The sequence below is a fragment of the Gimesia maris genome (genome assembly GCF_008298035.1).
Classification (GTDB): domain Bacteria; phylum Planctomycetota; class Planctomycetia; order Planctomycetales; family Planctomycetaceae; genus Gimesia; species Gimesia maris.
In genome coordinates this window covers 115,343-230,685 of sequence record NZ_CP042910.1, presented here as the reverse complement: position 1 = coordinate 230,685, position 115,343 = coordinate 115,343, and the positions used below count along the sequence as shown (strand labels likewise).

Below are 115,343 nucleotides of genomic sequence, written 5' to 3'. Positions count from 1 at the left end.
CTGGTGATGGTGGAAATGCCGGAGCCGCGTATGAACAATATCTTCAAGCGCGGCGATTTCCTCAGCAAAGGGGCCGAAGTCACACCTCACACACCAGACGCACTGCATCCGATCAAAACAAAAGACCAGCCCAGCCGACTCGAATTTGCCCGCTGGCTCGTCGCGCGTGAGAATCCACTGGTGGCGCGAGTCACCGTGAATCGCTGGTGGGCCCAGTTCTTCGGGCAGGGCATCGTCGCCACCCAGGAAGATTTCGGCAGCCAGGGTGATGCCCCCACGCATCCTGAATTGCTCGACTGGCTGGCAGTAGAATTCATGGACCACAACTGGTCGATGAAACACGTACACAAACTGATCGTCATGTCGGCCACCTATCAGCAGTCAGCCCGCATCACGCCTGAACTGCTCGCAGCGGACCCTTATAACAAACTCTACACCCGTGGTCCGCGACTGCGACTTTCGGCGGAAACGATTCGCGATAACGCACTGACCATCAGTGGTCTGCTCTCCACAAAAATGGGAGGCCCGCCCGTTTATCCACCCCAACCAAAGGGACTCTGGAGACACGTGGGCCGCAACGCGCCCAAGTATCTGACTTCCACTTCCGAAGACCGTTACCGTCGTGGCGTCTATGTGATCTGGCGACGCAGTGCCCCCTATCCGAGCTTTACGAATTTCGATGCGCCCGACCGGGGTGCCTGTGTGATCAATCGTTCGCGCACCAACACACCACTGCAGGCTCTGACACTGCTCAACGATCCCGCGTACGTGGAAATCGGCGTCGGTCTGGCGAAACGCCTGGCGACGAAAGGCCTGAATTCCGACATGACCGACCGCGAACGCATCGCGTATGCGTTCCGGCTCTGTGTCGCCCGCGAAGCAAAGCCCGTGGAAGTGAATCATTTAACCAAAGTCTTTGAGCAGGAACTGAAATATTTCCAGGATCATCCCCAGGCAGCCCAGAAGCTGATTGCGGCAGACGACCGGCCGGAAGGCGTCGGTGCGTCACGTATGGCGGCCTGGCTGTATGTCGCGAACATCCTGTTGAATCTAGATGAAACCATCACGAAGGGATAATCATGAACGCGCATCTGCAACAACTGCTGAATTATACCCGACGTGAATTCTTTCAGCGGGCCGGCATGGGGATCGGAGGCGCTGCGCTCACCACGCTGCTGGCCAACGACTTGCAGGCGGCACTCCCCACAGCTGCCAACCCGATGGCGGCCCGCCAATCACATTTCACGCCCAAAGCCAAAAACGTGATCTTCCTGCACATGGTCGGTGCACCGTCGCACCTCGACTTATATGACGCCAAACCCAAACTGCAGGAACTGGACGGCGAGCTCGTACCCGACAAACTCTGGGAAGGACTGCGGCTGGCGTTCATTCGCGAACAGCCCAAACTGATGGGCAGCCCCTTCGCCTTTCAGCAGCAGGGCGAAGCCGGCCTCCCCATCTCGGAACTCATGCCTCACCTCGGATCAGTTTCCGATGAACTCTGCATGATTCACTCCCTGAAAACCGATCACTTCAATCACGCGCCCGCCCAGCTCTTTTTCCAGACCGGCTTCTCGCGTTTCGGACGCCCTTCCCTGGGTTCGTGGGTCAACTATGGCCTGGGTTCCGAAAACAGTAACCTGCCCGGCTTCGTAGTATTAATTACCGGCAACGTCGCGGGCGCCGGAAACAGCCTGTGGGGCAGCGGCTTTCTGCCCAGTATTTATCAAGGCGTCGAATTCCGCTCGTCGGGAGACCCGGTTCTGTTTCTGTCCAATCCCAAGGGAATGACGGGCGAAGACCGCAAGCGGATTATCGACAGTGTGAACCATCTCAACAAAGTTCAACTGGCGGATGTAGGAGATCCGGAAATCGCCACACGCATCAATCAGTACGAGATGGCCTATCGCATGCAGTCCGCCGTTCCCGAGCTGATGGATATTTCCAACGAACCAAAACACATCCACGAGCAGTATGGCACACAGCCGGGCAAAGCCAGCTTTGCCAACAACTGCCTCTTGGCACGACGACTCGTGGAACGGGGCGTGCGGTTCGTGCAACTCTTCGACCAGGGCTGGGACCATCATGGCAGTATCGTCAAAAGTCTGAAGAACAAATGTCGGCAGGTCGATCAACCGATCGCCGCGCTCATTAAGGACCTCAGACAGCGCGGCCTGCTGGATGATACACTGGTCGTCTGGGGCGCGGAGTTCGGTCGGACACCCATGGTGCAGGGAGATCGCAAAGCCCCCGGACGCGATCACCACAAAGACGCCTACACGGTCTGGATGGCGGGTGGCGGCGTGAAACGCGGCTTCGCGTATGGCAAAACCGATGACATCGGTTTCAATGTCGCCGAAAATCCGATGCACGTCAATGATTTTCACGCCACGCTGCTGCATCTGTTAGGCATGGACCACGAACGGCTCACGTTCAAATTCCAGGGGCTCGACATGCGGGTCACGGGAGTTGCCGGCAATGTGGTGCCTGATATCATTGCCTGAGACAGAAGCATTCGGTCAGTCGTCGGTTCGCAGCATCGGCTGAATTTCGGTCACGAAATCATTCGCATCGGTAAAATTACGATAGACCGACGCGAACCGCACGAAAGCAACCTGATCGACGTCTTTCAAAACCGTGGAAACCCGTTCGCCGATAAAACGCGAAGGGACTTCACGATCGAAATTCTCGTAGATTTCCGCTTCAATCTGCGCGACGATGGATTCAATCTGATCGGGGCTGACCGGGCGTTTGTAGCAGGCAGTTTCAATCCCGGTGACCATCTTCATACGATCAAAGGGAACCCGCGCACCATCCTTTTTGATGACTTTGAGAGGCGACTCTTCGATTTTTTCGTAAGTCGTATAGCGCTTTCCGCAGGCCAGGCATTCTCGTCGTCGGCGCACACTGAAAGGTTGACTCAAACGCGAATCAATTACTTTCGTCTCACCATCACGACAAAAAGGGCACATCATGAACGACGCGACTCCTGTACTGAACCAGCAGAGGGATCTCTTCACATTCAGAGATTTTCTGCAGACTGATATTTAAAAATAGCATGATCGAAACTGCGGCACCAGTCTATTGTTCCGAAATCCGCAATTTTTACGGGTTTACGACACGTGGTCTGATAACGTGAACATCATCGATGCGACAATTATTCCACAGGACGATCCAGAATTTCCTCGTGCGCCTGTGATTCGTTCACGTCGGCTTTCAGATCATTGAGCGTGTCCCGCAGTTCAGCTTTGACGCCAAAGGAAACAAAAGTGAGCACCACCAGAAAGGCCACCCCACTGATCAGCAACAGCAACGTCCAGATTGTCATCCATATATACATATTCATCTCTCACACTTCTGCGACAGGTTCGACAGAGTCAGTATTCGTTGCACGAGGCTGATCCGGTAAAAGCAGTGACCCCAACACATACACGACTGCGGAAAAGGCAAACGTAATCAACGTCAGATGGGTTCCATTGAGGTCTGATGAAAACCAGTCATTGAGTTGCTCGACACACGGCCCCATGGCGGACAGCCCCAGCAGTCCGCCCAGAATCGCCGCCAGTGCTCCGGCCTGACTGCCTCGTGACCAGTACAACCCGCCGACCACCGTGGGGATCGCTCCCGCTAAATACACCGTACCTGTCACCGCCAGATAACCCCAGAGATCACTGCTGACTTCATACCACAGGCCCCAGATCAGCAGCATTGCCCCAATCACGAAAATGGCAATGCGGGTCACTAAAATCCGTGAACGCTGACTCATCGGTCCCGCCAGTGGGGCAACGATATCCTGTGTAATCACACCACTCCAGCAGAGCAGGTAGCTGTCATGGGTCGACATGAACGCGGCGATCATGCCTGCGGTCACCAGCCCCAGCAATCCAGTCGGCACGACTTTCGCCAGAAACAGAGGCATCGCAGACAGAGAAGTGATCGAGCTGTTGGTTTTCACTGCCTCTTCAAATTCAGCGAACAGTTCGGGTTGAGACGCGAAAAAGGCAAAAGTGCCAATCCCCCAGAACACCGGGAGTGCCCGCCGCGCCAGAAAAGAGATCGAACTTAGTGTATAGAGTCTCTTCGCGACCGCCGCACTCTGGCAGGAGAGCGTTCGTGCTGCGCTGGTAGGCCACAACATGGCGGCGGAACCAATCACCACCGTCATCTGGATAATTTGCAGCCAGCCAATCCCGCCTCCTTTTCCGGACGGGTTCTCAGGGTTGGTGGGATCAAAATAGCCGTTTTGCTCCGTGACGATGGCTGAAAATCCCTCCCAGCCGATCGACCAGAAGATCACGCACGTCACGATGACCATGCCGGTTCCCAGGATCAGAAACTGGATCAGGTCCGTAATGACCACGGAAACCATTCCCCCCAGCACCGTATAAAACAGTACCAGCAATAACAGTCCGGTCATGATCAGTTTGAGATACATCTCATCCTGCAGGCCGGATATCGCGGTCAGAAACTGGGACCCCGCTTTCAGGAACAGCCCCATATTGAGGACGCCGGAAACCACCATTACGCTGGCCCCCACCACGCGAACAGACTGTGAATAGCGTTTTTCGTAATATTCGGGAATCGTCATGATCGAGGAATCCCGCAGGCGATAAACGACAAAACCGGTCAGCCCGATCACCAGGACCGCCCCCGCTTCCAGAAACGCCAGGTAGAGGGACGCATACTGCTGAATAAACCCAAGCTCTGCCATGTACATGACAGTCACCAGCCCGAGTTCGGTCCCCGTCATGGTCGCCAAAGCCAGTCGAATGCGAAGTTTGCGGCCTGCGACGAGGTAATCAGACAGATTTCCGACGTAACGATTGGCCCACAAACCAATTACGATCGATGACAACAGGTAGCAGACGACGATCGACCAGTCCAACAGGGTGAAATTTGTATCGTAAAGTGAAATAATGGAGCCCCCTCGATTCTCGTTTGAGCGACGAAAATCGGAATTTCACGAAAAACAGCGGAAAGGAATCATTTACCAGCGGTTGCAATCAATGACCATTCCATTTACCATATGTCGCTTCGCAAATCGTCACGGGTCCAGAATCCGTTTGACCAGCCCGCTGGCTACAGCGCCTCTTGCGAAAGATACACCACTATGCCAGTTTTGACAGTCAATTTCCATAGTAAATGGCTGTCTTCGAAATAACATCTAACAAAGGGGATGACACCGTGTCACTCGACAAAAGTTTAAAGAGCAAGAGTACGCTGGTCCGTGCACGTAACGTGTTAAAGCGGGCGGAACGTATTGAAAAGTTGAAATTCGAAGACCGCTGGGTCGAAGGCCAGGGTGCCCTCGGTTTACCCAAAGTACGCGTCGAAAAGATTTCGATTGGTAAGAAGAAGAAAAAGAAGAAAGACGACGACGAAGATTAATCGTCTGTCTCTGTAGGGGGGAGGAGAGCTCATGGTTTTTTCAGACTCTCCTCCACAGTTCCCCTGTTCTTAAGCGCAGCAATCATCGACCGGGGAGCAAGGAATGCGTGCCCTGAATCTGCTACGGGCTGCCGGCGGCACTTTCACACGACGACGTTATCGTCGCGCCGCCCATTCGTTTCTTGCCCATACCTCACGCTGCCGCGAAGTTCAGCAACAGACTCTGCAGCGCATTCTGCATTTAAATGCAGACAGCGATTTCAGCCGCAAGTGGCAGCTGGATGGTTCCTGCACAATCGAAGATTTCCAGACCCGCTTTCCCGTCTCCGATTACGAACGCTTTCGTCCCTGGATTGATCGTGTCAAAACTGGTGAGACAACCGCGCTGCTGGGAGCCGCCAATCGACTGCTGATGTTTACCCTCAGCAGTGGCACCACCGCGGATTCCAAATTCATTCCCATCACCGAGCCCTTTCTGAAAGACTATCGACAGGGCTGGCAGAACTGGGGCATTCTGACCTACGACGATTTTCCCCGTCTCAAGTATCAGAACATCGTGCAGCTGTCGAGTAACTTCGACAAGTTCCGCACGCCAGGTGGCACACCCTGTGGCAATATCAGCGGCCTCGTCGCAGCCATGCAGAGCCCGGTCGTCAAACTCCTGTATACCGTTCCCGGCGAAGTCTCACAGATTGAAGACCCGCACCTCAAATACTATACCGCCTTGCGACTGGCAATTGCGGATCGGGAAGTCGGCATGATCACCACCGCCAACCCGAGCACGCTCCTGCATCTGGCACAGTTTGCAGATCAGCAGCGCGAATCGCTGATCCGCGATATCGCTGATGGCCGACTGACGGGCGCCGCACAACTGGAACCGGCCATTCTCAGAATCCTGCAGTCGAAACTCAAACGAAAAAACCGCGCCCGGGCCCGCGAACTGGAACACATCGTTGCACGCACGGGGCACCTCTATCCCCGCGACTTCTGGCCGGGACTGTCTCTGCTGGCAGTCTGGATGGGGGGATCCGCGGGGGCGTACCTGTCGCAACTGGCTCCCTTTTATGGCACCCCACCTGTCCGCGATCACGGGCTCTCCGCCAGCGAAGGGCGCATGACAATTCCCCTCGAATCGGGCACGTCCACCGGCGTCCTGGATATCACATCTCACTTCTTTGAGTTTGTTCCCGAAGACGAAGACCCGTTGACCTCCACAAATATTCTCACTGCCGATCAACTGGAAGTGGGACAGAATTATTTCATCCTGCTGACTACGCCTTCAGGATTGTACCGCTACCATATCTGTGACGTTGTCCGCTGCACCGGGTTTTACAGCCAGACTCCTTTACTGGAGTTTCTGCATAAGGGCGCGCATATCTCCAATCTGACCGGCGAAAAGATTACCGAATCACAGGTCGTTGCCGCAGTTCGCGATGCCGTCGCACACACTTCGCTGGAAATCGGTCAGTACACCCTGATCCCGCAATGGGGAGAGCCTCCCCGCTATCAACTGCTGCTGGAAGCATCCGCTCTGCCGTCAACCGATCAACTTCCGACTCTACTGGAACACCTCGACCGAAGTTTGCAGGAGACCAATTGTGAATACGCAGAGAAACGCCAGTCCGGTCGCCTGGCAATGCCCGTCGCCTGCGAACTGACATCAGGCACCTGGCGCCGCTTTGCCGCAGAACGACAGCAGAAACTGGGCGGCAGCATCGAACAGTACAAGCATCCCTGCCTGATCCCCGAACTCGATTATGCTCAACAGATTCTGCAACGCTTTTCCTGAAAACGTTACTCTGCTGTTTCTGTTCCTGCCTGAAACGTAAACAGGTCGGCATTCCGCAGATAAATTTCCAGGCGGATGATCTCGCCCTGCAGCGCTGTCATCGATTTGTTGTTCCATTTCACTTCGTGATGCAGGCTGTCTGCATGCAGCGGGACACAGTCCTCGTAATCAAAGCCTTCCAGCACCTTGCGTTTCCCATCGGAGATGCGGACCTTGATTTCTCCCTGGCTGGCATCTGCATTCAGAAACAGACGCTCTCCCTGCCAGCGGAGTTTGCGGGTGATGACCACGCCTCCATCACGCGGACCATGCAGCGAAATCAACCGCTCTTTTTTGATGGTCGCCAGACCAATGCCCGGTTGACGACTGGCAGGATCGCCGTGGGGACCATCATAACCAGAGTAATAAAACCACCATTCATCTCCCACATCGACCCAGCCGGTTCCAAACACCATGCCGTCATCCCAGCGGTCTGCTTCTCCCAAAGCAATCAACTGCGGTCGGCTCGACAATCGTTCAAACTGAATTCCATCACGACTGAACGCGAGCTCGGTCACGATATCCGTATTCATCTTGAACGGCCACAATGCGCCCCAGAAAATCCCTGCATGATAGCGAACCGGCATGCCATAGAAAAAATGAAACTGCTGCTCCGCATCCAGTTGATCGGGTATCAGAATGTTCTGCGGTTCGGAAGTCCATTCGCCCCAGAGCGAATCGCCGGTCATCCGTGCGACTCGGCGCGAGGCACCGGTATCGAGTATCGCACCTGAAAATGTACGATAAATGTGCTTGGCCCGGCAGTACATCACATACTGCGCAGCGACCGGATCATAGACGATACTGTTTAAGGTATCGCTGTGAAGTTCCGCCAGCAGCGAATCGCTGGACTTGTCCCAGTGGATACCATCCTGGGAACCAACCACCCGGATACCATTTTTTCCCTTACCCGCACCCCCGGTGTGATAGGACATCAGATAGCGATATCCTTTTCGCTCTGCTTCCGGAACATCCAGCAGACAGGGACCACTGGCACGAGCATCGGTGATGCCCTTCCAGACAATATTATTCTGGCGGCTTCCCTTCCACTCATACAGATCCAGTTGCGGGCGGTTCCACTTCAAGCCGTCTGTCGATTCCGCATAGGCAATCGCATAATTCGAGCCTTTCTGTTTTCCTTGCGAATCCAGCCGGGGCGTATGCGTCTGATACCACATCCGAAACGTCCCGGTTTCGGGATCACGGCGTACAGAGACATAGCCACCTTCTCCGGCTATCAGGGGATTGGATGGATGCTTCTGTGGAGCATGAAAGACGCGTTCGACTGTCTGCTGTTTATATTTCAACGCGTAGTGGTTATCGACAATGTAATTATCAAAAACAAATTGTGGCGTCGCGCCGATCACGACTGGCTCTGCAGGCAGACTGCGGGATTGACCTTCGACAGCAAGCGCTGACACGAACGTCATCAGGCAGCTGAAAAAAACACGGGCAGCGATGCGGTAATTCATGATCCTGGTGTCCCCTGCACAGAGTATCGGAACTGATGAAACCCGGACTGCCTGCAATCTCTGTTATTTGAATACGGGCTGACTGCTCCGCAGGAACCCGAACAGATCGCGCAGATCCTGTTCGCTCAGTTTATCAAGCAATCCTTCCGGCATCAGTGACTTGGGCTGCTTGACCATTTCATCGATGTTTTCACGTTTGATTGTCACGTTCTGTCCGTCTGCACCCCGGATGACCACAATCTGCTGATCCTGGTCAAACAGGAACCCGGATACCACCAGACCATCCGCGGTGATCACCAGGTACGTTTCATAACCTTCCCTGATTTCCGCACTGGGATTGACGATGTGCATCAGCATCCGCAGTGAATCATCCCGTTTATATTGTGTCAGTTCCGGGCCCACACGTTTTCCCTCTCCAAACAGAATGTGACATTTGGCACAATTCTGCTGGTAGAGTTCTTTGCCATGATACACGTCACTGGACCCCGTTCCCAGCAATTTCGAGACGCGGGCAATCTGATCCTGCATCTGCTGGTTCGATGCCCCCTTGATTGTCTTCCAGTGTTTACTGACCAGATCAGCGATCTGTTGATCCGGGTGAATGGTCATTTTGCGAACCAGATCTTCGGGAATCGTAGCGGCTGCGATCTGACCGGTATCAATGTCTGCCAGCAACTGGCGGGTCCACTCTTTGCGACTGACCAGCGTCGATAACGCCACTTCGCGCACCGGTTCGCTGAAATCGGAGTAGCGTTTCAAAATAGTACCCGCGATTTGCGGCTCGTTATATTTCTGCAATGCGACCAGCAGGCCGGTCTGTATGTCGGGCACTTTGGTCGTGCTCAACAGCTTTTGCAGTGCAAGCAGAGCCTGTGGCTCCTGTAACTCACCCAGAACCTGGATGTATTCGACCAGCTGTGCCTGATTCTTCCCCGGCGACTTGATCGCATCCAGCGCGATCTGAATTGCACGCGGATTTCCCAACCGCATCTGTAACGTCGTGGATCCACCCCCCGCATCCGCGAGGGCTTTCACCAGTACTTCCGGCAGACCAGCCAGTGAACGGCCTTTGAATGAATTCTCAAAACCCGCCATCAGCGTTTTCTTTGAGATGTCATCCGGAGCCAGCTCGAAAAGCCTGGCACAGGAGATCAGATCGGTACGGCTGCCTGCGGTCGCATAGCGGCGCATCAGTCGTTCCAGGATCGCTGTTTTAATCAACGGCTGATTCCACAGTTCCGATTCTTTGAACAGCGCGAGCACCTGTTCGCGATCGGAATCCACTTTGGATTCCAGCGCCCACCAGACCATCAACGGCTGATGTCGGTCGTCGACATCTTCTGCATGGTTCGCAAGGGCCGCCACGATCGGCAGACAGACGTCCGCGGGCAGACGTCGCGCCGTCGCCGCCAGCTGACCACGCACTTCGGCGTTCGGTTCCGCTTGTGCCAGCGCAATCAGAGCCTGGCCCAGATGAGTGGAGACCACCCTGTCATCCCCCAGCAGACGTACGGTCCAGAAACGAACCATGGGATGAGGATGTTTCAGCGTCTGCTCTGCAACTGTCTCATCGAAACCCTGACAGAGATTCAACGCCCAGAAGGCTTCCAGCGCCAGATGTCCGTCATTCTCCTTGATCCACTGTTTCAGCGTGGGGATGGCGGAAGCATCTTTCCGATCGCCGAGCAGCCTCAACGCGGTCCGTCGCTGCCACTCATTGGGATGTTTGAGCAGCTCCAGTAACTCGGGCGTCGTTTTTTTGCTGAGATCCTCAATTTTACGCGACGGCGCATCATTTGCCTGGAAGCGGTAGATGCGACCGGAATTGGGATCGACCTGGCCCTGGTAGTGTTGACCGTGGGCGATGAACTCTTCATAGAAGTCGGCCACATACACGCCCCCGTCCGGACCGACTTTGATTTCAATCGGACGAAATCCCAGGTCGGTACTGCGAAGCGGAAAGCTGAGATCTTCTGTCTCAAACGTGGAACCCAGCGGCTTGATTTCAGAAAAGACCAGGTACTGATGCAGGGGATCCACCGACAGCAGATGGCCTCGATATTTTTCCGGCAGCGTATCCCCCTCGTATTTCACCAGGGCATGGCTGAAGCGGGGCGTCGCGGCATGTTTCATGAACGGCAGCAGACCGAAGGCATAAGGGTTACTGACATCGCCGTACTTGCGCTCCGTTCCTTTTTCGTAATACCCTCCCTGCACATAATAGAAACCACGCGTGCCTCCCCCGTTATGACCGGAATAGACGCGACCGTCGCCATCCACTTCCAGGCCAAAAGCATTACCGCCCCCTTCGGCAAACAGTTCGTAGCGTTTTGTTTCCGGATGATAACGCCAGACTGCGGGGCCTTCACAGTAAATTGCCGGCGCATCGGCTTTAGCGCTGTTTTTCAAATGTGATACTACATTGCTTCCCTGCACCATATACAACCAGCCATCCGGTCCCCACTGCAGGCTGTTGGGAGCAGAATGGGTATCGGAAATTCCAAAGCCCCGCAGATGGACCTCAGGGTCGGCGTCGGGAATGTCATCGTTATTTTTATCGGGATAAAACATCAGGTAAGGCGGGTTGAGTACCCAGACACCGCCCCGCCCTTTGACAACAGATGTCGCGATATTCAGATCACCGGCGAAAACCTTGTGGTCGTCATATTTACCGTCGCCGTTGGTATCTTCGTGAATCGTAATCCGGTCATTACCGGGAAAATGATGCGGAGGGGGCGGCGGAACCTGATCAAATTCCATGCGATAATATTTGTTGCGACTCAATACCTTCAGCCCCGCCGGGTAGGGATACTGACGGTACTGCACAACCCACATGCGCCCCCGTTCATCGAAGCTCATAAACAGCGGCTGCCCGATCAGCGGTTCAGTGAGTAACTGTTCCACATGCATGCCCGCGGCTACTTCAAACAGCTCTATCGACTTTTCTGGAGGTAGTCTGCGTCCCGGGGAGAGTTGACTGGAACGCTTGAGTGTCGATGTTGCGGGGGTGAACTGATCATAGGCGGCATGTTTCGGTTTGTCTGCCACCGCGGCGAGCGCCCACTTCGGGTTGTCCCCCACCAGGAATTCCCACTCCCCTTTCAAGACGCATTCCAGAAAGTAGCCCGCCAGAATCGGAGGTACGCCCCGAAAACCACCTGGCCCCTCTGCATTAAAAACGCGAACGGCGATGGTGTTGTACTTTCCCAGTTTCAGAGTTCCCGGCGGAACTTTGTAACGCTGATACTTCTCGAATCCGCTTTCAAATTGCGGAGGGAAGCGGCCAATCTGCCCGATGCGGGTTCCATTAATATACAGCTCATGCGCGTCCGCCAGCTTTTCAATCGACAACGTCACCGAATCCCGCCAGAGGGGACGTGCATTCATGTCTGCCCAGTTATCCGGAACCTTGACGTAACAGCGATACCATGCGAAGCCGTCATAGTCAGCGTACTTGCCATCCAGCTGCTGCTCCCAGTCACCGGGGACCTGTATCAGTTCAGCCGGAGAATCAGGTTCCACAGCAGTTAGATGTCCGGGGAAATTCACACAAAACATGAGAAGCAGGACTGCAAACCGACAGACTTTCATCTAGAAATCTCCAGGGAACACTCAGTGAGGACGTTGTTATAGCAAGACTTAAGATAATTAGGATTCTTAATATATTTGACCAGAGCAGGCACCGGAATTCAACAATGTTTCCTGAGAAATACCGTTGATTTCAGCTGGTTTCAGGAAATTTCCAGGGAGTTGATTTAGTGACAGGCATACGGATTATGCGGAGTATAAGCAGTGCCTCACCGGCTGAATTGGGAATAGATTAATTTTCCTTGAAATATTCTCAGCAATTTTACGTTAGGTTCGTAGTGAAACCCAACAATAGAAAAACAGAGAACCAAAGCGATGCGAAACACCTTGGAGAAACAAACCTTGGAAACTCCTCGACTAATTCTGAGACAGTGGCGCGAATCTGATGTCGCTCCCTTCGCAGAGATGAATGCCGACCGGAAGGTCATGCAATATTTTCCAGAGACGCTTTCACACGAAGAAAGTACTCACCTGGTTGAACGCTATCAACAGCATTTTGATGAGTACGGCTTTGGTCTCTGGGCGGTTGAGGTTAAAGACCAGGCAGAGTTCGTCGGTTTTATTGGACTGGCGGTGCCTCAATTTACCGCTTATTTTACACCCTGTGTCGAGATTTGCTGGCGGCTGGCAGCACCCTACTGGAACCAGGGCATTGCCACAGAGGGAGCACAGGCAACACTGGACTTTGGATTCAATCACTGCAATCTTAAAGAGGTCGTGGGCTTTACAGTCCCGGCGAATGTGGCTTCGCGACGGGTGATGGAAAAAATCGGTATGAGCTATATCGATAACTTTGATCACCCTGCGATACCAAGCGATGCCCCGCTCTCGCGTCATGTCCTGTATCGGATTACCAAAGCAGAACGGGACGCGTTTAAGGCAGGTTGACCTTTATTTCGACAGACGGTCCAGAATATTTTTTGTCACCTGCTGTACAACAGGGTCTTTCCCGCGCAATCCATGAGCCCAGTCAGTGCTGCCAACCGTGAAGACCGTGCCCCCGCTGGTATACATTCCCAGAACGGCAGCTCCAACGCGATCTTTTTCAAACCGGTCATACCACAGACTGTCGCCGGGTGCCCATTTCGCGGGACAGGTAGCCAGGATTTCAAATGTACGGGGCGTCCCATCCTTGAAGGTCGGTACAGGCAGCCCCTCTTTCATCTCAAACTGACAGCCATCACACTCATACCCGACGATGCTGTCTTTGCCGCCAAATTCGTCACCCTGCTTGATGCCGGTCTTTTCAAACACCCAGTGTGCAGGACGATGGACCTGATAAGCGCCGGAACCATCCATAAACTGCCCGTGACTCTTATGATAACCGCCGTACAGAAAGCCGACACCCGTCAGCTGATTTTCCGGACGGTTCACCAGGTGATGACTCCACAGCGTCGACAGCAGACGATGATCGCCGTCCGGAAACAGCGGGTCCTGATTATACCATTGTTTCCAGCAGGTCAGTGCCCGCCCGTCGTCTTCACTGCGCACCTGCCAGCAGACCGAGTTGCCACTGAAGAACGCCACGTTGCCTCCTTCGCTGATAAACTGTTCCAGGTGATCACGCATCGGAGCCGACCAGTATTCATCATGGCCGACACTCAATACCAGGCGATAATGTTTCAAGAGTTCCGGATGAAATTCCAGATCGCTGTTGGCAGCGTAATCAAGTTGATATCCGTTACTTTCTGCCCAGATAATAAACGGCAGTTCCCAGTTGGCAAACTGTCCCGCCAGGGGACGGTTGAAGGAAACGCGATGCCCCTGCAGATTCGCGCGGCCGTGATAGCTGTAAAGACTGGAGCCGCCCCAGTTGTTATAAGCATTGTAAGTATTCGTGCTCAGCTGAATCAGAATCTTCGTCTGGCTGCCCGGCTGTTTCGCTCTGACAATGAAAAACAGGTTCGATTCTGCAGAACGCGAATTTCGCTGAATGAACTTCCCGCCCCGGTCGGCGACTGACAGCCGGACATTGTAATATCCGCTCTGCCAGGAATCGGGGATGGTCAACTCAAACGCGGCCGGCCACTGACAACCATGGGAAGACGCATTCTCCGGGACAGGATAAGCAGCGCCATTCTTGCGGGTTTCTTTGAAAACCGTTTTGTTCTCTGGTCCCCGTCGAGTGATTTCGACAGTGTACTGTGGCTCTGAGCTGGAAAGATGTAAGGCAACCTTCTCTCCAGGCTGATAACTCAGCTGATTTGTATAACCTTCGATAAAAATTGAGCCGGCATCATCGTCGGCTGCAGCGAGTGGAACAGTCAACATGCCAGCGAACAGCAATATCAGATAGAGTCTCAAGCAGGATGAAATCATCGTCGTTTTCCTCAGTCGATTGAGCCGGTTGCAAATCAGTTGTTTCGGTTCCGTCGATCCTAACAAGACCGGGAAATGCTTTCTATTCCAGCGCAAAGAAATTACGGGCGAGCGAGGGAGCGGACGTTCAGAATCATGGGCGGCTGTGATTCTGCTGTCGATATTCACGGGGGGACATGCCTGTCACACGACCGAACATGCGGATCATGGCTTCCTGATGCTGGAATCCACAGCGGGCGGCAATTTGTGAGATGGTCAGCTTCGTTTCCTGCAACAGTTTGATAATCCGCTTCAATTTTTCCTGGCGAATCTCTGCTGCCGGGGAACGATGCAGGGCTTTCTGAAAACGATGTTCCAGAATCCGCCGCGATACATTCAGATGATCGGTCAAATCTGAGACCTGCAATGGTTCCTGTGCGTGTTGACGAATAAACTGAATGGCTTCGCGGACCAGACCATCGTCGGCAAACAGTGTATCGGTCGAAGCGCGTTCTTCGATCAACAGCGGAGGAATCAGGATCGGTTCCGCAGGCGGTGGTGCTCCCTGAATCAACTGGTCCAGCAATTGCGCTGCTTCATAACCGACGACATGAGGCGATTGATTGATACAAGAGAGAGGCACGGGGGAGAGCGCCGACATCAGCGGATCATGTTCGATACTCAGGATCGCCACCTGATCGGGAATTTCCAGATGATGGTTCACACAGACCGTCGCGACTTCACGACCGACCTTGCTCGACCAGACCAGCAGCGCCACCGGCTTGGGCAGTTCCCACAACCACTCCTTCAAACGTTTCTGCTGTTTTTGATAGTCGTCTTCTTTCGTGAGTTCATAATAAGGAAACTGATAACAGACCCCTTCCCCCTGCACAATCCTTTTCTGAAACTCATTCTCGATGATCGGCTGATATTTCAACGTGGGGTCAGGGCCGATATAGCCGCAGGAACGGAACCCCTTTCGCAGGAAGAAATCCGCGGCGAGTCTGGCACAGGCCCGTTCGTCTGAAACCACTTTGGGAATCTTCGCGGAATGCTTACCCAGCCAGGACACATTGACTGCGGGCAACTTCCTTCGCAGGATCGATTGCTGAATGCGGGCATCAGTCAGACGGCAGACCGTACCATGCCCGTTCCACGAAGCGGGAAGTCGCAGCTGCTCCTGCAGTCCACGGAACTCAATCCAGAAATCCCAGCCCCCCTGCTCGAGCGCATAATCGGCGATGCCCTGAATGATCTGACGACTCCAGTCGCTGGAAGTCTGTACGAGTAAGGCTATTTTGCGACGTTCGGGAAATCTCACGAGAGTTCATTTCTGCATAAAGAATCAATTTACGGCCTGTCTTTCAACGCCTGCATCATAATCTCCGCCGGCTTGCGGATGTTAAAGATGCGATGAAGACGATGTAAATATTATCAATTATACTGCGTATTTTGTCATTGTATTTTAAAAGAATTCTTCGATACTTTTCCTTGTACAATGAAGCTTGCGACTGGTCTGGCGGGAAGTTCCTCCTGTTATCCCGCCAGACCGTCAGCAGGATTGACTTCTGTATCCAGGCGACCGCGGGTCGGCCCTGCCCCGTTTTCTATACACTCAAGCTGCACCTGAAATCATGTCGACCCAGAATTACCAGCGTGAATACGATGTTATAGTGATTGGCGGCGGCGTCCTGGGTGCCTTTCATGCCTATTTCGCCATGTGTCAGGGTTTCAAGACATTACTGATCGAACGGAATGTGTTTCCTCAGCAGGCCTCGGTACGAAACTTCGGTTTGATCATACCCAGTGCCATGCCCGCAGGCCGCTGGCGCGATCGGGCGATTGCTTCCTGTGAGATTTATTCTGAGCTTTCTGAGTTACTCGACGTTCCCCTGCGACGAACAGGGACCCAGTATCTGGCCCACACGGAAGCTGAAGCCGACTTCCTCAAACAGATGGTGCTCTCCTCTGAAGACTCCTTATGCCCGGCGGAATTCTATACTGCTGAAGAAACTGTTCGTACCAGTTGCTGCCTGAATCCGGAATTCTGTCAGGGAAGTCTGTTTTTCCCTGATGACCTGCAGCTGGACCCCGACCAGTTTTTTCGTGCGTTCATCAACTGGATCGCGTGCACTTCTGACTGTGATTATCTGCCGAACACCACGGCGATCTCTGCCGAACCACAGGGGGGGCTCAGCCGCGTCAGAACCTCCGCTGGTAGAGAATTTGAGGCGAATCATGTTTTTGTCTGTTCTGGTGTGGACCTGCAGACACTGTTTCCCGATGTCTATGTGACGCGGAACCTGCAGTACTGCAAACTGCAGATGCTGAAGCTCTCCAATCCTGAAAACCGTACGTTGGGAACAAGTCTCGCCTCTCCCATTGCACTCACACGTTATCCTGCATTTCTGAATGCGCAATTTCTACAGGGGATTTCCCTGCCTGCACCCGACCCGATTCTGCAGGAGCTGGGCATTCAGATCTGGATGACACAAAATCAGAACAACGAATTCATTCTCGGCGATTCACACGCATACTCGGCCGATCCGCCTAACGAGTTTCTCTCAGCGGAGGTGGAATCGCAGATTATTGATTATGCGAAAAAGATGTTCGTCAAACTCGACTTTCAGGTGATTGACCGCTGGTGTGGCATTTATACTGAAGAACAGTCCGCAGGGCTGTTTCAGCAGACGCTGGATGACCGCATTCATTTAATCACAGGGATCGGCGGCAAGGGAATGACCACCGGCCCGGGACTCGCCAGAGAAAATATCAGCCAGCTCTCTCTTTCAAAAAGTCGCGTATAATGTCGAAGCATCCGAATCGAAACTGGCAAATCATGACTCTGTTGAGTCTGTTTCTGGGTTATGTCGGCTATTACATCTGCCGCTCGAACCTGGCCGTCGCAACGCCGCTGCTGCTCAAAGAGTACGCGGAAGCCGGGATCACCAAAACCGACATCGGTACCGTCGCCTCCGTAGGTGTCATGTTGTATGCCCTCGGAAAAATCATTAACGGCTACCTGGCTGATTTTCTCGGCGGTCGGCTGATGTTCCTGACCGGCATGATCGCGTCCGTCCTGTTTTCGATCTGGTTCGGTTTGGCCGGTGGGCTGACCCTGTTCGTGATCATCTGGGCCGGCAATCGTTTTTTTCAGTCGATGGGCTGGGTGGCGCTGGTGAAAACCGCCTCGCGCTGGTTTCCCGTGCAATGGCATGCAACCGTGATGGCTGTTCTCTCACTGTCATTTCTGTTCGGCGATGCGTTTGCCCGCGTCTACCTCGGCCGCCTGATCATGCTGGGAGAAAGTGATTCCTCGCTCAGTTTTCTGATCGACTGGCGTACGATCTTTTTTATCTCTGCCGGCACACTGGGCCTGATTACAGTCTTTGTTTATTTCAGTTTGAAGTCCAGCCCCATCGATGTCGGCCTGGAAGAACCGGAAGCGAATCCGCTGAACGTGTATGGCGCGGAAGGAAATCATGCACAGCGAATTTCCATTGCAGAGGTACTCAAACCGCTGTTTGCCAGCCCGTTATTCTGGCTGATCTGTATTATGAATTTCAGTCTGACTTTGGTCCGCGAAACTTTTAACTTCTGGACCCCCACTTTCCTGAATGAAGTTGCAAAGTTTGAGATCGGCCAGGCCGCTGTGGGCAGCATGCTGTTTCCGCTGGTCGGAGGCTGTTCGGCTTTGCTGGCTGGAATCACCTCGGATCGCCTTAAGGGCAGACACGGCCGAGTGATACTGCCGAGCCTGATCCTGCTGGTCCTGTCACTGATCTTACTGACTACAATTGACGTTTCAGGCAAACCGTACCTGGCACTCACGCTGATTTCACTGGTCGCCTTTTTTCTGATGGCCCCATACTCATTTCTGTCGGGTGTGATGGCGATTGACCTCGGCGGAAAGCGGGGCTGTTCGACCGTCGCCGGGCTCGTCGATTCCGCGGGCTACCTGGGAGCGATACTTTCCGGTCACACTGTCGGGATGATCGCCGAATACTACGGCTGGAGAATGGCATTTGGCGGGCTGGCGGGAATCTGCTGCACCGCCGTCATTGCCGGACTGATCTACTGGCGCATTCAGGAGAGACAGATGAATCTGGCGCAACTCTTACCCACAGAACCTGAACCGGAGGCCCCCCATGTCCCTCAATAATCCGGCTGAGATCATCGCGGAAATACGACTGCGTTTTCAGGAAAAAGGGGCCAACATGTATGCCGGCGAAGCGATCTCACAGACAGAGCATGCCTTGCAGGCAGCATTCGCTGCCGAACAGGCGGGTGAATCTGCGGAACTGATCGTGGCTGCCTTACTGCATGATATCGGTCATCTGCTCCACAAACACGATGAAGACTGTGCGACCCAGGGCATTGACGATCTGCATGAACGCATCGGTGCCCAATGGCTGAATCGTTATTTCCCGAAAGATGTAACCGAACCTATTCGATTGCACGTCGCTGCCAAACGCTACCGCTGTGCCACCGATGCGGAATATGTGTCCCGGCTTTCTCCTGCATCGGTACTCAGCCTGCAGTTGCAGGGAGGCCCCTTTGACTCCGCAGAACAGATGGAGTTCGAACACAATCCCTGGTCGCAGGAGGCGCTTCGTCTGCGCAACTGGGATGAAGCCGCAAAAGTTCCGGATTTTGAAACCCCCGAACTCGAATATTTTTTAACTTATGTCCAGAGAGTCCTGCAGCAGCAGACTCCGGATCCTGGTGAATGAAAGAAATTATGAAACCTGAAACGATCAAACTTGTGATTTTCGACTGGGCCGGCACCACGATTGACCACGGCTGCTTTGCACCGATCTCTGCCTTTATCAAAGCGTTCAAAGCGTGTGGTGTGGACCTGACACCACAGCAGGCACGCGGCCCGATGGGCCTGCATAAGCAGGATCACATTCGCAGTCTGTTTCAACTGGATGAGATCGCCGCCCAATGGAAATCGCTCCATCAGCGTGACTGGACCGAAGCGGATGTCAAACACATCTACGAAACTTTCATGCCTCTGCAGATCGAAGAAGCAAAACTGTTTACCGACCTGGTACCTGACCTGTGTGAAACCATTTCGATCTTAAGAGACCAGGGAATCAAAATCGGTTCCACCACCGGTTACCCGCGGATTGTGGCAGATCCCGTGCTGGAGGCAGCACGGGCACAAGGCTATGCCCCCGACTTCAGCATGTGTGCAGACGAAGTTCCCGCGGGACGTCCTGCTCCCTGGATGATCTATCGCAACATGGAAGCGCTGGGCGTCTTTCCCCCGTCAGCCGTCGTCAAGGTGGGTGATACGGTTCCCGACATTGAAGCCGGGTTGAATGCGGGCACGTGGACTGTCGGCCTGACACAGACAGGTAGTGAAGTCGGCCTGACAGTCGCTGAGTTTGCAGCCTTAAGCGATGAACAGAAAGCGGATCGATTAGCAATTGCCGAGACCAAACTCAAAAATGCCGGGGCCCACTTTGTGATTCCCACGCTGCAGGGACTTCCTGATATCATTGAACAACTTAACGCAAAAGAGAATTGAAATGGACGCGGATATTCCCTACCTGTTATTGACTCCCGGCCCTTTGACCACGACCCGCAGTGTGCGCGAAGCCATGCTGGCCGACTATTCGACCTGGGACGTGGATTATAACCAGCGCGTGATGGAAATCCGGGAGCGACTGGTACGCCTGGCAACGGACTCCAGCGATTACACATCCGTCCTGATGCAGGGCAGCGGCACCTTTTCTGTGGAAGCGACCATCGGATCGGTGATCCCTTCGGACGGAAAACTGCTGGTCATTTCCAACGGTGCATATGGCAGTCGCATTGCGCAGATCGCCCGTTGCCTGAAGATCCCCCTGCAGGAACTGTCTTATTCAGAAACAGAACCTCCCGACCTGGCACAGATCCGCGCCACGCTGACGGCTGATTCTGACATCACGCATGTCGCCATGGTGCACTGCGAAACCACGACCGGTATGATCAACCCCGCTCAGAAAGTCGGCAAACTGGTACACGCCGCCGGGAAAGACTATATCCTGGATGCGATGTCTTCCTTTGGAGGCATTCCGCTTTCCATGGAAGAATTTCACGTCGACTACCTGATCTCATCGGCCAACAAATGCATTCAGGGTGTGCCCGGTTTCGGATTTGTCATTGCGAATCGGCAGAAACTGGAGCAGACAAAAGGCCTGGCGCGTTCTCTGAGCCTGGATCTGTACGACCAGTGGAAAGAAATGGAACACAAGGGAGGCAAATGGCGTTACACGTCACCCACGCATGTTGTGAATGCTTTTCTGCAGGCGCTGGATGAACTGGACGCGGAAGGGGGAATTGCTGCCAGGCATGCGCGGTACCAGGAAAACCAGTCCACACTGGTAACAGAAATGCAGAAACGAGGCCTGCAGACTCTGCTGCTTCGGGAACTGCAGTCGCCGATCATTACCTCATTTTATTATCCCGAGTCCCCTTCATTCCAGTTCAACCAGTTTTATGATGAATTGAAACAGCGGCGTTACGTAATTTACCCCGGTAAAATCAGTCAGGCGGAGACTTTCCGGATCGGTAATATAGGCCATGTCTTCCCGGCAGACATCATGGACCTGACAGTACAGATTGAACAGACGCTCAACAAGCTGGGCGTGCGTCTGGTGAATCCAACAATTCAGTAAGTCTGAAAAAATATATATCGTACACTTTCCGTTTACCAGAAAGCCGTTTATAAAAAATGACATTAATCTGCCCCGTCACATGACAAATGTCATTGTCTCATAATTCATCTATCTGAAAAGCAGTTCTATCAGATAGTGTTCTCTGCCAGCAGTTTTAGTGTTTTATGATAAACGATCAATGTACCTCTATCATCCTGCAAGACGATGATCGAAAGTTGGAATATGCCAGAGTCGACCGGCCTCATCTGAAACCGGGTGAAGTACTGGTTGAAATATTGTGTTGCACCATCTGTGGAAGCGACCTGCATACTTTTGAAGGGACACGCACTACCCCCTGCCCGACGATTCTGGGGCACGAGATGGTCGGACGCGTAGTCGATCTGCATCCCGAATATACAGTCAAAGATTTTCTGGAGCGTCCCGTTCAACGTGGTGACCGGATCACCTGGTCGGTTGCAGTCTCCTGCAAAAATTGCGAATTCTGTCAACGCGGGCTGACGCAGAAATGTACGCGTCTGTTTAAATACGGTCACCAGCGGTTGAACGAGCAGAATTATCTGAGTGGCGGACTGGCCAGTCATTGCCACCTGGTCAAAGGCACGACTATTTTTAAAGTTCCCGAATCACTGCCCGATCAGATTGCCAGCCCGGCGAATTGCGCCACCGCAACCGTCATGGCAGCTTTTCGTCTGGCAGGTGACGTCCAGGATAAAACCGTCTTAATACTCGGGGCGGGTATGCTGGGAGTCACTGCATCAGCGGTCGCCCATTCGAAAAACGCCGGGAAGGTTTTGGTGTCAGATATTGATCCGGATCGTGTCAGGCGCAGCCTGGAGTTCGGTGCGCGACACGCTTTGCTGGTCAAAAAAGAACAGCCACTGCATCAGGAAATTATGCATCTGACAGAAGGGCGTGGAGTGGATCTTGTGTTCGATATGACGGGAGTCCCCGAAGTGATCGAGAGTGGTCTGAAAGCGATGGCCATTGGGGGAGCCATGATACTTGTCGGATCTGTTTATCCGGCTCGCCCGGTTCAGCTTTCTGCAGAGACAATTGTCCGGAGATTACTGCGTATCGAAGGCATTCATAATTATGTGGATCTGGATCTGGCCAACGCCCTGAATTTCCTGGAACGGTTTCAGAACCAGTATCCCTTTTCCAGGCTCTGCGAGCAGACGTTTCTACTGAGTGATTTCAAGGCTGCATTTGCAGAATCGGCCAACCGTCGCTCGTATCGTGTCGCTGTTCGGCCTGACTCAACTTCCTGAAATTCAGCACCTGGGGTGAATTGAATCCCGATCTTCCAGGTGTTAAGAGCGTATCACGTTCAACCATAGCGTCTCCCGATCGATTCGACTCGAGCCAAAATGGCCCTGGAGACGCTACAGTAATACGGGACACCGTTTAGAAGTCGATCTCGGCAGACTGACCCAGATCAATTCCGCCCCGGGCAGGACTCGCTCCGCGGTTGTAACGGTTCGCTGGTCGCTGTGGAGAACGCTTTGGTTGTGCAAACCGGCCCGCTGGTTGAGGTCGTGACTGGGGAGCAGATGTTGAATCCTGATGCAGTGAGGTGCGAGGCAGACGTTTCGCATCCGGCACAAAGGCAACCGACTCCTGCACGTGTCTTTTTTCTGCTGGCCTGCCGCTGAAAGGAATACGTGATTCGATCGGCAGAGGCCGAGATTCGCGCTGCATTTCTTCTGTTGGTTCGGCACTGGCCAGTTGGGTCTGCTCAGGCATTTCAGTGGCAAAGTCTGCTTCCACCTGATCGGGACTCTGTGAGCGAATCACAAATTCTTTGTTATCAACCGCTGATGGCTGCTTTGGTTCTACTGCTGCCAGCTGTTGACCGGCCGGCAGATTCAAAGCCGGGCTGCCTGCCATAATCCAGCTGCCCCAGCGTTGTTCCAGAGCTTCGACGTTCTTGATTTTGTACATTTTCGCAATCGCTTCGTCCCAGCCATTTTTATGAGCATCTTCCAGAAACATCAGGTAACGCTTTTTGCCACCGGTCTGCAGCAGATAATCTGCGAGTGAATAGCCTTCGGCGTACAATGTCAGAACCTGTTGCATCTCGGACGGATATTCGGTCATCGAAAGCAGGTTTCGCAGCGGGATCCGTTTATTGGTTCCCATCACCTGGCGATTCAGCAGGCGTTGACGTCGTTTTTCTGATTCGTGTTCCACAATCGTTGCTGCCCCTTCATCGGCCCAGCGAGGCAGCGGTCGACGAAAGTGGCAGGCAAAGATCGTATGATTAACTTCGTGCGGCAAGACGGAATCAAGGATGCGTTCCAGGGAACCCTGGATCTCCATGTTCCAGCCGAACACTTCGCCACCGTCAAAAGAGAACGTGGTCGCACCGCCGGCACCATAGTTTCCAACTTTGACTTTGATCGGACAGGGGGAGAACCATTTGGGAAGTTCGTGGCCCAGCCAGGTGATAGCCAGTTCCTTACGATAGATCTCAGCAGCATCACCCACCTGTTTCGCGACTTCCGCGGTCGGGGCATGTGTGACGAAGTTGGGAGTTTTGTAAGAAGCGCCCAGCGAGATGAATGACGCCAGGAATAATACGAGACAGCGACTGATTTGAGCTTCCATGCCCTCGGGATCCTTTTGTTTGCAGACACAGATGCGGGTCTGTGTCTGACAATCTCAGCATTAGTAGTTACGGGATAGTTTGGGTCGATCACTCGAATTGGGGTTTGAGATATGATCTGGATTGAACCTGAAACGATCTTTGGCGAATTCCATTCAAACACAGAGGTCGTTTCAAGCAGGGAAAGTTTATTGCAAACAGAGGACCAATGAGAAGAGTTTTTTTGGGGCCCCCTATGTGAACATTGGCAGAACCTGGCCCTAAACTGTTTTAAGACAGAGACTTAGAATATCAATTTCCTGTAATTTTTTTCTCAGGTCGAGCTGGAAAACGGTTGTAGATATTGCAAATTCGGCCGGAAAAAGTGACGAGATGCAATAATTACAATTCGACTTCGCTCAAGCCGCATCGGCCTCAAAAGCGTATTCGGGCAAAACCCCAGCCCAGTACATAGCCGATTCCCATCAGGATACCCAGTTCGGTAATCCGCTGGGTCTGATCGGGTGTGAGATTGAAAACGGCCTGGACCAGGAAGCAGAGCACCATCATCACACCTGCCCCGTACAGACCAAACCGCACGCGGACTTCACCGGGCGTACTTTCCCGTTCGCCCGGCACTTGGGGAACAGGAGCGGCTGGCTGCTGGCGGTTTTCTTCTGTTTCAGCAGGGGGCTCCGACTCCACGCTTACGCCTCGACTTCCAGTTCTTCAAGTTCGTCAATAATCATGCGCACCAGTTTATCGAGATTCGAACCGGTGGCAGAAGAAATCTGCATGACGGGTCTGCCCAGTTCTTCTCCCAGCAGTTCGGCGACTGGTTCTGCATCGGGAAGTTCGCTTTTGGTCACAACAATGATTTCCGGACGGTCCATCAGGCTGGCATCATACAGGCGCATCTCTTCCCGGATCTGTCGGTAGTTCTGTATCGGATCGGTCTGATCCATAGGCGAAGGTTCAACCAGATGCACCAGGACCCGTGTGCGTTCCACATGCCTGAGAAATTCGTGCCCCAGCCCCACGCCCGCATGTGCTCCTTCAATCAGACCGGGAATATCCGCCATGACAAACTGATGGTCAAAGCCGACCCGGACCAGACCCAGATTGGGATACTTGGTCGTAAACGGGTAAGCTGCAATTTCCGGATGGGCTTTCGAAAGCCGACTGAGCAAAGTCGATTTACCGGCATTGGGCTTACCGACCAGTCCAACATCAGCGATCAGTTTGAGCTCCAGCGAAATGTCTCTCAGTTCGCCTACGCCCCCTTTTTCGAATTCGCGAGGCGTCTGATGAGTGGCTGTTGCAAAATGACGGTTGCCACGCCCCCCTTTTCCTCCTTTGGCGACCACGACCCTGTCGCCACTCTGTTTCATATCACGTAGCAGATTTCCGCGTTTACTGTCGATGACCAGTGTGCCCGGTGGCACCATGATGATGGCATCTTCGCCGCACTTCCCGGTCTTCAAGCTGCTCGACCCGTGGCCGCCGCGTTCGGCATTCCAGTGTTTGTGCCCGATAATATTTCCCAGACTGCTGACGTTTTCATCGGCGAGCACGATCACGTCACCCCCCTTGCCGCCATCACCGCCATTCGGACCGCCCCGGGGTACGTGCGCTTCCCTGCGGAAGCTGGCACAACCATCTCCGCCGTCACCGGCTTTACAATAGATATCGACGCGATCTACAAACATGATATTCCGACTACTGTTTCTACTCTGCTAAGTGTGACGACTCGGTTCCTGCGGGGGATGCAATCCTCAAAACACAGGAACCCTGTTAATTCAACCCTGATACTGACCTGCAGTATCGCCTGCATCCCGTTTGGTATCAGTATGTTGTGAAATCCAGAACTTTGATTCTGCGTTGACTCTACGGCACGTACGCTACGGCTGGTAGAAATATTTTCCTGCTGTTTTTACTGGAAAATGGCAGTGAGTCCCGATGAGACGACCAGCGGCCCCTTTGCCGCCGATCCTCTTATTGTAGATTCTTGTGATGAAAATACGAGTGCCCTTGGATTCATTCTTGGACAAACCCCTGCTTCATCACTTCACAGACCGGATTCTCTGATTGATTTACAAGTCAGCGCGCACACCAGCTCAACCATAAACCCATTGTTTTCAACACCTTACAACACAGAACTGATATCAGATTCGCATTGACCTGCCTGAGGGTTCTCTTTATACTCCCGCACCCTGAACATGCCCGCATGGATGCGATAAAGGACTGGCGTGATGAGTTCCCTGCCTGCAAGGTCGGTTATAGAGTTTTCTCAGTTTGATCAATTACGAGACGCGCGCGAGATTATCTTCAGCGAGGCAGACGCCTTGCGCCAGATGGGACGCGCACTGGGAACCGAACTTTGCGACGCGGTAGACTTAATCATGTCGCGCAAAGGCGCGGTCATTTTAACGGGCATGGGGAAAGCGGGACTGATCGGCCAGAAGATCTGTGCCACGCTCTCTTCAACGGGAACCCGTTCGCATTTTCTGCATCCCGCGGAAGCCATTCACGGCGATCTGGGTTGCCTGCACGCCGAAGACACCATTCTTGCGTTATCCAACAGTGGAGAAACGGAAGAGTTGCGACGCCTGCTGCCACTGATACAGAAAATGAATCTGCCCATCATCGGAATTACAGCACGGACGACGAGCACATTGGGCGCTGCCTGCCAGGTGGTATTATGCCTGGGGGACCTGAAAGAAGCGGGCCCGCATCAACTGGCACCGTCAACCACTACCACCGCCATGCTGGCGATGGGTGATGCGTTGTCGCTGGTCATCAGCAAAGCACGTGGTTTTTCGCCATTACAGTTTGCCACATTTCATCCGGGTGGCAGCCTGGGGCGGCGTTTAACCAAAATCAATGAAGTCATGCGACCCCGGAATGAAGTGCGCGTCACCGGAGAGACGACTTCGATCCGCGAAGCCTTTGTACGACTGAGCCTGCCGGGACGACGCAGCGGGGCAGTGATCATCATTGACGACGCCAGCCGCGTCACAGGCATTTTTACAGACAGTGACCTGGCCCGACTGCTGGAAGAGCGCCGGGACGAACAACTGGATCAACCCATTTCCCAGGTGATGACCAGGAAACCCACTACCATTCACGATGATGCTTCCCTGGAAGCAGCCATCGATTTATTGAAAGCCCGCAAATTGAGTGAGCTGCCCGTCGTAGATCGAGGACAGCATCTGGTCGGGCTGATTGATATTACAGACGTCATTGGCTGGCAGCCCGGACTGGAATCTGCCAGCGCCGGCAGCCAGGCTGGTTAAGCAGATTTCCCTTTTCATTTCTGACCGACATTTCACTTCCACTATTAGAAACGTTTTCAATTCGCATGACCGGAACCATTCGTCCTGACAGGAATGGATTTTTCGATCGCCTGATAGCCAACCGCCTGTTGCTGACCTGGTTCACAACAGCTGCGTTGTCCGGTGCCTACCTGGTGTACGCGCAGGCCATGCGGACTGTGATTAAAGAACAGGTCATCCGTCAGGAATTCCCCGAAGAAGTCTTTACGTCTCCTGCTTATGCCTCGGGGAATAATGAGAAAGCAAAAACGTTTCTACCCGAACATGAATGGGCCGCCGATGCCCGGTACCAGTTCAAAGATGAGAATGTCTACGTCTACACGGAGCAGTGGGAGCAGGAAGAAGACGATAAAGCCGCGCGTCTCAAACCTTTTGCCATGTTGATGTTCGACCGGAAAAAAGGGGAAACTGAAGACCCCATCGCCCTGGTCAGCGAAGAAGCCCTGGTCCGGTTTGAATATCCCTTCGGCATCAAACACACCGATCCGGGTCGCATGGTAGCCGGTTCTCTGGAAGGTCGTGTAAAAATTACAGGCCCGAATGGACTGATCATCTGGGGCAAAAATTTCTGGTACGATGAAGCGTCGATGAATATCTATAGTGACCACGAAGTCCAGTTTGCCTATGAAGATCATCGCGGACAGGCGCGTGGCATCGAAATGAAGCTGATCCCTGCAGCAGCAAAACCCAAGGAACTCAAACCCGCTGTGGAGGGGATTCGAGAAATCGTGTTACGCCACAACGTGCACATGAAACTGGCGATCAAGAAAAACCCCGAGCCCTCCGAGACCGGACCTTCCCGGTTCGCTACGGTAAAAAGCGGTAGCTTTACCTTTAATCTGGAGACAAACCAGGGCACATTTAAGGACGATGTACGAGTCTATCATCCAACCAGTCCCCAACATGCAGACACCCTGCAATGTGATACCCTCGAGCTGCAATTCGTCCGGAAAGATGAAACGGGTAACACCATCAGCGACGCCACGCCTCAAACTGGCCACTCCAGTGGTAAACTGACCTTCGAGGAACTCATCGCGACAGGCAGTACTGTCACCCTGATTTCGGAAGAAAATCAGTTTACTGGTACGATGACCCGTCTGTTATATAACGAAGCGACAAAGACCATCGTAATGCAGGACCAGCAGGCCGTGCGAATTTTCCAGCAGTCATCAGAACTGCAATGTCCCGAAATCACGATCAACCAGGATCAGGAAGGGCGACTGCAAACGGTATTCTGTAAAGGTGTCGGCTTCATCAAGCATCGTGATCCAGCTAGCGGGCAACTGCTGATGGCAGCGCAATGGGTTGAACATATGAAAAAATCGACTGACCCGGAATCCGGACTGGAAATGGTGGAGCTGGAGAAAGATTGCATCGTCCGAAAACCCGACGCGGAATTTGCACTCGCCGCGCATAAAATTCGCTTGTGGCTCAAGGGAGAACTCCCTTCCGTGAAACAGTCACAGAAAGTGAAGCTGCCTGGAAGTCAACCTGACAGCAAAGACTCACAGAAGATGCAGAACAAAATCGATCCACACAAAATGATCGCTGAACAGGACGTGGCGATTTACAGCCCGCAACTCCGAGGGAAAACCAGACGACTCGAAGTCTGGTTCGATGAAGAAACAAAACCGCAGTCGGCACCGAATGCGCCGATTGGCGTCATGGCACCCCGGTCCCTTTCTCCTGTGAAACACGCTGCGTTTGCTGTGGAAGATTCTCTGCCTGCACAGCAACAGCAAGCTGCTGGCAGCCCGACAGGTCGCGTTAAAATTGCTCAAAACGGAAACACTCGAATTCCTGCAAAACAGGATGCGACAGCAGAGCCGATCATGGTGGTCGCAGAACTGATGAAAATTCGCCTCCGAAAAAATGACCTCGGGAAAGAGGAAGTCACAGAGGTCTGGACGGAAGGAAACGTGACCGTCGACCAGTTCAATGAGAAGCAGGATCAGCCACTGCACATCACAGGCAACCAGTTACATATCCAGAACAAAGGCAGCAATGATCAGATCCTGCATGTGATAGGCAGTCCCGCCAAAATCAACGCGCAGGGTTCGCAGATTGAAGGCGAACACATCTACCTGTATCGTCTGGCCAATCGGGCGGAAGTCCAGGGAAAAGGTTTACTGCTGCTTCCGGTCCGCGGGGGACAGAAGGCGGCCGGCGGATTACTCTCCGGAGCAGAAGGGATCACAAAAGAAAACAGCCTGGCGTCTACCATGACCTCAGACGCAGATGCCCAGGACAACCTGCTGGAAATTCACTGGGACCAGGAAATGATTTTTGACGGGTTGACGGCAAACTTCTTCGGAAAAGTCAGAACCAATCTGGGTGACAACCGGCTGCGCTGCCAGGAGATGGAAGTCATTCTGTCTGACCGGGTCTCCTTTACAGAAAAAAATCCCAGCGATCAGAAACCGGACGTGCACTTCATTACCTGTCGTGATGGAGTCGAAGTGGAAAGTAATGAGTACCTGGACAATCGGCTGGTGGGGATTCGTCGCGCCAGTTTCTGGCAAATGAACGTGGATCAGAAAACCGGAAACGCCGAAGCCCGTGGTCCCGGCTGGCTGGTTTTGTGGCGACGGGAAAATCCTGAAAAAACCACTTCAGAGTCCAAAGTATCCCAGGCCAACCTGCCTCAAAAAACCGAAAGCGACAGCTGGAATTATACCCGCATCGACTTCAATGGAAAAATGGCCGGCAATGTTTCACAACGGAGCACAACCTTTGACGATCGCGTGCAGATCACCTACGGCGGAGTGAAGCGACCGCTGGATACGATCGACCCGGACAGAATGCCCCCCGGTGCGGGTTCGATGCGCAGTAACAGCCTGAAACTGATTCAACATGATATTGACGGACAGAAAAAGAAATTCATTTCCATGCTGGCCAAAGGCAATGCCGAAGTGGAAGGCAATACCCTGATCAAAAACAAACAGACGCCCACCAGCCAGGAATTCAGCGCCAGCGCAGACACCATCAGCTTTGATGAGTCAAAGGACCAGTACACGCTCCGCTCCTTTGGAAATCGCAAAGCAACACTCCGCCGATATTCCCCTTTCAGGCAATCTCCCACCAGAAGCGTTTCACAACAGATTGAGTTCTCTCCGTCCCATGACCGGGTCACATTACACGGGGTAACCGAAATACAGGGGCTGCCTTAAGCCGATTCCGCTCGAAATGGGAGATTATTTCTTTTTTCCCCCCACAAACTCCCCTACAATCGAATAAGAATTTTTGCCTGCGAATTCCGTCTCTGATGAATTTCAAACAAGGAACAACAGTGAACATGCCTGTCACGCAGCAGCAACATCTCCGAAATTCTTTGCTTCCCGGCTCCCCGCATCAGGAACCGGCGGAGTGGTCAGCCTGGCACTGCAGGTTGTATCGCGGCTTCTGTCTGCTGACCCTGGTTGTAATTCTGTTTTCGCACTCCGAACGTGTGCAGGCACAAAACCCGCGTGCCCTGGAAACGTATCAGAAACAGTACCAGATTCTGCAAGCTGACTTCCGGAACAAACTGATCCAGCTGGCTCAGGACTGCCAGCGGGAACAACAGCAGACGGGCGTGGAAACCATCACTGAAATCATCAAAGAGCTGCAGGAGTTCGATCCGCAGGCCAATCCACTACCGCGCGAAGTTCGTCCGGACCTGCCAGTCAGTCTACCTGCCAGCGAACGCAGCTGGCGATTAAAGCTGAGAAATCTGCAGGAGGAACAGGCCAACGATCTGTTTGTCTTCTCCCGCAAAGTGCTGCATGCCGACTTCCCCAGTTATGCCTACGATCTGATTCTGGAGACCGCATACCACAACCCCGATCATCGCTCCGTACGACAGATCCTGGGCTACGTGCGAAACGGCGATGAATGGGTAACCCCTTTCGAAAAAGAAATGCACGACCGTAAACAGCAATGGCATCCGCAGTACGGCTGGTTACCCGCCACGCATATCGCCCGTTACGAACAAGGCGAACGGTATGTCAACGGACGCTGGAAATCGGCGGCACAGGAAGCAGAAATCCGCCGCGATTTCCGGAATGCCTGGGAAATTAAAACCGAACATTTTCTGATCAAAACCAATCACAGCCTGGAAATGGGCGTGAAGCTGGCCACGGAAATGGAAGACTTTCACCGCTATTTCCACCAGACTTTCGCCGCCTTCTTCAATACACCCGAACAAATGCAGAAACTGTTTGAAGGCGCCCGCAATCCCTTTCAACGTCGTAATAAAAACGATCAGCATGTGATGCATTACTACAGCACACGCGAGGAATATCTGCAGCGACTCCAGAAAGACATTCCCCAGATCAGCCTCACGCATGGCATCTATCTGTTCGGCGATCGGATCTCCCACTTCTATCATCGTCCCGATGCAGAAGGCGATCTGGGAACACTGTACCATGAGGCCACCCATCAGCTGTTTTATGAAAGCAGCTTTCAAGGCAGGAACCGTCAGGTAGGCGAGAAGAATCACTTCTGGGCCATTGAAGGGATCGCCTGCTACATGGAGTCCTTTGAAAAGCAGAATAAAAAGCTCCGCGCCGGTAATCCCAATCACATCCGCTTCAACGCCGCCCGCTATCGACTGCTGAAAGATGAATACTACATCCCCCTGGAAACGTTCGCTGCGATGGGTCGCAATGCCTTTCAGACCAGCCCCAACATCAGTCCCAATTACAGTCAGGCATCCGGGCTGTCACATTTCTTTATGCATGCTTCACGCGGCGAATACCGGGATGCATTCATCAACCAGCTAACGCAGCTCTACAGCGTCAATTCCCGGGTGAGAAATAACCCGCAGTCGATCGAAGAATTAACAGGTCTCTCCTATACCGATCTGGATCGCCAGTACCGGGAATACTCGGCGAGCCTGCAGAAAGCCCTCAACGAACGCGCGTTGAGCCTGCAGTCCCACCCATAAACTGACCCTTCGTACTGGACTCTGCTATTCGAATTTGCAGTCCTGACTCTCTCCCCGAACCTGCCAACAGACTTCAGTAAACTCCAAAACAATAGCGCACATACATTTACTTATAATGATTAACAAATCGTTTGTTATTTAATATTGATTTTAAAATATTCTTGCTTCCGTCATTTTAATATGTCTAAAATAGTAGTTTCACTTCAAATTCTCTTTTTCGTAATTTAATTTTACTTATCCTCTCATCCTCTTCTACAAGGAAAATGGACTAATGGCACTCAAGTTCCAACGCCGATCAAAGCAGGGTTTTACCCTTATTGAGCTACTGGTGGTGATCGCGATCATCGCCATTCTGATTGCCCTGTTATTGCCAGCCGTTCAGCAGGCACGCGAAGCTGCCCGGCGGTCTACCTGCAAGAATAATCTGAAACAGCAGGGGCTGGCTTTGCACAATTACCACGATTCTCACAGAATCCTTCCCCCGGGAGATGTGAATGGTGGTGGATATGATTGTGCCTGGCTGGGAAGCCAGGAGACGCGTAATCACACAGGCCAGCTCTATATGCTCCCTTTCCTTGACCAGGCCAATATTTACAATCAGGTCAACTTCTCGATGGCAACCGGACTAGGTGATGGGAATGGGGTCTGCACAGGTCCCACAGCAGGAATTCAGACTGCAGCAACCTCACACTCCATCGCTGTGTTTGAATGCCCCAGTGATTCCTACTCACATGGACCGTACACCTATACCTCAAACCTGGCTTACGCGACGAACAAGGATTATCGCACGAGTTACACTTTCATTTATCTTACCTATTCAGCGGGTGTCTCGTACGAGTCTATTTTAGGAATCAAAACTGCCTTCGGACACAACGGGGCAGCAAGATTGAGGGACTTCAGCGATGGGACCAGTAACACCATGGTAATGATGGAAACCCCTATGCAAAAAGACTCGGCGATTCGAGGTCCATTCTGGGCAACATGGGTGGCCACTGCCGCAATCATTGCAGCCCCATATCGAAAGATTAACCAACCAACCAGCGCAACGAATAAGCTGGTAAACTGGGGATCTCCAGGTAGCGAACACGTGGGTGGTTGTCATGCACTCATGGGTGATGGTGCCGTGCGGTTCGTTACTGAAAACATCGATATCAATCTACTCAGAGCAGTGCAGACTATCAACGGCGGCGAAGTGGTCGGCGACTTCTAACAGAGCAATCATTTGTGAGAAATATTAATGTGGATTAATCAACTTAAGTTTTTACATGCACTCTGCCTGATGACAGCCAGCCTGCTTGCCGGCTGCTCAGGAGGAGGAGCTGATACACCCGATCTGGGTCAGGTCACAGGTACGATCACTTTAGATGGGCAACCGCTGACTCAGGCCTCCGTGACGTTTCAACCTCAGACGGGAGCCCCTTCGGTGGGCATGACTGATGAAACCGGCCATTATGAACTGGCTTACAACACTGATACACAGGGAGCAATACCAGGCCAGCACGCGGTACGCATCAGTAAGATGGGAGAGCCCGGCTCTCCCAATGACACTGAAGATCAGGTCCCGGCGAAATTTAATCAAAATTCAAAGCTCACTGCCGAGGTCAAAGAGGGTGAGAATACCGTGAATTTTGATCTGGATTCGAAAGCGAAATAACCGATCACAACCTGATTTTGCAATTACTATATTCACCAAAAACAAGCACGACAGGTTCTGCTCTTACAAGTAGAACCTGTTTTTTTACGCCCTTGGATCTATCCCGGTAGACATTCTTTCTGGACCGGAGTCATGCCCCCCGATAGGATGAATGTGCTTCGTTCTCCTGCCCTGCTCTCCTGTAAAACTGAGATATTCGCGATGCCGCCTGCATGTCATCCGAAATCCGATCCGCTAGTCAACACACGGCGAACCCGCCATCCGCTGCTGTTTCGCGGTGCGGCGATTCTGCTGGGACTGTCTCTGCTGGTGGTGCTGGAACTCGCGCTGCGACTGTGTGGCGTTCAACCCCTGCCCGACTCACAGGACCCCTACGTTTCCTTCCGTTCTGATGCCACACTGTTTAACAAAGATCCCTCGGGAACCAGCTTCCAAACCGCTCCGGAACGCATCGACTTCTTCCGCCCGCAATCGTTTCCCGTCCACAAATCCGCCGATACGTTTCGCATCTTCGTACTGGGTGGCTCGACTGTTCAAGGACGCCCTTATGCCGTCGAAACGTCTTTCAGCACATGGCTGAAAATCAATCTGCAGGCTGCACAGCCTGAGCGGAACTTTGAAGTCATCAACTGTGGCGGCGTCTCGTATGCCAGCTATCGCCTGGTTCCCATCCTGCGTGAAACGCTGCAGTATCAGCCAGACCTGTTCATCGTCTATACCGGCCATAATGAATTCCTGGAAGAACGCTCCTACGGCGACCTCAAACAGAGCACACCGATTTATCTGACAGTACAAAATTCGCTGCGGGAGCTGCGTATTGCATCTCTCATGCAACGCATCCTGCCGGGCGCGCGTGAGGACCACATGAACTCAAATAAAACCGTACTGCCTGCTGACGTGAATGCCCGGCTCGATTTCCAGAAGGGCCTGGAAGGATATCATCGCGATCCCAAAACCCGTCGCGGAATTATCGATCATTTTAAATACAACGTCAGGCAGATGATTTTGCTTGCGAAGCAGGCGGATATACCTCTTGTATTAGCGAATCCGGTTTCGAATCTCAAAAACTGCCCGCCGTTTAAATGTGAATTTGAAAACGGGCTTTCGCAGGAACAACAGGACCAACTGGTTGCCTGCTGGAACGCAGCCAATGATTGTGAGTGGAGTGAAGCCGACCGCAAAATGCAGCTGTGGGAAGAAGCGGTTCACATTGATCATCAGCACGCCGGACTGCTCTACAGTGTGGGAAAAGCCTGCGAACATCTGCAGCGTTTCCCGGAAGCAAAAAGCTGGCTGACAAAAGCCAAGGAAGAAGATATCTGCCCGCTGCGAATACTGGAGCCCATGCACGACTCCCTGTTTGACCTGTCACAGGAATTTAACGTACCCCTGGTTGATATCCGCAGCCTGGTAGAACAGCAGACGCCGGATGGAATTCCCGGCAGTGAATGGCTCGTTGATCATGTTCATCCCAGTATCGAGGGACACCAGCTGATAGCCGATGCGCTCTTTGAAAATCTCGTCTCGATACAATTTTTCCCCCAACCAGCACACTGGCAGTCAAACCGGGATCAACTCCGTCAGGCACATTTGAATTCGCTACCCGAAGAATATTTCCTCCGCGGCGCGCTGCGCAGCAGAAGACTCGAAGGCTGGAGCCGAGGTCGCAGTCAGAAAATCCCCCCTGACTCGAATCAATCGACAGTCCAGTAAACACACCTCTTCATTAGGCTTGTTTATTAATTAGCGATAAGAATAAGGACCTTAGCAAGCCGTTTTGATTTCAAAAACAACAACCCGAATACGATTAACACTTTACGGGGACAGACTACGTTCCTCACACTTACAACTCGTGAAACGACATCATCTTAAGCATGGTCCGTAATAACTGACAGGCTTGATCTCGTGCCTTAAGATGCATAGGATTCTCTCACAGAATAATGTGAGTTCCCGCCAGAACAAATTAGAGGGTATAGGAAAATTTAACCTCTTTCGTTCGAATTCACTTCCTGATCTTCCTTCCTTATTTCCTCGTGAATTGATTTGGAAAAAACCATGACAAGCGCACCATCATTATCCACCAGAAGAGGCTTTACGCTGATTGAATTGCTGGTCGTGATTGCGATTATCGCGATCCTGATTGCATTACTGTTACCCGCCGTTCAGTAGGCACGGGAAGCAGCTCGACGCAGCACCTGTAAAAACAACCTGAAGCAAGTCGGTCTCGCATTACACAACTACCATGAGACCCATAGTGTGTTTCCCCCCGGAGGGCTTGGTACCCACGGTCCTACCGCCTGGATTCACATCCTGCCCTTTGCCGATCAGGCAAACGTCTATAACCAGCTGGTCTTTGAAGGTACTTATTTCTGGTTCGGTGGCGCTTCCAGTGTGCCCAATTCACCCGCCATTAATAATACGAAACCACCTTATATGGCTTGCCCTTCCAGCGCGCTGTCACAAAGCTACGCCGCCACCACCGGTAGTACCACTACGAATGTATTCATCTCATCCTATATCCTGATCTCCGGAGCAACCGGTATTAATGAGATTCAGGACGACACCTATTCCAAAGGGGGATTCAGTAATAAAGGAATTCGTTCCAATGGCGGTTCCTTTACCTTCCGTCAATCATTCCGCATTCGCGATTTCCTGGATGGAACGTCCAATGTCGCAATGGTGGGCGAACAATCTGGCTGGGGAAAGAACGCAAGTGGAGCCCAGACTGATATTCGTTCCGCTTATGCCAATGGTGCCTGGATGAGTCCCAACACCCCCATTGATCACGATCCGCGCTGTTACAACACAACGACACTCCGTTATCCCATCGGCTATCAGAACACGGGAACAGGAATCGGTAACGACGCCTGTAACAATCCCATTCAGTCTCAGCACACCGGCGGCGCGCACATGCTGCTCGGAGATGGTGCCGTCCGGTTTGTCTCAGCCAATGCGGACTTCAACACGCTTCGCTACCTCTGCTGTCGTGCAGACGGAAATGTTCTCGGCGAATTTTAATGGATCATTGTCTCATTGAGCTGAATTCGTAAAACCGCATGTGGTGTTCTCGATCATTGGGAACACCACATCTTTTTTTGTGTGAAAACTAACATCCGGGAACCATAACAATGAAACCGTTTACTCTTTCTTTCATCAGCACCCTTTTCGCTTTAGGAGCATTGATACTACTTGCCGGCTGCCAGAATTCAACGAACGATTTTGGTCCTACCGGAGCGTTATCGGGAAAAGTGACTTACCAAGGCGAACCGGTCAAAGAAGGCCTGGTGCAGTTCAATAATCCGGAGAAAGGATTTGGCGGCCAGGCTGTGATCAATGAAGATGGAACATATACCATAACCAACGATTCCGGCGGTCTGGTCCTCGGTACTTATCAGGTCAGCGTGGTCCCCCCCACGATTGAAAAATCGTTTGGGCCCGATACGCCTCCCTCCGAAGTTCTGAAGGAAATGCCGAACATACCTCAAAAGTACCATTATCCCAAATCCAGCGGTTTGAGCGTCGAAATCAAAGATGGGGAGAACACATTTGATATCGATATGCAATAAGGACGCCTGGCTTTACCTCAGCACGCCTCGCTGCTTCTGCTGAGGAATTCTGTTTCATTATTGCGGAAAAAGGATACAAATCTGACGCATACTCTGATTGCTTCGAGTCGGCTGCTACCCTATGATCGAAGATCAACGTCTGTTTAAATGACGTTGATCTTGTCATTCCCTGAATCTGACCTGTGACGCCGCTCAACATGAAAGAGACACCTGATGAGACAACGCCGGATTTTCACATTCCTGGGGCTGATCTTCCTGATCGTCGGACAACCGGTTCAAAGTGAAACGGAAACGGTACCGTTTGTTGCCGGTTTCGATCGTTTCGCCCGCCATGACGAACTGGAACCGCACGCGGGAGGCCAATTGCTGATCAGTGAGCTGAGTTGCGTCGCCTGTCATCCCTCACAGCGTTCTGAACTGCAACCCAAGCGGGGTCCCCGCTTAACGGGAGCCGGCAATCATCTGCAGCAGAAATGGATTCGCGAATTCCTCGCCGCACCGCAAATCACCAAGGCAGGCACCACGATGCCTGATGTACTGCACGGTCTGCCGCCTGAAAAAAAGCAGCAGACGATCACCGCATTGACCGCGTTTCTCGCAGCGCAACAGTCTGCCTATCCCGAGATCAAAGCCACCGGTGCCAACCCGGTTCCTCACGAATTCTGGAAGAAAGGCAACGTCGAACAGGGTCAGGAACTGTATCACAAAATCGGTTGTGTCGCCTGCCACGAACCCGATGAAAGCTATGAGCCCGGAGAAACCAAAATTTCTCCCTCTGATAAAATGCTCGCGCAGCTTGATCCTGAAGATATCAAAGAACTGGGACTGGCGGCCGCCGGCCGCCCGGTCAATTCGGTTCCCCATGGAAACCTGCCTGCGAAATACACAGCGAAATCATTGACCTTTTTTCTGCTCAATCCCGAACAGACGCGCCCCGCGGGAAGGATGCCGCAACTCAAACTCAAAGCAGTCGAAGCAGCCGACATCGCTGCCTACCTGCTGCGAAATCAGACGGAGTCACAGACTGCAGAGGAAAGCTCCACCGCGACAGACTTAGTGGCAGAGGGAGAGCAATTGTTCGTCGAACTGAAATGTGTGAACTGTCACGATGCCAAAAAACTGAAGCCAACAGAGATTGCTCAACCACTGGCAAAATTGAAACCTGCGGCTGCCACCAGCTGCATGCACGACGCTCAGAAAAACATGCCTGCGTACTCTCTGGACCAGCAGCAACAGACGGCGATTGAGCAGACCCTGGCAAGTCTACCCGACCAGAAAACTTCCAGCCCGAAACAGCAGCTGGATTTTCAGGTGCTGCAGCTCAACTGTTATGCCTGCCATGAACGGGATAAACGGGGGGGCGTCGGCTTCAACCGCAAACCTTACTTTGAAACCGCTGCACACGTCGACCTGGGTGATGAAGGCCGCATTCCTCCCACACTGACCGGGATCGGTTATAAACTGCAGAAGAAATGGCTGTCGAAAGTCCTCAATGGTTCTGGCGACATCCGCTCTCACATGCAGGCACGCATGCCCGTCTTTCCCAAACAACAGGTCTCTGCACTGCCTACCGCTTTTGAAAAAGTCGATGGCAAAGCGCAACTGCCTGACAGCAAAGTTTTCCCCAATCATGACAAACTGGCTTCGTCAGGTCGCATTATGCTGGAGACCGGCTGCATCCAGTGTCATCCGATTCGAGGTGAAAGCATGCCGGGCGTAGTCGGCACCGATCTGGGTGATGTTACCAACCGCGTGCATCCCAGCTGGTTCCGCGAATTTCTGCTCGACCCCGCTTCCCTGAAACCGCGCACCCGCATGCCCACGTTTTTCCCAGGCGGACAGAGTCAGAACAAGGGTCTGCTCGACGGTAACGTGGATCAGCAGATCGCAGCACTCTGGGGCTACCTGAAAGCGGGATCCAAACAGCCACTGCCTGAAAAAATTCTGGAAGCGAAATCCAAAAACTACGAACTGGTTCCCGACAAACGTCCGATTGTTCTGCGCACCTTCATGCAGGAAGCCGGAACCCATGCCATCGCGGTCGGCCTGCCGGAGAAGGTCCATTTCGCCTTTGATGCAGAACAGGTCCGCCCCTCGCTCGCCTGGAAAGGTCGATTCCTGGATGCACAGGGAACCTGGTTCATCCGCTTCGCTCCTCCCGCCGACCCGCTGGGCGGTAATGCAGTTCTGTTGCCTGCCGGCGCACCGGTGGCACTCCTGAAAAGTCAGCAGCAGCCCTGGCCCGTCTATTCACCGGATGCGAACGAGCTGCAATTCCGAGGATACCGCGTCGATGCAGCAGGCGTTCCGACCTTTCTGTATCGCTGTGGAAAATTCGACATAGAAGACCGTTTCGAAGCGACCGAAAAACAGGCTCTTAAAAGACGACTGACCATCAAAGGCAGTCCACAACAGAGCGATTCAGAGAAACTCTGGCTGCGTGGCCTGACCGGTAAATCTCTGAAGCAACTGAATCCCACGACCATGCAAAACCAGGCGGGCCTCCAGGTTTCGGTCTCATCTGTACTGGCGAAAGCCGGTCTTCTTCGCAAACACGACAGCCAGTCTGACTGGATCATCCCTGTACCTGCTACATATAACACGACAATCGAGGTGACCTACCAATGGTAACACGCACGATCCTGTTTACATTGACATTACTTTGCATCACATTGGCCGGCAGCGCTGGCGACATTCAGTCCGTGTTTGCAGAGAGTGAAGCGGACTACTACCGCCTCGACTCAATCATGACCCCCAAAGCGCAAACCGAATCGCGGGCCGCCAACTGGAAACCGGCACCTGGTGATCTGGTGCTGGAAGTCAGCGGTATCGCCGTGCTCGATGATCATCGCATCGCCGTCGCCATCCGCAAGGGGGAGATCTGGATCATGGATGGCGTGTATGAAGAGCCTCCCAAAAACGTCACCTACAAACGCTTCGCAACGGCCCTGCATGAACCGCTGGGGCTGATCTATAAAGATGGCGCTTTCTACACTGTACAACGCAGCGAACTCACGCGCATTCGCGATACTGACGGCGATGGCGTCGCCGATGAATATCTGACCGTCGCCAAAGGCTGGGGTGTCACCGGTCATTACCATGAATATGCCTACGGCCCCGTACTCGACCACGATGGAAACATGTGGCTCACATTAAACATCGGACTGGGACTGAAAAAAGAGCACAAATCGCGGGCGGTCACCGATCCGACGCTGGGCTTTTCACAAGGCCGCTGGCGCGGCTGGGGCATGAAGTGTACTCCCGACGGAGAGCTGATTCCCGTCTGTGCGGGCATGCGGTCTCCGGCCGGTCTGGGAGTAAATCGTGCCGGCGATGTATTCTACACCGATCAGCAGGGAAACTGGGTCGCCACCAACTCGCTGCATCATATGCGCGAAGGCGCGTTCTTTCATCATGTCGAAGCGCTCGCGTCGATGAGTCTTCCCGGTTCTCCCGTTAAGGGAATCAAAGAAATCCCCAACGGTCTGCCTTTCCCGGAAGCCCTCAAACGCATGCCACAACTCAAACCGCCGGCAGTCTGGTTCCCGTATAAGAAAGCCGGCCAGTCGGCAACTGATATTATGCTCGATGACAGCGGCGGAAAATTCGGTCCCTTCGATGGTCAGTTTTTTGTCGGCGAGTTTACACAGGCTTCCATCCAGCGCGTCTTCCTGGAAAAAGTGGACGGCGAATACCAGGGGGCCTGCTTCCCCTTTCGGAGCGGTTTCGCTTCTGCAGTACTTCGCATGGATCAGGGAACGGACGGCAGCATGTTTGTCGGCCTGACCAACCGGGGCTGGAGCAGCCTGGGCACCGCCTCTTATGGCCTGCAGAGACTGGTCTGGACGAAAAAAATGCCGTTCGAAATCAAAGAGATGCGGGCACAACCCGAGGGATTTGAACTGGTCTTCACGAAACCGGTTGACCGTAAGACAGCTTCAGACCCGAAGTCCTATAAGCTGCAGAGCTACACCTACACCTATCACTCTTCCTACGGCAGCGATGAAATTCTGCCTCGTAACCTGGAGATCGAAAACATCACTGTTTCGGACGACGGTTTGAAAGCGGAACTCAAAGTGAAAGGCTTGCGCGAACTGTATGTGCATGAACTCAATGCAGACGGGGTGAAAAGCAAAGAGGGTCAGTCGCTGCTGCATCCCGATGCTTATTACACATTGAATCGCATTCCGAAAAAATAAAGACCTGCGTCTTCAATTCAGAAAGCCGCGTTCGCGTAATTCCTGAATATTACCGGGTGCACTTTCCCAGACCCGCTCCGCGGCATACCGCATCACGGCAATACCTCCCATGCCGGGCGGTGCGCTGAGGATCGCCACGTGTTCCTCCTCTTCGTCGTCCAGTTGACGATTCAGTTTAGCGACCGCCTCTTCGATGCTGTCGCTCACGATCCGCTCGGGGCCGCTGGTATTGGCAAATTTCAGATTCGAAAATCCAGCGGTCCGCGATAGCAGAAAAGCAGCCAGGTCGGCTTCTTCCTGCTCTTCGAAAAAGTTGCGGAACTCCGGCTCCATGCGATCGGGGGTAATGATCATCGGACGGGTAACGCTGACTTCCCCTTTACGGATTTTGACAGTCGAACCACGCTCTGCGGCACCACAAACCAGGTAATAAGGCAGCTTCTGATCGCCGAATGTAAATAAAGAGAAATTCACGGGGCGCTCAATCCGTACCGCAGTCCATATTTCGAAGAAGCGCTGTTCATCGAACTCGTGTGAAAAATTCATCTGGTTCCAAACGGGTTGAATAATAGTACGGCAAGTAAAACGATTCTGTCCAGCGGGATGATTAACTCAGTTTCTTCAACTTGCTGACACGTCCGGTAGAAACCCATTCGGTCACAAACAGGTTCCCTGACTGATCGAAACAGGCATCGTGCGGGTGCACGAACCGACCGGCCTGCCAGGTTTCAGGCTGTGTACGCACTTTAAAGCCATCCAGGACTTTATTCGTCCAGTCCTGGTCATATCCCAGGTGCGTGATGACCTGATTCTGCTTATCAAACAAGGTCACACGCGCGTGCAGATCGGAGACGACCATGATGTCTCCCTGGATATCAATATCGGCCGGAAAGCTGACCGTATTGACAAAACCAAGATGTTTTCCATCGAGCGAGAAATACTGCAGACGATGATTGGCCCGGTCGCACACCGCAATTTTCGGTGTCCCATCCCGTTCATCCAGCCACATCCCGTGCGGGGTTTTCATTTTGCCAGGCTCGGTTCCACTTCCGCCCCAGTAGAATTCGGGTTTCCCCTCTTTCGTGTACTTGTGGATAAAGTGAGAACCATAACCATCGCCGACATAAAATCCTCCGTCTGGAGCGAAGGCAATATTCGTGGGGCTGTAACGCTGCTTTGTATCTGTATAGTGTTCGGGAGCAGCAGGTCGTCCGATCGTCCAGACGACTTCGCCGGACAGACTGGTTTTCGCTACAACGCCATGCTTCGTATCAGAGAGATACAAAAACTCGTCGCTACCTTCTTTACGAACATCAATCCCGTGTCCGCCGCCATGATATTCCTTCCCGAATGAGCGAACGAATTTCCCAGCCGGGTCGAAGACCACAATTGCATCCATGGGAGTTTTGGTTTTGGAACGATGCTTGATATAAACCAGGCCCGAGGAATCGACGCACACGCCATGCGTCTCGCCCCATTGGATATGTCTGGGAACCTCACCCCAGTTATGCATCGCTTCGTACTGAAATGAGCCTTCACCCAGGACCGGTGGTTTACTGCCCGCTTTGTCTTCCGCGCCGAGTATGGCGGGGGCAAAAAAACTGCCTGCGACAGCCGCACTGGCGGTCTTCAGGAAGGAACGGCGGGAATCGGTCTGGCGTGAATTCAGAGCTGAGCGTTGATCCATAAAAACGGGTACCTGGCAACAATAAGTCGTGAAAATCTGTTGTTTTAACCATGAGAGAAATGACTTCTCCTGTTCGATCTTAACGCACACATTGACCGCTTCTCAATTGAGGATGTCAAAAAATAGGGTATTCTGACAATGTTCTCCGTAGATCCCCGCCTCGTTTCACGTACAACTCCCAGAGACACGCCAATTAAGATGGTCATCCCTGCGCGGATGTGGTATGAGAGGTTCACAGCGTTAAATAAACGTTTACCCTGACTGTTACTGACTTTAACTTCATCCATTCCTGCTGATTTCCTCTGAAAAGGAAGGGAATACCATGAATGCCACCAGCACGATTCCCGTTTTGTTCACCATCGTGTCACTGTTTTTTCAGCAAACTCTGATCGCCGATGACGACAAATCGACGGGCACATCCGAATTGAAGATTGATTCGGTACTGGTCAGTCTGATTGAAGAAGTCGAAGTCCCTGCACGGGAAGTCGGCCAGCTGAATACAATCAAAGTCAAAGAGGGTATGACGGTCGAGAAAGGGGAGGTACTGGCCCAGATCGAAGATTCCGAGGCCATGCTTCTGTTACAGCAGGCCAAACTGGAATATGAAATGGCGCGACTCAAAGCCGCCAATGATGTCGATCTCCGCTTTGCGCGGAAAGCGTACGAAGTCGCCAACGCAGAACTGCAGCGGGCCGAAGATTCGATCAAAAAATATCCCAAGAGCATTTCCAAAACCGAACTGGATCGCCTGAAGCTGACCGCGGAAAAATCGGAACTGGAAATCGAACAGGCGTCCGAAGAACGCAAGACGACTCAACTGGAAGCCAGCCTGAAACGGAACGCCGAACAGATTGCGAACCTGGCAGTACAGCGGCGAAAAGTAGTTTCCCCGATCAAAGGCATGGTCGTGCAGATAATGATCCGCAATGGTGAATGGGTACGTCCCGGTGATACCGTCCTGCGGATTTTAAGGCTCGACCGACTGCGGGCCGAAGGACTGATTAACGCCTCGCGTCTGCAGGAACAGGATCTGATGAATCACCCGGTCACACTGGTCGTGAATCCCGGCACGAAACAGGTCATGGAATTCCAGGGAAAAATTTCCTTTGTCAGTCCCGAAATCAATCCGGTCAATAATCAGACGCGCGTCTGGGCCGAGATTGAAAACCCGGACCTCAAACTGAAACCGGGGATGCGGGCTTCCTTAATCATTAAATAAACCCGATCGATTCAGAAAGCGACTCCAGCCACCATGTCGTTCGGTCCTCAAGACTTTTCGAACCAGCCACTGCGACTGAGAATGCGGGCCGACCTGCATGTGCAACCGCTGCAGTTTGGCGGGAAAAAATACTGGGGTATTAAGGACCCGATTTCTCTGCAGTATTATCAGCTGCGCGATGAAGAATATTTTATTCTGCAGCAGCTGGATGGACGGGCGTCCTTCGATGTCATTCGGAAAAATTACGAACAACGGTTTCTGCCTCAAAAACTGCAGGCCTCGCATCTGCAGGGCTTTCTCTCACGACTGCATCAATCCGGCCTGATCATCGCTGATGCCTTCGGTCAGGGTGAAATCCTGCTGGACCGCCAGTTGCAGAAACAGCAGCAGGCGCGGCGGGCACGCTGGATGAACCCGCTGGCGATCCGCTTTCGTGGCATCGACCCGCATCGCCTGTTGAACTGGCTGCAGCCGAGGACCGCAGTCTGTTTTACTCCCCTGTTTCTGCTGGCAGCGTTAACGCTGATGGGATCCGCGGTGACATTGATTTGCACCCATCTGGACGCGGTGATCAACCAGCTCCCCGACTTTGCCACCTTCTTCGAAGCGCGGAACCTGGTGCTGCTGGCCTGCAGTCTGGCGCTGGTCAAAATTGTGCATGAGCTGGGACATGCGCTCGCCTGTAAACAGCTGGGAGGCGAGTGCCGGGAAATGGGCGTGATGCTGCTGGCGTTCATCCCCTGTCTTTACGTGAACGTCAGCGATGCCTGGACCATGCGCGAAAAGTGGCATCGGATCATCGTGAGTTCCGCCGGCATCTTCGTGGAACTGGTGATCTCTGCGATCTGTGTGTTTCTCTGGTGGTTTTCCTACCCCGGGCTGTTCCATTCACTCTGCCTGAATATCGTCGTGGTCTGCTCGGTGAATACACTGCTGTTGAACGGAAACCCGCTGCTCCGCTACGACGGTTATTATATTCTGCTCGATCTGCTGGAAGTCCCCAACCTGCGACAACGGGCACAGACGATCGTTTCCAATCGACTCCATCACTGGTTTTTCGGCCACAAAGCAGAGACTCTGTTGAAAGAGCCCCGGCGATTGAGACGCTTTCTGTTCGCGTACGGTATCGCCTCGGCGATTTATCGCTGGTTTATCGTGTTCGCCATTCTGACCGTCTGTTATTATGTTCTGGAACCTTACGGCCTGGAAATTATCGCACAGGTCATGGGGGTCTTTGTGCTGCTGGGAATGTTAATCGTGCCTGTGAAATCTGCTGCTGTTGAAATTCAAACATATTCCAAAGCGGGCCAGATCCAATGGCGGCGTTTTACGATTCGCACAGCTGGCGTACTGCTGTTCTTCGCCGGACTGCTGTTGATTCCCCTGCCTCACCGGATCACGGCTCCCGCTCTGATTGAACTCAGAAATGCCAAACACGTTTACGTCACCGCGCCCGGCTTTCTCCAATCGATAACAACCCCGCAAACCTCGATTGCGCAGGGTGCAGTCATTGCTGAACTGTCCAATGAAAATATTAAACAGGATCTCCTCAAGTTGACCGGGCAGATCAGCGAACAGGAAATTCGAATTGCCACCCTCGAACGCCGCCAGCTGGATGATCCGGAAGCAGCACAGGAACTCCCCACAGCACGGGAACAGCTGCTCGATCTCAAAGACCAGTTGAAGCAGAGGCAGACCGACCAGCGTCGGCTCACACTCAAAGCCCCGATCGCAGGAACATTGATCCCTGCCCCACGAAAAACGGGTAACCCCGATGAGGCGGATCTGTCCGCCTGGACCGGTTCCCCCTTTGATGCGGATAACCGGAACTGCTTTCTGGATCGGGGTACCTGGCTCTGTTCACTCGGCAATCCTGATCAACTGCAGGCGCGACTGATTGTGGATCAGGAACATGTTGAATTTGTTGAGCCCGGACAGGGCGTGCGCATTTTACTGGATGAATATCCGGGTGAAGTCTTAACAGGGACGATCCAGGAAATTGCAGAAATCGACCTGGATGATCTGCATCCCAACCTGATTCACCGCGAAGAACTCACCACCGAAGTCGATTCCTCCGGAAAACAGCAGCTCAGCAGTACTTCCTATCTGGCCCTGGTCACGCTGACAACACCAGCCGAACAGCCCCTGATTCACTCGACCGGACAGGCCAAAATTGCCGTACCCCCGGAATCGCTGGGAAAAAAGGCGTATCGCCAGCTGAGAAAGACCATTCGACTGTTCCAATAAGCAATCACACATACTTTGTAAACTGCCTGGTTTTACATTCTGGTGAGATAGAGAATCAACGTTTGCAGATTCGGTAAGAATTGCTAAAATTCCGCGACTCAAATACAGCAGATGATCGATTAATAAAACAGCAACATATTTTTCCAGCAGACGGCGGCAAGGAGGCTTCCCGATGACCGATTCCAACACGAATCCCTCTTCGACTTTTAATATAGTGGTTCTCTCAGGTGGAGAATCGGCTGAAAGTGAAATCAGCCTCAAAAGTGGTGAGACGGTCGCGCGGGCCCTGTCATCGCGCGGGCATCAGGTCAAGATCGTTGACCCCTCCCTGGTGGATCTGGACCGTTTTGACTGGACCGGCTGCGACGTTGTGTTCCTCGCCTTACACGGAACGTATGGGGAAGATGGCACGATTCAATCGACGCTGGATCGACTGGGCATTCCCTACTCCGGCTGTGATGCTGCCACTTCAAAACTGGCATTCAGCAAGTCGGCATCGAAAGAACGCTTCATTCAGCATAACGTGAATACGCCCTCTTATGTGCTGATTCACGAATCAGACGATGCCGGTCGCATTGAACAGCATGCCCGCAGTATGGGTTACCCCCTGGTCGTCAAACCCGATGCGCAAGGCTCCAGCCTGGGTGTGACGATTGTGAAATCTCCCGAAGAATTACCACAGGCGCTGGCACGCTGTTTCCATTACGATTCGTTCGGCATCCTGGAATCAGCCATCAAAGGCACCGAATGGACCGTTACGGTTGTCGATGACCAGGTGCTCCCGCTGATTCAGATCCAGACGCCTCACGAATTCTTTGACTATGAAGCCAAGTACACTGAAGATTCGACGCAATACCTGTTTGAATTCGATCTGCCGACGAACGTGATTCAGGCAATTATCAAAACAGGCGTCAATGCCTGCACGGCGCTGGGTACGACCGGCATTGTCCGGGTGGACCTGCTGGTCGACCGTTTTCAGCAGCCCTGGGTTCTGGAAGTAAATACCATTCCCGGTTTCACCGATCACAGCCTGGTTCCCAAAGCAGCTGCTAAGGCAGGCATCGATTTTGGCGAATTGTGCGAGCAGGCTCTGACCAACTGCCTGAAAAAAGTCACAACCCGCCCGCAAAACTGATAAAGTCTCACCAGTCGGCCTGATTCACTGAAGAATCCTCTGTTTTTCAGTGAGCGTCGCAACACGGACCGCTTCATATTGCGATAATTATTATACAGAGACCGTGCGCAGACGCTTCCGGCGGTCTAATGTTCTTCTAGAGCGCATCACATTTAACCATAGCGTCTCTCAATCTCATATACTCGGTCCAAATGGCCTTGGAGACGCTACAGTAAAACTGGAAACAGTCTACCCCCGATCTACTGCGGTTCGCAGCCCGATGATTTGTCAAAGGTCCACGATAAACCAGAGCACATGAGTCGAAAAACACGCAAAAAACGACCTGCCAAAAAGAAGGTCGAAGTGGTTGAAGAAGAAGAGGAAACAGGGGAAGAATCGCCTTCCCTGTTCAGCCCTTCGACATTGATCCGCCTGTTGTTTCGCCCGAAAGTTCTCCTGGTTCTGGCGGTGGCGGTGACCGGTCTGTTCTTTTTTCAGAAGGTGAAGCAGCAGATTCCCGATCTGTCTCAGCGCGAAGAATACCAGATCGAAACCAAAGAGCTCTCCCTGCAGCCGGCACCCCCGCATTATGTCCCGATCGACATTGTCGACCAGGTCATCAAGCGCAGTGAATTGCCCGCGCGGGTTTCCCTGCTTGATCAGGGTCTGGTACTCAAGATCGCCGACGCGTTCCAGAAACATCCCTGGGTGGAGAAAGTCATTTCCGTCCGCAAAACGAACACGGTGGAAGTGGAAATACTGTTTCGCAAGCCGGCAGCGATGGTCGAATTGAAGCAGGGTCTGTTTCCCGTCGACAATGCGGGGGTCCTGTTACCGCCAGAAGATTTCTCTGTCTCTGATGCCCGCCGCTTCCCGATCATCACCGGCGTCAGTTCGATCCCGGACGGACCCGCAGGCACTTCCTGGGGCGACTTGTCTGTCACGGGAGCAGCCCAGCTGGCAGAAGCACTGGGGCCCCACTGGAAAGAACTGGATATCGTCTCCATCGAAGCCCCGCCGCGCGTGACTGCCGACGTCACGCTGGACGACCTGATCTATCGCCTGATCACTGCCGGCGGTTCGGAAATTGTGTGGGGTCGTTCGCCGAAAAGTCAGCGACGGGGCGAATTACGCGTCGACCAGAAAATCGGCAAGCTGGAAAAATACTACCGCGATTACGGCGGCTTCGATCGTCCGCATGGTCCTTATGAAATCGACATTCGCCACTGGCAGGAAATTTCCCGCCGCCCGCTCAAACAGCAGAGCAGTCAACGTACGCTGATGCGTCGCTGAACTTATTTGCTTTTCACGGTGACTTCAAAATTCACATCAGATGCGTCCTTGGTCACCTCGATCTCCGTTTTATATTCAGTAAATAACATCGGGGGATCGCCACCCGGGATTGTCGCCTCGGTCGAAGCGTAGCCGTTCAGCATCGCGATATGTGGCCCCGAAACAGGGCCTTTCTCCGGATCGGTATGCCAGTAACCATTTTCAATCGTACCGACGGCACCGGGTCCCTGATTTCCCTTCGTCGTATCAGGCATCAGAATGACCTGTCCCGCCGGTACCGGTTGACCGTTATGCAGCACCTCCCCTGAAAGTACGAAACGTTCCGGACCTGACGAACTCGCTCCGCAAGCTGTCAGGAACAGGCAACTGACCACCAGGCTCAACCAGCAGTACAACTTCGATTTCATGAGTTGATATTTCAAAATTCATATCCTCCCACGGGCAAGCCGTCTGCAATGATCCCCAGAGTCTGATAAGTGCTCAAGTCGATATTTTCACTGATAAAATGCACGGAGCCATCACCCATCAGAAAATGCGCCCCACCGATGTGGTTACTCCCAAAATAAGAAGTAGCTACCTCAAGTTTGTAACCGTCGCGATGCGGAACGAACGAAGAGCCGTTGATTGGCAGGTAAGCGCCACCAACCTGAGCCGGTGCATCTCCCCAGGACGTCGTCGCCCAGGTCATCCAGTAGGTTGCCGCCGAACCGCTGCTCGCCCAGAGCGTCTGATAGCGGCTCTCCCCCAGCATGAAGACATTCGAAGAGCCATCTGTAATATCACGCATGCGGGTACTGGAGTCTGAATAAAAAATCCCGTTGAAGAAATACGTGCGGATATTATAAGCCCGACAGGCTTTTCCGATCGCAGCCATCGCGGTGTAGTCGCCGCCTCCCTGCACCCCCAGGTAATTGTTATTGGCCAACGATTCATTGGAATTCGGATCGGACGGACATTCGAAGTTGACGTTTCGCTGTTCCTGCAATGTCTCGTTCACCGCATCTCCGGATCCATTTTGCAGGTTCCGGAACTTCGCGTTGAAGTCAAACTTGTTATAGAGCGTGGATTGTTCAATGTATGGTAATATCAAAATGGTCCAGGGGGCAGAACGTGTGCCTCCGATCGTACAGGTTCCCCCCGATGAGCCACGGCGGGCCGCAGTTTCGACATAAGCAGGAGGCAGGCGATTGAAGGTATCGTGATAATTGTGAAGTGCCAGCCCCAGTTGCTTCAACTTGTTCTTGCAGGTTGAACGCCGTGCTGCTTCACGGGCCTGCTGAACCGCCGGCAACAGGAGTGCGATGAGAATCGCAATGATGGCTATGACAACTAATAATTCAATGAGTGTGAAGCCACGCTGCTGTCTTCTGTGAGAGCTCATGTAAAAAATCCTTAGTCGAATCTTTACAGAGGTTGACATGAGCCCTGCCGCACCACTTCTATTAAGTAAACCATACTAATAGAACATTTGACTAATGCAAGTACATATTTTCAGACTTTTGTACGATTTGAGTTTTCTACAGTAAAGCACAATTTTAATGCGGAAAGTGGAGATTGCATTTTTATAATGAATTCGCGCCAGTCATCAGAGTTTGAAAACCATTTCAGGCAGGAGAGTTAAGATGAACCAGGAAGAAGTCGTCCGCCAATATCAATCTCAGGGATTCGTACATCTTCCAGCCTGGTATGGCGAGGAAACCCTGGATGAAATCAGGTCTGCCGTCGAACGCTATAACCGGGAAGTCGTACCGGGTGTGCCTGAAAGTGATGTCGTCTTCGAAGCTGATGGTACCGCCATCCGCAATTGCTGGCGGATGCAGGCGCATGACCCCTTCTTTACCAGACTTCCTGCAGAAGAACGTCTGCAGACCCTGATTACAGAACTGGTTAACGGCACGCCGACCTGCATGGGTGTCGAGACCTTCAATAAACCAGCGAAGGTAGGATCGGGTGTGCCGCCACATCAGGACAATGCTTATTTCTGTCAGGATCCGCCGGATGTACTCACCGTCTGGATCGCTTTGGATGATGTCACACCGGAAAATGGTCCCGTTCATTATCTGCCTGGTTCGCATACGCAGGGCGTGCACGAGCATGTGCCTTCCGGGGTCAAAGGCAATTCGTTTGGTTTGGCGAAAACGGTGGACGAAACGCAGGCGAAAGCTGCATTGCTCAAGGCAGGCGATATTCTGATTCATCACTGTCAGACGATTCACTTCAGCGCGCCGAATGTCAGCGATTTTCCCCGCCTGGGCCTGCTGCTCGTTTTTCGTGGCGAACACACGCAGGATTCCCAGGAAATGAAAGCCGCGTACCAGAAAGCACGGGCATTGATGGAAGCGGGTACCTCTTGAAACCTGACTCTCTAAGTTGGCAGTGTTTCTGTTTCTTCCGCTGTCTTCATCTCTAAAGTGGACTCTGCTGGTTCATCAATCAGATATCTGGTGCGCAGTTTTAAGAACGGCGACTCAATGAACCGAAAACTGAGAGCGGCAACAGGCACCATTATTAAAAAGCCCAATACGGAAAAACAAAATGCGATCGGCATGCTTGAAACGGGCATGATATATCTTTCCAAGAGCAAAAGGATGAGCTTCTGAAAAAACATGTGTAGTAAATAAATGGAATAAGAATAGGTGCCGATTAGAGCAACAAATCGGGACACTCTACCGTGAGAATGCACAAAAGAATTATCGTACCAGGCAATGATTAAAGCATAAACCAGACCTTCAATCGTTGGTAAATAGACCCAGACAAGACGATTGGAAGGATAGGAAGGATTATGAAAAAAGCCACCTGCTTTATCAAAATACCAGTAAAAAATGGCGAAGGCTGTGAATCCACTCAGAACCAGGAAGTGACGTCCTTGAATATAATCCCGCAGTTGGAACGCAATCATCCCCAGTAGAAATTGATCGATCCGACCCACGATCGTCAAGTACGCAAGCGATTGAATATGGCCGACTTCTTCGCGCAGCATTAACCGCAGCAGAATAGCACAACAGACTGTCAGGCAGAGGGAATATTTTGATTTGCGTGAGAGATACAATAAAATCGGCAGCACTAAATAGAAGTGAAATTCCACAGTGATCGACCAGCCTCCGTTTGGCAGAATCGGCATGACCACACCTTTAAGCATCTCAAGGAAATAGCGGACCGGGGTAGTTGTACCATGCAAGCATTCATAGATACCCTGCATTGTCACCATAAAAAATAATAAGGGGGCCAGCCTTAAAAAACGATTCCACAAAAATGAACCGTATTTGATTCTCTTTCCATCCAATAGCTTAGCAAATAAATATCCGCTAAGAGTCATGAAAAGTGCAACGCCCGTGTGCCCCTCATTCACGAGGGAAAAAGGGATAAACGTGGGGTCATAACTGAAGGGGAACGGGATATGTATAAAGTGAAATGAAAAGACCATAAAGGCAGCAATCGCCCTGAGATGATCTAAGCCAATATAATATTTCCCTGCTGATGATTTCATGCTGCGGAACGATTCACTGGTTCTGTTGAATTAAAAAAATATTCTGATCCATCACTGTCAGTCGATTCACTTCAGCGCGCCGCATGTCAGCGATTTTCCCCGCCTGGGCCTGCTGCTCGTTTTTCGTGGCGAACACACGCAGGATTCCCAGGAAATGAAAGCCGCCTACCAGAAAGCACGGGCATTAATGGAAGCGGGTACCTCTTGAAACCTGACTCTCTAAGTTGGCAGTGTTTCTGTTTCTTCCGCTGCCTTCATCTCTAAAGTGGACCCAGCTGGTTCATCAATCAGATATCTGGTGCGCAGTTTTAAGAACGGCGACTCAATAAACCGAAAACTGAGATACCCGATGGGAACCATCAGCAAAAAGCCTGTTACGGAAAAGCAGAATGCAATGTAGAAATTAGTAATCGGCAAAACATATCCATGCAGGAGTCCGATAAAAAATCCGGTAAAGAAATAATGCAACAGGTAAATGGAATAAGAATAGGTGCCGATCAAAGCAATAAACCGGGACCCCCAGCTTTGAGAATGCGAAAAAGAATTATCATACCATGCAATAAGAAGCCCGTAAGTCAGTCCCTCCAGAGTCGGAAAATAAACCCAGATCGAACGATTTGAAGGATAACTGGGACTATTATAAAATCCACCGGACCGATCAAAATACCAGTAAAACAGTGAGAAAGCGGCAATACTGCCCAGGACCAGCAGATGCCGTTGTTTAATCCAGGATTGCATTTGAAAAGCGATCATTCCCAACAGGAACTGATCAATACGACCAACGATCGTCCAGTAAGCCAACTCCTGAACCTCCCCCCTTACCTGAAAAATGATCAACCGAATAAGAATCGCACAACAAACCACGAAACTGAGAGCGTACTTCGAAGCCCTCGAGAGGTATAACAATATTGGAAGCAGCAGGTAAAAATGGAATTCAACCGTAATCGACCAGCCCCCATTGGGCAAAGTTGGTTTAATCAAGCCGGTTAAATAATGCTCGCAGATCGACAGGACAGAGGCGCCGCGGTAATAATATTTGATACTGTTCAGGGCGAGTACAAATAGCAACAAGGGAGCCAATCTCAAAACCCGGTTCCAGAGAAAAGATCCATACCGGATTCGTTTCCCATCCAGCAACTTGGCAAACAGATACCCACTCAATGTCATGAATAAAGCCACTCCCGTGTGTCCTTCATTGAACAGTGAGAGCGGAAATAGGGAAGGTGTATAAGTAAAAGGAATCGCTGTATGAATGAAATGCCAGGAGAACACCATGAATGCAGCCAGAGCCCTGAGGTGATCCAGCCCGATATAATATTTTCCTGTAGAAGATTTCATTTCTTTGTGGAACCACTCACGTTTGATAATACCTGATCGATGCCTGCGCACCTTTCTCGCCAGATCCTGTTTACATTTTTGTAAAAGCAGCTTACTACCAAACGCAAGGAAATTGTGACTGTGACATAAACATTTATCGACCTGTCAATTTTTTGGTCCAATCGTAGCGTTTGACACCAGAGAATCGTGCAGACCGCGGCTGCTGTTCCCGGTGGATCAATCATGTGTTCACATCACAGAGAGTCAAATTACCGGTGAAAACAGTCGAAATCGCGAAGAAATGGGGAGCCAGCCTTACTTTCCGCTGATTTAAAGTGACTTGCGTACCCCGTCCCGCTTGATTTTCCGTGTTTTGACGCTTAGATAAGGTATTCAGCAACACGTTTCCGTTATCAGAGGAAGCGGTGGTCCGTTTGTTGACTTCAAAAAAACAGTGCCCTAAAATCGCTATCTTAGCATTGTTTATTAATTCTTTAGAAAGACACAGGGAGAGAATCGATTCAGCAGGCCTGATTTGAACAGGTTGCTGATCCGCATTTTCGGTTCTTATTTCGCTCGCCAAATAAAACAAAGGGGAATGACAACGATGAGTGACCAGGCTAACGAAAATATTGAAAGTGTGCTTCAGGAAACTCGATCATTTCCGCCGCCAGCCGAGTTTGTGGAACAGGCCAATATCTCCAGCATGGAAGAATACCAGGAACTCTGGAACCGGGCCAAAGATGATCCCGCCGGCTTCTGGGGCGATCTGGCACAAGACCTGGAATGGTCTCAGCCTTACGAGAGTGTAATTGAAGGCGAGATGCCGGAAACCAAATGGTTCAAAGGCGGTAAGATCAATGCTTCGGTCAACTGCATCGACCGCCACCTCGACAGCTGGCGCAAGAACAAAGCCGCGATCATCTGGGAAGGTGAACCAGGCGACACCCGCGTACTGCGTTATCAGGATCTCTACCGCGAAGTCTGCAAATTTGCCAACTGCCTGAAAAAACTGGGCGTTGAGACCGGCGACCGTGTGACACTCTATATGCCCATGGTTCCCGAACTCGCGATCGCCATGCTGGCCTGTTCCCGCATTGGCGCGACTCATTCCATTATCTTCGGTGGCTTCAGTGCTGACGCGATTGCCGACCGCAATAACGACGCCCAGGCAAAACTGGTCATCACCGCCGATGGTGGCTGGCGACGCGGCAAAAACGTTGCTCTCAAAGAAGCCGTTGATCAGAGCATGGAAAAATCTCCCAGCGTGGAAAAGGTGGTCGTGTACCGTCGCACTGGCTGTGAAGTGGATATGGTTCCCGACCGTGACTACTGGTGGCACGATCTGATGGAAGATGCCTCGCCGGAATGCGATCCGGTGGAACTCGACAGCGATCACCCGCTGTTCATTCTCTACACTTCTGGAAGTACCGGCAAACCCAAAGGGGTACAACACTCGACCGGCGGTTACCTGCTGGGAGCCAAAATGACCTCGGAGTGGGTCTTCGATCTGAAAGAGGATGATACCTACTGGTGCACCGCTGACATCGGCTGGATCACCGGACACAGCTACATTGTCTATGGCCCGCTTGCCAACGGTGCCACAACCGTGATGTATGAAGGTGCTCCCAACTGGCCCGATGAAGGTCGCTTCTGGGAAATCGTCGAAAAATACCAGGTTAATATTTTCTACACTGCACCAACGGCAATTCGCGCCTTCATTAAATGGGGCGATGAATGGCCGAACAAATACGATCTGTCCAGCCTGCGTCTGCTGGGAACCGTTGGTGAACCGATCAACCCCGAAGCCTGGATGTGGTATCACACCGTTATCGGACAGGAGCGCTGCCCGATTGTCGATACATGGTGGCAGACCGAAACCGGCGGCATCATGATGAGCCCGCTGCCCGGTGTAACCGCTACCAAACCCGGCAGTTGTACGACTCCTCTGCCGGGCGTCGTTCCGGATATTGTCTCAGCAGACGGCGAAAGTCTCGGCGATAACCAGGGCGGACTTCTGGTAATGCGTCAACCCTGGCCACACATGCTGCGAACCCTGTATGGCGACCACGAACGCTTCAAGGATGTCTATTTCAGCACGATTCCCGGTTGTTACCTGGCCGGTGACAGTGCCCGCCGTGATGAAGACGGTTACTACTGGATCATGGGTCGCATCGACGATGTGATCAATGTCTCCGGACACCGGCTGAGTACGATGGAAGTAGAAAGCGCACTCGTCTCGCATCCTAAGGTAGCAGAAGCTGCGGTCGTGGGTTATCCGCATGAACTCAAAGGGGAAGGCATCTGCTGCTTTGTCTCGCTGAAATCAGATGAAAGTCCGGACGAATTGAAAGAAGAACTGAAACAGCATGTGCGCACCCAGATTGGTGTCGTCGCGACTCCCGATCAGATCCGGTTCGCCGCTGCACTTCCGAAAACCCGCAGTGGTAAAATCATGCGACGCCTGCTCCGTGATATCGCTGCCGGCCGTGAGAGTACCGGGGACACCACGACACTGGAAGATTTCAACGTCATCGCCAATCTGAGCAAAAATGAAGACTGATCTCTTGAGTTGCTGAATCGGCAACTCGAAACCGAGATCTGTATTTACTCATTATATAATTTTGCAGGATGGCCGGTTTTCGACCATCCTGCTGTTTGTTTACCGCAGTCGAATTGAGGTACTGAGATGTCCGATGACCAGCTTTCTCAACTGTTTGAGCAGGTCCGTCAGGGGGCGCTGTCCGTGGAACAGGCTGTCGAACAATACCAGGAACAGGTGCCTCAGAAAACAGGCGCGCTTGCTTCCGCCAGTATCGACCTCGATCGCAGTTCACGCTGTGGCTACCCCGAAGTTGTCTACTGCGAAGGAAAAACATCTACCTCCCTGGTGGAAATTTTCACTCTGCTGCTGGAAGCAAAACAGCGCTGCCTGGGAACGCGGATTTCAGAAGCGCAGGCGGAAGTGGTACTCAAGCAGTTTCCCCAGGCGATCTATAATCAGACAGCCCGTACGATTCGCATCCCCGAAAAAGACGCCGCCTTCGATGAAGAACTGATCTCGGGAAGAATCGCCGTCTTAACTGCAGGCACCAGTGATCGCCCTGTTGCGGAAGAAGCCATCGAAACATTGATCTGGATGGGCTACGAGCCGGACTTCATCGTTGACGTCGGGGTCGCAGGTCCACACCGCCTGCAGGAGCAACTGCCGCGGATTCAGAATGTCTCGGCCATCGTGGTCGCCGCTGGTATGGAAGGCGCACTCCCTTCTGTCGTGGGAGGCTGGGTCTCCTGCCCTGTCATCGCGGTTCCCACCAGCGTCGGTTACGGCGCCAGCCTGGGAGGCATGGCGGCGCTGCTGGGCATGCTCAACAGTTGTGCTGCGAATGTGACTGTGGTTAATATCAATGCAGGCTTCAAAGCCGGTTTTATCGCCGGCCTGATCGCCGACCAGAAACAGAAAACCTCCTGACGCGTCCCCGACTCAACCAAGAGAGCCCTGCCATGTTGAACTCCCCCCTGCATTATAAATGCTGTCTCATCCTCTTCACTGTCATTGGTGTTCACACACTGGTCACGCCTCTCCCGGCCGCGGACTCGGATACTGATCCCGAATTCGCTCCCATTGTCCGTGTCGTCGATCTGAATGTGGGCGAGTCTGCGACTGTCACCCTCAGCAATGGCGAGCAGGTTCAGGTGAAGTTACTCGATCTCAAGGAGACCCGCGATCCCATTCGACAGGCAGTGCGGAGTGCCATCGTCACCGTCGAAGTGGACGGCGAAACCATCGAACTGGAATCGGGGATGTACAATCTGCCGCAGACGATTGGTAAAGTGCAGATCGACTGTTCGATTACCGGCGGTTACAACTCCAACGGCACACCCGCCTTCTGGGGGCTCGACAAGGACGCCCGTCTGCGATTCTGGCCCAAAGATTCGCCGCTGATTAAACCGGGTTCGTTTATCTACCCGGTCGAACAACGCTGGTTTGCGACACGCACCTGGTACGACAATGAACCGGTCGACGGAGGCACGAAAATCCTGCCGAAGATTTATTACCACAGCGGTCTCGATATCGGGGGTGCCGAGAAGCTCACACGTGTCATCGCCGCCACGGATGGGATTGTGGTTTCAGCCGGCGATGAAGTTCTGGATGCGCATAAAAAAAATACGCCGGTTGCACCGCGTTATGATGTCGTTTATCTCCGGGATGCCCGGGGCTGGTATTACCGTTACAGTCACCTGCACCAAATTAATGACCGCATCAAACCTGGACGCATCATCAAACAGGGTGACGAAATCGGCATCCTGGGAAAAAAAGGAGCCAGCGGCGGCTGGTCGCATCTGCACTTTGAAATCAAAAGCCGACAACCATCTGGTAAATGGGGCACGCAAGCGGGTTACGCGTTTATCTGGGAAGCATACCGCAATCAATACCAACCGGAACTGGTCGCCAACAGTCGTCGCAAACACTTTATCAAAGCGGGTGAATCAACGGTTCTGAAGGGAACGCAATCCTATAGCGTTAACGACAGCATTCAAAGCTACGACTGGACTTTTTGCGATGGTACGACGGCAACCGGAGCGGAAATCAAACGAACCTACGACAAACCCGGCGTCTATAATGAAATTCTGAAAGTCACCGACAAAGCAGGCAACGTCGATTACGATTTCGCAGAAGTGCATGTGCTCGATCCGCAAAACATGGAAGAGTATGTGCCACGCATTCACGCTTCTTACTGGCCTTCCCTCAATAACAAAGTCGGCGAACCGATTACCTTCAAAGTCCGCTCGTTCGGCAATACGACAGGGGAAGAAATCTGGGATTTCGGCGACGGCAGCCCGACGGTCAGCGTGAAATCGGACGGCAATGTAAAACCACTGGATGAAGACGGCTACGCGATCACGAAACACACCTATCAGAAAGCGGGCAACTACCTGGTGAAAGTCGAACGCAGCCGCGAGGATGGCGTGAAAGCGGTAACACACCTGCATGTGCGCGTAGAACCGTAATTCGATATCTCCACATCGTCCCGCGGGTGGTCCCGGATAAAATCCGGGATTGCCGTAGGCAACAGGAGGTAGCAGATTTCACGATGAGTGGTGCATCGACGCACCTTATTATGTCTGATGTCGATTAGTTGGTATCTCAACTATGATTTGCACATTAGAGCTGCAACCTTCTGCTCGCTACGCTCGGCACGAATTACATTCGTGCCCACCCGTTAGAGATTGCTTTTCGTAAGGAACAGGGTTCTCTGCTGGCATTTGGTCTGCAGCAGTTTTACAATATTTGAGAACCACTGTTTTCATTCACTTTCATCCTGATCCCCCTGCCCGGATTCTGCCTGCCATGAAATTTCCTCTGCTGACTCTCTGCCTGACGATTGTTTCTCTGCTGTCTGTTCAAACGGTTTCTCTGTTTGCAGATCCCGTCAATGCAGACAAACCGGAAGCAACCGTCGATTTTAAATCAGCGGTCAAAGAAAAACTGCAGTCGCTGCAGAATCAACCTGCATTGATTCACTCCGCCATCGGTGTGACCCGCAAAGAAACACCGATCCCCTGTGTGTATTCTCAAGACGATCTGAATCTGCACACGGGAAAAACCCGCATCCTGCTCATTGGCGGGCTGGACGGATCCCGGAAATCCGTTGATGCGGTGATCGATGCGGTCGAATGGTTTTATAAGGCGGAAGTCGCAGCACCTCTGCGGGAAAAATATTCGCTGTCCGCGGTTCCCATTGCGAACCCCGATGGCTGGGTTCTGAAGCAGGGTCCCAAAAATGCTTCGGGCGGAAATCCAACACACGGCTATCCGCCGATGGGAGACGCATATCTCAGCCCGACGAAACCGGAGGCCGAATATCTGTGGCGCTGGATCGGCATGCACGCGCCGGACCTGGTGCTGGATGTCCGCGAAGGCAAGCAGTTTCAATGGGTTGTCCCCGTTGACAGTCTGCCGACCGTCCAGCGACTGGGCAAACTGCTGCCTCCACAAATCCGTCCGGTATTCGGCTGGGAACTGGTTTCGGCTCTCGCCTTCAAATCACCATCGGACGTCGGTCGTGTACCGGCTCTGGCTGTGGAACTCGATGCGACTCGCCCCCGCGCGTTTCTCCCTGAACTCCTGACCGCGATGAATCAGATCTCCTTTCAGGGACCTTCCCCGGCTCGACTGGAATTGATGCGACGTCTGCAGCGTACTCCCATTCAGGTCGCCACTCAACTGGCAAACGTATATGGGCGTGACCTGGGAGGGCTCTCATACCTGCCCGCATTGTCCCTCATCAGTCAGATCAGACTGGGCGAACTGACTGCCGACCCGAGTCGCTTACTGGCCGTGGAAAAAATCACGCAGGCCTATCTCAAGAAAAATCCGGAACCCCTCAAGAAGCGAGGGGGCGGCAGCCTGATCGCCGGGCACCTGCTGTTTTCGGAACTGGCCAAAGCGACCGGAAACCCGCAATATCTTCAACTCGCGCAACAGGCGGCGGATCTCGGCTTTGATGAGCAGGGAAACATGAAGGAGTCAATGCCGCATCATGTGGAAATGAGCGACGCCGTATTCATGTCGTGCCCCATCCTGGCAGCCGTCGGTCGACTGACGGGAGAGACGAAGTATTACGACATGGCACTAAAACACTGGCGTTTCATCCAGAGCATGGATCAGCGAGCGGACGGTATCTATCAGAATTCCCCTCTCAGCGAAGCAGCCTGGGGACGCGGTAATGGCTTCCCGGCTCTGGGGCTGGCATTAGTCCTGTCGGAGCTTCCCCTGAATTCCCCCCTGCGGGAACAGTTCATCGAAGGACATCGCAAACATCTGCAAGCGCTGAGTCAACATCAGCACCCCAACGGCATGTGGCATCAGGTGATTGATCATCCGGAAAGTTATCGCGAAATGACATCCACCTGCATGATCACATTTTCGATGATTCGTGGCGTACGCGAAGGCTGGCTGGACGCCGAGATTTATACACCAGTCATCGAGCGCGCCTGGAATGCGATCAAAACCCGCATCGCCTTTGATGGCACACTCGTCGATGTCTGTACCGGTACCGGCAAGCAGAAAAACCTGCGCGGCTACCTGGATCGGACGGCGATTCTCGGGACCGATGCCCGCGGCGGTGCGATGGCATTCCTCGTCTCCAACGAAATGGCACAGTGGCAGAACGAACGCAACAACGCCGCACAACAGAATATGGATTAAATCATTCTGGATTTGATCTGACTGGTATAAATCCGGTCTCTGTTCTGGAAATATCACTTCCCTATCGGGTATGCTGGAAACGACGCTCTTTTCATATTGGAATTCTTTGAGAGGTCCCGTATGCTGCCCCGCATCCTGCTGACACTGATCCTGCCTGCCTGTTTTCTGTTTCTGACTATGACTTCCCGCGAAGCACGGGCGGAGACCACTAGTCTGCGGGCTGGTGCCGCTGCCGTCGATATTACACCACCGCCGGGAACCTCGCTGGATGGGGTGATCTCTAAAAATGGTTCTGTCACTGGCGTACACGACCGGATCTTTTCACGGGCGCTGGTACTTGATGACGGGAACACACGGATTGCCATTTGCGTGAATGATCTGTGTATGGTGGAGCGGAGTTACTTTGATCGCGCAAAACAGATCGTCTTTGAAAAAACCGGCCTGCCCGTGGATCGCATCCTGATGACCAGCACGCATACGCACGCTGCTCCGCGTGTGCCGTATGGGCGCGCCAGTGAGAAAGATGATACCTATTACGAACAATTGATCGAACAGATGGCCGCCGCCATCATCCAGGCCGACCAGAATCTGGCCCCGGCACAAATCGCCTGGGGCTCCTTCGATGCAGGGAAATACGCCGCCTGTCGGCGGTTTCTGGCAGAAAAAGGGAGCGTCTCTTTAAACCCGTTCGGAGTCGCGGGAGAGCAGATCAAATCTGTTTCCGGTCGCAGCAAATCGATCATTCAACCCGCGGCCCCCATCGATCCACAATGCTCGCTGTTGTCGGTCCAGCATCGAGATGGATCGCCACTGGCGGTCCTGGGCAACATGAGCATTCACTATTGTGGCGGCTATCAGAAAGGGCAGATCAGTGCCGACTATTTTGGCGCCTATGCCCGACACCTCGCGAAAATATTAACGACTGAAAAATCACATCCACCGTTTGTGGGCATGCTCTCTAACGGCACGAGCGGTAACGTGGGCGCGGTCATGAAACAGGACAAAAAGAAGTATGCCGCGTTTGAATGGATTGAAGAATCGGGTCAACAGTTTGCAGAGCAGTCGCTGAAAGTGATCAATCAGCTGAATTACAAGTCAGACCTGGCAATTGATATGCTCGAACAGGAACTGGAACTGGGAATTCGCCGTCCCGATGCAGAACGCCTGAAGTGGGCACGTGAAATTCTGGAACATCCCCAACAGAAAACGGTGCATCGCTGGTCGAAGATTTATGCAACCGAAGCGGTTGAACTCAGTAAGTATCCCCCGACTGAGAAGATTAAAATTCAGGCGATTCGCATAGGGGGGCTGGGGATCGCAGGAATGCCTTGCGAAGTGTTTACGGAAACCGGTCTGGCGATCAAAGATCAGAGCCCGTTCAAAGCGACCTTCTCCATGGAACTGGCGAATGGCTCCAGCGGCTATCTGCCAACTCCTCAGCAGCATGCATTAGGCGGTTATGAAACCTGGCCGGCCCGCAGCAGTTACCTGGAAATCGATGCGGAAACGAAGATCCGCCAGACCGCCCTTAAACTGCTGAACCAGCTGCATGACTGAAAGCACTTGAGCTGTTATTTATCCAGCCAGCTGCTGAGTGTCACATTCACTGCTTTGGGTTTGCCGTTTCGAATCAGCAGGACCTCCACTTTGTCTCCGGCTTCTTTTTTACCGATGAGATCCACCAGACTTTCAAAGTTATTCACTTGATTCTCACCAAATTTCACGATCAGGTCGCCGGACTGGATACCTGCCTTCGCCGCTGCCAGTCCTTCGCTGACATCGCCGACCAGGCAGCCACCGTTTTCAATTCCACCCGCCTGGGATGAAATACCGAGCATCGCATCGCTCTCGCGCGTCTGGAAGCGGGTCGCAGGAAGTGCTTTCATCAGGTCATCCATCGCCAGGTCTGGAATGGGATGCCCTTTAATCATATACAGAGTCGTCAGGTCCCGGATGCGTTTGATAAAGCGGAGACCACGCTCGTTTTCATTGCCGGTCCAGTTTTTCCCCAGAACGATATAACGGACCTGTCCCGGTTCCCGGGAACTGGCTCCGGGCGTTTTGGCAATGTCTTCCGCGGTCCAGAAGGTGACTTTGCCGCCCATTTTTGTAATTTCACGCACCGCACGTTTTTCACGAATATCGGCATGGCGATCAATGACCTCTTCCGCCCGGATCGCAACTGACGGATTTTTGGCATTGGCCAGTTTTTCCAGCGCATCTTCTGCCCGACCGACCGATTTTTCCTTCCCCTGGATATAAATCTGCTCAATTACCAGAATCGCACGGACCGCTGCTTCCAGGCTGTCTCCTTCGGTCACTTTCAGCAGAGGATCGATGACCTGCTCGCCATATTCGGGCAGTTTCTGCGTGGCCTGCTGACGGGTCTGGAAATCATCGCTTTCGAGATCGAGAATCGAGTCAATCGCCTGCTGAGGCAGCGGCTGCGCTTCGTCTTTGGCGTTCGCTTCTGTCATGCAGAAGAGAAACGTCATACACAGCGCAAAACCTGTCAGCAAAATCAAGCGGTTTCTCATCGTGTTTGTACCTCTTAAATAAATCTGTCGTACCAGAGCGATCTAGATCTATTTTCGAACAAACCCGAGTGTAAATCAATACGAGACACCACGCAGAACACCGGAACAGAGGCTATTTCTCCGGTTTCAAAGCAGAAAGTAACAAACCCGGCCGGTCTGTGGTAATGCCGGTGACACCCATTTCCGCCAGTTTTTTTGCATCGCCCACTTTGTTGACCGTCCAGACATAGACGGGAAGACCGGCTTCCTTCGCCTGTTGGACAAATGCTTTATTGACGAAACCGTTATAGCCCAGATCCAGACCATCGAGGTTGGCTTCCTTGGCTTTCTGAATATAGTAACTCGGCTTGTGTTGCCACTTACGGGTAATTTTATTCTGCTTCACTTTGAACACCCAGATGACTTCCCGTTCCGGCATTAACTGCTTGGCCTGCTGCATCGTGTCAAAATCAAAGCCGATAATTGCAGTCTGGGCGGGTGTTTTTCCCGAGGCAGCCAGTTCCTGTTTCAGTTGAGGCAGGACTTCAGGTCCGCATTTGATTTCAATAAACAGTCGTTTTTGAGCGGGGATGGTTTCCAGAATCTGGGTCAACGTGGGAATCCGCTCTGCTTTGTACTTTGCATTTTTCCAGGCACCTACATCCAGAGTCTGTAACTCGTCAAACGTCTGGTCTTTGACTTCCTGATCGCGTCCGCCGATCCGTTTGGTGGTTTTATCATGAAAGGCAACAATCTTGCCATCTTTGGACAGGTAGATGTCAATCTCGACGGCATCGGCGTTCCGTTCCCAGGCCAGATTAACGGAAGCGAGGGTATTTTCAGGTGCATCATACGAGGCGCCACGGTGTCCAATGATTTCGACGGCGGAAAGAGTCGATGCTGCTGTCATGATCAGGAGGCCTGCGACAAAAGAAAGAAACCATGAAAATCGTCTGCAAAACATTCTATTCCATCCTCGATAAAAGCCGTCTGGTTTTCTGTGATGAGTCACTCTATTCCGTGACAATCAATCTGTCAGTTATATCGAATGATATTAAAGACTTGTAAAGAATCAATGAAATCCGACAATCGGCGACACGGGAAGTCAGCAGAAGCTTCTGTTCAGAATACAATCCGTGACCTCCGGTGGAAATAGTCCCGTCGCTTCCCGGCCATTGCTTGACGACTGGCAGTATCACATCTAAACTCGCTTTTTGCAAATGTGAGAGTGCTGCAGATGATCGGGCACGGCAGTCTGATCGGTATTCTCTGATGTTTGCAGGGTCGCTTAATGCACATTTCCAAGGAGCCTGGTTGGTGAAAATTCAGGTGAACGGTGAAACCCGCGAGGTTCCGGCTGAATTCACAGTCGCCGATCTGCTGGTGGAGCTGGCACTACAGCCAAAATATCTGGCCGTAGAACGAAATTTAATTTTAATTCCACGCGAAGAACATGCTGCCTGCACACTGCAGGAAGGGGATCGCCTGGAAATTGTAACGCTGGTAGGTGGTGGGTAATTAATATGGCAACAATCGGCAGCACAGAATCGTCCCTCATTCTGGGAACGCATCATCTGAATTCCCGTCTGATCGTAGGTACGGGTAAATACTCGACCTACGAACTGATGCAGGAAAGCCTCGAAGTCAGTGGCGCCGATGTAATTACCGTGGCGGTCCGCCGCGAACGTCTGATTGATTCGGATGGACGCAATATTCTCGACTTCATCGATCTGGATAAATACACGATCCTCCCCAATACCGCCGGCTGTTTCTCTGCAGAAGATGCCGTCCGCGTCGCACGCATGGGCCGCGAAATTCTAAGAGGACTGGAAAATCCGGGGGCAGACTGGGTCAAGATCGAAGTGCTCGGCGATACCAGAACCCTGCTCCCCGATCCGGTCGCGACACTCGAAGCCACAAAGCAACTGGTAGATGAAGGCTTTTCCGTTCTCTGTTACTCAACCGACGATCCCATTACCGCGAAGCGGCTCAAAGAAGCCGGTGCCACATCCGTGATGCCCGCGGGCAGCCCGATCGGCAGTGGTCAGGGAATCCTGAACCCGAACAACATTCGCATCTGTCTGGAATATCTGAAAGAAGACGATCCGGATTACCCGGTGATCGTCGATGCCGGCGTCGGAACTGCCAGTGATGTCACTATCGCGATGGAACTGGGCTGCGATGGCGTGCTGCTCAACACGGGCATCGCCGGTGCAAAGGACCCGGTACGGATGGCACGGGCAATGAAGCACGGCATTGAAGCGGGACGCGACGCGTATCTCGCCGGCCGCATCCCGAAGAAACTGTATGCCACCGCTTCCAGTCCGGAAACCGGCGTGATCGCCCCCAAGTGACAGTCAATCGCTTTTCAACTGTTATTCAGACTTTTCCTGTTTCTGCTTTGCTGCCGGCGGAGTCTTTGCAGAATCTGGCTGCGTCTTCCAGGCAGGCTGACGGTTCGCGATAATGATCACGCTGAGTTGATTTAATCCGGTGATGCCTCCGACTTCGCCTTGAACCGAGCTCACTTTCCACGTTGCCGTCGCATCGCGAACACCGTCATCGGCTAATGCTTTATTCAGTTTCGCGAGCGCTGCTTTAAGGGCTTCGTCATATGATCCGCTGTTGGATATCCCTTTAAATCTACGCACGCGCGGGCGGGCTTTCTGCTGTAAGTCTTTGAAGAGCTTCTCTTTCACTCCCTCCTCCACGCCATGCACACGAATCCCCTTGACCCAGGACGGCATCCCTAACCAGCGGTCTCTGGCTTTGACTTCAGAAATGACGGCAATAGCGGGCTGCGTGGGTGGCAGCGCTTTCAGATAATAGTCCTGAATGCCATCTTCGGGCGGTTTGCTGTAGCTCACGCGTGTCAGTGTCACATCGGTAAACCCGCCACTGGGAACTTCTCCGCTCACCGCAACAAACAACTGAGGGGGATTCGTTGCCAGGACCTGGATAGCCACCTGCTTAATCTTTTTGACGGTCTCTGGTTCCACCGGTGGATCAGCAGCATATATGGAATTGAGACAGCAGTTTGTCAGAATCAAAATCAGTAAAGCACAGATGCTCTGTTTGAACTCATTCATGGGACACCCTTAGATAGTGTTAAGACACATGATTTCTATGTCAGGTACCAGCGCATGCTGCCTGACTGTATTCAAGACGCATTTGAAGCCGCATTCAGTTCCGGGAAATCGACATTGAGCCGTAATGCCAGGCCGACAGTCCCTGATAAGCTCTCTATCTTGCCTCAATCATCTGCCACTGATCTTCGTCCGCGAAGGGATCGATCAGGTGCGCCAGGCCGGCGTCAACCAGTTCCTGACCCGAGACGAATTTGCCGGGCCGCGTCCATTGATCCAGCAGACTTTGTTCACAACCGAAAAGCTGCGCCTGCAACCGGTCGAAATCCGATTCCATAATTTTGAAATGCCGCGCCCATTCTGCTGCTTCTTCAAAGCGAACATCGTCTTCACTCTGCCAGCGGATCGGGTGAAACAGTAACGTCGTATAAGTGGTCACAAAGCGATGTCTGCAGGCCGCAAAAGGCAGAATCGCAGCGGACGAGCATTCCCCCAGAGCCACGCCAGCGACATTTAATTTGCGCAAGCGAATCAGGCTGGCAAGCGTCAGGCCGGCATAGACGGAACCCCCAGGGGAATCGAAAAAAATAGTACCTCGACTGCCGCGCGGCAATTCAACAACCCGCGAGACCAGATCAGATTCTTTATCACCCAGATCACCGGAAAGAGCGATTTCCCACGCCGGTTCTCGATCCCGTGATCCCGGATTCCGCAAACCAGACGATTTCCCGGGATATGATTTCAAAGGGGACAGGGTTCGCGGCCGTCGTTTCGTATTCATTGTATTCAGATATGTCTTCAGATAAGTGAAAGGCGTTGTATTTTTCTCAAGCTACTTAGGATAACAGATCAAAAGGCCATTTCGCAAACTGAGTTCCGGTTCAGTTCCAGAAAAAATCTCTGAAATTGCCTGTGCGACTTGGCGCAGCAATGCTGTTCAGCACACAATAACTGACAGTAAGTTACTAACCCGTTATGGACAATTGCCTTTTGAGGAATTTTCGCTGTGAAAATCTTATTAAGTATACTCTGCCTGTTTGTTGGCTTCAGCTCCGTTGCCGATGCGAAAGATGCGCCCGTTCAAATCACCAAAAACGGTACGAAAGTGAATGTGACCATCGCAGGAAAACCATTCGCCACTTATCACACAGGCAGCGATCTGCCTAAGCCGTTTTTCTCTCCCGTTCGTGCCGCGGATGGTACAATCATCACGCGCTCCCTGGTCGATCCTGAAGATCACCCGCACCACAAAGGAATCTGGGTGGCCGTCGATGAAGTCAACGAAGTCGACTTCTGGGCAGAAAAAGGTAAGATCAAAAACAGCGAAGTCAAAGTCATCAAAGCTGCCGGCAATCCCGCTGTTATGCAGGTGACCAATCAGTGGCTGGGTGAAGACGGAAAACCAATCGTCACCGAAACGACTGTGATTTCAATCTATGCCAACAGACTTCTGACTTATGACATCACTTTCAAAGCAGGTGACAAACCGGTCGTCTTCGAAGACACCAAAGAAGGTCTGTTTGGAATCCGTCTGCCGAATGGCATGCGGGAAAAAGAAGAGGGCAGCGTCGAGAATAACACTGGAATTAAAGGCACAAAAGACAACTGGGGCAAACCAACCGAATGGATCGACTACTACGGCCCGCTTCACGGCAAACTGTATGGTGTGACCCTGATGGACTCTCCTCAGAACTTCAAAAAGTCACGTTACCATGTTCGTAATTACGGCCTGTTTACGATCAGCCCATTTGGCGATCACTCTTATACGAACAAGAAATCACCAGCCGACCCCAAACACCTGAAAGCGGGTGGCACATTCAATCTCAAGTACGGCCTGTATATTCATGAAGGCAATACTCAGCAGGGTAAAGTCGCTGCCGCCTATCAGCAGTTTCTGAAAGTGACCGGCTCCAAACCTGCTGATAAAAAACAGACCGCCAAACCACAGCCCAAAGCGAAAAAAGTTTCAGCGGCTCCGAAAAAACCAGCGACTCCTGCCAAGAAAGTCGCTGCCGCTCCTTATGAAGAAAAGAGCGCCCCGGTAAAGCCCATTCCCGAAACAGAACCGGTTTCCAATCCTGACTGCAACTGCTGCCCGGCTCCCGTGCAGCGACGCCGAGGCCTGTTTCGACTGCGACGAAACCGCTAAGAGTGTACTTTAGGTCACGTCACAGCCAGCCAGATCCGTCTGTGGTCTGAATAATCGGAGATTCCGTTAAAAGATCACAGTCTGTATCTGGCTAAGCGCGTGCTGTTCATTGCGGGCAGTAGCCTGCTTGAATAAGATCAGCTTCATTGTTTTTGCCTTAAGGAGCATTCAGGCGAACCCCGGCTCCTTGACGCAGATCATACCCTGCAGGATACGTCAGGATCGATGAGCAATCGGCGGCTCTCGATCCGGTCTGTTGAGTCTGACTCAGGCAGACCGAATCTACTCCTGACCGCGCGGGATCCACACAAACGTTATTTCGGTACTGCAGCTTTCTTACCAAGGACATACTAAGGTGTTACGAACACATACCTGTGGCGAATTAAGAACAGATCATGTCGGGCAGACGGTCACACTGGCGGGCTGGGTGATCCGCGGTCGCGACCATGGCGGCCTGGCTTTTATCGACCTGCGCGATCGCTACGGAGTGACTCAGATCGTATTCAACCCCGATCGTGACGCCGCCATGCATGAACTGGCCCGCTCTCTACGCGCGGAAGACGTCATTCAGGTGTCCGGCGAAGTGGTGCTGCGGGATGATCGGGAAAACGAAAAACTGGCGACCGGAAAAATTGAAATCCGTGCCCACGAGCTGAAAGTGCTCAACAAAAGCAAGACGCCTCCCTTTGAACCGGGCACGAGCGAGCTGCCCAACGAAGAACTGCGTTTGACCTATCGCTTCCTCGATCTGCGGAGCGAACGTCTGCAGGAAGCGTTAAAGGTCCGCCATCGCCTGACTAAACTGACGCGCGACTATTTTGATGAGCATCAGTTCCTGGAAATCGAAACACCCATCCTGGGTCGCAGCACACCGGAAGGGGCCCGCGATTACCTGGTTCCCAGCCGCGTCCATGAAGGCAGCTTTTATGCATTGCCTCAATCGCCACAGATTTACAAACAGATTCTGATGATTGGCGGCTATGACCGCTACATGCAGATTGCCCGCTGTTTCCGCGATGAAGACCTGCGTGCCGACCGTCAGCCGGAATTCACACAAATCGATCTCGAGATGGCGTTTGTCGAACAGGAAGACATCCTGACATTAATCGACGGCCTGATCGCCCGCATTCTGAAAGAGCTGCGGAGCATCGAAATCACCGAGCCACTCCCCCGATATGACTATCATGATGTGATGGAAAAATATGGTTCCGACAAACCGGACCTGCGGTTTGGCCTGGAACTGATTGATGTGGGTGAGATTGCTGCCAGCTGTGACTTTGCCGTCTTCAAGAAAACCATGGAGACCGGCGGCCGCGTCAGAGGTTTGAACGCCAAAGCCGCCGCCGACCGCTATAGCCGCAAAGACATCGACGGCCTGACCGAATTCGTCGGCGAGTATGGTGCCAAAGGGCTGGCCTTCTTCAAGGTCACTGATGAAGGACTGCATTCCCCCATCGCGAAGTTCTTCTCCGATGAAGACAAGCAGAAGATCATGGAAGCCATGAATGCGGAAGTGGGCGACCTGCTGTTCTTCGTTGCCGACCAGTGCGCCGTCACTTCAGCGGCTCTGGCTGCTTTACGAAACCGGCTGGGCAAAGAACTGGAACTGTATGGTCCGGATGATTTCGAGTGCTGCTGGGTCGTCAATTTCCCGCTGCTCTCTTACAACGAAGAAGAAAAACGCTGGGACGCCGAGCATCATCCCTTCTGCCAGCCTGTCGAAGAAGACGTACAGTACTTTGAAAGTGACCCGGCCAAAGTGCGGGCACAATCGTATGACCTGGTAATGAACGGTTATGAATTAGCCAGCGGCAGTGTCCGTGTGCACGATCAGAAAGTCCAGCAGACCATCTTTGACCTGCTGGGAATCTCGGCGGAAGAAGCAGAGGAGCGGTTTGGCTTCCTGCTGCAGGCACTGCGTTACGGGGCGCCTCCACACGCCGGCGCTGCTCTGGGCCTGGACCGCCTGGTGATGCTGCTCTGCGGAAACGATAATATCCGTGACGTCATCGCGTTCCCCAAAACTCAAAAAGCAGCCGACCTGCTGAGTGGTGCTCCCTCAGAAGTCGATCCCCACCAGCTCCGCGATCTCCGGATCAAAGTTGACATTCCCAAGTAAGGGATCAGCGGGCATAATAGGGTGACACCCTTTTAGGAGAACGGAATGAAATTTGTCGCCCCGTTTCTGTGTTCGCTGGCCTGCCTCACCCTGATGGCCTGCAGTGAAGCGGCACCGGAAACCGTCGCAGCCGGTGAATCGACTGAGCCAACAGAGTCGCTACCGCCCGTCATCGCAGAAGTTTCATTTAAAGAGGCCCGAACAAAATCGGCACCGGTCCCGCAGACCGGTTTCTGGCCGCACTGGTTGGGGCCGAACTTTGATGGCATATCGAGAGAAACCGGCTGGCGCGCTGACTGGGCCGACAAACCACCTGAAGTCAGCTGGCGCAGAAATGTGGGAACCGGTTACAGTTCGATCTCTGCTGCCAACGGCCGCCTGTATACGATGGGACACAAAGAGGGCAACGAAAGTGTGTATTGCCTGGATGCTAAGACAGGCGATGTCATCTGGGAACAAAGCTATCCCGCGGAACTGGTCAATCATCTGAACGCTGGTGGCCCCGGAGCCACGCCGACCATTGATGGTAATTTCCTTTATACGAACAGCCGAGATGGTCGGTTAATCTGCTTCGAACTCAAAACAGGCAAGATCATCTGGGAAAAGAAACTGACCGATGCCTACGACATGGAAGTCCCCGAGTGGGGCTTTACCTGTTCGCCGCTGATCCAGGGTGAAAAACTACTGATCGAAGCCGGGCGACTGGTCGCGCTGGATAAACGCACGGGGAAAGAGATCTGGAAATCCACGCCTCACATGCCGGGTTATGGAACACCGGCTCCCTTCGAAGTGGAGGGAACAAAATATCTGGCCCTGCTGAATAACGACTGCCTCACAATTACCCGCGCCTCTGATGGTGTCGAAGTCACCACCTTCAACTGGCCTTCCCCCTTTGATACGAATTCCACCACACCCATCATCGACGGCAAAACGATTTTTATCTCGTCGGGTTACCATAAGGGTTGTGCGCTGCTCGAATTTGAAAATGGGAAACTCACGGCCCGCTACACAAATAAAGACATGAAGAATCACTTCAACAACAGTGTGCTGTTTCAGAAACACTTTTATGGCATGGACGGGAATTCCAACCTGGGTCGCATCGTTCGTCTGAACTGCCTCGATCAGCAGACGGGCAAAGTGAAATGGCGCGAAGCTGGATTTGGCTGCGGCTCTATTTTGATTTCAGATGGCAAACTGATCATCCTTTCCGATGAAGGAACCCTCGTCACTGCCAAAGCGTCCCCTGAATCCTATCAGGAAATTTCCCGATTCAAGGTGCTCGATCATCAATGCTGGACGGTTCCTCTACTCTGTGGCGGACAAATTTACTGTCGTGACTCAGCAGGGAATATTGCCTGTGTGGATGTCCGGCAACCGGCGCTGGATCAATAATCATACACAATAATGGCGGTTGATCAGATCGTTCTGAACCCAGAGCAGTTTGTTGAATGCCAGTAAGGTTTTGACTTCTGTTGCGCGCTCCAGGTTCAGCCCAAGGATCGCGTTGATCAACGCGGTTGAAACAAATCCCATCAGGGCATTCATCTGTACGAGAGGCACGTCCAGAGCCGGACTACCTGCTTTGGGAGTATGAATTTTTCCCACCAGATCCAGGTACTGCACCATTTTTTCGTCATACGGACGAGTGACCAGCGCTTCCAGATAACGGCCCAGGTGCTGCTTGCGAAACTGAATCATTTCGTGATCCAGCGTCAGGGTTTCAAGGCTCTCAGGAGTTTGTCCCTCGTAACCATACTGGCGTGGCACAAAATGTCGTTTTGTGCAATCATATCGGAACAATTGATCATAGACTGCATCCACCAGCGAGGGAACCAGTGGTGCTACCGCCTCTGCGGCTGCGTGAATTGCGTGAACATCGTTTTCCGTAATTCCAATAAATTCCACCAGATACTGAAAGCGATAGCCTAAATCTGATTCCAGTTTTTCTTCATCAATCTGCTTCATTTTTGATTTCTCCCAGACTGGAGCGACTATAATAATTTGAGATTGAATTGAAGAATAACAAACGCCATAATAGACATCAATGTCCAATTATCGTTTAAAGGACCTTCCTATGTTTTCCCAGACTGTTGAATATGCACTCCGAGCGATTGTCCACCTCGCGGATCAGGCTCCCAATCCTTGTACTACTGAACAAATTGCAAAAGCCACCAAGGTACCCCAGGCCTATCTTTCAAAAGTGCTCCAGAGTCTGCGTCAGTCAAGCGTCGTGCATTCACAGCGGGGAATCGGCGGTGGTATCTCTCTGGTCAAAACTCCCGAGGAATTGAGTCTGCTGGAAGTCGTCAATGCCGTCGATCCAATCTGCCGCATTAAGACTTGCCCGCTGGGTTTAAAAGGGCATGGTGCCAATTTATGTCCGCTGCACCGTAAACTCGACGATGCCATGCGTGAAACAGAAACCGCTTTTGCAGAAACAACACTGGCTCAAATCCTGCTGTCTTCTACCAGCAGCTACCCCCTGTGCAATGAACCTCACGAGCGGTTGACCCAAGTAGGTAGCCCAACAATCGCTCCTTCAAACTGATCTTGAGCTACTCACCAGCCTGATTGAATTGCATTTGTTTGACGCTGTTGTCAGTCTGCATTACCTGTCCGTCAGGCCGGGCCGCCTGTTCAAAGTGAGCCTGTTGTATCTGCTGTGAATTCTCATCCATCTGGTTTGGCTTCGGTTCAGTTTGAGTCGCTGAGACCTGCTGCAATTCAGACCGGGCATGCCGCGCGAGCTGTTCCTGTTTCACTTCGCGTGCTTTCCAGCGCCCCGCCAGATGACCGGGGATCACAGTACCCGCTTTCACTGCCAGATCTCCATAAGGCAGGAAGGGAGTTGCCGCCCCTGCGATATAAGTCGCGTAAGCCGGATAGAGCACCTGGTACGCTTCTTCTTCCAGCTCATAGTCTTCTTCCGCGCGCAGATAACCTAATGCATCATTGGTGGCAATCGCTTCCGGCCAGAGTGAAATGATGGGCAGTGCGCCCGCAACCGCATACGTGCCTTTATATTTCCGGGTTCCAAAATCTTTCGCGTGTCCCCCTTCATGCAACGCGACCGCGGGATGATCGGAATAGAGGCTGATCGTATTGGTAAACGGATTGTAGTTGTCGCCTCCAATAATCCGTCCGGGCAGCAGCGTATAGGAGAGAGCCGTCAAAGTGCCCGCGGTATAGCGCCAGCCCCACCCAACAGCTTTATTCTTTCGCAGTCGCTTCCATTCTCCCACCGGATCGTATTCATTAATGCGGACCTTCACCTGCTCCAGCCCGTTCTTTTCCAGGTAGGCAGCAATCGTCGCTTCGGTTTCCGGAGAAATTTTATGATTATCGATCCGTCGGTCCCACAACAGAACTTTCCCGGGAATCCCGACAACCCAGCCAATGCCATCAATGACAGGTCTGCGTTTGCCTCTCGCGATCTGGGGCTCTCCTTCTGCGAGTAAAGGCTCGGGGGATTGGATCAGAGCGGGCTGGTAGACATAGGGAGTTGTAGCACAGCCTGTCATCGTGGAACAAAGCAGGCAGAAGCCGAGCAGCAGCCACATGGTTTTTTGCGCATATTTTCGCTGTAGAAAAGACATCAGAAAACAGCCTGGAAATGGAGTTTGTGAGAGAGGTGGGTGCTCTGTATCAGGAGGTTCTTTTTGAGGCAAGCCCGTTTTCTGAATCGCGCGAATTCAGGCGTTCATTCGGCAAAGTTTGCCGTTTCAATCGGGCCACTTTTCATAAACAGGCGAAAAAACGAGCTGAACAGCGGAATTCCCGCCATCAGGATCCCCACCCCCAGAAAAAACCAGCCAAACAGATAATAGAACCAGGTGGTTTTAAAGACGCCCGGCTCCAGCACCGCTGCTTCCGGATGCAGGGGATCATAGTACACGTTCACGCTCTGTTTGACCGGATACTTTTTGACGGTATTCTGAGCCAGCGATCGGTCGGACGTGGAAATATCACTGCCAAACCAGACCGTTTGCGCTTCAAAATTTTTGCCTTCGATCTGGTAGTGATACACGACATGTGCAGAGTAAGTAGACGAATTCGAATTACTGCTGCGATGTGATTTCACTTCCGATTTGAGGACTTCGCCTGTTGTCACAGGCCAGCTGGTACTGGCGCGGGCCTGTTCGAGGAGTGGGAGACCTTTCTGATAAGCCATCACATAGCCGACCATCAGAAAAATAAACCCCAGAAAGATAATAAACTTACGTCCGACTCTCTGCATGCGGTCTCGATTTGCAAGCATTTCCAGACTCCTCTCTCTGAAGTTCGTATCTGACTTTGATTCCTGCTGATTTGAAGTTCAACGGTCGCCAAACATGTCACCCAGGCCGCCCAGTACAGAGCCTTCCCCCACCGAAGATCCTCCGGCCGCAGGCGCGTGTGCCAGTACGCGATCGGCCAGCCGGGAGAATGGCAGGCTCTGCAGAAGTACGGTCCCATGTCCACGAAGCGTCGCGAGAAACAGACCTTCTCCTCCCAGAACCATCGACTTTAAATTACCGGCTTTTTCAATGCTGTAGTCGATGTCGCCAGTAAACGCGACAATACAGCCTGTATCCACGCGGAGCGTTTCACCGTTGAGTTTCTTTTTGATGACGGTCCCGCCCGCATGCACAAACGCCATTCCATCGCCCCGCAGTTGCTGCAGAATAAAACCTTCCCCGCCAAAGAACCCGGAACCCAGACGTTTATTAAAGGCCATCGTGACTTCCGTGCCTAAAGCGGCACACAGAAACGAATCTTTCTGGCAGGTAATCGCACCCCCTACTTTATCCATGTCAATGGCGATGATTTTTCCCGGGTAAGGGGCAGCAAATGCCACGCGCTGCTCGCGCGATCCCTCGTTTGTAAAGTGTGTCATAAACAGTGACTCACCTGACAGCATGCGTTTCCCCGCTTTGAATATTTTCCCGAAAAAGCCTTCATTGAGTTGAGATCCATCACCCATTCGTGCTTCAAATCGGATCCCCTCCTCCATGTAATTCATTGAGCCGGCTTCGGCAACCACCGATTCTCCCGGATCCAGAATGATCTCCACGATCTGCAGATCCGAACCGAATATTTCATAGTCCACTTCATGACAACGCATAGGATTTCCTCTTACCTACAGGCACTCAGATAATGTGATCGTCCGTCTTAGAATCAGAACGGTACAACCGGGGGTATGGTTTAAAATAAAGCAGGGAGAGACCTCAAATAATGTCAATCTTTTCCGAATACGCGAAGATTGCCGATTTTGAGTGAAGAACTAAATTTCAACTGGTCGATTGTATGAGTTAAGGATTCTGCATTTCAGACCACGATTACAGTCTCCGGAATAATGGACAAAACATCATTTTAAGGATCTAATTCACAAGAAATGTCGGGCTTCAGCCAGGAAAATGTAGAGACCATCTTCACCCAGACGGGTGAGAGTCTGTCTGCACTTGCTGATTCTTTCAACCAGTGTTTCGATTATCAATATCGGCTGGAAATGGGAGAGTCTGGTGTCTGGTCGCCTGAAGAACTGGAGGAAGCTTTCCAGGGTCCCGGTCTGGTTACCCTGGTTCGAATTGGTGGCGAGGCAATGGTCGGGCTGATCCCCGCGAGTCTGCCTTTACCAGACTGGTATTCCGAACCAGGTGACTCGCAGACATCACGTCTGCAGACACTGGCACTGGAATGGTCAATGAACCTGATCCCGATGGATCTGGGTGATGTTGACGAATTTAAAACGTATTTTGTAGACAGTTTATTAAGCGAAGTAACCGCATGTGCTCCCAGTGAATGGGCAGCATTGATGCGTATCCATTTATTTTCCTCAGAAGAAGAGAGCGACGGCCAGAGCCCGAGTGCTGTGATCCCTGTAATTTGGCCACTGACGAAACCGCCAGTTACAGAATCCGTTGAACCGGAAGCCGATCCAGCACCGCAGCCGTCCCCTTCCTCTACTCCTCAAGCGACGCCACAGATGGTACAGGCAACTCCTGCCAACTCGAACCGGAATCCCCTTAATCGGATCAGTAAATTGCCGGTGCAGGCAATCGTGAAACTGGCATCCAAAAAGATTGAGATGAACCAGTTACTTTCCATCTGCCCCGGTTCCCTGATCACCTTTGACAAGCCCTGTGAAGATCCCCTGGAATTGTATATCAACAATCAGGTTTACTGCCTGGGAGAGGCTGTCAAAATTGGTGAACATTTTGGTTTGAAGATAGATCGCGTCGGTTTCAAAGAAGAATACGAATCCAAGATCATCGAGTTTTAAAGTTGAGCGAAACGACTCCCATGATCCTCTGATTCATCTGGCAGTGGCACCAGATCATTCGATCTTTCAGGAATCAAATGCCGAAAAGATGACGAATCAGCAGTTCAGGTGCCTGATTAATTGGATGAAAAATCGCTGAAATTGAAATTTTCTCAGAACGAATGACGAGGCTAACGCGTATGATAATAGTAGTTCCTTATTTTTATAAACGAATTCCTGTCTGAGATCACTTATCACTTCTTCACCCTGATTCAGACCGCTGGAATTCCAAGGTAACAACAAGCTCCTAAACAGTCACTTCAAAAAGGTTTAGGACTAGAATCATAATATCGTGCTCAAGCGAATCTTGCACAGGGCCTACGACTCGCAATGATCCGGCATTACTTTGCACCATTCCGGGTGATTTTGAATTGCGCTGTTGCCTGCCCGATTAAACGTTCGATATCATTTCACACATTGAATCATCGCTACTTTTAAGTGAACTTTAGACCATGGGCTCCGAGTCAAAATCAGAACGATCGATGACGGAACAGGAATCTCTGCCCGAATTTTTCGCGCGGCCTGTTCCTGATGCGGAAGGTCCGGAGACGATCATCAGTCCGCTGGAGCCCATCCCCGCGCCTGACTCGAATCGTGATAAAGGCAGCGCCCCGGGAAATTTTGCCCGCTCTTCCATCTGGAACCGACTGTTCCCTCCCACAACAGAGGATCCGGAAGCTCCAGACGATACAGCCAGTCCATCCGGTATGAAGCTGGAACACTTTGTCATCCGGGAACGCATCGGACGGGGAGGCATGGGTGCCGTCTTTCGCGCCATCGATACCCGCCTGGACCGTGTCGTGGCGTTGAAAGTATTAAGCCCCGGTCAATCGCGCGATGCGGGATCGGTCAAGCGATTCCAGAACGAAGCCAAATCTGCCGCCCGACTCGATCACGAAAATATTTCGCGTGTGTTTTACATCGGCGAAGACCAGGGTCTGAACTTCATCGCCTTTGAATATGTTAAAGGGACCAACGTTCGCGAGATCATTCAGTCGCGTGGCATCCTCCCGGCAGCAGAAGCCGTCAATTATGCTTTGCAGATTGCCTCCGCGCTGAAGCACATCAACAAGGCGGGCGTGGTGCACCGCGATATTAAACCGTCCAATATCATTATTACCCCTGGTGGTCGCGCCAAACTGGTCGACCTGGGTCTGGCACGTAAGGAAAGCGATAATGCATCCGCCGACCTGACAACAGCCGGAACCACACTGGGTACGTTCGATTACATTTCGCCCGAGCAGGCCAAAGATCCGCGGAATGTAGATGTCCGCAGTGATATCTATTCGCTGGGCTGTACCCTGTATCATATGCTGACAGGAGAGCCTCCCTACGGGGAAGGTACCGTGCTGCAGAAACTGCTGGATCACTCCGGAAAAAATGTTCCCGATCCAGCAACCATTAATAAACAACTACCCCGCGAACTTTCGCTGATCGTTCAGAAAATGATGGCCAGTGATCCGGAAGATCGCTACCAGGCTCCCGAAGAGTTGATGTACCAGTTAATGCAGGTCGCCGGACAACTGGATCTGCGCGGCGTGAATCCAGAAGGTCTGGTCTGGACCTCTCCGACAAATTCGCGGCTCGGTTTTCTGGAAAGACATATTGGCTGGATTGCCACCGCGGCTGTCCTGCTCATCATTGTTGTCCTGCTCGACCGCTATCCGGCATTTAACCCTGCCTCAGTCAATGTGACTCAAGACAGCAGTCAGAAAAGTGATGCTTCGATCAAGCCAGCATCGAAAAAAACCGAACAACAGACACCAGAGATGGATCTTGCTATCGCGAAAGCGGATACTCCCATTACACCAGCCATCTCCGGTAAAGAAATGGTCGGTTCTCTGACTGCCCCCGCACCAGACAATCCTGAATCAGTCACGAAGGCTGTGACACCAGAGAAAACAACGACTGCCAGTGAAAGCATCGAAGAAAACCATTTAGCAAAGATGAACCTGGAAGAGGATAACAAGCCTCTGAGCGAAATTTTTGACAACGTGCCACTCCTGTCAACGAAAAGAACCATCAGCGAACTCCTGGACGCCGGAACCAGCTCCGGACCTGGTTCTGCAGCGGGGAACAAGGTACTGCGGGATGACACGCCCGATACAAAGCTCGCCTTGTCTGAAAGCAGCCAGAATAAATCCATGGTTCCGCTGGCTCCGGCCATCGAAGTGCCGGCAGAAACAGAACCCGATCCGTTCCCGAAGAAAAGCGAAAATGAATTTCGCAAGATCGAGATTCCTGCCATTACCATTATCAATCCTGATGGCACCGCCGGCCAGGATTTTAAAACGCTGGATGCCGCCTGTGCCGCCGCCGATGATGGCAGTATCATCGAACTCGGTTTCACCGGTATTCGAAAAGAAGCCCCCATCCATATCAATAACAAACGCGTGCGGATTCGCGCCGCCAAAGATCGGAAACCGATCCTCCTGTTCGAATCGGTCGAAGAACCAGCCGAAGGGTTCCAGACCCACATGATTCAGATTGCCAATGGTTCCCTGGAACTGTTTGAGCTGGGAATTATGGTGGACGTCAAAGATCTCAACACGGATTCCTGGGCGATCTTCTCACTGAAAAATGCGCATGACATTCGCCTGCACCAGGTTACTGTCACCTGTGCCAACACCACCAGCCAGCAGGTTTCGATCTTCGAAATGAACGAACCCATCAACCAGGGTCTCAATGACGATTCCATGATGGGCAAACGCCAGGTGAAAGAATCGACGTTTGTAGAAATCGTCAACTCTGTGCTTCGCTGTGACGGCCACGCGTTTTCCATTCGGGAAACCGCCCCCACACGCCTGGAAATCACCAACTCTGCTTTAATGATTGCCCAGTCCCTGATTGAACTGACGGGCTGCAGCAACAAACCGGTCGAAGGCGATCACCTGGAACTGGTCCTGAATCATTCTACATTTGTGCTGGGTAAGGGGCTGTCTGTGATGGACAGCGGTGCGATTCCGCGTGAACTGATTCCGCTCCACGTCTCCGCCCGCAACAATGTATTCTTCTCACGCAGCAATGCCCCGTTTGTGATGATGAAGGGCAATACCAACGAAAATGATTTCCGCCAGAAACTGCTGACCTGGCGCGGATCCAACAATTATTTTGACCGCTTCGGAACCTTCTGGACAATTCAGTCTCAGCAGGGAACCACGGGAGCGCTCTCGATGGATGCCCTCGACTGGAAAGATATCTGGGGGCTCTCTGCCGATGTCAACAGCTACCAGATGGAAATCCCCTGGGTCGCAGACCGCCAGAAACTGATCAATGCGCTATGCTCGGAACTGCAGCCTGCACAGTTACAGTTCACCCAGCCGACAGATGGCAGCCCGACAATCACCGCCATTGATCGCACCAATGCCGGTGCCGATCTGGTAACGCTGCCCGAGCTGCCTCGAGTGATTAAAGCCCCCCGAACCGAATAAACGCCGCTTTTCTCCTTGAATCAGGAGTTGAGCCGGTAAATCAGGTCTGTCTGATCTCTGCAGAAATGTGTATGATAGCAGAGGCCTGTAGCCTGTTTCCGAACGAACTCACTCTCATTCCTGCTTCACGCGGCTGCTTATTTTGTATTCATGGTATGTTGTTCTCCCCATTCTGAATATTCTAAAACAGTGACCGCTTACGGACGGTCTGTGTGGTGGATTCGTGTCTGCCTGCTGGCTCTGGTCATCTTCACACCGGCAATCAGTTCAGCCGATGACCCGACGCACTCTTATTTCGAAGGCCTGCGTCAACGGCATCTGTTCGGCATTGCAGAAGGTTATTGCTTAAATCGTCTGGCACAGCCCCGAATCACCGACACGGAACGAGCACGCTACACACTGGAACTGATACGCACCCTGGCAGCGCATGCGATGTCGACGCAGGGCCAGGAACAGGAGGAACTCTGGAAACGCGCAGAAGAAACCATCGCAGAATTCAGCCAGGAACATTCCGACTGGTCTGACACGAACGTCTTTGAAGCCGAGCGGGCACGCATTGCGGCACTCAAAGCCGAAATCCTGTATTGGCAGGTCAAAGCAGATCCACAAAATCAAACTCTCAGAGAGTCAGCCATCAGGGAGTTGACGCAGGCGATCACCCGACTGATACAGGCGGAAACACGTTTAAGTCAGTTACTGAAAAAATCGGGTGCCTTCAAGAAATTTACCGTTCTCAAGGCAGCCACCATCCGTGATACCCTGCTCGACTTTCAACTGCTGATCGCTCAAACGGAAATGAAACGTGGGGATTTGTACGAAGCGAACAGCCCGCAACGGAAAGCAGCTGTAGATGCCGCAGAAAAATGGCTGGAACCACTGTCCCGCCGGGCAACGACCCTGCAACTCACCTGGCTCAGTAAGCTCGCGTTGATTCAATGCGAACGGATTGATGGCGACACCGCCGGCGCAGCACGAGGCATCCAGGCACTGCTCAAAGAAAAACCGCCGGCGTATCTGAATGAGCCGCTCTTTGTGGAATCCATGCACATTCTGCTGCAGGAAGGAAAGGCACAACAGGCGGCGTCACAGATTATCCAGTATCGCCAGGATCACGGCAGTATTTCCAGCGAACTGGGTTACCTGGAAATCACCGCGCTGATCCAGCTCAGAAAAATCGCGTTGGAGAAAAAACAGGAAGCTTTAGCAGCTGAAATCTGGCAGCAGGTTGAAACACGTTCAAATTTTCTTAAACAGATGCAGCCGGGTTACTGGTCACAGCGGGCCTGGATGCTCGTCGATCAGCAGCATCAGGTCGATCAGTACGGCAGTCAGCTTTCTCAAAGTCTGAAACAGGCTCAACTCCTGTACGCGCAGGGAAAAATCGAACAGGCCATCGAAGCCTATTCTAAGACGGCACAACAGGCGACCGACGAGGGAAAAGGCGATCTGGCATTTGAACTGGCCTTCACGAGTGCCTCACTGCAGCTGCAGGCAAAACAGTACCAGGAGGCAGCTAAGGTATTTCAATCGCTGTCCCGAAAATACAGTACCGCGCCCCGCGCTGCAGATGCAGGCCTGCTGGCTGCCTGGTGCCTGGGTCAGCTCTACACACAAAGCCGCACCAAATCGCGCAGACTCGCCTACACAACCGCGCTGGAAGAAGTTCAGAAACAGTTTCCCGGCAGCAAGAGTGACTTTGAAGCGGGCTGGATGCTGGCACGACTGGAAGAAGCGCGTTTGCAATATTCCAAAGCACTCGTGCTGTATGCCGAAGTTCCCGAAAACCATCCCCGGGCGGCTGACGCACATCTGGGAATCGCCCGCTGCTACGAACAGATCCTGCAACGGCTGACATCCCTGGGTAAATCGACAAAAGCCTGGCGGCAGGAAGCCATCGATGTGCTGGAAAAATACCTGGCAAGCTTCCCCGATGAATCTGACCCGCTGATTCTGCAGTCACAGGCAGACATCGCATTACGGCTCACGCAGATCTACCTGAATGATTCACCCCCGTCATACGAGAAAGCCAGTCGGCTGCTGGAATTAATTATCAGCAGCGCCACGCGCAGTATCACAGAACTCAAACGCAATAATGAGCACACAGAAACCAGTGTGGCACAGACGGCAAAAGTGATTCAACGCTGGAATGACATCTCGAATCAGGCGCGGCGTCTGGAAATTATCACTCTGGCCGGTCAGGGAAACCCGACCGCGGCCCGCTCGCTGGTAGAGACCCTGGAGAACGCAGGCACAAACGAACTGCTGGCAGTCCTGAATGGCGTCTCACAGATCAACCTCGACCTGTCCGCCGAAACGCGCTACGAACTGGGACTGCTGCAATTGAGATCGGCTGAGAAGCTGATCAGTCGTCGCGATGAATTAACTCCCCCGCAACGACAGCAACTGGATCTCTGCCTGGCGGAAGCGTACATGGCAACAAATCAGCATATCCGGGCGCTGGAGTATTACCAGGAACTGTTGAAACAGTCGCCCCGCGACAGCGCACTGGTCAAACAGGTCGCCACACTCCTGGAACGCTGTGGCACAAAAGCCTGTCTGCGGGAAGCAGCCCAGAAATGGCGACAGCTGGAATCAGCAGAAAAACCAGGCAGCATCCCCTGGCTCGACGCCCGCCTGCATCTCATTCAGACCACGTTCGGTTCCGGCAATGAAGCCGAAGCCAAAAAACTGCTCGGCGTAACGAAGCTGCTCTACCCCGATCTGGGCAATCAAGAATTAAAACAACGATTCCAGGAACTGCAACAACGCATTCAGAAGTAATATCGATTTCTGTTCCATTGGTGAATCATGAATCAATCGAACCCTCTATTTAACAAAACCATGTTTTTCTGTGCTGGCACAATAGCCCTGCTATTCACGTGGTTCATTGGTTGCCTTGTAATCACTGACAGTAAAGGCCCTGGAATCAGTACCATAACAGGGTGCTTCCTGTTTGCCCCTGCAGGAGGCCAGCTGTTGTCTGCAAAGCAATACCTGTTGAGTTTTGCCACATTACTGCTTTGTCTGGGTGTCAGCTTAGCTACTGGCATCTTGATTGGAACTCATTTGATGAGCCTCAGTCTCACCAACAGCCTGGTGGTCGGCGGGATCGGCGGACTGCTGGGACTCTTGGAATACGGCTTATTATGGGCGATTCAACACAGACTGTTTTTCCGCTCTCGTTAGTGGTTGCACAAGAAATTCAGCGGCAGGAAATAAAGTATGAGCCTTAGATCTTTGTCATGTGATGTCGGCTTTGCAGACGCCGAATTTGATCAGTATGTCAAAGTGCATTCCCAACTGAAGGTCATCATCGTCGCTTGGAATCATATGAAGATTGAGCTTGTCTTTCAGGATGTCATCCAACTGTTACATCAAGGGATCGGTGATATCGCAGATGTTTGTGTGGAAACTACCCAGACGGATTTACTGGCTTCCGCACTCAACAACATGTATGAAAGCGTCCCCACAACACATCCCTATCAGGAATATGTCTTTATAAACAATGAGGATTCCTGCAGTCTGTCTATCATAGCAGCATCCGTCGTTGTGAAGGTGATCGCTTAAATTTCTCAATCTCCACTACTTTCAGATACATGATCATTAAGAAATGAAACACCCTCTCCTGACAAACTCAGAACTGGAATGGTCGGATGTGGCGGCGAACTGTCGCATGAATCGTGAGCGGGAAATCACAGGCACGAACAGTTATACCACTGACCTGAAAATGAATCCGCTCGATTTTTTAATGGCACGTGCCAGAACACACTCCAACGTCCGCTGGCTCGATTTGTGTTGTGGTTCCGGCCGGGCGCTGATTCAGGCGGATGAATATTTTCGTACACAACACCAGTCCATTCAGATTCAGGGGATTGATCTCGTCGATCTGTTTCAGCCTGTCGAAAACTCTACCTCCACGCTGCAACTGGAGACAGCATCACTGCATGACTGGACGACCAGCAAGAAATACGATCTGATTACCTGTGTACACGGACTGCATTATGTTGGTGATAAACTGAAACTGATCGCCGACGCGGCTCGCTGGTTGAAAGCCGATGGCACGTTCATCGCTCATCTGGATCTGGATAATCTGCAAAGCAGCACCAGCAACTGGAGTTCCCGCGAGAAACGCGAATTTCTACGACGACACAAACTGGATTTCAATCAACGCAGACATCTCCTGGCTTGTCGCGGTTTTCAAACGATCAAGTTCCCCTGTCGCTATCTCGGTGCCTCGGATCAGGCAGGTCCCAATTTCACAGGTCAGCCGGCCGTCAATTCGATTTATGAATTTCTCGACACTTAAGGCAGACCCTTAATGGCTTTTCTGTCGAGCGCGGGGAATGACGGTCGCCAGGCCGCCATCAACGCCGAATACCTGGCCGGTGACCCAGTCATTGGCAGGCTGCAACAGCCACTCAATCATCGATGCGACCTGTTCCGGTTTCCCAAGTCGATTCAAAGCGTGCATGCTGCTGGACATCGACTCGGCTGCCTCTGATTCCCACAAATGCCGGGTCATGTTGGATTTGACCAGTCCGGGGGCCACCGCATTCACACGGATCCCGCGCCCGGCATACGAAGCCGCCGCCGAGAGCGTCAGGCCAATCACCCCTGCTTTGGCAGCCGCGATCGCTTCGTGATTGGCCAACCCTACCCGGGCCGCGGCAGACGAAATCAATACCACCGAGCCCCCCTGTTTTCCCATCACCTTCGCGGCACTGCGAACCGTCTCAAAGGCAGACGTCAGATTGACGGCCAGTACCTCGGACCATTCTTCATCCGAAGTCAGGTGAGCCGGCTTTAAAAAGACCGACCCGATGCAATTCACGACACCATCAATGTGATCGTAAGTCTCACGGGCAGACTGAATGGTACGTTCAATGGAGCCCGGCTCAAGGACATCCAGGCTCAGCGAGGGTGCAGCCAGTTCATCGGACAAATCGCGCAGCACCTGTGGATTGCGGCCTGCCAGAAACACCTCATGGCCTGCCCCTTTGAGACGACGGCTTAGTGTCGAACCAACCGCGCCGGTGGCGCCCAGGATCACCAGTGTTTGTGAATTCAGTTCTGCAGTAGTGGTATTCATCTTACTTCTATCCATCCGTTTTTTTGAAACTGCCTGAAAAAGTCATTCCCAATTCGCATGTTGTGACCATAATCCTTCAGGAATCTTCTAGATCAGTCTTTGAGATTTCATAGACAACAGCACCCCGATTTCAACCGCGACTTTTCAAATTCGATGAAATGGAAACAGATGTCGACAACTTCACTCCAGGACGAAGCGATCCAGATCATACGCGCGTCGGATGGCATTTATCATCTGCATACCGAGACCGTGATCCCGTATGCACTGGAGGAAGTTTTCGCATTCTTCGCCGAACCGGAAAATCTCGAGGCACTGACCCCACCCTGGCTGAATTTTGAGATCACGACACCGGCTCCCATCGAAATGCGTGCAGGCACACTTATTGATTACCAACTCAAGCTGCATAGCATTCCCGTCAAATGGAAAACGGAAATCAGCGAATGGGAACCCCCTTACCGATTTGTCGATCGGCAATTAAAAGGCCCGTATCGACTCTGGCATCACGAACACACATTCACAGAATGCGAAGCTGGTACACAGGTCACAGACGATGTCCGTTATGCTGTCTTAGGAGGCGCACTGGTCAATAGGCTGTTTGTACAGAAAGACGTCGCACGCATCTTTCGCTATCGCCGGGAACAACTACGTAAGTTCAAACCGGCATCCAGAGAAAGAACAGCCAACTAAAATTCACCCACCGGTTCGCCGCCGTTGGGTGTGCTGAGGGCTTTCAATACACCCGGGTCAATGTCTTCGGAAAGAAAGCGCACCGAGCCATCCCCTAGTAATACGTGGGTTCCCCCTTTAAACTTGCTGCCGAAGCCGCGCGGATTGCGATTGATGCCCTCAGTCGGATCGCGAAAGTTGGTGGGATCACCCCAGGCTTTGATGCCCGATCTGACTTCGCCTGCCAGTATTGTATTAGAAGTGCCATCTTTTATCTTACGTAAATCCATGCCGGAGTTCGCGGATAAGACATAACTGTTGGCAGCATAGTGCGCGGGTTTGTATCCTGCCGCCTCCCCCTCTGCTTCAGTAAAATCATAAGGCATCCCCGGGCTTTGCAGCAGTATGAAATTGATTTCGAACGTCTCTCTGTTATCGTCGGCCGTCCAGGGCTGACCGAAGTTTATCTGCTCATACAGGGTTTTATGATCCAGATATGGTAACAGCTGCGTGGCCCAGCTGTGTTGCGGCTGACCTGCTTTGTCGAAGGTTCCTCCAACGGGAAACTGGCGATACATATCATGATAATTATGCAACGCCAGCCCAATCTGCTTGAGATTATTTTTGGATGTTGACCGCCGGGCAGCCTGGCGTGCGCTTCCCATATATAACTTTTCAAAGATCTTGTCTTGTGTCGTCGCCATCCAGAAAAATTGATGTGTCACGCTGATTACACAAATGCCACTAACCGCCAGCAGCAGAAACATGGTCACCAGAGTAAGACTCCAGCGCCTCTGCCACGGTATAACTTCCGCAGGCTCAGCAGTCACTTTGGTTTTTATGCGGCGACAGTACAAGTGAAAGCCCACAGCAAACAGCAACAGCGTAGACAGAAACATGAGTGTCTGGGAAGGTGAAATCGTCAGGCGCGAGAATGTCCGTACGAGATAAGAGGCCCAGCCCACGCACAACAGGAACACAGATACGCTGATCGCAATCCAGCGATGAATTCCATCCACCTCTTCCTGTTTTTCCTCTGTCTCCATAACTGTCTCCCGGCAATTAATATTCGCCGACGGTCTCGCCGCCATCTGGCGTACTCAAAGCTTCGAGCACTCCCGGATCGATGTTTTGATTGATAAACCTGCCACTGCCATCCATGAATAACATGTTGGCTCCCTCCCTTCGTTTCCAGGGTCCGCCAAAACCTTGTGGATGGCGGTTGATTCCTAACGCGGGATCACGAAGATTGGCAGGATTACCCCAGGCTGGCAGACGGCTCACGATCTCACCCGCCATGATAGTGCTCGCAATACCATCGGGAATTTGATCGTATTTCAATCGGGATGCCGGATAAAAAACACGACTGTTCAATGAATATTCCGAGACTCCATAATCCGGGAGGTTGGTCTCGAAAGTGTCACGGGAATCGATCGTATAAGCAGGAATATGGGTTTTGAAGTGCGGAGCATTTTTCTCAGTATTCCAGGGTTCTGCCAGATCAATTTTTTTATACAGCTCTACCTGATCCATGAAAGGCAGGATTTGAGTCTGCCAACTGTGTAATGGCTGACCTGTGGAATTATAGATACCGGTGGGCAATGGATCTACATCGCCCGATGAATAATTCACTACCGCCAACCCGATATTTCGCAACCTGTTACGCGAGGAAATTCGAAAAGAGGCTTCACGCGGACCGGATGACTTTCCAATCACTCCTTCAGGTGCAGTGAACAGCCAGAGACCCTGATGCGCTATTCCCACCACGGCAAAACCACCGGTGAACGAGATCACCAGGAAGACGATCAGGGAAATCGTCCAGCGTACCTTCCACTGGTTTGGAACCGGGATCGTATGTTGTTGCTGCAGACGATGCAGGACGAAGCGGCCCAGCAGTTGAATCAGCAGCGCCATGATCGAAACGACGACCAGGGCCGTCACCAGACCGGAGGCAGGCACAATCACCTGGGGGATCACCCGTTGTAAGAACATCAACCAGCCCTGGAACATATAAAACAGAAATTGACTCGGGAAAGAGATCCCGGCACAACCCAGGAAAAAAACCAGGATGAAGCAGCTCACAAGCAGAACAGCAAATCTTTTTCTTTTCCTATTTTTGGGTTCAACCGTTTTATTTTCCACTGAGCGTCTCCCGTGCTTCGGCAGGCGAAATCTGTTTGATTGCACCATCGGTAAACAGGATCAGCTGCTGATCGTCTCCATAGACCGCCTGCTCAAATGCGAGCGGTCGAACCTTGTCGCTTTTCTTTTCGCCGGGCACATAACCATAGCGCGCATTTAAGTCACCGGGTTGCATCCAGAATTCGTCAGCGAAAGAAGCATCTTCCATTTTCGCAGGGTAGTTGCCGTCATGGGTGGCCACGTGCATGAACAGGGCCATTCGCAGTTCGGCCAGTTTCGAACGACGCTCTTTGAGCAGCGCTTCTTTGGCTGCCTGGGTTTCCTGTTCCGATTCACTGTCTGTCAGTCGATAGGTGCGGCCATCCTTTTCCCAGGCACCGGGCGTCAGCAGCTCCCGCGCACCGGAGATCATCGTCAGCACAAACAGGAACATCAGTCCCCAGAGAAACGTCCCCGCGAGTGCTGCTTTATAAGAAATCACTGGCAGTTTCGGGAAATCACGGGCCAGCATGTTCCAGAGTTTTTTCAACCCCCAGGCACTCAGCAGAAACAGCAGCAGAAAAAATGAGATCGACTGCAGTCGCAACTGCGCGATTTCCGACAGGTCAATTGACGCACTCGGCATACCCGCCTCTGCCATGCTGCTGCATGAACAGAAAATCAATGTGCAGATCAGGATAATTCGAACCGGCATGGCGAACGACTCCGCAGTAGCGTATAGGAAAAGTATCAACATTTATCATACACTAGTTCACGTGATACGCGAGTTTATTCTGCCTGCTGACTGGATGATTCAGGGACATGTGACCCCGCGCGCGTTCAGCCGGTAGTTGACAGGATTTCCAGCGAGTTATACGATTGAAATCAAGGCCTCTCCCCTGCTCTCCGGAGAGTGTCTTATGTTAAAACGCTGTGTGGGTCGAGTGTAGGCTGCGGAAGCCGCGCTGAACTGCGCGAAACCGGAACACCGTGTGTGTTTCATTGAAACCGTTGTCCTGACTGAATGAACTTCTTTTTTGATACCTGCCCACCACCGGGAGTGCCCACCTGCGATGTCCTCAACTGAAAGTCCTCAAGCCTCGCAACCAGTCTCTCCTCCCACGCCATGGCTGCTGATTGTTCTACTGGTTGCCGTCATTCTGCTTCCGATAGTGACCTGGTTTTTGCTGCCATCCGTTCCGGCCCTGGGTCGATTACCCGAACTCTATTCGGGAGGCACATCATACCCGGCTTCGAAGCTGCTGTTTGAACGCCAGGGTGCGCTGCAGGCGGGAGTGGAACTGCCTCTGATAACGAACGTGCAAATTCTGGATTTCGACGGCGACGGCAAAAACGACATCCTGTATTGTGACGCGGGAAATAACCGGGTCGTGCTGCGTCGACTTGCCAGTGGTGGCAGTACCAGTGATCAGACGCTGATCGCAGATGTTGCTGCACCGGCGCATGCCACGCCTGTCGATATCGACGGCGATGGGGATCTGGATATCGTGGTTTCCGTGCTGGGGAATATACAACCAGACGATGGGGTCGTCGGTCGGGTCGAACTGTATGAGCAGACGCCGACAGGATTCGTGAGGCATGTGATCCTGGATGATGTGCGACGCGTGGCGGACGTGCAACCGGGAGACTTCGACGGAGACGGCGATCTTGACCTGGCGGTCGCCGTGTTTGGATACAATCGGGGAGAAGTCCTCTGGCTGGAAAATCGCGGCGAATTTCAGTTCCTGGATCATCACCTGTATAATGCACCCGGTGCGATCCATGTTCCCGTGGCCGACTATGACGGGGACGGCGATCTGGATATCGCCACCATCTTTTCCCAGGAAGAAGAAGAGCTGGTCGGCTTTGAGAATCTGGGAGGTGGCAAATTCAAAACACGACCTCTCTGGCTGACGCCGAACATGGACCTGGGGAGCGCCGGCTTGATCCACGCCGACCTGGATCAGGATGGCGACGAAGATTTGATTCTGCCCGCCGGGGACAACCTGGAAGACTTCGACGCCTACCCGCAGCCTTATCATGGCTGTCTGTGGTTTGAAAACAAGGGAGACTGGAAATTCGAAGAGCATCGAATTTCTGACCTGGGAGGCACCTATGCCGCTGCGGTTGCCGACATGGACGGAGACAACGATCTGGATATCGTACTGGCGAGCATGACCAACGACTGGTATTCGCCCGCGCATGCCAGCCTGGTCTGGTTGGAGAACGACGGTCAGCAGAATTTCACAACCTGGCAGATCGACAATCAGCCGATTCATCTGGTGACGGTTGCAGTGGGAGATTTGAATCAGGATGGCTTACCCGATATTGCTGCCGGCTCGCTCAACATGCGGAAACCTTTTGACCGTATTCAGGCAGTTCCGTACTGGATTCAACAAACGCAGAAAGGAGCATCGCCATGATCGTGCGTGCGATTGCCGTGATTCTGGTGCTGGAACTGGTTGCGTGCGGCTACCTGTTCGTACAACGAGCGGCCCGCCCTGTGCCAATGCTGCCCGAAAAAACGCTGATGAACCCTTTATTTGCGGAGGACATCCAGCCACTCGTAAAGCAGGTCGCTCAGACCAACAACGCCTACGACTGGATGCGCCTGGGAGAAGCGCTGCTGGGACAGGGCTATTACAGTCATGCGGAACTCTGCTTTCGACGGGTATTAAAACTGATGCCCGAGAGTCGGCTGGCGGAGAGCCGCATCGCCTATTGCCTGGAGCGAACGGGGCGAACAGAACAGAGCAGCGAAATCTACCGGGAACTGAATAACAGCCCTGACTTCTCACGTGAAGCAAAACGGGAACAGATGCAGGCCCTGTATGAGCTTGGCAGGAATGCGCTGCGCGAAGAAAAAATGGGAGAGGCAGAAAAACTGTTTCGCCAGAATCTGGGCTTTCTGCCGGCCCGATATCAGCTGTCCAAGCTGTTGATCCGAACCGACCGGGCAGACGAAGCGTTAACGCTGATTAATGAATCACTGCAACAGGTGCCCGGTTCACTGAAATTTCTGGAACTGCAACACCGCGCCTTTCAGCAGACCGGTGATCTGGAACTGGCTGAGCAGACCGCGCAACTGCTGGAACGCGCTCAGCATACGATTCCTCTGCACCCGGGTTCAAATTTCATTGAACCGTTCCGGCTGCAGTACGGCATTGACCGTCATGTGGAAGAATTCAACAGGAAAATCAGGAACCGTTCGCTTCCCGAGTTAGAACTGGAACTGGTCAAACTGATCGACCAGCTCAACGATTCCCCGTCAACGCACCGCCAGATTTTTCTGATGCGTTTACTGGAGGTGCAGCATCAGCAGCAACTGCCTCGCAAAATGCTGGAGACGGTCCAGAAGTTAAACAACATGGGAATCAACAACGCAGACGTATTGATGTACCGGGCAGAAGCAACAGGAATGCGGGGCGACTGGAATCAGGCAGCGATTCTGGGACGACGCGCTGGATCGATGTCAAAAGCAGCGGATATGCATCAGCGACTGTCTGATATCTTACTGCAGGCAGGAAAAACTGAAGAAAGCCAACTTGAGCAGGCACTCACATACCGTCTGGAAGCAATGGAATATTACCGAGCCGACAAGCTGGCAGAAGCACTCGATAAGATTGAACTCGCTGTTAAAATCAACCCCGATGATCCCCAGAGCTGGTACGAACGCGGTCTGATTCAGGAAGCGCGCGGGGAGAGGAAGGCCGCCCAGTCAGACTTTCAGGAATGTCTGAAACGGGCACCCCTGCATGGTCGAGCCCGCCAGAAACTGTCAGTAGAGCCTGCAACTAACTGACCTTCTTTTGGGTACCAAGCAACTAAATGTGTTCTGTTGCCCGACATTTTGACGCGACATGGCCATATCACCACTGGACTTATGTAAAATATTTGTCCCGCTTTCTTGAATTCTCAGCTTAATAGAACCATCTATAAAATTTGTTATTGAAAGTTTTAATTTTCATTACATACTATTAATAATTAAATATGCGTTCGTTAATCCGTATTATTAATATTCTTTACTAAAATTTGTTATAGGATGACGTGATGAATAAAACGAGCAAGCGCTATAACGTAAGAAAACTGTTCCGAGGCTTTACATTAATCGAGCTTCTGGTGGTTATTGCCATCATTGCAATTCTGATCGCGCTACTGCTACCAGCAGTCCAGCAGGCCCGGGAAGCCGCTCGACGCAGTACCTGTAAAAACAGTCTGAAGCAGATCGGAGTGGCCTTTCACAATTATCACGATACCGCCCGTACCTTCCCTCCCGGCTGGATTGATGGAGACCAGACTCTGGGTGATGCTTCTGAAACTGCTAACAAAAATGGCTTAGGCTGGGCCACCATGATTCTGCCTTACATCGATCAGGCCAATCTTTACAATCAGATCGGTTCTGAAACCTCAAACTTCACGATGAACTGGCAGATTGGCTATACGGGCTCAACCTCCATTCCTGCAGCCAAAACTATCATTCCCATTTTCAATTGTCCTTCCGATCCCATGGGTGGCATCAATACAGATAAGGGAAGCTTCGGGAAATCCAACTACGCCACCGAACGCATCGTACTGGGTGTCAACAAAGCGCTGAGAATGCGTGACATCACCGATGGCACTACCAACACAATCCTGGTTGGCGAAGTACGTACCGGGGATGAAACCGGAACGACCGGAAGTTGTGGCGGTGCTCCCTGTGATGAATTCACCGGCAAACTCTGGATTGGTGCCCGTACCGCTTCCTGGGGCTGGGAACGTGGACTGCAGGCAGAAGACGTTTACTTCATCGGCTATAATGTTCCCGATGACTTCATCAATGGAGGTGCCCGCACCGTCGCAGACCGTTTTGCACTGTCCAGTATGCATGTGGGTGGCGTTCATGTGCTGCTCGCCGATGGTTCCGTCCGATTCCTTTCCGAAAACATCGACGTCAACACTTACAAGTGGTTGAACGATGAAAACGACGGTAAGGTACTGGGCGAATTCTAATACCGCCGCCTGCGTATTCCTGGCAACAAACCATTATCAATCAATACTTGAAACTGCACAACAGCCTGAATCATGGCTGTTGTGTGTTTCAATTTAATGAATCCTTTTTTGCTGCCGTCAGTTCAGAACGAGCCAGCGAATCATTTCTTTTCATTCTATAATCCAGAAAACAAGTACGATGATTAGACGTTCCTTTACATTCATGTTCTGCTTTGCGCTTTCCTGTATGCTGACTGCCTGTGGCGGTGCTCCCGATGATCAACCCAAACTGGCCCCCGTGAGCGGTACAGTCACAATGGATGGTGCCCCGCTGGCAGGTGCCTTTGTGCGGTTCTATCCCACATCAGGTCGCGCCTCTGCAGCGAAAACAAACGAGGAAGGTAAATACGAACTGGTCTTCATCCGGGATGAAATGGGGGCTGTTCTGGGAAAACACACGGTCAAAATCAGCACTCTCGACGAAGAAAACGACCCGTTCGGCGATCAGGGGAGTGAGACGGTTCCCGAAAAATATAACAAAAAAACGACACTGGAAGCGACGGTCACCGAAGGCGATAATACCATCGATTTCGATCTGACAAAGTAAGTCATTTTCACCTGATCTGTGTTCGTCACGATTCTGGTACTGAATCAGGACTGCCTGTCGATGAGTGTTCAGCCACATGAGCAGAAGCGAAACGACGCCTGGTGCGTCCTTAAAATTCTCCTGTCACTTCACCGCCGCTGCGCGTGGTTAATGCATCATAAACATTGACATCAAGATTTTCGGAAATGAAGTGCACTGACCCGTCACTGAGCAGATGGTGGGCGCCCCCCTCATGGAAGCTGGAGGGCCCCCAGTTCTGGCCGATGGAATCAGGAAAGACGCCACCCTGAAAATAAGGCTGATAATTAATGGAGACCGAGCTCCCGGAATAGGAGGGGGGAGTCAGCGCCATCCAGCGTGCGGCCACAGCGGCGCTGGTACCATCAATCCAGACTGATGCTTTTTCTTCCCGCGTTTCTGCCAGCAGAATCGTGTTAGACGTGCCGTCCGTAATGTCGCGGAACCGCGATTTTGATCCAGGGTACATCACACCCTCGGCGGGAGTGGCGCCTGAAAGCCCCAACACATTTCGTGCGCCAATTGCCACATAATTGCGAATTGCAAACCGGTCAAAGCCGACCGTCGTGATATAGAGAGGATCTGTGCTATAGTTGGCTCCGGCATAGCTGGGACATTTATAAAACGCCAGAACTTCCGCTGCAGTTGCCTGATTCGCGGGATCCAGGGCAGAGACATTGTAATTCAACGAATTATACAGATTTGCCGCTTCCAGGTAAGGCAGGATCAGACTGGCAAAACTGTGCAGATGAATGTTTGGATCGTTTGGTCCCGTACCTGGATAGTTCCAGACTCCTTTGCCAAACCCGCTGGTACTGCTGGGAGGAAAGACAGTATGCGCACTTTCATAATTATGTAAGGCGAGCCCCAGTTGCTTCATATTGTTTTTACACTGGCTTCGCCGGGCTGCTTCGCGCGCCTGCTGAACGGCGGGCAGTAACAGTGCAATCAGAATCGCAATAATAGCGATGACGACCAACAGTTCAATCAGGGTGAATCCGCGTGTCACTTGTTTCAGAGCGGGTGGGCAGGTCATGGAAAGTGGCTCCATAGGGTTTGATGTACTGGGGAAGGTTCAAAATCTGCGGCGGCACACAAACACAACATTCTGACGAACATTAGAATGTTACCGGTAATAGAACGGATTGTCAAGCCGTTAACCATTCTGAAGCGAAGCGGGTTGCGTTGGCTGCCTGAAGCAGATTTCTGGCGAATTTGAGTGGCGTTTTCATTGTGTTCATCTATACAATGAAGATATCTTCCTGTTTCGGCGGAGCCGTAACCCCGTTGAATGCTTTTTTATAGTGACATCTTTGATGCTCCTGCCCGTGCTCCCACCTTTGAAACAGCTTTGCAACCGACAGTCTCTGATCTGCCTGGTCACGCTTTTCTGTTTTTTCACGACTTCGGTGGGCTTTCCGCTGGAACCTGTGGGAACGCCTCAAGCAGGCTGTCAGTGTGGTCAGGAACTGCAACGTACGGGAGGCTGCTGCTGTTCCCGCTCGCAAGCTTCCCGCAAATGCGAAATCCAACCGAAATCCTGTTGTGCCAAAAAACAGACCCGTTCCTGCTGTACGGGAAAATCAAAACCGGAAACATCCAAAACAGTCCTGGTTTCGGCCTGTGGTTGTGGTCACGGGCCTGCTGCGGGTTTGCAGGTGAATGACGATCCGCGTCTCCCTGCTCTGCCGAGTCTGATATTGAGCCCGACTCCCCTCGAATTCTGCTGCCTGCAGATTTCCAGTATTCTTCCCGAGCATCGTCTCGCGCCGGAAACTCCTCCTCCGGAATTGTGCTGCCTCTGATTTTTAAACCAGATGCATACTGCAGACTGACCTGAGATCAGCCTGCGCACATTTCCATTTATTTTCAGGAGTTTCAAAATGAAACCAACGTATGAGTGCTGCGCAAAACGTGTGCGCGGTTTTACCTTAATCGAACTTCTGGTAGTGATTGCCATCATCGCCATTCTGATTGCCCTGCTGCTGCCCGCCGTTCAACAGGCGCGCGAAGCAGCCCGACGGAGCCAGTGCAAAAACAATCTCAAGCAACTGGGACTCGCGCTGCATAATTATGAATCGACACACCGTGTCTTTCCCCCCGGCGGTCTGGGCTACCCTTATGTCTGGTCGGCACATGCGCACCTGCTCCCGTTTGTGGATCAGGCGAACCTGCAGAACCAGTTCAATTACGATGTGCCACCACTCAATGCATTCAACCCCGGAACGTTTGACGCCACGCAAGTCGGCAACAACGACACGGCAGCCCGCGTACGACTGCCGCTAATGGTCTGCCCCAGCGATAAAGATGCCGTTCCCGGTTCGGACTATGCAGGCATCAGCTATCCCGCGTGTGCCGGCTCGGGCCTGAATGGTTCAGCAACGACCGATGATGGCTCGATCAGTAATGCAGACGGCGTCATCTTTTCGCAGTCCCAGATCCGATTCCGCGATGTGACTGATGGAACCAGCAATACGGTCGCGTTTGGCGAACAGTTAATGGGTGACGGGCAAAACACCGCCCCCCCCACCGGCAACTATCGCTTCCGTGTGGTGGAGCTCTCGGCGGGAACACAGACGACTCCTGCCGTATGTACTGCCGCTGCTGCTCCCGCCTGGTCGGGTCAACGGGGTGCCAAGTGGGTAAACGGCCATCTGGCGGACACGATGTATAACCACTGGTACGGGCCCAACTCTTCGAATCCCGACTGCCAGAACGGTTATCACAACTATGCGCTGGTCAGTGCCCGCAGTGCCCATGTCGGCGGCGTGCACGTAACGCTCGTGGATGGCAGCTGTCGTTTTGTCGGCGAGAATATCAACACCGATCTCTGGCGTGCGCTGGCAACCCGTGCCGGCGGCGAAGTGATTGGCGAATATTAAACGGTCTCAGTTCATCCGGGTCGACCTTGGGTTGGCCCGGATGACGTTTCTTCGAGGAAGTTAACATGAAAACATTTTTCTACTCTCTGCTGACCGTCTGTCTGACAGTCGCCTCCGCAGCCGCCCATGATACGTGGGTGGAAACGAATACGAATCTGATTCGGGCGCGGGATGCCGTTTACATCAATCTGAAACTGGGGAACCATGGGAATCACCACCGTGATTTTAAAATCGCCAGCAAGATTGATCTGGAAGGCTGCAGTCTGAATGTCATCGATCCAGCAGGGAAAACTTACGATCTGATCAGCGAATTGACGGATACCGGCTATGCCCCCAAGGAAGGTTACTGGCGCGGCAAGTTCGTACCAGTGAAACCCGGCCTCTACACGGTGGCGCATTCACTGGACCGGGTGGTCAATCATGGCAAACCGGTACGCGCGATTAAAAGTGCGAAGACCTGTTTCGTCGTCAGTGCCAAACTGGATCAGACGCCTTTAGAAAATCCCGGCTTTGACCAGGCGCTGGGACATCCGCTGGAACTGGTGCCCGTACTGAATCCTGTGACTCCCATGGGGCCGGGCAATCCTCTGAAAGTCCGCGTGGACTTCAAAGGCAAACCACTGGCGAATACGGTTGTCTCATTCGTTCCCCAGGGTGAAACTCTGAAGGAAGGCTTTGATGAACGATATGAACGCAAGACCGATGCCGCCGGCCTCGCGTCGTTCACACCGAAGACGGGCAATCAATATCTGGTTGTCGCGCACCATCTGGCGGAGAACGAATCGGCGGAGGATTACCAGGAGACCGCCTACGCAGCCACGCTGACAGTCTTTGTCCCGGAAGTCTGCCCCTGCTGTGGCGACTGAGGGTCCTGTTTTCTGACGAAAGCAAATTGAATTTACGCGGCGGGAGGCCTGTTTGCTCCTGCCGCGTTTTTTCTTAGCACGAATCAATTATTTAAACAATAAAGTCAACCAGACTCATCACTTACTATGAAGACATCTGACTGGCTGCAACCTCTTTAAATGCACATTGACGTAGTTCGACAGCAGACTTAGGATGCATCTCAGCTCAATAAACTGAACAGACTGACAAGAGAATGAATGCTGGAACGGAACGCGTTCTCCGAGACAGCATCAGGAAATGGTATGAAGATGCATGATCGACATTCTGCAGTACGATTTTTGCACGTGCTAATTGTCTGCTGGACCGTGGCAGCGGGATTCTTCACGTTCACCCCGATGCTACAGGCAGAGAATATCACGCGTGCGCAGGTACTGTCTTCGATCGAAAAAGCGAAGCACTTTCTCTTGAAGCAACAGCAGCCTGACGGGACCTGGCAACTGACTGGCCACCCCGAACAGACGGTTGTGCTGACCAGCTTCACGCTGCATACCCTGCTCCAGGCAGGTATGACGGCAGACAATGCTGAAATCCAAAATGGATTACAGTGGCTCCGCAAACAGGATCCGGTCAAGACTCACGAAATTTCGCTGCTGCTCGAAACACTGGCAGCCGCCCGCGATACGGACCTTGATCTGCCTCTGATGAAACGATTGACTAAGAAGCTGGAGGCGGGAAAGTCCCAGGGAACGAATGACGGTGCCTGGAGTTTTGGCGCTGACGATGTCCCGAACTATGCTCACTTTGCGGCGTTAGGTCTTTACGAAGCCGCACAACGGGGAGTGCCGGTTCAAACTGCGACCTGGCAGCGGGCTCGTGACCACTGGCTGAGTCGACAGAACCGGGATGGGGGCTGGGGATCACAGGGAAGCGGTTTCAGTCGGGGAGGCATCACGGCGGCAGGAATCGCTTACCTGGTCACAACCGAAAACCTGCTCCGCAGTCAACGATTCAACATGCATGCAGACGGTTCGCCCCGCTGTTGTGGTGAAGCGTTCAAGGACGAAGCGATCGCAGCCGGCTGTCGCTGGCTGGGAAATCACTTCACGGTGACACATAATCCAAGTACCGATGCCAATTCAGATGGATCGGTCGGTTACCTCTATTATCTGTATTGCCTGGAGCGGGTCGGCCGTTTGACGGGACGACGCTACTTCACCAGCCAGTCCGGCAAGCAATTCGACTGGTATCGCGAAGGAGCGAAGTATCTGATCGCACACCAGAATCCGATAACCGGCGCCTGGGTCGGTGCACCAGCGCTGCTGGAAGATTGCCCGATCCTTGCCACCGACTATGCGTTGCACTTCCTCTCCCGGGGACTGACGCCAATCTTAGCCGGTAAGCTCAAGTGGAATGGCGCGCCTGATGCAGCCCATGATTCAATCGACTATACGCCGCAGGATGTCTGGAATCTGGCACGTTATACCAGCCGCCTGCCAGACTGGCCGCAACAACTCACCTGGCAGTCAGTCAACATGAATCGAGCCGACGCCGATGACCTGAATCAATGTCCGCTGCTCATCCTGGACGTCGCCGATGCAGACCGTTTCACACCTGAGCAGATCACTCTGTTGAAAACATATCTGCAGGATGGTGGTTGCCTGTTTGCACTGGGCGGCTGTCAAAGTGCCTCTCCCGATGCAGCCATGCAACAATTGATTTCGAAATTGTATCCCGCAGAGGAAGTCAAACTCCGCAAGCTGGAGCGAACGCATCCGGTCTATCGCAGCGAGTTTCGGTTGCTGGATCTGAAAACCGGTGATCCTCTGGTAGAGCTGTGGGGAGCAGAGACCGGCTGCCGCACCTCCATTTTGTTTTCACCCGACGATCTGGGCTGTCTGTGGGATCAATGGTCACCGCTGACTTTGCCCGACCGTTCGCCAGAACGGGAAGCCAGTATTACTCGTGCGCTGCACGTGGGTGTGAATGTGGCAGCGCTCGCAGCGGGACGCGTGCTGATCAAAGAACTGGGGCCTGAGACCTCGGCAGAGCCTGCGTCGACAGAGGAGCGGATTGAACATCGGTTGTTGAACATCGCGAAAATCCGTGCTTCGACGGAATGGGACGCCGCCCCGCATGCGTTACGAAAACTGCTGCACGCCATGAATCAGGTTTCCGGCGGCCAGTTCGCAACGAATCCCAGCAATGTTCTGCTTTCGGATCCCCGGCTGTTCAAACATCCGCTGTTGTACCTGCATGGTCGTACTGGCTTCGTGCTCAGTCCGGAAGATCAACGCGCTTTAAAAAAACACCTGTTGCAGGGGGGCGTGCTGTTCGCGGATGCCTGCTGTGGCGCGGACGAATTTGATGGCAGTTTTCGACGACTGACCGAACAGCTGTTCCCGACTCAAAAGCTGGAACGGATTCCCGTTGAGCATGAACTGTTTTCCACGAAAACCGGTTACGATCTGCGGCAGGTCCATTTCCGGAAACCACTTGACCTGCAGACCCGCTCAACTGAGGAACGCGTTCAACTTACAGCGCCTGTGGTTGAAGGCATCAAAGTCGATGACCGCTATGTAATCCTCTACAGCCCACACGATCTGAGTTGTGCGATTGAGCACGGCGACAAAATCACTTGCGCCGGCTACACACAAGCTGACGCCATTCGTCTGGGTTTGAATATTGTCTGGTATTCGCTGCTGCATTAACTCGAATGCAGATGATCGTTGTAAGTGACAGTGGGAGCGCAACTCGTCTTCGATCAGAAATCGAACTGGGAACTTCATGACCAGCTGTGATAGAATTTTACAGAGCGGGCTTCACTTTGACGGAATTTTTCTATGCTAACTAACCTGACACGCAAACGGTTTTTTGAAATCGATCTGCCCGTAGTTCTCAGGACGGCGAAAGTATTTTTCTCACGCCCCGAAACACAGTTACGCCTGGTGATTTACGCGCAGTGTCTGTTCACCGTCATCCTGTTCTGCCTGGTGCATGTCGGCTTCCAGCCTCTCACGACTTATCTGGTCAAGTGGAATGCAATGCACTACTGGGTGCAGTTTCTCTCCCTGGTGCCAGTGATTTCGGTCTGTTTTGGTGTCGTATTTCTGCTGCTGTTTGGCACGCATCAATACCCGATGGGAGAGTCGTGGCTCTGTTTTCTTGTTTACGCCGCCAACTTCGCCGCCTCAATGACGTTCCTGCATGCTCTGCGGTTTGCCGATCTGCTGTGAAAACAATCAGGAGCGTTGCTGCTTTTCTTCCAGAACCATCCAGTCGGGCAGCGGGATGGATTTGCTGCGGGCGATGAGTAACAGGCAACCAATGACGATCACCAGAATCGGCACTTCCACATCCAACGAAATGCGACCGGTCTGACGCAGGACAGACAGGCAGCTGGCGATGATGAAAAAGGGGCCCATCACAACCGTTGATTTATCGATGCCATTGACGGCAAAAGAAAGTACCCCAATGCCAGCCAGCCCGAGTGTCCAGATCCAGTTGATGTGGGGCACGATGCCAAGCGTCGTCAACAGCCAGCCTGTCCCGATGCAGATAATCAACAGAGGCAGTATCAACGTTTTCCGGTCGGATTTGGCTTGAACAGTCTCCAGAGCGGTCGATGATGATGTCTCGTTCATGGCGCTGACTTTCTATTTTCAGGAGTGAGAAAAACGGCTTATCTGACTGAAAGGCGTAGCGAGGCAGAAAACATCACGCTGTTCATGACTAAACATCATATATTTCTCGAATAATTCGATATTCCGATTTGATGCTGCGCCCTACATCTCATTCTGGTTGTAGTGGGAGCAGTATCGATTTTTCAGGCAATGACTCCTCTTCGTTTCCCACTGGTTGACTTGCCGTACGTTTCCCAGCACAATCAAAGAACGCGTTGTCTGTCCCGTTATTTGGTGTGTTGCATCTCTCTGGAAATGGAGCTCGCTTGTGTCGACCGTTCAGCAGGAGCATCTCTACCGGTATCCGTTCGCCTCGCGAATTAATCCGGGGTTGATTCAGCTGGCCGCCTGTGGAGGCAACGCTGCTGCGGAGATTGACGGCCCCTTCTTCGCCGGTCGTGTGACTTACCCGCGTGAAGTCGCGACGATGTTACTGTCACTGAGTACGATTGTGCGAACCCATTTTTTCGATGCGCGTCCTCCTCAGATGGATCCGATTGTCACCGCGAGTCGCTCGCTGGTCCGATGGGAAGGCTTCAGTGGTTGTTGTGGTGCCTATGCGCGACTCGATCTGGACGAGAACGCATTTGAAACTGAGCGACGCGCCTGTGGTACCACGAACGTGGACTTCAACTCCGAGATGATCGCGCACCTGAGCCGCGTCGGTCGGTCGGATGAAGTCCGGTTGAGTATCGAATCCGACGCGGTGACGCTGGAACGGAACCAGGCTGCGGTCACCGAAAAGAAAGTCCGCTTGTCCCGGCGCTGGATCAAAGGCCTGGGTGAGGTGCAGGTTTATCAGTCGCAGCTGGAATTGAAACAGCGTTTTACGCCGGCACTGCTGCTGCCACTGATTCAAAGTACAGCCCGCATGGGAAGCGGTAACCAATACCTGTCGATCAGCGCCGGTCGGCCCCGGCTGACTACACGAGCCACAGCAGGAGCGATTCCTGTCGGAGGTGCCAGTCGGTTATCGGCACTGCGGACTCTGCTGCCGCTCGCCCGCGAAGTGAGCCTATATGCCGACGAGAATTCCGGCGTGCATGCGTGGGTGGGCGAGACTGACTGGAGCCGTTTCTGGCTGGTGTTGTCGCCGACGCTGCAACGGGGCTTCTCGGGCGAAGGACAGCTGCTGGATTCGCTTGTAAACGATGACTGGCAGGAACGCGTCGATCCGATTTTGGATCTGCTCGCAGGAGACGATCATTCACCGACGGGACCAGCCGAAACCATCGATCCGGCTGAGCTGGCAGTGCGGCTCGGTTGTACGACCAGCGAGGCCCGCAACAGTCTGGCGGCACTGGCCACTAACGGGCTGGCTGGCTTTGACGCGGGCAGCGGATTTTATTTTCAGCGGCAACTGCCGTTTGCAGAGACGCTGGTCAACCGCGATCAGCCCCGATTACGTGCCGCCAACAAGCTATTGGAACAACAGGCGGTCCTACTGCTGCCTGACGATTCTGCTGATGAACGGGCCGCGGAAGTGACCAGTAACGGCACAACGTATATTGTTCGTCTGCGACCGGATGGGGAGAAATGCACGTGTCCCTGGTTCAGCCGCTACCAGGGACATCGCGGCCCCTGTAAACATATTTTAGCGACCCGCATGACAGTTGAGGCAAAGCACCATGATTGAAGCGCTGCAGGATGCCATTTTGAACAAAGACCCCGATGCCGTCGTCGCCGCAATGGCCGACTGGGACGAAGATCGGCGTAAGGCGGCAATTGAACCGTTCAATATTCTGATGCTGGCACTGGGGTTTGATAACAATGTGATTCAGCCCTGTATTCTGGGTCTGGATGACCCGCAGGTTAAAGAGAAACGAGAACGGGAGAGAATCGAGCAGATGTTCTGGCGGGGAAAAAATCTGGCTGATAAAAAGCCGTACGATTATGAAATGTCCTACATTGCCTGGCTGGGGCGCTACGGTCTGGAAAGTCTGGAGGGATGTATTCATTTTCCCACTGTTTCCAATCATCAAGCGCGGGCAGCCCAGGTCATGGCCGACCGCCAGCCTCCCTGGTGGGATGAATGGTACGCCGCCCTGGTCAACAAAGAACGAAACGATGATGGAATCTCTCCAGAATACTGGTCGTTGTTGTATGCATTTCAAAAGTTTACGGCTGATGATTTTCCTGCTGTTGCTGACCAATTCATGGTCGATTTACCGGAAGCCATGAAAGCGGCACCGGAGGCCATACAACGGGTGCTGCAGGAAATTCCTGCCTGCCGTGAACTGGTTTACTCGATCCCAGATGATGTCGAGCTCATCCCCTGGATTCCTGTGATTGAATACCTGAACCAGGAAAAACTGCTCGATAGCAGAAGGCTACTTGAGTCCCGGATCGAAGTGTTGCATCGCATGTCGAATCAAACCCAACGGAACGGCTGTCTGATGCTGATGAAGGCGGCCAAAGCCGATGCCAAAACGCTGGCCGAATTTCAAGCGGAATGGGGCGGGTTCCTGTCCGACAGCCAGGCAGTTGTCGCCGGCTTTGCGGTCGAGCAGTTGAAAAAAATCGAGCAGGCGGGACTGCTCGATGCCCGGGAAGTGGTTACCGCGCTGCCCGGGATTTTCAGTCACAAACCCAAAAAACATGCGAAGACAGCCCTCGACCTGCTGGCCCGGATCGCGGCTGACGAAGCATTGAGAGGGGAAGCCGTCGAAGCAGCGGCGATTGCGCTGATGCACGCGAACAAAGACATTCAAAGTGCGGCCCTGCATCTGCTCGAAGAATATCTACGGGCCGATGATGATTCAGCACAGCAGACGATTGCCCTGCATCTGGAAACTATCGCGCCAACCCTGAAAGCAAAAGCGGCCACCCTGGTGCAGTCTCAGCCAGCGGCAGAAATGGAACCTGGAACAGAGGCCCCGACGACAGATCTGGGGGAACTGGAGGCCCGGGCAACGGCACTGCCCACTGACATGCGCAGCCTGTTGCGTGTGGATGCAGCGGTGACAGAGGCGCAGGCGGGAGGTGCGGATCTCAGCTGTCGCTGGTCACAAAAGAGTGTGCCGGTTCTGACGACGGCGGCTCCGCTCGCTCCCATTGAAACAGTTGAGGAACTGATCGAAGTCACCTCTACAGCCGTCGAGCAACTGGACGATCCCGATACCGCCGAACGGATTATCAACGGGATCATGCGACTGTGGAACGAGCGGCCAAAGTCGTTCCAGTCGATGACCGAGTCGCTGGTCAGGCGGACCTGTGGGTCGATTTATGACCGCCCGCAACGGGGTCTCGTCGGCGGTTATTTCGGTCCGGCTTTCTCGCGGTTAATCGGGGCATGGCTGGAAGTCAAACTGGAATTTGAGCTCGATGAAGAAGGGAACGAATTTGATGTATTGGCTTCGATCCAGACAGTCCTGCATCGTTACCTGCGGGAACTGGAACAGCGCGTGCGGTCGAAGACCGCTTACCCACTGATATCAGCGGCTACGCATGCGGGGGGCTGGCTCGATCCCCTGGTCTGGGTCGAACGTCTCAAGCGGGCGCAGGAAGCACAGATTGACGTGATGGAGATGGACCTGGAACGGAGTTTTCTGCGACTCGCACCCGAACATAGAACCGAGGCCCTGGAAGCGGCTCAGAAGCTCAAGGCCCCGTATCAGACGCTGGCGATGGTCGCGATGGGAGGTGAAGGAAATATTATTATTGATCCGGCTGTACCTCTGCCAGTCTGGATTGCAGCGCTGCGAGCCCGGGATCCTTGGGGAGATGTGTCTAAATTACTTCCATGCGAAGAACGATCCCTGATTACAGAGGATCTCGCACAACTGCCCGATGTGATCTATCCCTGCGATTACAAATGGACTGCCGGGGAACGGCTGGCGGGTACCACTATTCAACAGGATGTGATCCGCGCCTGGGCCATGCAGGAGGGTGAGCAGGTAGAGAATCTGAGTGGTCAGCAGTTCCTGAGCCAGATGCTGGAAGCCATTAAACAGGATGAAGACCTGGCAGAGGTGGCAAAGCAATTCGCCAATGCCCAGGACAAGCCGCAGCTGAACTGTCACTTCCTGCCCGCCGAGCTGCATGATTTGAAAGTGAATTACGCACCCGCGTTTCTGTATCCGTTTCTGGCTGGTCAATGGCCGATGAAACTGGACTGGTACTGGTGCCTGGCGACTAAGGCGCTCGCCAAACGAGTCGAGAGTGGTTCGTCGGTAGAAGAACCCTTCGATCAGTTCCTGGTGCCTCTGTTCCAGCAGGATCGTCCACTGACACTGATGGCGGCCCGCGCGCTGTGGATTGCCACGGTCAGCAAGGACGGCAATGCCCGCTCAATGTCGATTGAGGTCTGGATCGCGCTGGCGGAGAGCGATCGGGTCGATCTGGATCTTTTGACGCATGCCTTGAGCGAGGTGATGGCCGGCGGCTGGGTGAAGTTGAACCGGGCAGGTGAAGTTCTGGCGGAGGTCGCCGCGGTGGGCCCCGTGCAGGCCTGGTGTGTTGCTGCCGTGCTGGAAACGGTGCTGATTTCACTGGAGCCGTTCCCCCGCAATGTGGGATCACTGCTGGAACCGCTGGATGAAGTAAGCGAACTGCTGGGCCGCGCAGTCTCTCCCGAACTGCAAGCGCGGCTGGAATCGATTAAAAGCGGCAAAGCCAAACCGCTGGCGAAATCGTTGCTGGGTCGCGTCGATACCATGACACTGACACGACAAACGGCTGTATCTGCTGTATTAGCTGCAAGACTGGCACGAGCAAAGCGTCTCGCAGATTCAGAATTCTGAAAATCGCTGGAATTATGGCGATTTCCAGATATGGAAAACGGTCAGAATTTCCTGATTCTGCTCTGACATAAAGTAAAAGAATCGCTGTAACCTGGAGCGGATCTGCTACAATCTGCGGGTCAGGGCGTAATGAATTCTTCCTGAATGCAGGGACCGTTTGATCGTGACGGAATGGAGTCGTCGTGCTGAAATCACTGTTTGCAGACAAGAATCGTTTCTGGCAGAGCGTGGTCATCACGCTGGGAGTCGTGATTGCGATCATCCAGTTTGTGAAGATTGCGAAAAAGAATCCGGGTGATTTTTATCTGCATTGGCGCTCGGGGGAATTAATCGCGACCGGCGAATTTCTCTACGTCAACAATCACAATTATCCCTATCCACCCTTCTGGGGATTTGTGCATGCGCCGCTGGCCAGCTTCTCAATGCAGACGGCTTATCTGCTGATTTACCCGCTGTTTTTTATCTGTCTGTTTCTGCTGATCTGGGTTTTAAACCGCATGAGCGAGGCGCATTTCCCCCTGCTGCGCAACCAGTTGTTCTGGGTAGTGACCGCGGCGATCTTTCTGGCCAGCCGCTACCTGATCAGAGACATGCTGGAATGTGGCGTGAATCTGGCGTTAGTGGCGCTCTCGTGGCTGGGTGTCTATCTCTGGTCCAGGAAAAAGGAACTGTGGGGCAGCATTCCCCTGGGCTTTGCGATGGCCCTCAAGTGCACGCCCAGTCTGTTCTGGATCTATTTCATTCTGAAGCGTGAATGGAAAATGGCGATCTACACATTTCTGGCAGCGGCGTTTTTCACGCTCTCACCCATGTTCAAACTCGGCTTTACGGAATACCGCCGCACCTTTGAGCACTGGGGAACCATCGTCGCGCGAGGTATGCTGGAGCCCAATCCGATCCACTGGATGGGGGGCGAGATCCCGCTGGCGAATATGTCTTTCAAACCGTCACTGGCCCGCTACCTGATGCATTTTCCAAAAGAACACGAAGCCCGACTGGATACTCCCCTGTATATTGATTTCCTGGATCTGTCGCCGCAAACATCGCTGTGGATCATCAAAGCAGTAATGCTCTGCTTTCTGGTATTTATTGGCTGGAAATTTCGCAGGCATTATGAAGACAGGAACGACGAACGTATTTTGTGGGAGTGTGCGATCATCTCGATCATGATTCTGCTCTATTCGCCGGTCACCTGGGGGCAGCATTGCGTGGGAATTTTTCCGGGTATGTACCTGCTGGTCCGTTGCGCCACCAGTCGTCAGAACTTTACCAGGCCCTTGAAAATCGGCATAGGCCTGTTTGTATTTCTGATTCTGATTCTGAACCGCACCTTTATCGGGAAGTTTTACAGCGAGGTGATGAGCACGTATCACGTCGCTACGTTTGCTTTCATCGGGATCATCTTTTTTCTGTTGAAGCGCCACGAAAATGTAACCCGGGAAGAAGAGTTGAAAGCCGAGCAGATCACCTCGAAGAATTAACCGTCTCGCAGGAACAGCGCGTTGTGAATTGCATGGTTGATCCTGTGTGTGTGTGAATTCATATTCATCTGATTTGTGTTTGAAACAAGTTTTTTTCTGAACTTCCCCTGGTGTCTGTATGCAGTCATAGAGTCAGCATCCTGTCAGGGAAAAGTTGCTTTCTCTGATGAGTCCTTTTTCGGTTTCAGTTGAACCTTGAAAGCGCCTTTATCTTTGGCAGGCTCATAGACGAATCTGTGTGGGATGTATTCCTTATTATGGACTCCAAAATACATTCGTTGTTTCTGCCAGTGGGGTATCCAGGCGAAAACAATGGTTCCTGTGCCATCTGTCGTCTGTACAAGTTGCCGAGTTGTGTAGAACATGAGCATCAGCGGCATAGGCAAGGGCTGATCTGGTTTAAATAGTGGCGTCAGAGGCTCTATATCGATGCCTGACAGCGGTTTGCCCTCTGCGGACTCAAGTTTGATTTTGACTGGTTGTGCGCCATCAAGAGTCAGTTGCACCGGATGGTCGGGAAATTTTGGGGGTTTGGCATCAGGTTGAATACTCTCTTCCAGTTTCAGTCCGTAAGCTCGATAGTCAGCCCCATAGCCATCACGGAGCGCAATGACATACTTTAAATCCGTATCATGGGGAACCCGAAATTCAATTTTTCCGGCGCTGTCTGTTCTGCCAATCCCCCAGGTTTTTCCGAGATCCATGATGCCAGCGAGCGCTGCGGGAACCGGTTTTCCGGCGTCATCAAAGACTTCCAGTTCGACGCGTCTTGGAGGCTTCAACTGCAGGCGGAGCTGGTTCAAATCGGGCTGTTTTAGATGCTTCTGCGAGGGGTAGGGAAGAGAGAGCTGTGCCATACGGTTCTGTGAATCTTTGGCCTGCAGTGTCTGCCCCTCAATATGCAGGGGTTCGTCCGTCAGTGTAAAACGCCCCTTTGCATCGGTTGTGGTTTCGAGATTTGGCTTGTCTATTTCAAACCAGTCCCGCGACTCAATAAAGACCCTGGCTCCGACGACGGGCTGGTTGTGTTCATCGACAACAGTGCCTTTGATGGTTTGTTGTTTCTTGTGCCGGGTTTCGTTAGCGAAGCCATTCGAGTGTAACAGCAAGAGAATCGTCAGGAATAAAACGAAAAGCCAAATATCTGAACTGCGGCGATGTTTCCTGAAATGGATCACATCTGGAATAGTTATCGAGTTGGAATGAAGCATGAGATGTGCATTTCGATTCAGAATTAACGATCTTTCTCAGTTTACCTTCGCGGGGTATGCCTGAACCGGGAGTATGCGTCCCGACATGATTTTGAAACTTCACCGGCCTGGTTGATGATATCGGAAAGAATATGGAGGTTCAAATTATTTCTGCTGTTCAAGCTGAGTAATCAGTTGAACGGTGTGCAAAAAAGGAAGCATCGATTTACTTCAAGTACAGAAACTGATCCGGATCGAATGATGAGTCTGAAAATTGCAGAGCTGATTGTGCAGACCGCATAAAAAAACAGAGCCACCCTTTGATCAGAGGTGGCTCTGCCAGATTACCAATCGTTATTACGAAACGATCTTATCGAGGAGTAGACGCATTATTTTTCGTAGGAAGCCTGGTTCAGCTTGGAAGGCGCGGGTGGCACGGCAGGTGCGTCCTGTTGCGGGGCTGGGGCAACTTCCGGCTCTGGAGTAACTGGACTTCCAGTGGAGTAATAAACGGGGCCACTGAACTGCTGACCGCCACGACAGTGTTTGCAGCCACGTCCGCGACAGGCACTGCAGTCACGTGTGTGATACATGCTTGGATCGGGTGGTGGAGGCAGCATGCCTGCCCGTGGTTGCCAGGTTGGTACGGTCTGGTAGTAGAAACCGAGCTGAGTAGTATCGGTCGGCATATAAATCTGCGGGTAGTTTGCAGGCCCGACAGGTCCGGGTTGCCCCATGTACTGATTGGAGTAATACCGCTGGTATTGCACGGGAGTGCGTTGAATCATCTGAGCGGAAGGAGGACACCAGCCATGACCGGGTGAAGTGTGACACTTTCTTAAGAAAGCTCTTCCTTCCCGCGAGGTGTAATTCCGGTAGACGCCATCGCCGTCAAAGCGGTTGGAATAACCGGGAGGGCAGTTGTATTCGTAGCCCCCGCCCCGCACGTGATGACCAACCTGCTGGATCTGACCATTACTGGCAGCCGTATTCTCATCTGCGCTGGCGGTCAGAGCAGTGTGAGCCATGACGCCGGTCACTGCGAGAATGGCCAGCATATGCACGTTTAAGATTCTCATATCAATCTTCCTGGACCCGATTGAGGATTTTAGTGTTTTAGATTATTGAACGATGCGAGTGACCGGAGTCAAACGGCTTGAAGGTACGCCCCAACCGTAGTTGTAAGTGGAATGCACATTGGGAGCCAGGGGAACCGCGATGGGAACACCATAACCCTGAGCACCATACAGACGACCGTCGCGTCCATCAAAGTAGTAGGGATCGACGGCGTAAGTCATTTTGTAGTGTCCAATGGGAGCACAACCTTTTCCACCACATCCCGTGGGAATGAAGTAACCAAACTTGCAGCGGAAAAATTCCCGCAGCGAGCCTCGTTTTCCGATTCCGGCTGAGGTTCGGTATCCTTTACCAGCACCACCGGCCCGACAATGAGGGCAATCACCGCCGGGATAGGAAGCACCATCGGAGTAAGAGTAAACGTGATTTTGTTTACAGTTACATTTATCGTGGATGTAACCCGCCTGCTGAATCGGGGAGGCTTGTTTCTGATTCAGTTTCAGACTGCCCGGTTCGCCGGCCTGCAGGTGTGAAGCAGACAGGACTGTCATGATCCCGGCAACGACAACGAGCCCTGCTAATCTATAAGTGAAGTTCTGCATTTTAATATTCCTGATCGTTTCTCTGAGTACCTGACTCAGTGTGATAAACGTTTTCGGGTTGAGACTGTTTGTTCCTGGATGACAGCTATCTGATCATCGGCGGAATGAATCGTGGGAAGAAACCGAAGTCTGATTTATATTTTACGTTGACCCGGGTTCCTTCCAGCTTCCAGCGTTCGTGAGACCGCATGCCGAAGGGAGTCCAGATCCAGCCGCCTTTGACGTTGTAGTAGTAAGGCCCATACATGGCGTTGTATTCATGGGCATACAACATTTCCTGAGGAGCCAGTGCCTGGTTGGTGATAATGGTCCGTCCGACATAATCGGGGATACCCGGTTTAGGACTGGGGTACAGGGGTGCCTGCAGTTGTGGATATCCAGGCAGTACATTCATGCCTTCCATCACAGGCAGTGGCTGAGCGGCTTTATATTGTTTGTGATCTTTGAAATGCCCGTGACCATAGCTGATGGGGCGTGCCTGTTGCGCGTTTTCAAAGGGAGCCGGCGTCGAGGTAATAATATTCGGCTGATTGCTGACCTGCTGAATGTAGTACGGAGATGCACTGCGACGTCCCAGTGTCGGCCGTCTGGAAACAGGAGTCTGGCTGCTTCTCACCTGGGCCGTTTCCTCGGTGTGAGCCACTTGTTTCACGTGATTCTGTTTGTCAGCAGAACTGGTAAACTTACGCTTGAACCAGCTGATCGGATTATACTTCGATGATTTCGAAACAGATTCCTGCTGGACAACCGCATTATTGACCGCACCCGGTTCAGCAGCCTGTAATGCCGGCGCCATCAGTAAAAATGCCGGTAACAGTCCGGTAAGCAGGGTTACCTTCAGACTCGCCTGAGCCATAACAATCCCTCCCTGGATTTTTATTGTGGGGTTTCCACCAATGAGACTAGGTCAGAGGCTCGTCCAACCCCCGTCAGTCAATTATAATGATCAATTGTCTTCTTTCAGAACCAGTCGTGGTTCACAAACCAGGCAATGCCACTTCACAAAGACCGAAGTTCAGTTAGAAATTCTGGGAATTTCACTTTTCAGAGTTCCGGCACTTTTTGTATGTTTCAATCGCCCGACAGCGACCCTCTCAAAAAGAAAGCCACTAGTCCAAATTTCGGCTGGCAGGAATCGTCGGAATGAGTCATTTTGTAACCACAGTGACGATTCGTCCTATTTTCCCGAATTATTGTCTATTTAACGGGTTACGAGTGGCCTTATCTGTTCAATAATCGCTTCAACAGATACAATCCTCAATGTTTTCACAAACAGAAAATTTGACATATTTTTCTTAAGCTACCAGGCGAATTGACCCGAATTCTGAATAAGGCCCCCCACATTCAGAAGCAGAAAACAGTCAGAGGCCGACTGTTTTTTCGGGGCATTGATCAGATAAATTGGAGAGACCCTTGGCTAAGCGAAAATCGGCCAATAACGGCACAGCAGGCAACGGAACCCCGGGCACCGAATCAGACCGCATCGAATATGTCCCCATCAGTGATGTGACGCGACGTCGCTATCTGAACTATGCCATGTCCGTGATCACATCACGTGCCCTGCCCGATGTGCGGGACGGCTTGAAACCGGTACAACGTCGCATTTTGTATGTGATGTATCACGACTTACGACTGATGGCCAATGCGAAGCCACGTAAGTGTGCGAAAATCTGCGGGGACACCACAGGGAACTATCATCCACACGGGGATGCTTCGGTATATGACGCGCTGGTGCGACTGGCTCAGGATTTCAACCTGAGAAGTCCGTTGATCAATGGTCAGGGAAATTTCGGTTCCATCATGGGCCTGCCTGCAGCAGCCGCCCGTTATACCGAAGCACGTCTGACGGGGATCGCGGAACATCTGATGAACGAACTGCGTTATCAGACCGTGGAAATGCGTCCCAACTATGATGGCACACGCGATGAACCGGTTGTGCTGCCGGCCCGCTTCCCCAACCTGCTGGTCAATGGGGTCCACGGGATTGCAGTAGGGATGGCGACCAATATCCCGCCTCACAACCTGGGTGAGGTCATCAAAGCCTGTGTGCATCTGATCCACCATGACGATGCGACCGTGGCCCAGTTGATGAAACATATCAAAGGCCCTGACTTTCCGATGGGCGGCCGAATTGTGACAGACAAGCGGTCTCTCACCGCGGTTTATAAAGAGGGGCGTGGCCCCGTGAAAGTGCGTGGCGAATGGAAGCCCGAACCAGGCACGCGCACGAAAGGTGTACAACGACTTGTCGTGTATTCGGTCCCCTATGGTGTGGAAACCGGTTCACTGCTGTCGGAGATCGGCGGGATAGTTGAGTCGAGGAAACTGCCTCAACTGGTGGATGTGGCTGATGAAACGGATGACAAGAATGGCCTGAAAATCGTACTGGAAATCAAACCAGATGCGGACCCGGAAACCGTGATGGCCTTTTTGTACAAACACACGAATCTGGAGCAGAATTTCTCGGTCAATATGACCTGCCTGGTACCCGATGAATCGGAAGTACTCGTGCCTCGGCGTTGTGATCTGAAAGAAATGCTGCAGTATTTCCTGGACTTCCGGTTTATCTCGGTTCGGAAACGTTTTGAATACCAGCTGCAACTGCTCGAACGGCGGATTCATATTCTGAAAGGTTTTGCGATCATTTTTAATGATCTGGATAAAGCCCTCAAACTGATCCGCGCCAGCAGTGGAAAACAGGATGCCGCCAAAAAGCTGATGGCCAATTTTCCCTTGGATGAAATCCAGACGATGGCCATCCTCGAATTGCAGCTCTACCGGATTTCGAAGCTGGAAATCAACACGATTCGCGAAGAGCTGGCAGAGAAAGAAGCCGAAGCGGAAAAAATTCGAAAGATTCTGGCGTCTGACAAACGACTCTGGAAAGTGGTGGAAAATGAGCTGAAAGAACTGGCCGACGAATTTCCGGAAAAGCGCCAGACCAAACTGGGTTCCTCGGAAGAGATTACCGAATTCGATCCGCAGGCCTATATTGTTCGCGAAAATACGAACGTGGTCGTCTCGCGGGAAGGCTGGATTAAACGCGTGGGACGCCTGAAGACAAAAGAAGGCACACAGGAGTTGGCCAAAACCCGAACCCGCGAAGGGGACAGTGTGCTGGCAGTCGCACCGGGAAGCACGCTGGACCATGTCGTATTCTTCTCGAGTGATGGTGTGGCTTACACGCTGCCGATTGAACAGGTCCCTGTTTCTTCGGGCTATGGTGAACCGCTGTCGAAGCATGCCAGGATGAGCGATGGTGCCGTTCTGGTGGCAGCGGTGACGACAGACAGTCGGTTTACCCCAGAGGACAAAGCGACAAAAAAGCAGCCCCTTCCCACGCCTCACGTTTTGATCGTGACTGAAAAGGGGCAGTTTATGCGAATCTCGTTCAGCCTGTTCCGGACAGCGTCGACCAAAGCAGGTCGCAAATACTGCCGCCTGGGTAAGGATGACCGTGTGGTGTATGCGGGGCTGGTCGAAGAGGCAGAGACCATGTTTATCGCCACCCAGGACGCCCGCGTTCTGCACTGTGAGATCGAAGAAGCCGCCCTGCTCTCGAATGCGGGCAAAGGGGTTAAGGGCATCAGGCTGGAAAAAGGAGACCAGGTGATCGGTGTTCTGCAGCTGACCCGTCCGAGCGACTGCCTGCGTGTGATCAATACCGCAGGCAAAAAAATGACCTTCGGGCAAATGAAATATGGAGTCACTTCACGCGGTGGCAAAGGTGTGAAAACCAGTCAGCGAAGCGGGTTTGCAGAGATCCTCTATCCGCCCATTGAAGTGGTCGACTGGGACGAACTGGGAGACGACGAAGCATAAACTGATCGTATCTCGACTTACGATTCCCTGGATCAACACCTATAATCTCGTTTTCGTTCGCGTTTACAATAGAGAAAAATCAGTAAAACTATTATGGCAACTGCAGCAAAAACAACCGGCGCAAAAAAATATTCGGCTGACGACATTGAAGTCCTGGAAGGGCTGGAGGCGGTCCGTCGCCGTCCTTCGATGTATATCGGTGGCGTTGATATTCGCGGACTGCATCACCTGCTCTGGGAAATCGTTGATAACTCGGTCGACGAATATCTGGCCAAAGAAGCTGATACCATCATCGTCACCCTGCATAAAGATGGCGCTTCCTGCAGCGTGAAAGACAACGGCCGTGGCATTCCCGTCGATAAGCATTCCAAAACCAAAAAGTCGGCTCTGGAACTGATTCTCACGACACTGCATGCCGGCGGAAAGTTCTCTGACAAAAACTATGCCCGCAGCGGTGGTCTGCATGGTGTTGGATCCTCCGTGGTGAATGCGTTGTCTACCGAGATGGTGGCGACGGTTGTGCGCGACGGCCATCAGTACGTGCAGCGGTATAAAAAAGGCAAACCGACGACCCCCGTTAAAAAGGTAAAGCCATTCCGCGGGCATGGAACCGAAATCTATTTCCGCCCGGATGATGATATTTTCCGTCGCGTGCACTTCAACGCCGACACGATTCGTCAGCACCTGGAAGATGTCGCCTTTATTCATGGCGGTTTGAAAATTACGTTCCGCGATGAAGTTAAAAAAGAGACACATGAACTCTCGCATCCGGAAGGGATTCGTGGCTATCTGGAAAAACTGACCCAGGAGCAACAGAAAAAACCTGTTCACGAACAGCTGTTCTTCGCGGAAAAGGAAGATAAAAA

Annotated in this window: 94 protein-coding genes (2 of these 94 running past the window's edge); 59 read left to right on the top strand and 35 right to left on the bottom strand. The window is 52.5% G+C overall.

Going from position 1 to position 115,343, the window contains the following annotated elements; translation table 11 throughout:
- Together GmarT_RS00910 and GmarT_RS00905 are read left to right on the top strand one after the other, a co-directional pair.
- Positions 1-1,077, top strand: the 3' end of a protein-coding gene (locus GmarT_RS00910; RefSeq protein ID WP_044240079.1) for a PSD1 and planctomycete cytochrome C domain-containing protein. 1,437 nt of this gene lie to the left of the window's left edge; 1,077 of the gene's 2,514 nt are visible here — the last part of the coding sequence; its start codon lies off the left edge, out of view; the stop codon is at positions 1,075-1,077.
- Positions 1,078-1,079: 2 nt separating this feature from the next.
- Positions 1,080-2,504, top strand: coding sequence for a DUF1501 domain-containing protein (locus tag GmarT_RS00905; RefSeq protein WP_002648998.1), 1,425 nt, complete (start codon positions 1,080-1,082; stop codon positions 2,502-2,504).
- 15 nt (positions 2,505-2,519) lie between these two features.
- Here the strand turns inward: GmarT_RS00905 and nrdR are convergent, their stop codons facing one another.
- From nrdR to GmarT_RS00890, 3 genes are all read right to left on the bottom strand, one after another.
- Complete coding sequence (nrdR, locus tag GmarT_RS00900) at positions 2,520-2,975, bottom strand: transcriptional regulator NrdR (protein WP_002648999.1); 456 nt, start codon at positions 2,973-2,975, stop codon at positions 2,520-2,522.
- A 182-nt stretch (positions 2,976-3,157) separates the two neighbouring features.
- Entirely contained in the window at positions 3,158-3,346 is a 189-nt protein-coding gene (locus GmarT_RS00895; protein ID WP_002649002.1) for a hypothetical protein, read from the bottom strand.
- Positions 3,347-3,349: 3 nt separating this feature from the next.
- Positions 3,350-4,885 (bottom strand): sodium:solute symporter family protein, encoded by a 1,536-nt coding sequence (locus GmarT_RS00890; RefSeq protein ID WP_187782329.1) that lies wholly within the window; start codon positions 4,883-4,885, stop codon positions 3,350-3,352.
- 299 nt (positions 4,886-5,184) lie between these two features.
- Between GmarT_RS00890 and GmarT_RS00885 the strand changes: the two genes are divergently transcribed.
- Entirely contained in the window at positions 5,185-5,388 is a 204-nt protein-coding gene (locus GmarT_RS00885) for a small basic protein (protein ID WP_052301281.1), read from the top strand.
- 103 nt (positions 5,389-5,491) lie between these two features.
- Complete coding sequence (locus GmarT_RS00880) at positions 5,492-7,177, top strand: GH3 auxin-responsive promoter family protein (protein WP_002648683.1); 1,686 nt, start codon at positions 5,492-5,494, stop codon at positions 7,175-7,177.
- A gap of 5 nt (positions 7,178-7,182) precedes the next feature.
- Here the strand turns inward: GmarT_RS00880 and GmarT_RS00875 are convergent, their stop codons facing one another.
- Entirely contained in the window at positions 7,183-8,688 is a 1,506-nt protein-coding gene (locus GmarT_RS00875) for a hypothetical protein (protein WP_002648684.1), read from the bottom strand.
- A gap of 63 nt (positions 8,689-8,751) precedes the next feature.
- On the bottom strand, positions 8,752-12,279 hold the full coding sequence (locus GmarT_RS00870) for a PVC-type heme-binding CxxCH protein (protein ID WP_002648685.1): 3,528 nt from the start codon (positions 12,277-12,279) through the stop codon (positions 8,752-8,754).
- Positions 12,280-12,591: 312 nt separating this feature from the next.
- Between GmarT_RS00870 and GmarT_RS00865 the strand changes: the two genes are divergently transcribed.
- Positions 12,592-13,164 carry a GNAT family N-acetyltransferase gene (locus tag GmarT_RS00865; RefSeq protein WP_002648686.1) on the top strand — a complete coding sequence of 191 codons (573 nt, stop codon included), beginning with the start codon at positions 12,592-12,594 and terminating at the stop codon, positions 13,162-13,164.
- A 3-nt stretch (positions 13,165-13,167) separates the two neighbouring features.
- Here the strand turns inward: GmarT_RS00865 and GmarT_RS00860 are convergent, their stop codons facing one another.
- Together GmarT_RS00860 and GmarT_RS00855 are read right to left on the bottom strand one after the other, a co-directional pair.
- Positions 13,168-14,595 (bottom strand): N,N-dimethylformamidase beta subunit family domain-containing protein, encoded by a 1,428-nt coding sequence (locus tag GmarT_RS00860; RefSeq protein ID WP_002648687.1) that lies wholly within the window; start codon positions 14,593-14,595, stop codon positions 13,168-13,170.
- Between the two features lie 133 nt (positions 14,596-14,728).
- Entirely contained in the window at positions 14,729-15,895 is a 1,167-nt protein-coding gene (locus tag GmarT_RS00855) for an AraC family transcriptional regulator (protein WP_002648688.1), read from the bottom strand.
- Between the two features lie 313 nt (positions 15,896-16,208).
- Here GmarT_RS00855 and GmarT_RS00850 point away from each other — a divergent pair, with 313 nt between their 5' ends.
- The 6 genes from GmarT_RS00850 to GmarT_RS00825 all read left to right on the top strand — a co-directional run bounded on the left by GmarT_RS00850 (position 16,209) and on the right by GmarT_RS00825 (position 22,510).
- Positions 16,209-17,381, top strand: a complete 1,173-nt coding sequence (locus GmarT_RS00850; RefSeq protein ID WP_002648689.1) for a TIGR03364 family FAD-dependent oxidoreductase — start codon at positions 16,209-16,211, stop codon at positions 17,379-17,381.
- Positions 17,381-18,736 (top strand): MFS transporter, encoded by a 1,356-nt coding sequence (locus GmarT_RS00845; protein WP_002648690.1) that lies wholly within the window; start codon positions 17,381-17,383, stop codon positions 18,734-18,736. The genes GmarT_RS00850 and GmarT_RS00845 overlap by 1 nt, the downstream gene beginning before the upstream one ends.
- Positions 18,723-19,307, top strand: coding sequence for a phosphonate degradation HD-domain oxygenase (locus tag GmarT_RS00840; RefSeq protein WP_002648691.1), 585 nt, complete (start codon positions 18,723-18,725; stop codon positions 19,305-19,307). The genes GmarT_RS00845 and GmarT_RS00840 overlap by 14 nt, the downstream gene beginning before the upstream one ends.
- Positions 19,304-20,110: a phosphonoacetaldehyde hydrolase gene (gene phnX / locus GmarT_RS00835; RefSeq protein WP_002648692.1), complete on the top strand. Its 807-nt coding sequence runs from the start codon at positions 19,304-19,306 to the stop codon at positions 20,108-20,110. Before GmarT_RS00840 ends, phnX begins: the two co-directional genes overlap by 4 nt.
- A 1-nt stretch (position 20,111) precedes the next feature.
- Positions 20,112-21,242 (top strand): 2-aminoethylphosphonate--pyruvate transaminase, encoded by a 1,131-nt coding sequence (gene phnW, locus GmarT_RS00830; RefSeq protein ID WP_002648693.1) that lies wholly within the window; start codon positions 20,112-20,114, stop codon positions 21,240-21,242.
- Between the two features lie 164 nt (positions 21,243-21,406).
- Positions 21,407-22,510 carry a zinc-binding dehydrogenase gene (locus tag GmarT_RS00825; RefSeq protein ID WP_002648694.1) on the top strand — a complete coding sequence of 368 codons (1,104 nt, stop codon included), beginning with the start codon at positions 21,407-21,409 and terminating at the stop codon, positions 22,508-22,510.
- Positions 22,511-22,646: 136 nt separating this feature from the next.
- Here the strand turns inward: GmarT_RS00825 and GmarT_RS00820 are convergent, their stop codons facing one another.
- The 3 genes from GmarT_RS00820 to obgE form a co-directional block, all read right to left on the bottom strand.
- Entirely contained in the window at positions 22,647-23,849 is a 1,203-nt protein-coding gene (locus GmarT_RS00820) for a gluzincin family metallopeptidase (protein ID WP_002648695.1), read from the bottom strand.
- A 412-nt stretch (positions 23,850-24,261) separates the two neighbouring features.
- Positions 24,262-24,531 carry a hypothetical protein gene (locus GmarT_RS00815; RefSeq protein WP_002648696.1) on the bottom strand — a complete coding sequence of 90 codons (270 nt, stop codon included), beginning with the start codon at positions 24,529-24,531 and terminating at the stop codon, positions 24,262-24,264.
- A 2-nt stretch (positions 24,532-24,533) separates the two neighbouring features.
- Positions 24,534-25,535, bottom strand: a complete 1,002-nt coding sequence (obgE, locus tag GmarT_RS00810) for a GTPase ObgE (protein ID WP_002648697.1) — start codon at positions 25,533-25,535, stop codon at positions 24,534-24,536.
- A 543-nt stretch (positions 25,536-26,078) separates the two neighbouring features.
- On the opposite strand from obgE, the gene GmarT_RS00805 reads away from it, so the two are divergent.
- The 11 genes from GmarT_RS00805 to GmarT_RS00760 all read left to right on the top strand — a co-directional run bounded on the left by GmarT_RS00805 (position 26,079) and on the right by GmarT_RS00760 (position 41,507).
- A complete protein-coding gene (locus GmarT_RS00805) occupies positions 26,079-27,122 on the top strand; it encodes a KpsF/GutQ family sugar-phosphate isomerase (protein WP_002648698.1) in 1,044 nt (347 codons plus the stop codon).
- A gap of 65 nt (positions 27,123-27,187) precedes the next feature.
- Positions 27,188-30,331 (top strand): LptA/OstA family protein, encoded by a 3,144-nt coding sequence (locus GmarT_RS00800; RefSeq protein ID WP_002648699.1) that lies wholly within the window; start codon positions 27,188-27,190, stop codon positions 30,329-30,331.
- A 125-nt stretch (positions 30,332-30,456) separates the two neighbouring features.
- Positions 30,457-32,088, top strand: coding sequence for a DUF1570 domain-containing protein (locus GmarT_RS00795; RefSeq protein WP_002648700.1), 1,632 nt, complete (start codon positions 30,457-30,459; stop codon positions 32,086-32,088).
- Positions 32,089-32,359: 271 nt separating this feature from the next.
- Positions 32,360-33,298, top strand: coding sequence for a DUF1559 domain-containing protein (locus tag GmarT_RS00790; RefSeq protein ID WP_002648701.1), 939 nt, complete (start codon positions 32,360-32,362; stop codon positions 33,296-33,298).
- 27 nt (positions 33,299-33,325) lie between these two features.
- Positions 33,326-33,742 carry a transthyretin-like family protein gene (locus GmarT_RS00785; RefSeq protein WP_002648702.1) on the top strand — a complete coding sequence of 139 codons (417 nt, stop codon included), beginning with the start codon at positions 33,326-33,328 and terminating at the stop codon, positions 33,740-33,742.
- A 201-nt stretch (positions 33,743-33,943) separates the two neighbouring features.
- Positions 33,944-35,455, top strand: coding sequence for an SGNH/GDSL hydrolase family protein (locus GmarT_RS00780; protein ID WP_002648703.1), 1,512 nt, complete (start codon positions 33,944-33,946; stop codon positions 35,453-35,455).
- 342 nt (positions 35,456-35,797) lie between these two features.
- Positions 35,798-35,911, top strand: coding sequence for a prepilin-type N-terminal cleavage/methylation domain-containing protein (locus tag GmarT_RS29315; protein ID WP_155367955.1), 114 nt, complete (start codon positions 35,798-35,800; stop codon positions 35,909-35,911).
- 39 nt (positions 35,912-35,950) lie between these two features.
- On the top strand, positions 35,951-36,760 hold the full coding sequence (locus GmarT_RS00775) for a DUF1559 family PulG-like putative transporter (RefSeq protein ID WP_155367956.1): 810 nt from the start codon (positions 35,951-35,953) through the stop codon (positions 36,758-36,760).
- A 110-nt stretch (positions 36,761-36,870) separates the two neighbouring features.
- Positions 36,871-37,308 (top strand): carboxypeptidase-like regulatory domain-containing protein, encoded by a 438-nt coding sequence (locus GmarT_RS00770; protein WP_002648706.1) that lies wholly within the window; start codon positions 36,871-36,873, stop codon positions 37,306-37,308.
- 213 nt (positions 37,309-37,521) lie between these two features.
- The gene (locus GmarT_RS00765) at positions 37,522-39,939 is read left to right on the top strand and encodes a c-type cytochrome (RefSeq protein ID WP_002648707.1); all 2,418 of its coding nucleotides are present in this window, start codon (positions 37,522-37,524) and stop codon (positions 39,937-39,939) included.
- Entirely contained in the window at positions 39,933-41,507 is a 1,575-nt protein-coding gene (locus GmarT_RS00760; RefSeq protein ID WP_002648708.1) for a DUF7133 domain-containing protein, read from the top strand. Before GmarT_RS00765 ends, GmarT_RS00760 begins: the two co-directional genes overlap by 7 nt.
- A 12-nt stretch (positions 41,508-41,519) precedes the next feature.
- Here the strand turns inward: GmarT_RS00760 and GmarT_RS00755 are convergent, their stop codons facing one another.
- Positions 41,520-42,053, bottom strand: coding sequence for a hypothetical protein (locus GmarT_RS00755; protein ID WP_002648709.1), 534 nt, complete (start codon positions 42,051-42,053; stop codon positions 41,520-41,522).
- Between the two features lie 61 nt (positions 42,054-42,114).
- Positions 42,115-43,194: an NHL repeat-containing protein gene (locus tag GmarT_RS00750; RefSeq protein WP_002648710.1), complete on the bottom strand. Its 1,080-nt coding sequence runs from the start codon at positions 43,192-43,194 to the stop codon at positions 42,115-42,117.
- Positions 43,195-43,516: 322 nt separating this feature from the next.
- Here GmarT_RS00750 and GmarT_RS00745 point away from each other — a divergent pair, with 322 nt between their 5' ends.
- The 4 genes from GmarT_RS00745 (at position 43,517) to GmarT_RS00730 (ending at position 49,067) form a co-directional block, all read left to right on the top strand.
- Positions 43,517-44,413, top strand: coding sequence for an efflux RND transporter periplasmic adaptor subunit (locus GmarT_RS00745; protein ID WP_002648711.1), 897 nt, complete (start codon positions 43,517-43,519; stop codon positions 44,411-44,413).
- A gap of 33 nt (positions 44,414-44,446) precedes the next feature.
- Complete coding sequence (locus GmarT_RS00740) at positions 44,447-46,660, top strand: HlyD family efflux transporter periplasmic adaptor subunit (RefSeq protein ID WP_002648712.1); 2,214 nt, start codon at positions 44,447-44,449, stop codon at positions 46,658-46,660.
- 172 nt (positions 46,661-46,832) lie between these two features.
- The gene (locus GmarT_RS00735; RefSeq protein ID WP_002648713.1) at positions 46,833-47,795 is read left to right on the top strand and encodes a D-alanine--D-alanine ligase; all 963 of its coding nucleotides are present in this window, start codon (positions 46,833-46,835) and stop codon (positions 47,793-47,795) included.
- Between the two features lie 294 nt (positions 47,796-48,089).
- The gene (locus tag GmarT_RS00730; RefSeq protein WP_002648714.1) at positions 48,090-49,067 is read left to right on the top strand and encodes a cell division protein FtsQ/DivIB; all 978 of its coding nucleotides are present in this window, start codon (positions 48,090-48,092) and stop codon (positions 49,065-49,067) included.
- Between the two features lie 2 nt (positions 49,068-49,069).
- Here the strand turns inward: GmarT_RS00730 and GmarT_RS00725 are convergent, their stop codons facing one another.
- On the bottom strand, positions 49,070-49,489 hold the full coding sequence (locus GmarT_RS00725) for a hypothetical protein (protein WP_002648715.1): 420 nt from the start codon (positions 49,487-49,489) through the stop codon (positions 49,070-49,072).
- Positions 49,486-50,448, bottom strand: coding sequence for a DUF1559 domain-containing protein (locus tag GmarT_RS00720; protein ID WP_002648716.1), 963 nt, complete (start codon positions 50,446-50,448; stop codon positions 49,486-49,488). The genes GmarT_RS00725 and GmarT_RS00720 overlap by 4 nt, the downstream gene beginning before the upstream one ends.
- A 241-nt stretch (positions 50,449-50,689) precedes the next feature.
- Here GmarT_RS00720 and GmarT_RS00715 point away from each other — a divergent pair, with 241 nt between their 5' ends.
- The gene (locus GmarT_RS00715; RefSeq protein WP_002648717.1) at positions 50,690-51,421 is read left to right on the top strand and encodes a phytanoyl-CoA dioxygenase family protein; all 732 of its coding nucleotides are present in this window, start codon (positions 50,690-50,692) and stop codon (positions 51,419-51,421) included.
- An 11-nt stretch (positions 51,422-51,432) separates the two neighbouring features.
- Here GmarT_RS00715 and GmarT_RS00710 read toward each other — a convergent pair whose 3' ends face one another.
- From GmarT_RS00710 to GmarT_RS00705, 3 genes are all read right to left on the bottom strand, one after another.
- A complete protein-coding gene (locus tag GmarT_RS00710; protein ID WP_044239837.1) occupies positions 51,433-52,554 on the bottom strand; it encodes an acyltransferase family protein in 1,122 nt (373 codons plus the stop codon).
- Between the two features lie 13 nt (positions 52,555-52,567).
- Entirely contained in the window at positions 52,568-52,690 is a 123-nt protein-coding gene (locus GmarT_RS30185) for a hypothetical protein (protein WP_002648719.1), read from the bottom strand.
- 83 nt (positions 52,691-52,773) lie between these two features.
- The gene (locus tag GmarT_RS00705) at positions 52,774-53,892 is read right to left on the bottom strand and encodes an acyltransferase family protein (RefSeq protein WP_002648720.1); all 1,119 of its coding nucleotides are present in this window, start codon (positions 53,890-53,892) and stop codon (positions 52,774-52,776) included.
- A gap of 586 nt (positions 53,893-54,478) precedes the next feature.
- On the opposite strand from GmarT_RS00705, the gene acs reads away from it, so the two are divergent.
- From acs to GmarT_RS00680, 5 genes are all read left to right on the top strand, one after another.
- The gene (gene acs, locus GmarT_RS00700; protein WP_002648721.1) at positions 54,479-56,434 is read left to right on the top strand and encodes an acetate--CoA ligase; all 1,956 of its coding nucleotides are present in this window, start codon (positions 54,479-54,481) and stop codon (positions 56,432-56,434) included.
- Positions 56,435-56,560: 126 nt separating this feature from the next.
- Positions 56,561-57,343 (top strand): nickel pincer cofactor biosynthesis protein LarB, encoded by a 783-nt coding sequence (larB, locus tag GmarT_RS00695; protein WP_002648722.1) that lies wholly within the window; start codon positions 56,561-56,563, stop codon positions 57,341-57,343.
- Positions 57,344-57,375: 32 nt separating this feature from the next.
- Positions 57,376-58,884: a PKD domain-containing protein gene (locus GmarT_RS00690; RefSeq protein ID WP_002648723.1), complete on the top strand. Its 1,509-nt coding sequence runs from the start codon at positions 57,376-57,378 to the stop codon at positions 58,882-58,884.
- A gap of 340 nt (positions 58,885-59,224) precedes the next feature.
- On the top strand, positions 59,225-61,084 hold the full coding sequence (locus GmarT_RS00685) for a glycoside hydrolase family 88 protein (RefSeq protein WP_149302382.1): 1,860 nt from the start codon (positions 59,225-59,227) through the stop codon (positions 61,082-61,084).
- A gap of 120 nt (positions 61,085-61,204) precedes the next feature.
- On the top strand, positions 61,205-62,641 hold the full coding sequence (locus GmarT_RS00680; RefSeq protein ID WP_002648725.1) for a neutral/alkaline non-lysosomal ceramidase N-terminal domain-containing protein: 1,437 nt from the start codon (positions 61,205-61,207) through the stop codon (positions 62,639-62,641).
- Positions 62,642-62,655: 14 nt separating this feature from the next.
- Here the strand turns inward: GmarT_RS00680 and GmarT_RS00675 are convergent, their stop codons facing one another.
- Positions 62,656-63,621 (bottom strand): PDZ domain-containing protein, encoded by a 966-nt coding sequence (locus GmarT_RS00675; RefSeq protein WP_002648726.1) that lies wholly within the window; start codon positions 63,619-63,621, stop codon positions 62,656-62,658.
- Positions 63,622-63,733: 112 nt separating this feature from the next.
- Entirely contained in the window at positions 63,734-64,510 is a 777-nt protein-coding gene (locus GmarT_RS00670; RefSeq protein WP_157158991.1) for a glycerophosphodiester phosphodiesterase, read from the bottom strand.
- Between the two features lie 407 nt (positions 64,511-64,917).
- On the opposite strand from GmarT_RS00670, the gene thiS reads away from it, so the two are divergent.
- Both thiS and GmarT_RS00660 read left to right on the top strand, forming a co-directional pair.
- Positions 64,918-65,118: a sulfur carrier protein ThiS gene (gene thiS / locus GmarT_RS00665; RefSeq protein WP_044239873.1), complete on the top strand. Its 201-nt coding sequence runs from the start codon at positions 64,918-64,920 to the stop codon at positions 65,116-65,118.
- A gap of 5 nt (positions 65,119-65,123) precedes the next feature.
- Positions 65,124-65,954, top strand: a complete 831-nt coding sequence (locus GmarT_RS00660) for a thiazole synthase (RefSeq protein WP_149302381.1) — start codon at positions 65,124-65,126, stop codon at positions 65,952-65,954.
- 21 nt (positions 65,955-65,975) lie between these two features.
- Here GmarT_RS00660 and GmarT_RS00655 read toward each other — a convergent pair whose 3' ends face one another.
- The gene (locus tag GmarT_RS00655) at positions 65,976-66,689 is read right to left on the bottom strand and encodes a hypothetical protein (RefSeq protein WP_149302380.1); all 714 of its coding nucleotides are present in this window, start codon (positions 66,687-66,689) and stop codon (positions 65,976-65,978) included.
- A 154-nt stretch (positions 66,690-66,843) separates the two neighbouring features.
- Positions 66,844-67,467 carry a ClpP family protease gene (locus GmarT_RS00650; protein WP_002648051.1) on the bottom strand — a complete coding sequence of 208 codons (624 nt, stop codon included), beginning with the start codon at positions 67,465-67,467 and terminating at the stop codon, positions 66,844-66,846.
- A 225-nt stretch (positions 67,468-67,692) separates the two neighbouring features.
- Between GmarT_RS00650 and GmarT_RS00645 the strand changes: the two genes are divergently transcribed.
- The 3 genes from GmarT_RS00645 to GmarT_RS00635 all read left to right on the top strand — a co-directional run bounded on the left by GmarT_RS00645 (position 67,693) and on the right by GmarT_RS00635 (position 72,346).
- Positions 67,693-68,835, top strand: coding sequence for a DUF6807 domain-containing protein (locus tag GmarT_RS00645; RefSeq protein WP_002648052.1), 1,143 nt, complete (start codon positions 67,693-67,695; stop codon positions 68,833-68,835).
- Positions 68,836-69,190: 355 nt separating this feature from the next.
- The gene (gene aspS / locus GmarT_RS00640; RefSeq protein ID WP_002648054.1) at positions 69,191-70,954 is read left to right on the top strand and encodes an aspartate--tRNA ligase; all 1,764 of its coding nucleotides are present in this window, start codon (positions 69,191-69,193) and stop codon (positions 70,952-70,954) included.
- 45 nt (positions 70,955-70,999) lie between these two features.
- The gene (locus GmarT_RS00635) at positions 71,000-72,346 is read left to right on the top strand and encodes an outer membrane protein assembly factor BamB family protein (protein WP_002648055.1); all 1,347 of its coding nucleotides are present in this window, start codon (positions 71,000-71,002) and stop codon (positions 72,344-72,346) included.
- On the opposite strand, the gene GmarT_RS00630 is transcribed toward GmarT_RS00635, so the two are convergent.
- Positions 72,347-72,919 (bottom strand): protoglobin family protein, encoded by a 573-nt coding sequence (locus GmarT_RS00630; protein ID WP_002648056.1) that lies wholly within the window; start codon positions 72,917-72,919, stop codon positions 72,347-72,349.
- 109 nt (positions 72,920-73,028) lie between these two features.
- Between GmarT_RS00630 and GmarT_RS00625 the strand changes: the two genes are divergently transcribed.
- Positions 73,029-73,502 (top strand): RrF2 family transcriptional regulator, encoded by a 474-nt coding sequence (locus tag GmarT_RS00625; protein WP_002648057.1) that lies wholly within the window; start codon positions 73,029-73,031, stop codon positions 73,500-73,502.
- Positions 73,503-73,509: 7 nt separating this feature from the next.
- On the opposite strand, the gene GmarT_RS00620 is transcribed toward GmarT_RS00625, so the two are convergent.
- The 3 genes from GmarT_RS00620 to GmarT_RS00610 all read right to left on the bottom strand — a co-directional run bounded on the left by GmarT_RS00620 (position 73,510) and on the right by GmarT_RS00610 (position 76,058).
- Positions 73,510-74,550, bottom strand: coding sequence for a hypothetical protein (locus GmarT_RS00620; RefSeq protein WP_149302379.1), 1,041 nt, complete (start codon positions 74,548-74,550; stop codon positions 73,510-73,512).
- A 104-nt stretch (positions 74,551-74,654) separates the two neighbouring features.
- A complete protein-coding gene (locus tag GmarT_RS00615; protein ID WP_002648059.1) occupies positions 74,655-75,212 on the bottom strand; it encodes a DUF3592 domain-containing protein in 558 nt (185 codons plus the stop codon).
- 57 nt (positions 75,213-75,269) lie between these two features.
- On the bottom strand, positions 75,270-76,058 hold the full coding sequence (locus tag GmarT_RS00610; RefSeq protein ID WP_002648060.1) for a TIGR00266 family protein: 789 nt from the start codon (positions 76,056-76,058) through the stop codon (positions 75,270-75,272).
- A gap of 270 nt (positions 76,059-76,328) precedes the next feature.
- Here GmarT_RS00610 and GmarT_RS00605 point away from each other — a divergent pair, with 270 nt between their 5' ends.
- From GmarT_RS00605 to GmarT_RS00580, 6 genes are all read left to right on the top strand, one after another.
- Positions 76,329-77,216 carry a flagellar motor switch protein FliN gene (locus GmarT_RS00605; RefSeq protein ID WP_002648061.1) on the top strand — a complete coding sequence of 296 codons (888 nt, stop codon included), beginning with the start codon at positions 76,329-76,331 and terminating at the stop codon, positions 77,214-77,216.
- 521 nt (positions 77,217-77,737) lie between these two features.
- A complete protein-coding gene (locus tag GmarT_RS00600) occupies positions 77,738-80,686 on the top strand; it encodes a serine/threonine-protein kinase (RefSeq protein WP_052301273.1) in 2,949 nt (982 codons plus the stop codon).
- Positions 80,687-80,896: 210 nt separating this feature from the next.
- Entirely contained in the window at positions 80,897-83,467 is a 2,571-nt protein-coding gene (locus GmarT_RS00595) for a tetratricopeptide repeat protein (protein WP_044239342.1), read from the top strand.
- 195 nt (positions 83,468-83,662) lie between these two features.
- Positions 83,663-83,872, top strand: coding sequence for a hypothetical protein (locus GmarT_RS00590; RefSeq protein ID WP_149302377.1), 210 nt, complete (start codon positions 83,663-83,665; stop codon positions 83,870-83,872).
- A 36-nt stretch (positions 83,873-83,908) separates the two neighbouring features.
- Positions 83,909-84,253 (top strand): hypothetical protein, encoded by a 345-nt coding sequence (locus GmarT_RS00585; RefSeq protein WP_149302376.1) that lies wholly within the window; start codon positions 83,909-83,911, stop codon positions 84,251-84,253.
- A 43-nt stretch (positions 84,254-84,296) separates the two neighbouring features.
- Positions 84,297-84,992, top strand: a complete 696-nt coding sequence (locus tag GmarT_RS00580; RefSeq protein WP_002648066.1) for a class I SAM-dependent methyltransferase — start codon at positions 84,297-84,299, stop codon at positions 84,990-84,992.
- 9 nt (positions 84,993-85,001) lie between these two features.
- Here the strand turns inward: GmarT_RS00580 and GmarT_RS00575 are convergent, their stop codons facing one another.
- Entirely contained in the window at positions 85,002-85,775 is a 774-nt protein-coding gene (locus GmarT_RS00575) for an SDR family NAD(P)-dependent oxidoreductase (RefSeq protein ID WP_002648067.1), read from the bottom strand.
- A gap of 168 nt (positions 85,776-85,943) precedes the next feature.
- Between GmarT_RS00575 and GmarT_RS00570 the strand changes: the two genes are divergently transcribed.
- Positions 85,944-86,462 (top strand): SRPBCC family protein, encoded by a 519-nt coding sequence (locus GmarT_RS00570; protein ID WP_002648068.1) that lies wholly within the window; start codon positions 85,944-85,946, stop codon positions 86,460-86,462.
- Here GmarT_RS00570 and GmarT_RS00565 read toward each other — a convergent pair.
- From GmarT_RS00565 to GmarT_RS00555, 3 genes are all read right to left on the bottom strand, one after another.
- Positions 86,459-87,487: a DUF1559 domain-containing protein gene (locus GmarT_RS00565; RefSeq protein ID WP_002648069.1), complete on the bottom strand. Its 1,029-nt coding sequence runs from the start codon at positions 87,485-87,487 to the stop codon at positions 86,459-86,461. The two genes, GmarT_RS00570 and GmarT_RS00565, sit on opposite strands and share 4 nt — an antisense overlap.
- Positions 87,488-87,503: 16 nt before the next feature.
- Positions 87,504-88,433, bottom strand: coding sequence for a DUF1559 family PulG-like putative transporter (locus GmarT_RS00560; protein WP_157158976.1), 930 nt, complete (start codon positions 88,431-88,433; stop codon positions 87,504-87,506).
- A 139-nt stretch (positions 88,434-88,572) separates the two neighbouring features.
- On the bottom strand, positions 88,573-89,208 hold the full coding sequence (locus GmarT_RS00555) for a hypothetical protein (RefSeq protein WP_044239372.1): 636 nt from the start codon (positions 89,206-89,208) through the stop codon (positions 88,573-88,575).
- A 427-nt stretch (positions 89,209-89,635) separates the two neighbouring features.
- Between GmarT_RS00555 and GmarT_RS00550 the strand changes: the two genes are divergently transcribed.
- The 4 genes from GmarT_RS00550 (at position 89,636) to GmarT_RS00535 (ending at position 94,137) form a co-directional block, all read left to right on the top strand.
- The gene (locus tag GmarT_RS00550) at positions 89,636-90,985 is read left to right on the top strand and encodes an FG-GAP repeat domain-containing protein (RefSeq protein WP_002648073.1); all 1,350 of its coding nucleotides are present in this window, start codon (positions 89,636-89,638) and stop codon (positions 90,983-90,985) included.
- On the top strand, positions 90,982-92,364 hold the full coding sequence (locus GmarT_RS00545) for a tetratricopeptide repeat protein (RefSeq protein WP_002648074.1): 1,383 nt from the start codon (positions 90,982-90,984) through the stop codon (positions 92,362-92,364). Before GmarT_RS00550 ends, GmarT_RS00545 begins: the two co-directional genes overlap by 4 nt.
- 248 nt (positions 92,365-92,612) lie before the next feature.
- Complete coding sequence (locus tag GmarT_RS00540; RefSeq protein ID WP_002648075.1) at positions 92,613-93,551, top strand: DUF1559 domain-containing protein; 939 nt, start codon at positions 92,613-92,615, stop codon at positions 93,549-93,551.
- Positions 93,552-93,729: 178 nt separating this feature from the next.
- Positions 93,730-94,137: a transthyretin-like family protein gene (locus tag GmarT_RS00535; protein ID WP_198139434.1), complete on the top strand. Its 408-nt coding sequence runs from the start codon at positions 93,730-93,732 to the stop codon at positions 94,135-94,137.
- A 109-nt stretch (positions 94,138-94,246) separates the two neighbouring features.
- Here GmarT_RS00535 and GmarT_RS00530 read toward each other — a convergent pair whose 3' ends face one another.
- The gene (locus GmarT_RS00530) at positions 94,247-95,191 is read right to left on the bottom strand and encodes a DUF1559 domain-containing protein (RefSeq protein WP_002648078.1); all 945 of its coding nucleotides are present in this window, start codon (positions 95,189-95,191) and stop codon (positions 94,247-94,249) included.
- 280 nt (positions 95,192-95,471) lie between these two features.
- On the opposite strand from GmarT_RS00530, the gene GmarT_RS00525 reads away from it, so the two are divergent.
- From GmarT_RS00525 to GmarT_RS00505, 5 genes are all read left to right on the top strand, one after another.
- Positions 95,472-95,960, top strand: coding sequence for a hypothetical protein (locus GmarT_RS00525; protein ID WP_002648080.1), 489 nt, complete (start codon positions 95,472-95,474; stop codon positions 95,958-95,960).
- 78 nt (positions 95,961-96,038) lie between these two features.
- Positions 96,039-97,037, top strand: coding sequence for a DUF1559 domain-containing protein (locus tag GmarT_RS00520; protein WP_002648081.1), 999 nt, complete (start codon positions 96,039-96,041; stop codon positions 97,035-97,037).
- Positions 97,038-97,102: 65 nt separating this feature from the next.
- Positions 97,103-97,903: a DUF4198 domain-containing protein gene (locus GmarT_RS00515; protein WP_002648082.1), complete on the top strand. Its 801-nt coding sequence runs from the start codon at positions 97,103-97,105 to the stop codon at positions 97,901-97,903.
- 282 nt (positions 97,904-98,185) lie between these two features.
- The gene (locus tag GmarT_RS00510) at positions 98,186-100,591 is read left to right on the top strand and encodes a DUF4159 domain-containing protein (protein WP_187782328.1); all 2,406 of its coding nucleotides are present in this window, start codon (positions 98,186-98,188) and stop codon (positions 100,589-100,591) included.
- A gap of 132 nt (positions 100,592-100,723) precedes the next feature.
- Complete coding sequence (locus GmarT_RS00505; protein ID WP_002648084.1) at positions 100,724-101,116, top strand: hypothetical protein; 393 nt, start codon at positions 100,724-100,726, stop codon at positions 101,114-101,116.
- Positions 101,117-101,122: 6 nt separating this feature from the next.
- Here GmarT_RS00505 and GmarT_RS00500 read toward each other — a convergent pair whose 3' ends face one another.
- The gene (locus GmarT_RS00500) at positions 101,123-101,524 is read right to left on the bottom strand and encodes a hypothetical protein (RefSeq protein WP_002648085.1); all 402 of its coding nucleotides are present in this window, start codon (positions 101,522-101,524) and stop codon (positions 101,123-101,125) included.
- A gap of 307 nt (positions 101,525-101,831) precedes the next feature.
- Here GmarT_RS00500 and GmarT_RS00495 point away from each other — a divergent pair, with 307 nt between their 5' ends.
- From GmarT_RS00495 to GmarT_RS00485, 3 genes are all read left to right on the top strand, one after another.
- A complete protein-coding gene (locus tag GmarT_RS00495) occupies positions 101,832-103,199 on the top strand; it encodes an SWIM zinc finger family protein (protein ID WP_002648086.1) in 1,368 nt (455 codons plus the stop codon).
- Positions 103,192-106,305 (top strand): DUF7824 domain-containing protein, encoded by a 3,114-nt coding sequence (locus tag GmarT_RS00490; RefSeq protein WP_002648087.1) that lies wholly within the window; start codon positions 103,192-103,194, stop codon positions 106,303-106,305. The genes GmarT_RS00495 and GmarT_RS00490 overlap by 8 nt, the downstream gene beginning before the upstream one ends.
- A 182-nt stretch (positions 106,306-106,487) precedes the next feature.
- Positions 106,488-107,786 carry a glycosyltransferase family 87 protein gene (locus GmarT_RS00485; protein ID WP_002648088.1) on the top strand — a complete coding sequence of 433 codons (1,299 nt, stop codon included), beginning with the start codon at positions 106,488-106,490 and terminating at the stop codon, positions 107,784-107,786.
- Positions 107,787-107,929: 143 nt separating this feature from the next.
- On the opposite strand, the gene GmarT_RS00480 is transcribed toward GmarT_RS00485, so the two are convergent.
- From GmarT_RS00480 to GmarT_RS00465, 4 genes are all read right to left on the bottom strand, one after another.
- A complete protein-coding gene (locus GmarT_RS00480; protein WP_157158977.1) occupies positions 107,930-108,895 on the bottom strand; it encodes a carboxypeptidase-like regulatory domain-containing protein in 966 nt (321 codons plus the stop codon).
- Positions 108,896-109,365: 470 nt separating this feature from the next.
- Positions 109,366-110,055 carry a hypothetical protein gene (locus GmarT_RS00475; RefSeq protein WP_002648092.1) on the bottom strand — a complete coding sequence of 230 codons (690 nt, stop codon included), beginning with the start codon at positions 110,053-110,055 and terminating at the stop codon, positions 109,366-109,368.
- Positions 110,056-110,097: 42 nt separating this feature from the next.
- Complete coding sequence (locus GmarT_RS00470) at positions 110,098-110,655, bottom strand: hypothetical protein (protein WP_002648093.1); 558 nt, start codon at positions 110,653-110,655, stop codon at positions 110,098-110,100.
- 85 nt (positions 110,656-110,740) lie between these two features.
- Positions 110,741-111,511, bottom strand: coding sequence for a hypothetical protein (locus GmarT_RS00465; protein WP_002648094.1), 771 nt, complete (start codon positions 111,509-111,511; stop codon positions 110,741-110,743).
- Positions 111,512-112,068: 557 nt separating this feature from the next.
- On the opposite strand from GmarT_RS00465, the gene GmarT_RS00460 reads away from it, so the two are divergent.
- Both GmarT_RS00460 and GmarT_RS00455 read left to right on the top strand, forming a co-directional pair.
- Positions 112,069-114,477 carry a DNA gyrase/topoisomerase IV subunit A gene (locus GmarT_RS00460; protein WP_002648095.1) on the top strand — a complete coding sequence of 803 codons (2,409 nt, stop codon included), beginning with the start codon at positions 112,069-112,071 and terminating at the stop codon, positions 114,475-114,477.
- Positions 114,478-114,570: 93 nt separating this feature from the next.
- Positions 114,571-115,343 carry the start of a DNA gyrase/topoisomerase IV subunit B gene (locus GmarT_RS00455; RefSeq protein WP_002648096.1) on the top strand. 1,159 nt of this gene lie beyond the right edge of the window, so the window shows 773 of its 1,932 coding nt (coding positions 1-773); its start codon is at positions 114,571-114,573; the stop codon falls past the right edge of the window.

What these genes read in the sequence shown, in the direction of transcription:
- GmarT_RS00905 (WP_002648998.1), top strand. Translation starts at nt 1,080, where the DNA reads ATGAACGCGCATCTGCAACAACTGCTGAATTATACCCGACGTGAATTC.
- GmarT_RS00600 (WP_052301273.1), top strand. Translation starts at nt 77,738, where the DNA reads ATGACGGAACAGGAATCTCTGCCCGAATTTTTCGCGCGGCCTGTTCCT.
- GmarT_RS00750 (WP_002648710.1), bottom strand. Translation starts at nt 43,194, where the DNA reads ATGGATCAACGCTCAGCTCTGAATTCACGCCAGACCGATTCCCGCCGT.
- GmarT_RS00630 (WP_002648056.1), bottom strand. Translation starts at nt 72,919, where the DNA reads ATGAAGCAGATTGATGAAGAAAAACTGGAATCAGATTTAGGCTATCGC.
- GmarT_RS00550 (WP_002648073.1), top strand. Translation starts at nt 89,636, where the DNA reads ATGTCCTCAACTGAAAGTCCTCAAGCCTCGCAACCAGTCTCTCCTCCC.
- GmarT_RS00670 (WP_157158991.1), bottom strand. Translation starts at nt 64,510, where the DNA reads ATGACAGCAGCATCGACTCTTTCCGCCGTCGAAATCATTGGACACCGT.
- GmarT_RS00475 (WP_002648092.1), bottom strand. Translation starts at nt 110,055, where the DNA reads ATGAGAATCTTAAACGTGCATATGCTGGCCATTCTCGCAGTGACCGGC.
- GmarT_RS00520 (WP_002648081.1), top strand. Translation starts at nt 96,039, where the DNA reads ATGAAACCAACGTATGAGTGCTGCGCAAAACGTGTGCGCGGTTTTACC.
- GmarT_RS00870 (WP_002648685.1), bottom strand. Translation starts at nt 12,279, where the DNA reads ATGAAAGTCTGTCGGTTTGCAGTCCTGCTTCTCATGTTTTGTGTGAAT.
- phnX (WP_002648692.1), top strand. Translation starts at nt 19,304, where the DNA reads ATGAAAGAAATTATGAAACCTGAAACGATCAAACTTGTGATTTTCGAC.
- GmarT_RS00525 (WP_002648080.1), top strand. Translation starts at nt 95,472, where the DNA reads ATGCTCCTGCCCGTGCTCCCACCTTTGAAACAGCTTTGCAACCGACAG.
- GmarT_RS00650 (WP_002648051.1), bottom strand. Translation starts at nt 67,467, where the DNA reads ATGAATACGAAACGACGGCCGCGAACCCTGTCCCCTTTGAAATCATAT.
- GmarT_RS00780 (WP_002648703.1), top strand. Translation starts at nt 33,944, where the DNA reads ATGCCGCCTGCATGTCATCCGAAATCCGATCCGCTAGTCAACACACGG.
- GmarT_RS00555 (WP_044239372.1), bottom strand. Translation starts at nt 89,208, where the DNA reads ATGCCGAGTGCGTCAATTGACCTGTCGGAAATCGCGCAGTTGCGACTG.
- GmarT_RS00585 (WP_149302376.1), top strand. Translation starts at nt 83,909, where the DNA reads ATGAGCCTTAGATCTTTGTCATGTGATGTCGGCTTTGCAGACGCCGAA.
- GmarT_RS00490 (WP_002648087.1), top strand. Translation starts at nt 103,192, where the DNA reads ATGATTGAAGCGCTGCAGGATGCCATTTTGAACAAAGACCCCGATGCC.
- GmarT_RS00655 (WP_149302380.1), bottom strand. Translation starts at nt 66,689, where the DNA reads ATGAATGAGTTCAAACAGAGCATCTGTGCTTTACTGATTTTGATTCTG.
- GmarT_RS00715 (WP_002648717.1), top strand. Translation starts at nt 50,690, where the DNA reads ATGAACCAGGAAGAAGTCGTCCGCCAATATCAATCTCAGGGATTCGTA.
- GmarT_RS00760 (WP_002648708.1), top strand. Translation starts at nt 39,933, where the DNA reads ATGGTAACACGCACGATCCTGTTTACATTGACATTACTTTGCATCACA.
- GmarT_RS00505 (WP_002648084.1), top strand. Translation starts at nt 100,724, where the DNA reads ATGCTAACTAACCTGACACGCAAACGGTTTTTTGAAATCGATCTGCCC.
- GmarT_RS00770 (WP_002648706.1), top strand. Translation starts at nt 36,871, where the DNA reads ATGAAACCGTTTACTCTTTCTTTCATCAGCACCCTTTTCGCTTTAGGA.
- GmarT_RS00625 (WP_002648057.1), top strand. Translation starts at nt 73,029, where the DNA reads ATGTTTTCCCAGACTGTTGAATATGCACTCCGAGCGATTGTCCACCTC.
- nrdR (WP_002648999.1), bottom strand. Translation starts at nt 2,975, where the DNA reads ATGATGTGCCCTTTTTGTCGTGATGGTGAGACGAAAGTAATTGATTCG.
- GmarT_RS00840 (WP_002648691.1), top strand. Translation starts at nt 18,723, where the DNA reads ATGTCCCTCAATAATCCGGCTGAGATCATCGCGGAAATACGACTGCGT.
- phnW (WP_002648693.1), top strand. Translation starts at nt 20,112, where the DNA reads ATGGACGCGGATATTCCCTACCTGTTATTGACTCCCGGCCCTTTGACC.
- GmarT_RS00565 (WP_002648069.1), bottom strand. Translation starts at nt 87,487, where the DNA reads ATGGAGACAGAGGAAAAACAGGAAGAGGTGGATGGAATTCATCGCTGG.
- GmarT_RS00515 (WP_002648082.1), top strand. Translation starts at nt 97,103, where the DNA reads ATGAAAACATTTTTCTACTCTCTGCTGACCGTCTGTCTGACAGTCGCC.
- GmarT_RS00720 (WP_002648716.1), bottom strand. Translation starts at nt 50,448, where the DNA reads ATGAGCTCTCACAGAAGACAGCAGCGTGGCTTCACACTCATTGAATTA.
- GmarT_RS00605 (WP_002648061.1), top strand. Translation starts at nt 76,329, where the DNA reads ATGTCGGGCTTCAGCCAGGAAAATGTAGAGACCATCTTCACCCAGACG.
- GmarT_RS00765 (WP_002648707.1), top strand. Translation starts at nt 37,522, where the DNA reads ATGAGACAACGCCGGATTTTCACATTCCTGGGGCTGATCTTCCTGATC.
- GmarT_RS00560 (WP_157158976.1), bottom strand. Translation starts at nt 88,433, where the DNA reads ATGTTCTTACAACGGGTGATCCCCCAGGTGATTGTGCCTGCCTCCGGT.
- GmarT_RS00470 (WP_002648093.1), bottom strand. Translation starts at nt 110,655, where the DNA reads ATGCAGAACTTCACTTATAGATTAGCAGGGCTCGTTGTCGTTGCCGGG.
- GmarT_RS00620 (WP_149302379.1), bottom strand. Translation starts at nt 74,550, where the DNA reads ATGTCTTTTCTACAGCGAAAATATGCGCAAAAAACCATGTGGCTGCTG.
- GmarT_RS00500 (WP_002648085.1), bottom strand. Translation starts at nt 101,524, where the DNA reads ATGAACGAGACATCATCATCGACCGCTCTGGAGACTGTTCAAGCCAAA.
- GmarT_RS00880 (WP_002648683.1), top strand. Translation starts at nt 5,492, where the DNA reads ATGCGTGCCCTGAATCTGCTACGGGCTGCCGGCGGCACTTTCACACGA.
- GmarT_RS00510 (WP_187782328.1), top strand. Translation starts at nt 98,186, where the DNA reads ATGAAGATGCATGATCGACATTCTGCAGTACGATTTTTGCACGTGCTA.
- GmarT_RS00570 (WP_002648068.1), top strand. Translation starts at nt 85,944, where the DNA reads ATGTCGACAACTTCACTCCAGGACGAAGCGATCCAGATCATACGCGCG.
- GmarT_RS00740 (WP_002648712.1), top strand. Translation starts at nt 44,447, where the DNA reads ATGTCGTTCGGTCCTCAAGACTTTTCGAACCAGCCACTGCGACTGAGA.
- acs (WP_002648721.1), top strand. Translation starts at nt 54,479, where the DNA reads ATGAGTGACCAGGCTAACGAAAATATTGAAAGTGTGCTTCAGGAAACT.
- GmarT_RS00735 (WP_002648713.1), top strand. Translation starts at nt 46,833, where the DNA reads ATGACCGATTCCAACACGAATCCCTCTTCGACTTTTAATATAGTGGTT.
- larB (WP_002648722.1), top strand. Translation starts at nt 56,561, where the DNA reads ATGTCCGATGACCAGCTTTCTCAACTGTTTGAGCAGGTCCGTCAGGGG.
- GmarT_RS00545 (WP_002648074.1), top strand. Translation starts at nt 90,982, where the DNA reads ATGATCGTGCGTGCGATTGCCGTGATTCTGGTGCTGGAACTGGTTGCG.
- GmarT_RS00785 (WP_002648702.1), top strand. Translation starts at nt 33,326, where the DNA reads ATGTGGATTAATCAACTTAAGTTTTTACATGCACTCTGCCTGATGACA.
- GmarT_RS00675 (WP_002648726.1), bottom strand. Translation starts at nt 63,621, where the DNA reads ATGAGAAACCGCTTGATTTTGCTGACAGGTTTTGCGCTGTGTATGACG.
- GmarT_RS00705 (WP_002648720.1), bottom strand. Translation starts at nt 53,892, where the DNA reads ATGAAATCTTCTACAGGAAAATATTATATCGGGCTGGATCACCTCAGG.
- GmarT_RS00845 (WP_002648690.1), top strand. Translation starts at nt 17,381, where the DNA reads ATGTCGAAGCATCCGAATCGAAACTGGCAAATCATGACTCTGTTGAGT.
- GmarT_RS00800 (WP_002648699.1), top strand. Translation starts at nt 27,188, where the DNA reads ATGACCGGAACCATTCGTCCTGACAGGAATGGATTTTTCGATCGCCTG.
- GmarT_RS00660 (WP_149302381.1), top strand. Translation starts at nt 65,124, where the DNA reads ATGGCAACAATCGGCAGCACAGAATCGTCCCTCATTCTGGGAACGCAT.
- GmarT_RS00615 (WP_002648059.1), bottom strand. Translation starts at nt 75,212, where the DNA reads ATGCTTGCAAATCGAGACCGCATGCAGAGAGTCGGACGTAAGTTTATT.
- GmarT_RS00860 (WP_002648687.1), bottom strand. Translation starts at nt 14,595, where the DNA reads ATGATTTCATCCTGCTTGAGACTCTATCTGATATTGCTGTTCGCTGGC.
- GmarT_RS00755 (WP_002648709.1), bottom strand. Translation starts at nt 42,053, where the DNA reads ATGAATTTTTCACACGAGTTCGATGAACAGCGCTTCTTCGAAATATGG.
- GmarT_RS00580 (WP_002648066.1), top strand. Translation starts at nt 84,297, where the DNA reads ATGAAACACCCTCTCCTGACAAACTCAGAACTGGAATGGTCGGATGTG.
- GmarT_RS00805 (WP_002648698.1), top strand. Translation starts at nt 26,079, where the DNA reads ATGAGTTCCCTGCCTGCAAGGTCGGTTATAGAGTTTTCTCAGTTTGAT.
- GmarT_RS00895 (WP_002649002.1), bottom strand. Translation starts at nt 3,346, where the DNA reads ATGAATATGTATATATGGATGACAATCTGGACGTTGCTGTTGCTGATC.
- GmarT_RS00535 (WP_198139434.1), top strand. Translation starts at nt 93,730, where the DNA reads ATGATTAGACGTTCCTTTACATTCATGTTCTGCTTTGCGCTTTCCTGT.
- GmarT_RS00820 (WP_002648695.1), bottom strand. Translation starts at nt 23,849, where the DNA reads ATGGAAGCTCAAATCAGTCGCTGTCTCGTATTATTCCTGGCGTCATTC.
- GmarT_RS00865 (WP_002648686.1), top strand. Translation starts at nt 12,592, where the DNA reads ATGCGAAACACCTTGGAGAAACAAACCTTGGAAACTCCTCGACTAATT.
- GmarT_RS00465 (WP_002648094.1), bottom strand. Translation starts at nt 111,511, where the DNA reads ATGGCTCAGGCGAGTCTGAAGGTAACCCTGCTTACCGGACTGTTACCG.
- GmarT_RS00825 (WP_002648694.1), top strand. Translation starts at nt 21,407, where the DNA reads ATGATAAACGATCAATGTACCTCTATCATCCTGCAAGACGATGATCGA.
- GmarT_RS00635 (WP_002648055.1), top strand. Translation starts at nt 71,000, where the DNA reads ATGAAATTTGTCGCCCCGTTTCTGTGTTCGCTGGCCTGCCTCACCCTG.
- GmarT_RS29315 (WP_155367955.1), top strand. Translation starts at nt 35,798, where the DNA reads ATGACAAGCGCACCATCATTATCCACCAGAAGAGGCTTTACGCTGATT.
- GmarT_RS00730 (WP_002648714.1), top strand. Translation starts at nt 48,090, where the DNA reads ATGAGTCGAAAAACACGCAAAAAACGACCTGCCAAAAAGAAGGTCGAA.
- GmarT_RS00540 (WP_002648075.1), top strand. Translation starts at nt 92,613, where the DNA reads ATGAATAAAACGAGCAAGCGCTATAACGTAAGAAAACTGTTCCGAGGC.
- GmarT_RS00685 (WP_149302382.1), top strand. Translation starts at nt 59,225, where the DNA reads ATGAAATTTCCTCTGCTGACTCTCTGCCTGACGATTGTTTCTCTGCTG.
- GmarT_RS00680 (WP_002648725.1), top strand. Translation starts at nt 61,205, where the DNA reads ATGCTGCCCCGCATCCTGCTGACACTGATCCTGCCTGCCTGTTTTCTG.
- GmarT_RS00690 (WP_002648723.1), top strand. Translation starts at nt 57,376, where the DNA reads ATGTTGAACTCCCCCCTGCATTATAAATGCTGTCTCATCCTCTTCACT.
- GmarT_RS00530 (WP_002648078.1), bottom strand. Translation starts at nt 95,191, where the DNA reads ATGACCTGCCCACCCGCTCTGAAACAAGTGACACGCGGATTCACCCTG.
- GmarT_RS00850 (WP_002648689.1), top strand. Translation starts at nt 16,209, where the DNA reads ATGTCGACCCAGAATTACCAGCGTGAATACGATGTTATAGTGATTGGC.
- obgE (WP_002648697.1), bottom strand. Translation starts at nt 25,535, where the DNA reads ATGTTTGTAGATCGCGTCGATATCTATTGTAAAGCCGGTGACGGCGGA.
- GmarT_RS00875 (WP_002648684.1), bottom strand. Translation starts at nt 8,688, where the DNA reads ATGAATTACCGCATCGCTGCCCGTGTTTTTTTCAGCTGCCTGATGACG.
- GmarT_RS00745 (WP_002648711.1), top strand. Translation starts at nt 43,517, where the DNA reads ATGAATGCCACCAGCACGATTCCCGTTTTGTTCACCATCGTGTCACTG.
- GmarT_RS00795 (WP_002648700.1), top strand. Translation starts at nt 30,457, where the DNA reads ATGCCTGTCACGCAGCAGCAACATCTCCGAAATTCTTTGCTTCCCGGC.
- GmarT_RS00790 (WP_002648701.1), top strand. Translation starts at nt 32,360, where the DNA reads ATGGCACTCAAGTTCCAACGCCGATCAAAGCAGGGTTTTACCCTTATT.
- GmarT_RS00610 (WP_002648060.1), bottom strand. Translation starts at nt 76,058, where the DNA reads ATGCGTTGTCATGAAGTGGACTATGAAATATTCGGTTCGGATCTGCAG.
- GmarT_RS00575 (WP_002648067.1), bottom strand. Translation starts at nt 85,775, where the DNA reads ATGAATACCACTACTGCAGAACTGAATTCACAAACACTGGTGATCCTG.
- GmarT_RS00710 (WP_044239837.1), bottom strand. Translation starts at nt 52,554, where the DNA reads ATGAAATCATCAGCAGGGAAATATTATATTGGCTTAGATCATCTCAGG.